The sequence below is a fragment of the Donghicola mangrovi genome, from assembly GCF_013377535.1.
Classification (GTDB): domain Bacteria; phylum Pseudomonadota; class Alphaproteobacteria; order Rhodobacterales; family Rhodobacteraceae; genus Donghicola; species Donghicola mangrovi.
The window spans coordinates 1-114022 of the sequence record NZ_JABCJE010000002.1 but is presented as its reverse complement, the minus strand read 5'-3'; the positions used below and the strand labels follow the sequence as shown (position 1 = coordinate 114022).

Here is a 114022-nt window from a genome sequence, read left to right as displayed (position 1 = left end):
GGATCGAACCGCAACACATCGCCCGCCGTCAAATTGGGCCCCGACCCATCGGGATCAAACCCGCGCCACGCGGCCTGCCCGATTTGCCGCCATCCGGTCCCCGAAGGCACCGCGAACAGCACAATCTGACGGATCGCCGCCGTAATCGCCCCCGCAGGCACCCGCGGGGTCAAGGCCGTCTGACGCGGCACATCCCAATGCGCGGGCAGCTCGCCCAAATAAGGCATCCCCGGCGCAAACCCCAGCGCGAGCACGCGAAGTGGCGTCTCAGCCAACTCCGCCACCAAATCCGCAGGCGACCGTCCCGCCAAACCCGCAAACTCCGCCAACTGCGGCCCAAAATCTCCGTCGAAACAGCTCGGCAACCGCCAGCGCCGCGCGACAGGAGCCTCAACCGCCCCCCAGTCCCGCGCTGCCAAGACATCACGCAGTGCCCCCTCAACCACGTCATGGCTCAGCACAAACGGATCAAACCGCACAAACGCAGATTTCAGGGTCGAGCCAACCTCGACCACCCCCTCCAGCCCCAACGCGGCCAGATCATCGCGGCACGCGATCGCCGCCGCATTCGCCTGCATGGACAGTTTCGGCGCGAACTCGACCAACAGGCCATCTTCGCCAAGGGGATAGATCACAGGATCAAGGGTCATCATGGGCCGCAGCCTAGCCAATTCGCCGCCCGCCGCAAGGCACCAGAACACCGGCCGAACGATCAGCCCGCCCTTCCCCTTTCTGCTTTGTAAAAATACTCAAAATCCAACAGCCACCACAGGCGTCCCCGAATGAAAAAGGGCCCCGACCGTCACCAGCCAGAGCCCCTCATTCTTATTCAGCCGCGTCGGCGTAGTCTTCCATCGGCGGACAGGTACAAATCAGGTTCCTGTCCCCATAGACGTTGTCCACCCGCCCAACGGGGGGCCAATACTTGTCCACGCGGAAGCTGCCCGCAGGGAAGCACCCCGCCTCGCGGGTATAGGGGCGATCCCACTCCCGGACCAGCGACGCCACGGTGTGCGGCGCATGCTTCAGTGGGTTGTTCTCGGCGTCCATCTCGCCCCGCTCGATCGCCGCGACTTCTTCGGCAATGTCCCGCATCGCAAGGATAAAGCGGTCCAGCTCGGCCTTGGTTTCGGACTCGGTGGGCTCGACCATCAGGGTTCCCGCCACGGGGAAGCTCATGGTCGGTGCGTGGAAGCCGTGGTCCATCAGACGCTTGGCCACATCGTCCACGGTCACGCCAGAGCGGTCCTTGAAGGGACGGGTATCCAGAATGCACTCGTGCGCCACGCGGCCCGAGCGCCCCTTGAACAGCACGTCATAGTGACCGGCCAACTGGCTGGCGATGTAGTTTGCGGACAGGATCGCCACTTTGGTCGCTTGGGTCAGACCCGCGCCGCCCATGGCCAGACAGTATGCCCACGAAATCACCAGAATAGACGCCGATCCCCAAGGCGCGCCCGACACAGGGCCGGTCGCGCCGCCGGTTTCCGGATGGCCGGGCAGATAGGGGGCCAGATGCGCCTTGACGCCAATCGGGCCCATGCCGGGGCCGCCGCCGCCGTGCGGGATGGCAAAGGTCTTGTGCAGGTTCAGGTGGCTGACATCCGCGCCAATCTCGCCGGGTTTCACAAGACCGACCAGCGCGTTCAGGTTCGCTCCGTCCAAATACACCTGCCCGCCATAACGGTGGGTGATCGCGCACACCTCGCGCACGGTTTCCTCGTACACCCCGTGGGTCGACGGATACGTGATCATGCAGGCCGCCAGATCACCGCCAGCCTTTTCGGCCTTGGCGCGGAAGTCCTCGAGGTCGATGTCGCCGTTTTCCAGCGCCTTCACGGGCACAACCTTCATCCCGCACATCTGGGCAGAGGCAGGGTTGGTGCCGTGGGCCGAGGTCGGGATCAGGCAGATCTTGCGGTGCGCTTCGCCGTTGGCCTCGTGGTAGGCCATGATGGTCAGCAGACCCGCATATTCACCCTGCGCGCCCGAGTTCGGCTGCATCGACATCGCGTCATAGCCGGTGGCCATGCACAGAATGCGGCTAAGGTCATCGACCATCTCCGCAAAACCGGCGCGTTGGTCCGCAGGGGCGAACGGGTGGATCGCGCTGAACTCGGGCCAAGTGATCGGGGCCATCTCGACCGCCGCGTTCAGCTTCATGGTGCAGGACCCAAGCGGGATCATCGCACGGTCCAGCGCCAGATCACGGTCGGACAAGCGGCGCATATAGCGCATCATCTCGGTCTCGGCGCGGTTCATCTGGAAGATCGGGTGGGTCAGGTAATCGCTGCTCCGAACCAAAGCATCTGGCAGACGGTACGCCTGATGGGCTTCGTCAAACGCGCGGGTGATGCCAAAGGCCTCCCACAGGCGTTCGATGGTTTCGCCGCGGGTGGTCTCGTCGATCGAGATGCCCAGACGGGTCTTGCCGACCTTGCGCAGGTTGATCTTGCGGTCCAGCGCGGCCTGATAGATCACGCCCTGCATGGGGCCGACCTCGACCGTGATGGTGTCAAAGAAGCCGGCGGGGGTGACGGTGAAACCGGCCTGTTCCAGACCTTCGACGAACTGCACGGCAACCGCGTGGATACGCTGCGCGATGGCTTTCAGGCCCTTGGGACCGTGGAAAACCGCATACATGCCAGCGATGACGGCCAGCAGCGCCTGCGCGGTACAAACGTTCGATGTCGCCTTCTCGCGGCGGATGTGCTGCTCGCGGGTTTGCAGGGACAGGCGGTAGGCGGGCGTGCCGTGGCTGTCCACGGACACACCGACGATCCGGCCGGGCATGGAGCGTTTGTATTCGTCGCGGCACGACATATAGGCCGCGTGGGGGCCGCCCCCGCCAAGGGGCACGCCAAAGCGCTGGGTGCTGCCCACGGCAATATCCGCGCCCATTGCGCCCGGCTCTTTCAGCAGGGTCAGCGCCATGATGTCCGCCACCACGATACCAAGGGCACCGGCGGCGTGCAGGGCTTCCATCTGCGGGGTGAAATCGGTCAGCTCGCCATAGGTGCCGGGGTATTGGAAGATCGCGCCAAAGACCTGATCGGCCTGCATGTCCGCCGGGTTGCCGACCAGCACTTCGATCCCCAAGGGGGCGGCGCGGGTCTGCATGACGGCGATGTTCTGCGGGTGGCAGTTTTCATCGACAAAGAACGCCTTGGCTTTGGACTTGGCCAGACGCTCGGCCATGGCCATGGCTTCGGCGCAGGCGGTTGCCTCGTCCAAGAGCGAGGCGTTGGCGATTTCCAGACCGGTCAGGTCACAGACCATGGTCTGGAAGTTCAGCAGCGCCTCAAGACGGCCCTGAGAAATCTCGGGCTGATAGGGGGTGTAGGCCGTGTACCACGCAGGGTTTTCCAGAATGTTGCGCTGGATCGCGGGCGGGGTCACGGTGCCATAGAAGCCCTGCCCGATCATCGACGAATGCACGGTGTTCTTCTTGGCAATCTGGCGCAGGAACCACGTCAGTTCGCGCTCGGATTTGGGCGCGCCGTATTCCAGCGGGTCCGACTGACGGATGCTGGCGGGCACGGTTTCGTCGATCAGGGCATCCAGACTGTCTGCCCCCACCGCCTTCAGCATTTCGGCCATTTCCTCGGGCGAGGGGCCGATATGACGACGGTTGGCGAAATCATAGGGATCGTAGTCGGTGGGGGTAAACGTCATGTCAGCCTCAGCCTGCGTAGTCTTTGTATTCGTCGGCGCTCATGAAGCCGTCGATCACGCTGGTGTCTTCAACCTTGATCTTGAAGAACCAAGCCGCCCCCAAGGGGTCCTCGTTCACGAGGCTGGGGTTGTCCACGATGTCCTGGTTCACTTCGACGATCTCGCCGTCGACGGGGGCGCAGATGTCGGACGCGGCCTTGACCGATTCAATCACAACGATCTCGTCGCCCTTTTCCACTTCGTCACCCACGTCGGGCAGTTCGACGAATACCAAGTCACCCAGCTGGTGGCTGGCGTGTTCGGTGATGCCGACCACCAGCAGGTCGCCTTCGATTTCGAGCCATTCATGTTCTTCGGTGAATTTCATCGGGGTCACTCCAAGAGGGTCTTAACGTTTGAAGGTATTGGGCACGAAGGGCAGATCCACGACCTGCACCGGCATCCGTTTGCCGCGCACATCACCGAACAGGCGCGTGCCAGCCGCCGCAAATTCCGTGGCGACATAGGCCATCGACATGGGCGCGTTCAGCGTGGGGCCGAAGGCGCCGCTGGTCACCTCGCCGATCGGGTCGGCGGCGTCTTCGGTGGCGTAGATCAAGGTGTGGGCGCGCATGGGGGCGCGGCCCTCGGGGGACAGGCCTACGCGGGTGCGGGGCGCGCCATTGGCGATCTGGTCCAGAATGATCTCGGCACCGGGGAAGCCCCCTGCCCGTTCACCGCCCGCGCGGCGGGTTTTCTGGATGGCCCAGAGGAGGTTCCCCTCGATCGGCGTGGTGCCGGCGTCAATGTCGTTCCCGTGCAGGCACAGGCCAGCCTCCAGCCGCAGGCTGTCGCGGGCCCCAAGGCCGATGGGCTCGACCGCATCCAGCGCGATCAGGTCTCTGGCGAATTGGGTGGCGGTGGCTTCGGGCACCGAAATCTCGAACCCGTCCTCGCCGGTATAGCCGGAACGCGACACCCAGAGCTCGCCGTAAGGGCTGTCCACGATGGCGACGTCCATGAACTTCATCTCGGGCAGCGCGGGGGCGACGGTTTTCAGCGCCTCTTCGGCGGCAGGCCCTTGCAGTGCCAGCAGCGCGCGGTCGGTGATTTCCTGCACGCCATCCATGTGGGCCTTCAGGTGGGCAATGTCGGCGGCCTTGTTGGCGGCGTTCACGACCAGCAGCAGATGATCGCCACGGTTGGCGAACATCAGGTCGTCCAGAATGCCTCCCTGATCGTTGGTAAAGAAACCATAGCGCTGGCGCCCCTCGGCCAGACCCAGCACGTTCTGGGGGATCAGCGCCTCGAGTTGCGCACCGGCATCGGCCCCACGCAGGATCACCTGACCCATGTGGCTGACGTCGAACAGACCAGCGGCGGCGCGGGTGTGCAAGTGCTCTTTCATCACGCCAAGCGGATACTGAACGGGCATCTCATAGCCCGCGAACGGCACCATTTTCGCACCCAATTCCAGATGCAGGTCAAACAACGGTGTGCGAAGCAAATCGCTCATCGGTCCTCCGGTTCTTCCGGAGCAGACCTCCGGCATCGTGTTCATGCGGAGAGCTCCGCCTCGATGCCCCCTCTGTCCTTGTCGCCTGAGATCGCTATCCCTTCGGCGGACGCAAACGCGCCTCTCTCCAGAGTGTTTGAGTAGGAAGGTTCTTTTGCCTGAGAGTTTACCGGGGCGGTTGCTCCTTCGGCCCTGAGAGTGCCTCAGCGTCTCCCGTTCCTGTCGCTTTTGATAGAAGAACGGTCGAATATTCGCAACGGGATTCGTGAGTGTCCTCCACAGATTTTTCGCGCCTGCAGAAACGCAAAACGGGGCGCCCCCAAGGACACCCCGCTTTTCAGTCACTTAGAGCGCGACTCAGTGTTTGATATCGGTCTCGTCGGCCATTTTCGCGTCTTCGCGCAGCTCCAGCCACATGGCGTTCAGAACCGCGATCAAAGCCGCCAGCGGAAGGCCCAAAATCCAAGCAAAATACCACATTTTTCTGGTCTCCTTAGTAGAGGGTTTCGCCGTTGGCGTTCACGTCATCCTCGGTCACTTTGCCCCACAGGACGCTGTAAACCCACGACGTGTACATCAGGATGAGCGGCATAAAGATCACCGTCGCCACCAGCATCACGAACAGGGTCAGGTGCGAACTGGACGCGTCCCAAACGGTCAGCGAGCTGTTGGGTTCGGTGCTCGAGGGCAGGATGAACGGGAACATGGTCAGGCCCACGGACGACACCACACCAAGGATGCCGAGTTTGGACCACAGCAGGGTCGTTGCCTCGCCGCCCGAGGTTAGGCCACGCAGCGCCATCAGCATCCCCGCAAAGCCCATGATCGGGGCCGCGATGATCCACGGACGGGCGGAATAGGATGCCATCCAGCTGCCGCCTTTGGACACCTCGCTCAGGAGCGGGTTCGAGGGGCCGTCAACCGCCACCGCATTCACCAGCGCATAGCCATCAACCATGAGCGCCATCCAAGCGCCAGCGACCGCATAGCCGATGATCGCCACCGCCCCTGCCGTGGTGCCAAAGCGGCGGGCACGGGACTGGATGCGGCCTTCGGTTTTCAGGTTCAGCCAAGCTGCGCCGTGCATGATCAGCATCGACAGCGACACCACGCCGGTCAGCAGCGCAAAGGGATTCAGAAGGCCCCAGAAGCTGCCCTCGTAGATCGGCATGAGCGAGGGGGTCAGGTGGAACGGCACGCCGCGTAGGACGTTGCCAACGGCCACGCCAAAGATCAGCGCAGGCACCGCGCCCCCTGCGAACAGGGCCCAATCCCACGCGCTGCGCCATGCGGGCGACGGACGCTTGGAGCGGTACTTGAACGCGACGGGACGCACGATGAACGCGGCCAGAACGATGAACATCGCCAGATAGAAGCCGCTGAAGGACACCGCGTAAAGGGGCGGCCAGGCTGCGAAAATCGCCCCGCCCCCAAGGATGAACCACACCTGGTTGCCTTCCCACACGGGGCCGACGGTGTTGATGACCACGCGGCGCTCGGTATCGGTTTTGGCGACGAACGGCAGCAAGGCCCCCGTCCCCATGTCGAACCCGTCGGTCATGGCGAACCCGATCAGCAGAACCCCCAGAAGGACCCACCAGATCACGCGAAGAAGATCATAGGAAATCAGATCATGAAGGATCATGTCAGTTACTCCGCAGGGCCGAATTCGGGGATATTGCCGTCATGGGTACGCAGACGGTGTTCATGCTTGGCCATCCACTGGTCGGTCACGGACACGTCCTGCGTCGGGCCTTTTTTGATGTATTTGATCATCAGACCCATCTCGACGATGAACAGCACCGTGTAGAAGATCGCAAAGCCCGCGATGGTCAGCAGAAGCTGCGTCACGCTCAGGTGGCTGACAGACAGTGCTGTCGGCAGGATGCCGTCCACGGTCCACGGCTGGCGGCCGTATTCGGCCACGATCCAGCCCATCTCGGCGGCGATCCAAGGCGCGGGGATCATCGCAACCGCAATCCGCAGGGCCCAACGCGGGAAGCGCATGCCGTTGAACGATGCAGTCACGAAGAAGTAGCCAAGCACCACGATGAACGACATCCCCAGACCCACCATGATCCGGAAGGACCAGAACATCGGCCAGACATGGGGCACGGTGTCATTCGCGGCCATCTTGATCTGTTCGTCGGTGGCCTGACGGGGATCGTCCAGATAGCGCTTCAGCAAGAAGGCATAGCCCAGATCGTCGCTATGGGCCTCGAAGGTCTCCATCACGTCTGCGGGGGTGTTGGCCTGCTGCTCTTGAATGGTCATCAGCGCATCATAGGCGATCAGACCCGAGCGCACGTTCTCTTCGTTCTTTTCGACCAGTTCGGCGATGCCGGGGATTTCCTCGGTCAGCGAACGGGTGCCGATCAGGCCCATGACATAGGGGATGTGCACGGCGTAATGGGTCTCGCGGGCCTCCTGATCGGGCAGACCAAACAGGGTAAAGGACGCGGGTGCAGGCTCGGTTTCCCACATGGCTTCGATGGCGGCCAGCTTCATCTTCTGGTTCTGACCGGCGTCATAGCCGCTCTCGTCCCCCAGAACCACAACCGACAGCGCAGCGGCCAGACCAAAGGACGACGCCACAGTGATCGACCGACGGGCCAGTTCCACATGGCGGCCTTGCAGCAGGTACCACGCCGAAACCCCCAGCACGAACATCGCGGCGGTCACGTAACCGGCGGACACGGTGTGCACGAACTTGGCCTGAGCCACTTCGTTAAAGACCACCTCGAAGAAGCTGGTCATCTCCATCCGCATAGTCATCGGGTTGAATTCCGCACCCACAGGGTGCTGCATCCAGCCGTTCGCAATCAGGATCCAGAGCGCCGAGAAGTTCGAACCAATTGCCACCAGCCACGCCACCATCAGGTGCTTCACGCGGCTCAGCTTGTCCCAGCCAAAGAAGAACAGGCCCACAAACGTCGCCTCGAGGAAGAAGGCCATCAGGCCCTCGATCGCGAGGGGCGCGCCGAACACGTCACCGACGTAATGGCTGTAATAGGCCCAGTTCATGCCGAACTGGAATTCCATGGTGATCCCTGTCGCGACACCAAGCACGAAGTTGATGCCAAAAAGAGTTCCCCAGAATTTGGTCATCTGCCGCCAGATGGGGCGGCCGGTCATGACCCAGACCGTCTCCATGATCGCCACAAGGATCGAAAGACCCAAAGTCAGCGGCACGAACAGAAAGTGATAGAGTGCCGTCATTGCAAACTGCAATCTGGACAGCTCTACGACATCGAGTTCCATTGTCTGCTCCTGAATGCGCGGGAAAACCTATCCCGCAGATTAAGATTTCAAGAGACACATCACATATTATGAATGAATGCGGCTTTGATCTGGGTCAAAACCTAATTCCCTGACATAGCAATGGAAGGCGGTATTTTACCGCAAGGTAATTACCCGCGTCGCCAGCGCCCGATCACAGGCCCGATGGCTGGCAATAAGTATCGCAGACTTAGGTAAATAAGCCCGAATTCCCTTAAGAACGGTGGTTGCGGTGGCCTCGTCCAGACCTTCGGTCGGCTCGTCCATCAGCAGCACAGGGGGGCGTCCGGCGATGGCACGGGCCAGTGCGACACGGCGCCGCTCTCCGCCCGAGAGAGCATTTCCGCGCGAACCAAGGCGCGTTTGCAGGCCGTCCCGCGATTTGGCGAATCCCGCCATTTGAACGATGTCCAAAAGGTGCCAAGCCTCGGCCTCGGTCAGGGCGGCGTTGCCCAGACGCAGGCTGTCCATCAGCGTGCCGTCCATCACAGTGGTCCGCTGGGGGACAAAGCCCAGACGCCCGCGCAGGTCCTCTTCGGCGTGGTCGGCCAGGGGGGTGCCCCCGATACAGACCTTGCCGCGATCGGGCGGCAACAGCCCCGCGATGACGTTCAGCACCGTGGTTTTCCCCACGCCCGAGGGGCCCGCCAGCAGCGCCATCTCCCCGGCTTCAACCGTCAGGGAAAGGGTATCGATCAGCGGGCGGATGGCCACGCTGCGCAAGTCCAGCGGCGGCACGACCATTGGCTTCGCATCATGGCGGGGATGCAGCTCCGGCACGGTTTCGGGGATATCGCCCATCACACGGCGGGCCGAATCCGCGATCCGCCCGAATTCCGAAATCCCGCGCGCCAGAGGCATCAGCGCCTCGGACAGGGCCAGGGCCGCCAGCACGCCGGTCATGGCAAGGGGGGCGCTCAGCACTCCGTTCGTCACGGCCATGAACCCCAGCCCCAAGGCCCCCGCGACCGCCGTTTGCACGGTCGCCGTCACCCAGAATTGCGCGGCCCGCTCGATGCCATCGCGGTGGGCCCGCGCCTTGGCCAAAGCATTGGCCGCGTGTCCCGCATGGGCGATCTGGCGGTCCAAAGCATTGTAAACGGTCAGGTCCGCGCGGGCGGCAAAAGCGTCATTGGTCCGCGCCCGCACGGCTTGCAGCGCCCGCTCTGCGCGGCGGGCCACCGGCAGCGCCTGAGGGCCGAACCGCAGCCCGATCCCCAGCGCGCCGATCCCGTAGACCGCTCCGATCCACAGGGCGACCGTGCCGCTGACCAGCACCGCCAGCCCGATCACCGCCACGATCAAGGTCAGCGCCCCCGCCACCGCCGGCAGGAACAGGCGCAGCGTCACCCCGTCCAAAGCATCCACATCCGCGATGAGGCGGTTCAGCGCGGCCCCTGCCCTTGCCCGCTCCAGTCGGCGCAGGGGTTGGGACATCAGCCCGCGCAGTAGGCGCAAACGCACCGCCACCAGTGCCTTGAGCGTAGCGTCGTGGGTCAGCAGGCGTTCACCATAGCGCGCCCCCGTCCGGCCCAAAGCCAGCGCCCGCACACCCGCGCTGGGGCGAAAGACTTCGAAGGCCAGCCCCGCACCCGCCAGACCCGCAGCGGCCGCCGCCGTGATGAACCACCCCGACAGGGCCAGCAGACCAACGCCCGCCAGCAGAACCAGAACCGTCAGGGCACCGCCCTGGACCATCGCACCGCGCGCGGACCCCAGACACAGCTTCAGAACGCGCTTCATGGATGTCATGCGGCTTCCTCCAGAATGGCGGGGCTGATCACCTGATCACAGGCAGCCACCAGTTCGGGATCGTGGGTCGCCAGCACCAAGAGCACCCCTTTGGCGCGCAAATCCAGCAGGGTCTTGCGCACAGCCGCAGCGGTGCCTTCGTCCAGATCGGCGGTGGGTTCATCCACCAACAGCACGTCCGCTCCGGCCAAGAGAGCACGGGCCAAAGTCAAACGCCGCGCCTCGCCCCCCGACAGACCAGCGCCGGTTTCGCCAAGGGTTTCGTTGATCCCGTGGGGCAAGCGCATCACCTGCGCCTGAATGCCCGCCGCCCTCAGGGCCGCTTGCACTTGGTCGGTGGTAGCGTCAGGGCGCGCCAGTTTCAGGTTCGCCAGAACCGAAGCGTTCATGAAATGCGGCGATTGGGGCATCCAGCCGATGCGCGCGCGCCAACCGCCCGCCGTTGTGTCGTCCAGCGCCTGACCGGCCACGGTGATCCGGCCCGCATAGGCGGGCATGAGGCCAGCCAAAGCCGCCAGCAGCGTGGTTTTCCCCGACCCGCTTGGGCCAGAGATCGCCAGCGCCTGCCCGGCCTTGGCGCGGAAATCGGGATAGCGGATCAGCTGGTCGCCCACGCGCAGGGTCAGCCCCAAAACATGGATCTGCACCTCGCCCTTCAGCGGGTCGGCGGCGGTCACGCCCACCATCCGCGCGGCATCATGGTCGCGCCACGCAATCACTTCGTCGGCCACGGCCATCGCAGCAGCGCGGTCGTGCCACGCGGCGGACATGTCGCGTAGGGGGGCAAAGAATTCGGGCGCGATCAGCAGCAGGAACACCCCGGACCACACGGTCAGCGGCCCACCCCAAGTGCCAAACCCGATCTGCCCCAGTAGAGAAAAGCCCACGAACACCGCCATCATCGCCACACCCAGCGCAGCAAACAGCTCCAACGCGGTCGATGTCAGGAACGCGATCTTCAGCACCGCCATCGTCCGGCGGCGCAGGTTATCGGTGGCATTGGCGAAATCGTCCAGAACCGTCGTCTCGGCCCCCAAGAGGCGGATGTCGATCAGGGCACCCACACGCTCGGACAAGAGCGCGCCAAGGGTGCTCATCTGGTCCAGCTGCCGTGCGCTGGCTTGCTGCGCGGCCATCCCGACCAGCGCGGAAAACACAGGGATCAAGGGCCCCGCCACCAAGAGTATCGCCCCAGCGGCCCAACTGATCGAAAACGCCACGACCAGCAGCACGAGCGGCACAACCATCGCGCGCCGCCGCGCAGGGCCAAAGCGCAGGATCGCAGGGCGCAACATCTCGAGCTTTTCGGACACCAGACCGGCCAGAACCGCGGGCGACTCCGTGCCGCGACGGGACAGCTCGGTGCTGATAATCGTTTCGCGCAGGGCCTTTACGTGGCGTTCTGCAAGCGCGGTCAGCCGGGCTGACGACCACCGCTCTAGCGCCGCGCGGGCCAGACCCAACCCCAGCACACCGCCAGCGGCCAAGCCCACCAGACCCGCGTCCAAAGCCCCCGACACAGCCCGCGCCACGACAGTTGCGATTAGGGCCGCCTGCCCCAACCACGCAAAGGCACCAACCAGTTGGGCGGTTTCTGCGGCCTTGTCCCGAGGGACGGCGATGTCTTTTGCTGAGCCTTGGATATTCATTCTGATCTGCTAGCCCCCCGCATCGGCAGGGACAAGCACCCTCCCTGCGACATAGCGCACTAGGCACGCCGCCATGCGCTGGAACGCTGCTCCCATCTTTGGACGATGGCATACTCGATCACCAGCATCAGCGCCGTGAAACTGAGCGCATAGGCCAGAACCGAGGCCGTATCGAACAATTGGAAGTAGAGATGGATCTGGAACCCAACTCCGTTCGACCTTCCCAGAAATTCGACGACCAGTACGATCTTCCATATGACTGCCAATCCGTTTCGCGTTGATGCCGCCACAAAGGGGCCGAGCTGCGGCCAGATCACATGCCGCAACCGCGCGGCCAGAGGCATCCGGTAGACCTGCGCCATATCCGCGACCCCGCGGTCCAGCGCACGGACGCCTTCCCTTATGGTAACGGTGACCATTGCGAATTTATTTAACGCAACCGCGATGATAGCGGCCGTTTCGTTCAGGCCGATCCACAGATAGCACAGCACGATCACCACCAGCGCCGGCACGTTGAGCAGCACCGTCACCCACGGGTCAAGCCAGCGGTTCAACCGCTCTGACTGCCCCAGAACCAGCCCCAGAAAGCCGCCGCTGACCATCGCCAGCACAAAGGCCAACAGGACCCGCCGCAGGGTCGCGCCCATGTGGACCCATAGCTTGCCGCTGCGAGCGTGGTCGATGATCACGGACAGAACTTCGCCGGGATAGGGCAGCACCATGGGATCGGCCGTCAGCCAAGCGCCCACAAACCACACCGCCAGCAGCCCTGTCAGCGACAGGACCGTCACGCCAGATTTCGCCATCCGGTCTCTCCTCCCTTGGGCGATCAGCCTAGCGCAGCCTAGCACAGGATGCCCCAAGACCAAGGTCGCATAGGGTAACAATTCGATCGGTGCTTAAGGTTCGCGTTATGGGAGATTTCAAGTTCATATGGGCCGCGCTTGCGTGGTTTTTCTGGGTGTCGTGCAGTTTGGCGCAGGCGTTGCCGCGCGAACGCATCGAGGATTTTATTGCGCCGCCCATGTCTTTGGGCGAGCAGCTGAATGATCAGGGGCTGTGGCAACTGCTCAATTCCGGCGGGGCCGAGGCGGGCTATGTCTTTGAAACTGCTGTGATGGCGCCCTTGCCGGGCTTTTCCGGCGGGCCGATCAACATGCTGGTCGTGCTGGACCTGAACGGCACCTTTCTAGACGTCAAACTGATTTCCCACAACGAGCCGATCTTTGTCTCGGGCCTAGGCGAGGCTCCCTTCCGCGAGTTTCTGGAGCAGTATCGCGGCCACTCGATCAGTGACAGTATGGTCGTCGGCACCCCCTATGGCGGGGCCACCGATGGCGGCGCGCTGGTCTATCTGGACGGCGTGACCAAGGCCACAGCCTCGGTCCGGATTGCGCACGAATCCATTCTGGGGGCCGCGCTGCAGGTCGCCCGCGAAAAGATGCAGGGGATATCGTCCGGTCCGCCCGCCTATCCGAACCCCGACTATACCGAAGATCTGGATTGGAACGACCTGATCGACCAAGGGCTGGTCGGCCACATCACCTATTCCAACGCGCAGGTACAGGAGCTGTTCGCCGGAACCCTTTGGAAAACCGACGATCCTATCGCCCTAGAAGAGCCCGACGCCCCCTATCTAGACCTGTGGCTGATCGACCTTGGCCCCACCAGCATCGCCCGCGCCGTTCTGGACCAAGGCACCTTTGACGAACTGCAGCACTTTATGTCGATCTCGACCACGGACGAGCCTGTGCTGGTCATCGACACCGCCCGCCACGGGTTGGTGTCCGAGGATTTCGTGCGCAACACCGCCCCCGACTGGATCAGTGTCCATCAGGACGGCTTGCCCATCGCGATGCGTGACGCGGATATCTATGTGGGCCTGAACGACGCCCTGCCCGAGGCATTGCACGACGGCGCCGCGATGATCCTGCGCACGGACCGCCGCTTGGGGTTCGATCCCACCCGCGACTGGACCATGACCCTGCAAGCGGTCCGCCAGCACGGGATGTTCCAGCCGGAAACTGGCTCGCTCGGGCTGGACATCACCTATCACGCCGATGAACGCTTCTACGCCCGCGCCGGCCAAGTCGCCCGCCTGTCTCCCTTCGAAGAAGCCATTCGCAACCGTCAGACCGACCTGATCATACTGGCCGCGGGCCTGCTGATCCTGATCCCGACGCTGCTGTTCGCCCAATCGCGGCTCGCAGGCACGCGGATGTTTACCCCCATTCGCCTAACCGTTCTGGCCGCCGTGATCGGCTTTGTCGGCTGGTGGGGCCAAGGGCAGCTGAGCATCGTGACGCCCCTTGCCGCCCTGCAAACGGCGCTGGCGCAGGGCTCGTTTGCCTTCTTGCTGTATGACCCGTTTGGGCTGGCGGTCTGGGGCGCGGCGATCCTCGGGTTTGTGCTGTGGGGGCGTGGGCTGTTCTGCGGGTGGCTGTGTCCGTTCGGCGCGATGCAGGAATTCGCCCACCATCTGGGCCGCCTGCTGCGCCTGCCCCAGATCACGGTTAACGCCCGTTGGGATCAGCGACTGAAGGCGCTGAAATACATCGCCCTCGCCGGTCTGGTCGCCGTCACCGTCCTGTCCCCCCAGCACATGGACAAAGCGGTCGAGATCGAGCCCTTTAAAACCGCGATCACCACGTTCTTCGTGCGCGAGTGGTACTATGTGGCCTATGCCGCCCTGTGGCTGGTGCTGGGGCTCTTCGTGTTCAAGGGCTTCTGCCGCTATCTCTGCCCCCTCGGGGCGCTGATGGCCATTGGGGGTGCGCTGCGCCTGCGCCGCTGGATTCCCCGCCGCGTAGAATGCGGCACGCCCTGCCAGCTGTGCCGCGTGAAATGCAACTATGGCGCCATCAAGAAGACCGGTGAAATCCAGTATTCCGAGTGTTTCCAGTGCCTTGACTGCGTGACCATCCACGACAGCCCGACCCAGTGCGTGCCCTTGATCCTGGCCGCCAAGTCCGCGAAACGCCGCCCCACCGTGGAGCCTGCCGAATGAACCGCCGCCGTTTCCTGAGCCTTTCTGCCGCCTTTGCCTGTGCACCCGCTTTGGCGCAGGCGTCCACATGGTCCGGCATCGCGCTTGGGGCCGAGGTCAGCGTGACCCTGCACGGCCCCCGCGATATGACCGCCCCCCTGCTGGCCGCGATCCCCGCTCGCCTACGCGCGATCGAGGCACAGTTTTCGCTCTACCAACCCTCGGCCCTGACGCGGCTGAACGAAACGGGGCAACTGGACCTGTCCCCCGAGTTCGCCGACCTGACCGCGCTGTGCGACCGCGCTCACCTGCTGACCGGCGGCCTTTTTGACCCCACGGTGCAAACCCTCTGGCACGCCGCCGCAACAGGCACCCAGGCGGACCCCACCCGGATCGGCTGGCACCAAACCCACCGCACCGGCCACACCCTGTATCTGGGCCAAGGCCAACAGATCACCCTGAACGGCATCGCCCAAGGCTACGCCACCGACCTGATCCGCGCCGACCTACAGCGCGCAGGTGCCACCAAGGCGCTGATCAATATCGGGGAATTCGCCGCCTTGTCCGGCCCGTTCCACTTGGGCCTCTCGGACCCGCAACATGGGCTGGTCGGTCAAACCACCCTGACAGATGGCGCCGCGGCAACCTCCAGCCCCTCGGGCACCCTTATCGCGGGGCAGCCCCATATCATGGGCCCCGCAGGCCAGCGGCCGCTTTGGTCCACGGTCAGCATCACCGCCGACAGCGCCGCCATGGCAGACGCCCTGTCCACGGCAGCCTGCATGATGCCCCTGCCCGATCTGCGCAGCCTGAAACAGGCCGCAAACCTGCACCGCATTCAGGTCGTGGATCACCAAGGCAACCTGACCACCCTCTGAACAGCCAAAAGGCGCGCCGGTCTCCCGACGCGCCCTTTTTGTTTATCGTACCAGCAGCCTTAGCTGGCCGCCGCAACCGCCCGCTTGGTCATCACCGCGATCAGATGCGCGCGGTATTCCGGCGTGCCGTGCAGATCGCCAATCATGCCGTCCGCAGATACCGACAGACCGTTCAGCGCATCGGGGCTGAAGTTCGCGCTCAGCGCTTTTTCGGCCTCGGTCCAGCGGAACACACCATCGTTCGACGCGCCGGTGACCGCCACGCGAACCCCGTCCGCGAACTTGGCCACAAACACGCCGACCAGCGCGAAACGCGACGCGGGCTGCACGAACTTCTGGTAGTTCGCCGCCTGCGGCACGGGGAAGCGCACCTCGGTGATGATTTCGCCCTCTTCCAGAGCGGTCGAGAACAGCCCCTGGAAATAATCGTCCGCCGCAATCTCGCGGTTATTGGTCACCACGGTCGCGCCCGAAGCCAGCACCGCCGACGGATAGCACGCCGCCGGATCGTTGTTGGCCACGCTACCACCGATGGTGCCACGGTTGCGCACCGCAGGGTCACCGATGTTGCTGGCCAGAGCCGACAGCGCCGGATATTTGGACGCTGCCTCGGCCGCCACCACCGCATGAGGGGTCGCGCCACCAATGCAGAGCTGGCCCGCATCATTGGTGCAAACGCCCTGCATCTCGGCAATACCGGTCAGGCTGACCAGCTTGGACGGCATCGCCAGTCGCTGTTTCAGGGTGGGGATCAGGGTCTGACCGCCCGACAAAGGCTGCGCTTCGTCATCCGCCAGTGCGGCAACGGCCTCTGCGACGGTGGTCGGTTTTTCAAAGTCGAATGCGTACATATCGCTCCTCCTGAAGTCGCAGTTTCCTGCTTCTTCTTTGTAGAAATACTCCGGGGGTCCGGGGGCTTGGCCCCCGGTCCGCCCTCTCCGTCATCAGTCTTGCATCGCAGCCCAGACGCGCTGGGGCGACAGGGGCATATCGATATGCAGCACGTTTTTGCCACCGGACTGGATCGCGTCGATCACAGCGTTGACCACTGCGGGCGGCGATCCGATCGCACCGGCTTCGCCGCAGCCCTTTACACCCAGCGGGTTGTGGGTACAGGGCGTCGCGCAGGAATGGTCGACCACATAGAAGGGCACGTCCTCGGCGCGGGGCATCGCGTAGTCCATATAGGACGCGCTCAAGAGCTGGCCTTCGCTGTCGTAGACACAGTTTTCCAGCAGCGCCTGACCGATACCCTGACCGATCCCGCCGTGAACCTGACCTTCGACGATCATCGGGTTCACCACGTTGCCGAAGTCGTCCGCTGCCGCGAAACGCTCGATGGTGACCTTGCCGGTCTCAGGGTCCAGTTCCACTTCGCAGCAATACGCACCCGACGGGTAGGTAAAGTTCGACGGGTCATAGAACGCGGTCTCTTCGAGGCCGGGCTCGATGTCCTCGAGCGGATAGTTGTGGGGCACATATGCCGCCAAGGTCACATCGCCCCAAGCAACCGACTTGTCGGTGCCGGCCACGCTGAACTTGCCGTCCTTGAGCTCGATATCGCCTTCGGAGGCTTCCAGCAGGTGGCTGGCGATCTTCTTGGCTTTCTTGATGATCTTCTCGGTGGCACGGACCATCGCCGATCCGCAAACCGCCAGAGAGCGCGAGCCATAAGTGCCCATGCCGAACGGGATCTTGGAGCTGTCGCCGTGGACGATCTCGATCATCGACTCGTCGATCCCGAGCATGTCTGCAACGACCTGCGGGAACGCCGTTTCGTGGCCCTGACCGTGGCTGTGCGCCCCGACCATGACGCTGATCGAGCCGGTCGCGTTCACACGCACCGTCGCCGCATCATAAAGGCCCGCACGCGCACCAAGCTGACCAACCAGGTTCGAGGGCGCGATACCGCAAGCCTCGATGTAGCAGTTGATGCCTAGACCGCGCAGCATGCCTTTGGCTTCGGATTCTTTGCGGCGCGCGTCGAAACCGGCCAGATCGGCGATCTCTTCGAGCTTGTCCATGGTCGCAAAGTAGTTGCCGGTGTCGTACTCGACCGCCACGGGCGTCGCATAGGGGAACTCCGAAATGAAGTTCTGGCGGCGCAGGGCGATGGGGTCCACACCCAGTTCACGGGCAGCTTTGTCCACCACGCGCTCCAGCTGATAGGTCGCCTCGGGGCGGCCTGCGCCGCGATAGGCGTCAACGGGAACGGTGTTGGTGAACACGGCCTTCACGTTCACATAGATTAGGGGCGTCTTGTAGTTGCCCGCCATCAGTGTGCCGTGCAGCCACGTCGGAACCGAAGGCGCAAAGGTAGACAGATAGGCGCCCATGTTCGCGTAGGTTTCGGTGCGGATCGCGGTGAAGTTGTTGTCCGCATCCAGTGCCAGTTCGATCTTGGTCACGTGGTCACGGCCATGAGCGTCCGACATGAACGCTTCGGAACGCGATGCGGTCCACTTCACGGCGCGGTTCAGCTTGCGCGAGGCAAAGGTCACAAAGGCTTCTTCCGCATAGTGGAAGATCTTGGTGCCAAAGCCGCCGCCCACATCGGGGGCTACAACGCGCAGCTTGTGCTCGGGGATGCCCAGAACGAACGCGCCCATCAAGAGACGGATCACGTGGGGGTTCTGGCTGGTGGTATAGAGGGTCGACTCGTCGTTGGCGCGGTTATAGTCGCCAACGGCCACGCGGGGCTCCATCGGGTTTGCGACCAGACGGTTGTTGATCAGCTCCAGCGTGGTGACGTGGGCGGCGTTCTTGATCGCCTCGTCCACGGCGGCCTTGTTGTCCTCGACGAATCCCCAGTCGTAACAGAGGTTCGAGGGCAGCTCGTCATGTACCTTGGCAGCGCCTTCGTTCAGGGCGGCCTTCATGTCCACAACGGCGGGCAGTTCCTCGATGTCCAGCTCGATGGCTTCGGCGGCATCGCGGGCCTGCTGCAGGGTGTCTGCGACAACGGCGGCGATGGGGTCACCGACGTGACGAACCTTGCCGCGGGCCAGAACGGGGTGGCCGGGCTCTTGCATGGGCTGGCCGAAACGGTCGGTCACCTGCCAACCGCAGGGCAGACCACCGACGCCTTCGAAGTCGTCGCCGGTGAAGACACGCACAACGCCCGGCATTTCCGAAGCCGCGCTGGTGTCGATGCTGTTGATCCGGCCATGTGCTACGTCGGAACGCAGAAAATACACATAAGCCTGACCGTAAACGTTGATGTCGTCGGTATAGTTACCGGCTCCGGTTAGGAACCGTACGTCCTCGCGCCGCTTGCTTGCAGCGCCGATGCCTGAATCCTTCGGCATGGTCCATCCTCCCTAAAACTGTGGCGGTGTGATCCGCCATGCGACCGGCGCCTCCTCGCGCCAGAGGCCGTTTTATTCCGCAGCGATCTTGGAAACGTCCTGACCGGACGCTGCCAGAATGGCTTTGACGATGTTGTGGTAACCGGTGCAGCGGCAGATGTTCCCTTCCAGCGCGTGGCGTACTTCGGCCTCGGTGGGGGTGGGGTTCTGCTCGAGCAGCTTGGTCGCGGTCATCACCATGCCGGGGGTGCAGAAACCGCACTGCAGGCCGTGATGATCCTGGAACGCCTGCTGCACACGGCTCATGGTACCGTCGGGGCTGGCGATGCCTTCGATTGTGGTGATGGTTGCGCCTTCTGCCTCGTGGGCAAGCATGGTGCAGGACTTTACGGCCTTGCCGTTGACGTGGACGACACACGCGCCGCACTGGCTGGTGTCACATCCCACGTGGGTGCCGGTCATGCGAAGGTCTTCGCGCAGGAACTCTACCAAAAGGCGGTTGCCTGCCACGTCTCCGCTTACGGCGCGACCGTTCACGGTCATTGATACTTTTGCCATCTAACTCCTCCCTAGCTGGCGAAATGCTGGGTCGCGATCAACTCAAATCAATCGCTGCCTGTTCAGCTGAACAGACGCTTGAAAAATCCTTTCTTTTCTTCCTGAGGCTGCTCCTCAACAGCGGTCTCCTCGGTTGCGACGGTTTCAACTGCGGGCGCTTCCTCGGCCGCAGCGTCGCCTTCGACAACGTTCTGGAAATTCTCGAAAAACTGGTCGGCCATCTTTTTGGCGAACCCGTCGATGACGCGGCTGCCAAGCTGCGCGAGCTTGCCGCCAACCTTGGCTTCGACGTCATATGTCAGCAAAGTGCCAGCACCCGAAGGCGCGAGGGTCACGGTCGCTTCGCCCTTGGCAAAGCCCGCAGCGCCGCCCTTGCCTTCGCCGCTCAGGCGCAGGGATTGGGGCGCGACCATATCGGACAGGGTGACCTTGCCAGAGAACTTCGCCTTTACGGGGCCGACCTTCTGGACAACGGTCGCATCAAAGCCCTCTTCGGGGCTGCCCTGCATTTCTTCACATCCCGGAACGCACTGGCGCAGCACTTCCGGATCAAGGATCGCAGCCCACACCGCCTCGGGGGTGGCTGCGATCTCTCGCGAGTCGTTCATGTTCACGGTAACGATCCTCCCTCACTTCCATCATCAAGCCTATGAGACGTCAGTCAAATGGCATATTAGACTAAGGGATGAGTTCACCGCATATTTAACCGGATCAGCGTACCGGCGCTTGGTGGGTCAGCCCGTAATCGGCGTAAATTTGAGCGATCCGGCCATCCGCCAGCGCGGCAGCAATCGCGTCATCCACCATGTAGGCCACGTCCTTGTAGCTTAGATGAACGCCAACGCCCAAAGTCCACTTCGACACCGCAAATCCCGCCAGCGAGGGCTGGTGAATCCCGATCGCATCGGTCGCACCGTATTCCAGCTGCGCCAGCGGCCCCATCGAGGCTTTGACCTCGTGGTTTTCCAGCGCATCCATCGCCTTCTCCATGTTGGGGAAGCGCACGATGTTGGTCATCAGCTGACCACCGGCCAGACCGGACAGATAGAAATCGGAGATGGAGTCATTCTCGACCGAGACCTTGTCGAACCGGAAATAGGCCGGAACGGGCAGATCCTCGGGGTAGCTTGCCTTGTCATAGGCAATGGCAATGCTCTCGGCGGCATATTGACCGGTAAAGGTCACCTGCTCGACACGGCATTTGAATTTGGAATCATAGGGAATGCGCATCATCACGTTCGAGACGCGGCCCCCGACGGCGGAACCCTTCCAGATGTTGTTCAACAGGTCCTGCTCTAGGTTCTCACCGGACAGCACGAAATTGAACTTGGGCTCGACGCCAATATATTCGGCGATCAGCTTGGCGATATCGACGTCAACCCCGCGGGGCTTGCCATCCTCGAGCCAGCTGTAGGGCGCGTAATCATCATAGACCGCAAACAGAATGGAGCCCTGCTCCATGATCTGGTCCAGATCCTGCCCGACGATGTCGCGGCTGGCGTTCTGGGGTTTGGCCTGAGGCGTGAAATCCGCGCATGGGTCCTCGGCATGGGCGGCGCTAACGCCGCCCACGACCAAAGAGAGAACAAGAGCGGGGAGAGAAAGGGCCCTTGCTCGCTGCATGTTAGTGAGCCGACGACAGGCCGATGGTCAGGGTCTCGGCGGCCTTATGGAAGGCATCGTCGCCACCCTTTTCCAGGATGTGCGCTGCCTTGCTGGCCACGCTGTCTGCAACCGGTGCGCCCGACAGGGTCTCGATGCCATTGCCGATTTCGGCCAGCTGATCGTGGATCGCAGCCGCGTCACCTTCGCCACCTTCGGCCATCGACGCCAGAGCGTCGCGCAGTTCCAGCAGCGCAGGGGTCTGCTCGTCGATCTGGTCCTGATCGGGACGGGTTTCGATGTAGGTACGGATCGCCCAAGCGGCCTTCTGGCCCAGCAGTTCACCGAACGCGGGCATCTTGGTGATGCCGTTCTGGGTGTAGCCCAGCTGGAAGCGCTCTACGAACCATTCGTCACCGAATTCTTCGGCCTCGAGGAAGCGCAGGTCAGGGGCCAGACCGCCCGAAACCGCACCCAAACCGTGGCAGCGTGCGCAGTTCTGGTTAAAGCCCGACGAGCCGATCTCGATCGCCTTTTCCCAGACTTCTTTGCCGGCAGCTTCTTCACGGTAGGGGTTTTCGCTCAGCCACTCTTCGCCAACGTCGGGCAGTGCATCGGTGTTCACCGGCTGGGGGGCCACGTCGCCATGAGCCAGCGCGAGGGTTGCGGTCAGGACGAGGGCAACGCCACCAAGGGCGAGCGATGAAATCTTCTTGGGCATTTGGGGTCTCCTCCGTAGTGCCGTGTTCGCGTCTTTTTTGTCAGTTATAAATGCGACCGCAGCGGACGGTATTAGACCTTGGTTGGGGGACGGTACTATCTGAAGGATACGGGCGTGAGACATTGGTCGTATTTCACCTGTGCCCCCGCCCCCATAGCGTACCCCCGAGGAGGACCCACCATGCGTTTTACCAGCGCCCTTTGTGCATTGGCTTGTGCCGTTGCGCCTGCCTTGGCGTCGGCAGAGTTGGCGATTCCGATCCATCTGATCCGTCAGCAGGTCGAGCAGCCCCCGACCCTATCGAATCTGGACCGCATCCCCGAGGATAACGGCCTGCGCGGGGCAGAACTGGCAATCATCGACAACACCACGACCGGCCGCTTTCTGGGGCAGACCTATTCGCTGACGGTTCATGATGTGCCCGTGGGCGGCGATCTGTTGGCCGAGGCCCGCGCCGCACTCGCCGAAAGCCATCTGATCGTGCTGGACGCGCCGATGCCCGATATTCTGGCCATCACCGATCTGCCCGAGGCCGAAGGCGCCCTCTTTATCAATGGCACCAACGAGGCTCCGGAACTGCGCGACAGTCAGTGCCGCCGGAACCTCTTGCATACCGCGCCGTCGATGCTGATGCGCACAGATGCGCTGATGCAATTCCTGCTGCAAAAGCGTTGGTCGCGGCTGGCCTTGGTGGCGGGGACCAATGAACGCGACCAGTCCTTTGCGGTGGCTCTGACGCGGTCGGCCCGCAAATTCGGGATGAAGATCGCCGCCTCCAAGGTGTGGGATTTCAACGCCGACATGCGCCGCAACGCCAGCGCCGAAGTGCCTCTGTTCACTCAGGAATTCGGGGATTACGATGTGCTGCTGGTCGCGGACGAGATCGGCGATTTCGGCCGTTATGTGATGTACAACACGTGGCTGCCCCGCCCCCTTGCGGGCTCCGAAGGGATCAAGCCCGTCACATGGGCGTCCGTGGTCGAACAGTGGGGCGCGGCGCAGCTGCAATTCCGTTTCCACGAACTGGCCGGCCGCGACATGCGCCCCGAGGATTACGGCACCTGGGCCGCCGTCCGCAGCATCGGCGAGGCCGTGACCCGCACCAGCTCGGACGATCCTGAAACCCTGCGCAGCTTTATGCTGTCCGACCATTTCGAACTGGCGGGTTTCAAGGGCGCGCCCATGACCTTCCGCGACTGGAACGGCCAGATGCGCCAGCCCATCGCCCTTGTCCATCCGAACGCCGTTGTGGCCCAAGCCCCGCTCGAGGGGTTCCTGCACCAACGCACCGAACTTGATACCCTTGGCCTCGACACCCCCGAGAGCCAGTGCACCGCATTCAAGGAGTAATCCATGCGCGTTTCCCTGATCGCCCTGATGCTGGCTATGGCCGCCCCCGCCTATGCGGATGAAATCTGGGTCACCAACGAAAAAGACAACACCGTCAGCGTGATCGACATCGACACGATGGAAGTGTCCCGCACCATCGAGGTGGGCGAACGTCCCCGCGGCATCATCTTTTCCAAGGACTACAAGTACCTCTATGTCTGTGCGTCAGACAGCGATGCGGTTCAGGTGATCGACCCCGAAACCGGCAAGATCCTGCACGACCTGCCCTCGGGCGAGGACCCTGAGCAGTTCGTTCTGCACCCCGACAACCGGCACCTTTATATCGCGAACGAAAATGACGCGATCACCACCGTGGTGGACACCGAATCCCGCACCGTGATCGCGCAGATCGACGTCGGGATCGAGCCCGAAGGCATGGCGATTTCCCCCGACGGCAAGATCGCGATCACCACGTCCGAAACCACGAACATGGCGCACTGGATCGATACCGACACGCGCCAGCTCTTCGCCAACACGCTGGTTGATTCCCGCCCCCGTCACGCCGAATTCGTCAAGGACGGCAAAGAGATGTGGGTGAGCACCGAGATTGGCGGCACCATTTCTGTGTTCGATGTAGCCACCCAGCAGGAAAAGGCGAAAATCCATTTCGAGCTGCCGAACATCCACCCCGACCGCATCCAGCCCGTGGGATTCGAGCTTTCCGAGGGCGACAAATACGCCTTTGTCGCGCTGGGGCCTGCCAACCATCTGGCAGTCGTGAACGCCGAAACCTACGAGGTCGAGGATTACATTCTGGTCGGTCGCCGCGTCTGGCACATGGCCTTTAACGCCGACAAGTCGCTACTGTTCACCACGAACGGCATTTCCGGCGACGTGACGGTTGTGGATGTTAACAGCCGCAAGGCTCTGAAAACCATCAAGGTCGGTCGCTTCCCTTGGGGCGCGGCATTCCGGCCCACCAATTAATCCGGAGGAAACAGGATGATCCGTACGCTTCTGGCGGCCGCACTGGCGACCGCCCTGCCCTTGGCCGCCCATGCGGAAGACAACAACTTTGGTCTGGCGGGGCTCTTGTCCTCTAAGAACAAGCAAGAACTGGAGCCGATCCAACTGTCCGCAGGCGAGCCCCTGACCAAGGCGCCGTGGGTGCTGAAGTCCGGCATTTACTACGAGTTTGAAATTCAGGGCGACGGCAGTCAGGAACTGGGGCTTGTCGGACCAGAGTTTTTCCGTGCAATCTGGATCGACGAGATCGTCGTCTCAGGTCTGGAAATCCGCCCGCTGGGGTTGGACTCGATCGAATTCGACGAGGCGGGGGAAATGGAAATCGGGTTTATCGCTTTGAAACCGGGACAGTATTATCTGAAAATCCCGAAAACCACCGGCGAGACCCAGCGACTGGAGATCACCATCGAATGACCGCTGGCTTGCGCGTCGAGAACCTGAAGTATCGCTATGGCGCGAAAGAGGCCCTGAAGGGGGTCTCGTTCACGCTGGAAACAGGGGCCTTCGGCGCGCTCCTCGGGCCCAATGGCGCGGGGAAATCCACGCTTTACGGTCTGTTGACGCGGCTCTTTACCACCTCCGAGGGGCGGATCGAGATTGCCGGTCATGACCTGACCCGCCACCCCCGCGCCGCACTGGCCCGCATGGGGGTGGTGTTCCAGAACCAGACGCTGGATCTGGACCTGAGCGTGCGCCAGAACCTGTCCTATTTCGCGGCCCTTCACGGGATTTCGGGGGCCGAGGCCACCCGCCGGATCGACAGCGCGCTGGACCGCCTGAACATGCGCGAACGCGCCGGAGAAAAGGCCCGCGCCCTGAACGGAGGCCACCGCCGCCGCACAGAGATCGCCCGCGCCCTGATCCACAATCCCGACGTGCTGCTGCTGGATGAACCCACCGTGGGTCTGGACGCCGCCGCCCGCCGGTCCATCACCGACCACGTGCATCAGCTTTGCGCCGAAGATGGCCTGACCGTCCTGTGGGCCACTCACCTGACCGACGAGGTTCACGACCCCGACCGCCTGATCGTCATTCATCAGGGCCAGAAACTGGCCGACGGACACGCGGGGGACCTCAGGGGCGGCATGGACCTGTCCGACTATTTCCTGTCCCTGACCGGAGCACAGGCATGAACATTTATCTCACCGCCCTGAGCGCCATCGTCAAACGCGAGGCGCTGCGTTTCGTCCACCAGCGCGAACGGTTTCTGGCCGCGATGGTGCGCCCGCTGATGTGGCTCTTGGTGTTCGCTGCGGGCTTTCGCGCGGCGCTGGGGCTGTCGATCATTCCGCCCTATCAAACTTACATCACCTACGAGACCTACATCATGCCCGGCCTGTGCGGGATGATCCTGCTGTTCAACGGGATGCAGAGCAGTCTGTCGCTGGTTTACGACCGCGAGATGGGCTCCATGCGCCTGCTGCTAACCGCACCTTTGCCGCGTTGGTGGCTGCTGTTTTCGAAACTGTGCGGGTCCACGGCGATTTCGATTTTACAGGTCTATACCTTCCTTGCGGTGGCGGCGCTGTTTGACATCACGGTTGATCCATGGGGCTATGTGGCGGCCCTGCCCGCGCTGATTGTGGCGGGACTGATGCTGGGGGCGCTTGGGCTGGCTTTGTCCAGCTTTATCAAGCAACTAGAGAACTTTGCTGGCGTGATGAACTTCGTCATTTTCCCGATGTTCTTCTTGTCTTCGGCGCTTTATCCGCTGTGGAAAATGGCCGAAAGCTCGCCCATCCTGCGGGACATTTGCGCGGCCAATCCGTTCAGTCACGCGGTCGAACTGATCCGCTTTGCCCTCTATACCAAGCTCGAGCCGTGGGCCCTGCTCTGGACCCTGCTGGCGCTGGTCGGGTTCATGCTGCTGGCGATCTGGGGGTATGATCCGGCGCGGGGCATGGCCAACCGCAAGGGCTGATCTACGACCATAGCAACCGTGAAAAACAGGGGCTTTTGTGATAGGACACGCATGGGAGGATTTTTCATGCATTTCACATTAGCTTTCGTTGCCGCCATTCTTGCGGCCCCTGTCATGGCCGCGGAATACGGCCCCGAAGATGGCACCCTCAACCCCGAGGAACTGACCTGGCGCAACAACGTCCGCAAAGCCGAAGAAGGCAAAGTGGACATGATCGTGTGCGCCTCTGGGTATTTGATGACCAAGTCGGGCGACCACGACAGCGCGCGCAAAATCTTCAAGGCCTGCGCCGATGCGGGCTATACCGCCGCGATGACGTGGATGAGCTATATGGAGAACAACGGCTTTGGCGGGGAATATGATCCCGACGCGGCCGCCCAATGGGACCAGCGCGCCGCTGAACTGGGTGATCCGGTGGGCAAATTCAACCACGGCGTCAATCTGCTGCGCGGCTATGGCATCGCGCAGAACGCGGAACTGGGCCGGAAATACGTAGACGAGGCCGCGAACGAGGGCCTGCAGATCGCCCGCCGCCTGCAAGGCGCGGACTATAATCTGGACGAGGTCACCCCCGACGCGGACAACTGGCGTTACGCCCCGCTGTTCTGAAAACAGGTCAGCCCTGCACGATCCGCGCGGGGCTTCCGTCCAGCCGCAAGATGCGGGTTGCCAGACGCTTGGCCTCTTCTGCGGAATGGGTGACGATCAGGCTGGCCACCTTGCGGCGGGCACAGAGCTGTTCGAACAGGCCCATCATCTCGTCTGCCATTTGCGGGTCGAGCGACACGAAGGGTTCATCCAGCAGCATCAGTTCCGGCGATCCGGCGAACGCGCGGGCCAAGGCCAGTCGCCGCTGCTGCCCAAGGGACAGCTGACGGGGGAAATCACCGCCCCGCCCTTTTAGCCCCACTTCCTCTAGCGCCTTGCGGGCACCGATGTCGGAAATTCCGGTGGTCAGGGTCAGGTTATCCTCGACCGTGCGCCACGGCATCAGGGTGGGTTCCTGAAACACCATGCCGATGCGTTCGGGGCGCGTGACCTCACCGTCAAAGTCCCGCTCCAGTCCGGCGATGATCCGCACCAAGGTGGACTTCCCGATTCCCGACGGGCCGGTCAGCGCAACGGTCTGCCCTGCCGCGATCGACAGCTCCAGCGCCCCCAGCACTTGCCGCCCGCCAAAGGATTTCCCCTTTAACGCAACGGACAGAACAGGCGGAGTGACCTCCGCCTGTTTGATCGTTCCATTCGAGGCCACAAGCCGCAACGACATGCGTTAGCTGCCGGGCTGGACGAAGACGCCCTCGGGCAGCGTGGTGGCTTTGCCGATCAGCTCTTCGCCGCCAAGGTCCGCCATCAGCGCCAGCATTTTGGCGGCGGCCTCTTCGTTGACCGCGCCATCACCGGGGATGCCCGCACGGTAGCCCGCGACCAGCGCGTTGAACTGTGCGTCATTCTTGGCGTTCATGCGGTCGCGCAGACGGGCCCAAGCCTCTTCGTCACCAGCCAGCTTTTCTTTGGCCGCGCGGGACGAAGCGGTGAAGCCTGCCAGCACCTCGGGGTGGTCGCGCAGCATCTCGCCCTTGAAGACATACCCCAAGAGCGGCGTTTCAGGGTCCAGTCCCAGTGCCAGAGCGGCCTCGGACACAGAGACCAGCTGGCGCATACCGGCCGCTTCCATCTTGGCCATGAAGTGCCAGAAGTTGATCGCGCCCTGGGTTTCGCCATCCATCGCGGTCTTGAAGATCAGCGGCGGCGCGCCAAACACCTGCTCAGTCTCGGCTTGCAGATCCATACCGTATTCTTTTTGCGCATAGGCGCGCAGGATCAGCCAGCTCTTGTCCAAGGGACCGCCCGCGATGCCGATCTTCTTGCCCTTCATATCGGCCAGCGATTTGGCTTCGCTGTCACCGGGGACCAGCATACCGCCCACGGCCTTGGAATACGGCACGAACACATAGTCATGACCTTCCGCCCGTTGACGCGCGACCCACAGCCAGTCCGACACGATCACATCTGCCTCGCCGCCCTGAAAGGCGACCTGCGCGGCGGGGTTGCCCGCAACGCCCTGCACGTCCAGCGTGTAGCCGTTGGCCGCATCCAGACCGTAATGTTTGATGGTATCGAGTTCCCAATTAACGGTGCCGGTCTCCAGCACGGCCGCACGGATGACCGGGGTTTCCGCCAAGGCCGCCCCGGCACCCAGAATCAGTGCCGCACAGGCGGTGGCCATCGCCCTTGAAAAAGTCATTCGAATTTCCTCCCTGATAGTTGCGGACATGCTACCAAGCCGCCCGAAATGCGCAAATTACGACCAAAGGACGATATTTGCGGACCCCTCCCGTTGACATGCATCAAACACCAGCTTTGACGCGACTCATAGCCTGTTGGTGCACAACCCAAGGAGGGAAAAATGCACCGTTTCAGTTCCATGGCTTTCGCCGTTCTGGCCGCAGTGGCCGCCGCTCCTGCACTGGCAGCTGACAGCACCTTCGAGGCCGTCAAAGTCACCGCCGGCGAAACCCTGTTCAAGGCGGAGTGCCGCCGCTGCCATGCCCCCGATGCCGATCACGATTCCTATGGCCCCCCGCTGGAAAACGTCGTTGGCCGCGCGGCCGGAACCTATCCCGATTATGATTATTCGACCGCTTTGGAAGCTTCGGGCATTGTCTGGACCCCTGCCGCCCTGCGCGCATGGATGGAGGACAATGACGGCTTCATGCCCGGCACCAAGATGCGCCATGTGGGAATCTCGGACCCGACGGTACAGGAATTCATCCTGGCCTACCTGAGTTCGATCACCACTCAGGACAATTCCGCAGTCTCGAAATAAGCGCCCTTTGCGCCTGTCGGGGCCGGCCGGATTCCGGTTTGGCCCCGCAACTTCTTTTTGCCGATGCAGCGACTCGCAAACAGGTATCGAACGACAGTATGTCAAGTCTCTAGGGGTCGTAAGACTAAGGCCGCGTACCCTAGGGCAATCGCTTCCGTATACTGATGATCGGGACAGGACCCAAATCACTTTCTCGGGTGCTGAACTGACCGTCTAGGGAGGACATAATGAAGAAACTTCTCGCCGCAGTATCGGTGAGCGTACTGGCAATGACTGCTGCCGCAAACGCTCAGGTTACCGAAGAGATGCTGGCCAACGACCGTACTGACACCTCGAACGTTGTCACCAACGGTATGGGCCGTGATCTCCAGCGCTATTCGCCGCTGGAAACCCTGAACAAAGATAACGTCAAGAACCTCGTCCCCGCTTGGGCCTTCTCGATGGGCGGCGAAAAGCAGCGCGGTCAGGAAACCCAGCCGCTGGTTTACGACGGCATCATGTATGTGACCGGTTCGTATTCGCGTCTCTACGCAATCGACGTCGCAACCGGCAAGGAAATCTGGCAGTACGACGCCCGTCTGCCCGAGGGCATCCTGCCCTGCTGTGACGTGATCAACCGCGGCGCAGCCATCTATGGCGACAAGATCTTCTTCGGCACCCTGGACGCACGTATCGTTGCGCTGGACCTGAAGACCGGTGACGTCGTTTGGCGCGACAAGATCGCTGACTACAAAGCTGGCTACAGCTACACCGCAGCTCCGCTGATCGTGAACGGTCTGGTTGTCACCGGTAACTCCGGCGGCGAATTCGGTATCGTTGGCGAAGTTCAGGCCCGCAACGCCGACACCGGCGAAGTCGTCTGGACCCGTCCGATGATCGAAGGCCACATGGGCACCCTGAACGGCAAAGAGTCGACCATGACCGGTACGCTGAACGCGACCTGGCCGGGCGACCTGTGGAAGACCGGCGGCGGCGCAACCTGGCTGGGTGGTTCCTACGACATCGAGACCGACACTCTGGTCTTCGGCGCAGGCAACCCCGCACCCTGGAACAGCTGGCTGCGTAACGCAGGCGAGCCCACCGACGGCAACAAAGGCGACAACCTGTACGCTGCAAGCCGCGTCGGCATCGACCCCCACACCGGCGACATCAAGTGGCACTTCCAGACCACCCCCCGCGAAGGCTGGGACTATGACGGTGTGAACGAAGTCGTCGCCTACACCGACCGCTCGGGCAACAAGCGTTTCGCAACTGCTGACCGTAACGGCTTCTTCTACGTTCTGAACCGCGAAGACGGTGCATTCGTTTCGGCGAAGCCCTTCGTGAAAGACATCTCGTGGGCCGAAGGCATCGACGAGACCGGTCGTCCGATCTACGTCGAAGGCAACCGTCCGGGTAACCCCGCGAACGCGACCGACGGCGGCAAAGGCGAAGTCGTCTTCGCATCGCCCTCGTTCCTGGGTGGCAAGAACTGGATGCCGATGGCGTTCAGCCAGCACACCGGCAACTTCTACGTTCCCTCGAACGAGTGGGGCATGGACATCTGGAACGAGCCTGTGACCTACAAGAAGGGCGCTGCCTACCTGGGTTCGGGCTTTACCATCAAGCCGAACTACGAAGACCACATCGGTTCGCTCAAGGCGATCGACCCCGACACCGGCGAGTGGGTCTGGGAATACAAGAACGAAGCACCCCTGTGGGGCGGCGTAATGACCACCGCTGGCGGTCTGGTATTCTTCGGCACCCCCGAGGGCGAGTTCATCGCTCTGGATGACGCAACCGGCGAGAAGCTGTGGTCGTTCCAGACCGGCTCGGGCATCGTTGGCCAGCCCATCACCTGGGAAATGGAAGGCGAGCAGTACGTATCGGTCGTCTCCGGCTGGGGTGGCGCGGTTCCGCTGTGGGGCGGCGAAGTTGCCAAGAAGGTTAACTACCTGAACCAGGGCGGCATGGTCTGGACGTTCAAACTGCCCAAGCAGATGGCTGCCAACTAATCCCCAACCTGACCCATGTCAGGCTCCCGAGCGCCCGGTCCCCAACCGGGCGTTCTTTCTTTTTGCAGGGTGGAAATGCCTGCGCCTGTATGACAGGCGGAAAACAGGTATTAGACTTTTTGGTAACAGCAGAGGCCGATCAATTCCGGCTATCCTTGGACGAGGAACCAAAGGAAACACCCCATGCAAGAACGCGCCACTTCGCAGATCGCAGCCGGAAACGCGCTGGTCGTCGATGACCACCCGCTCTTTTGTGACGCCCTGACGCTGACTTTGCGATCAATCGCCAGTTTCGGCGAAATCCACACGGCCGGATGCCTTGAGCAAGCTCTGGAGGTCGTGAATCGCGATCCCAAGATCGCCATGATCATTCTGGATTTGAACCTGCCCGACGTGAACGGGCTGGACGGTCTGATCCGGTTGCGCAACGCAACGCCCAAAGCCTCTATCATTATTGCGTCGTCCATGTCGGACAACCGCATGATCAGCCGCGCCCTTCAGGCCGGTGCGAACGGCTTTGTCCCCAAGCAAGCCCAGCGCGCTGTGTTCCAGATGGCCTATGATACCGTAAAGGCAGGCCACCCCTTTGTGCCCGAGGGATACATCGACCCCAACGGCCAGAACGGCGAAAACAACAGCCAAGAGGAAGCACTGGCGCGGTTGTCAACGCTAACAAACCAGCAAGCCCGCATTCTTAATCTGATCTGCGAAGGTAAGCTGAACAAACAGATTGCCTATGACCTGTCCATTGCCGAAACCACGGTAAAGGCCCATGTCACTGCAATCATGCGAAAACTCGGGGTTCACAGCCGAACTCAGGCAGTTCTGATTGCCCAAGAGGCCAACTTCAGCCGGGTCTTGCCAACCCTCGAGTAATCGCCCATCCTCGGGTAAATATGTAAGAGGACACCGGTCGAGTGAACGGAGCGTACCATCGCTCCGCCAGGGAGGAGACCGCTGACAAGAAGGCAATGCGCGTGGCGCAGGTGGCTTGCGACCAGCCTGACCTGATGGAGGAGATCAGGTCACAGCTGGGAGACGAGACATTTGCGCTTGTTTGCCTGTTTGCTGCGCCCTGTGCGGATTTTAAAAAGTTAATCGAGGCAGCCTCTAACTGCTTCGGGGGTTCTGACGTTCTTGCCTGTACGACTGCAGGCGAGCTGGGTGCCGATGGGTACGAAGAGGGTCAGGTGATCTGCGTGGGGTTCCCCGCGCGGTACTTCACCTCTGTCACCTACTCGCTCGACCTTTTGAACCTGGCCGAGGACCAACAGATCATTGATAGCCTTATCCAGCAACGCATGGCCCTGGCGCAGTCCGCGCCCGACCGCCAACACGAGTTCGCGCTGCTTCTGGTGGACGGTCTGTCGATGAGCGAAGAAAACCTCACCACCACGCTGGCCTCTGGACTGGGGCCCATGCCGCTGTTCGGGGGATCGGCGGGCGACGGGGTGAATTTCCGTCAGACATGGCTCAGCCATAACGGCGAGATCCTTGAAAATGCGGCAGTGCTGGCGCTGGTGCGCAGCTCCTGCCCCGTCAAGGTGTTCAGCCACGACAATCTGGCGCCCACCGAGATGCGGATGGTCGTCACCGCTGCGGACCCCGAGGCCCGCACGGTACAGGAAATCAATGCCGAACCGGCGGCCGCCGAATACGCGCGTCTGCTTGGCAAAGACCCGAACCAGCTTGATCCCTTTACCTTTGCCGAGCATCCCGTGGTGGTCCGTTTGGGGGACAGCCACCACGTCCGCGCGATCCAACGGGTAAACGAACGGGGCGAGCTGGTGTTCTTTTCTGCCATCAACGAAGGCATGGTCCTGACGCTGGCGGAACACCGCGACATCGTGGAAAATCTGCAAGACGGTCTGGAACGCCTGAGCGCCGAGCAGAAGCCCGATCTGATCCTAGGGTGTGACTGCATCCTGCGCCGCATCGCTGCCGACCAGCGCCAGAAAACCCGAGAGGTCTCTGCCCTGCTGTCGCAGCATCATGTGATCGGTTTCTCGACCTACGGGGAACAGTTCGGGGCGCTGCACGTCAACCAGACCCTGACCGGTGTCGCCATCTATCCCCCCAACGACAACGAGGTTGCTGAATGTCCCTGATCAATCCTGCTGACAGTCTGGAACGCCAGAATGAAAAGCTGTTGAAGATCACACAAGCCCTCATGAGCCGTGTCGAATATGGCACGGCGCAATCCAACGCGGCCTATGCCCAGTTCGAACGCGCCGCCCTGCTGGAAAAGCGGGTGCGCGAACGCACGCTGGAACTGGAAAGCACGCTGGAGCTGTTGCACGACTCCAACGTGGCATTGGCCAAAGCCCATACCGAGACCGAGGCCGCCCGCCGCAACCTTGCCGACGCGATCGAGACCGTCTCCGAAGGGTTCGCCCTGTTTGACCCAGAGGATAATCTGGTCATGTCGAACTCGCGGTTCTGCCGTGATTTCAGGAACATGCAGGAATACCTGAAGCCGGGTCTGTCGTTTGACGAATACGTGCGCCACATCGCGGAATCCGCGCAACTGGCCCTGCCCCCCGAGGAAACCGCCGACAGTTGGTGCGCCCGCCGCATCCGCCGTCACAAGGACCGCCACGTCATGTTCAACGTCGAACTGACCGGCGACCGCTGGCTGCAAGTGTCCGAGCACCGCACCAGCAACGGCGGCACCGTGGTTCTGCAAACCGACGTGACCGACATCATGCGGATGGAGCGTCAGGAACGCGCCCGCCTGAAAGACAAGCAGACCCGCATGATCCGCGCGACCTTGGACCACCTGAACCAAGGGGTCTGCGTGTTCGACGAAAACGCGCAGCTTGTGGGCTGGAACCAGAAGATCAGCCACCTGCTGTCCGTCCCCGTCCGCCGGTTGACCATCGGCGCGTCCTTTGACGGGCTGCTGGAACGGCTGGGGGATGACGTCCGCTTCAGCCGCGGAATGGACCGCATGGGATTCCTGCGGTGGGCGATGGCCAAGGGGCCGAAATACCCGATCTCGTTCGAGGTAAAGCGCGAGCATATGACCCTGCAAATCTTTGGTCGCGGGATGCCGGATCAGGGGTTTGTGATCTCTTGCACCGATGTGACCGCCGAACGCGAGGCCGCGCAGAAGCTGTACGAATTGAACGAAATCCTCGAACAGCGGGTGATGGAACGCACGCTGGAGCTAGAGGACGCCCTGTCCGCCGCCGAACGGGCGAACGCGTCCAAATCGCGCTTTGTGGCGGCGGCCAGCCACGACCTGCTGCAACCCTTGTCGGCGGCGAAACTGTTCATCTCGTCACTGGCCGACAAGGCCACCGATCAGGACGATGTCGCCGTTCTGGCCAAGGCCGAAACCGCCCTGACCGGCGCCGAGCAGATCATCGACGCGCTGCTCGACATCTCCAAACTGGAATCCGACGGCCTGAGTTTTGACATCCGCTGCTTTGCCCTGCGGGAAATCCTGCGGCCCTTGCGCGATGAAATGACCATCCACGCCGCCCGCAAAGGGCTGGAGTTGTGCATCGTCGATAGCGACCTGATGGTCGAAAGCGATCCGTCCTATCTGCGCCGCATCGTGCGCAACCTGATCTCGAACGCCATCCGCTATACCCCCAAAGGGCGCGTGCTGGTGGGGGTGCGCCGCAACGGCGGCTCCGCCCGGATCGAGGTGTGGGACACCGGCGTCGGCATCCCCGAAGAAGACCAGAGCGCCATCTTCGAAGAATTCAAACGCCTTGATACCAAGGCCAGCGCGAACGAAGGTCTTGGCCTTGGCCTTGCCATCGTGGAGCGCGCCTGCGCCCGTCTGGGCCACCCCTTGGGCCTGTGGTCCGAGGTCGGTCGTGGCAGTTGCTTTATGGTGAACGTCCCCGTCGCAGGCAAAGCGGAACCGGCCATGACCCCGTCCCGCCGCCCCATGCGCCCCGTGGGTCTGGCTCAGTCCGGCCTGATCGTGCTGCTGGTGGAAAACGATCCGCAACTGCGCCGCGCCATTTCCATTCTGGTCGAAAGCTGGGGCGTCAACGTGATCGAGGCCGAGGATGCCCCCTCCGCGCTGGACCTGCTGTCGGTCCTGCAAATCTCGCCGGATGTGCTGCTGCTGGACTACCAGTTGGGGCCGGGCATGTCGGGGACCGAGCTCTATTGCGCGGTGCGCGACAGTCTGGGCCGCATCCCTTGCGCCATCATTTCAGCGGACCGTTCGCCTGACCTGCGCCAGACTTGCAAGCTTTTGGGCATCGAGCTGCTGCTCAAGCCGCTGGACCGTCAGAAGCTGGGTCAGTTCTTGGATGACACCGCGCGGGCAATGACCCTCTGATTCACCCTATTCCTCCGGGAATACCTCGTAGTGCCCGTCAGGTTTCCCGCCTGACGGGTGCGTCATTTCTGCTTTCTCGTACTGGGCTGCACGCGCGCCACCGGCCGCGCCTGAAACAGGTTAAAATCTGAACAAAACCTGTATCTATGGTATTAACTGTTAACTTTTTTCTACCCCGTAAGGGTAGGTTTATGTATCGTTAAGCTTACAATTAAGCCCGTTCGGTCAATGATGACCGTTGTTTGTGTCCCCTTCTGGCCTACAAAAACGCCGGATCGGGTTGGAGAATGCAGATGTCCAAGCCTGTTGCCGCTACCGCCACCACCGCCCTCGCCCACTCGAACAAACTGGGCAAGGATAACAACGAATTCTGCATGAGCATGTGGGCCGCATGGCGCCTGCGCACCATCGTCGAGGCGCACGCGACCCAGACCACCAAGCGCGACGCCTGATCAGGCCGCGTTGCGGCGGCGTGCCATCCACGGGATCAGGACCAGCAGGAACGTGATCCGGCACAGATGGTGCACCGCCACATAGGCGCCGTCGAAATCCAGCGCGAGGCCGATGGCGGCCATCGCCTCGACCCCGCCGGGGGCATAGGCCACCCAGACCTGACCGAACGGCAGCCCCGTCAGGGCCGCCGTCACCCCGGCAAACCCCATCGAGATCAGCGCCGCCGCCCCGACGCTGGCGATACTGGCCACGGCCAGCCGCAGGATATCCGCAGGCCGGATGCCGGTGAACCGCACGCCCATCACCGAGCCCGTCACGCAGAACCCCGCAAAGCGCAGCCATTCCGGCGGCATCCCGTGGACCAGATCGGTCACATGGGCCACCGCGCTGACAACCATGCCCCCCAGCAGATAGGCGGCCGGAAATTTCCGTTTCGCGATCAGCCACGACACGGCGGCACCGGCCACCAGCACAGCGATCAGGGGCAGCGCCGCCAGATCCACGGTCGGGCCACCGGACGCACCCGGATTGATGCCTAAGGTAATCATCCCCAGCGGCAGCACCGCCGACAGAATGAGCAGGCGCATACATTGCAGGATCAGCACTGCCGTCGCATCTCCCCGACCGTCCGCCGCCAAGGACAGCGCCAGAGACAACGTCCCCGGAGAGCTGGCAAGCAGCGCGGTATCGCTGTCTTTGCCAAAGCCCTTCATCAGGATCAGGCGGCTGATGGCGATGGTCGCGTAGATGGACAGGCACAGCAGGATCAGGCTGAGGGCCCAGCCGCCGACTTGCCCCAGAATTTCATGGCGGAACCCCGATCCCAGCGCGCTGCCGATCACCAGAAAGCCCATGTCGCGCAGGCGTGTCGGCAGGTACAGTTTCACCCCCGACCATGCGAGCGCGGAGGTCGCCAATGCCGCCCCCACCAAAGGGGCCGCCGGAAAACCTGCTAGCGACATCGCCACCGCGCCCGTGGTGCCAACGGCCAAAGTCATTGCGGTGCGGGTGATCTGGTTTATCTGCATCGGGAAAAGGCGTCTTGTGAATGTTGCTTAGCGCCTAGCACAGGGCCATACGGCCAAGCCACCCTGCATCTATGCAGCCGCGTAAATGCCCGTCGTCGCTAGCAGAATGCCTGTCAGCCCAAAGCCACTTTCCGCGCCGGATCAAGGGCGGACAGGATTTCGGACCGCGCGCCCTCAAACGCTTCGACAAACAGATCGGCCGAGGCTGGCCCCAGCGTGAAGCCCAGATGCCCGTGGCCAAAGTGGCACCACAGCCCCTTGTGGCGCGGGGCCGCCCCCACTACCGGCAGCATGTCGGGCATGAAGGGGCGCGTGCCGAACCACTGGGGCTCTGCCACGCGCGGGCCCAGTTCGATGATGTCGGAAACACCCTGCACGCCGCTGTCGATCTGGCGGGTATCGGCGGGGGCGTTCATATCCACCAGCGCCGCCCCAGTGGCCAACCGCAGGCCGCGCGTCATGCTGGTCAGCACCACCGCATTGTCCCCATCCATGATCGAGGCGCTCAGCCCCTTGGGCGCGTCGAAATGGGCGTGGTAACCGCGCTTGTAGACCATCGGGATGCGATAGCCGAACTGCGCCAGCACCGCAGGCGACCACGCACCCAAGGCCACCACCGCGTGCTCCGCCGTCACGGGGCCGCTGTCGGTGTCCACCTGCCAACCCTGCCCGCCTTGGCGCAATGTGCTGGCGTCGCCCTTCGCCCAAGCCCCGCCCCGCGCCTTGAACAGGTCAGCATAGCCCTGAACCAAGGCCCCCGGATCAGCGCAAAGCCACGTATCCGGCCACCAGATCGCCCCCGCGACCTGCGCCCGGATCGCCGGTTCGCGGGCACACAGATCAGCGCCGCTCAGGATTTCGGGGCGGACGCCGAAACGGACACGGGTTTCCTCGGCGGCGCGGGCGTCAGCCTCGGCCTGACGGGGATCGCGGCGGATTTCGTAATAACCTGTGCGGCTGATCAAGTTCCCCATCCCCGCAGCTTCGATCAAGGGGACCTGCGCGGCGGGCGCGCGGCGGGACATCTCGGCATAGGTTCGGGACTGCACGGCCAAGCGGTCGGGCCGCGAATGCAGGAAATACTGCCAGAGCGCAGGCGCCATCCGCAGCGCCGCCCCGATGTTGTAGGTCACGTCATTGCGCAGCCCCAGCCCGAACGCCGCCAAGGTCCGAAAATCGCGGGGCAATGGATACGGCTCGGAACTATCTCCGCAGATGTAACCGGCGTTCCCATAGCTGGCCTCCTGCCCCGGGTCGCGGCGGTCCACCAGCGTGACGGCGTGCCCTCGGGCTTGCAAGGCCAGCGCGGTCGAGACCCCGATCATCCCTGCCCCCAGAACCAGAACCTCTGCCATAATGCCCCCGCAAATCGCTGTTTCAGGGCATCTGAACCGCCCGCAGAGGCGAAAATCAAGCCCCGCCGCATCCGCCCTTGCGTCGCTTGGGCAGTTGGCCCATCAAAACAGCATAAGGCCAATGGCCCCCATATCTTTGCGGAACTGCCGATGCTTGCCATCCTAGCGATTACCACGCCGATTTACTTGCTGATTGCCACTGGTTTTGTCTCGTTGAAAACGGGTTACATCGCGCGGGATGTGCCCAAGGCGCTGGGGACGTTCGTTCTGCGCATCTGTATGCCGGTGATGATCGCGGGCGCGGTGAACCGGCCCGGTGCTGCGGCGCTGAACTGGCATTTCATGGCGGTCTACGGGGGCGCATCGCTGCTGCTGTTGCTGAGTGCCATCATGGTCATGCACAAGCTGCGCGGCAACGGGATCGCGGCCAGCGCGATGTATGCGCTGGGGATGGCGAACTCGAACAGCGGGTTCATGGGCTATCCCATTGCGGCGCTGATCATCGGGGATGCGGCCTTCGACATTCTGGCGTGGTCCATGATTGTCGAGAATATGCTGGTGATCCCCTTGGCGCTGGCCGTCGCGGATGCGGGCGCCTACCCCGAGGAACGCTTTCACCGCGCGTTCTTCAAGGCGATCAAGGGCCTTTATAAGAACCCGATCTTTGTGGGTTTGGCCATCGGTCTGATGGTGCGCTTCAGCGGGTTGCCCATCCCCGAGGTGATCCAGAAGGTCATCGGCTATATCAGCGCGACCGCGCCGGTGGTGGCCCTGTTCGTGGTCGGCGGGACGGTGGCGAACTTCCCCATCCGCAGCCTGTCGGTCGAGACGGGGATGATCGCCGTGGGCAAGCTGATCCTGCACCCTGCGCTGGTGCTGGTGGGCATGTGGCTGTTCCCGATGTCTGATGCCGTTTACATGCTGGGAGCGGCGCTCTTTGCCTCGGTGCCGATGCTGTCGGTCTATCCGATTTTCGGACAGCGCTACGGGATCGAGAGCATCACCGCGACCACATTGGTGGTCACGACGACGCTGTCGTTCTTTACGGTTAGTGCCTTGATCTGGCTGATGGGTTAACGGGCCAGCGCCAGTATCCCGTCCACGTCCAAATGTGCCTCGAGGTGGTCGGCCAGCGCGTCCAGCGTCTGGTCCACCACGCGGCCATAATCAAGGCCACCGGACTGCACCCCGAACCCCTGCAGGAACGCCGCGCGGAAGGCGTTGTCGGTGAACATCCCGTGCAGGTAGCTGCCGATGATGCGCCCGTCCGCGGACACGGCGCCCTCGGGCTGGCCGTCGACGTGGGCAAAGGGGCGCGCCCGATCGGGGCCGTCCGTGCGGCCGATGTGGATCTCGTAGCCGTCCAGTTCCAGCCCGCTGGCCGCATGGGTGGCGCGCACCTGGGTCAGGCGTTTGTCACCAGTCATTTCGGTGGTCACATCCAGCAGGCCGAGAGCGGGGTCCTCGCCCGCCGCGCCTTCGACGCCCATGGGGTCACGGACCGCCTGCCCCAGCATCTGGTAGCCGCCGCAAATGCCCAGCACATAGCCGCCGCGGCGAACATGGGCGTGCAGGTCGATATCCCAGCCTTGAGCGCGGACATAGGCCAGATCACCCCGCGTGGATTTGCTGCCCGGAATGATGACCAGATCGGTGTCGCCAGGGATCGGCTGGCCCGCACGCAGTACGGTCAGGTCCACGCCCTCTTCCTGCGCCAAGGGGTCGAGATCGTCGAAGTTGGCGATGCGGGACAGGCCAAGGCACACCACCTTGAACCCGCGCCCGCTGGAGCGGGTCGGCAGGTCCAGCGCATCCTCGGCGGGCAGTTTCGAGGCGTCGGGAAAGAACGGCACAACGCCAAAGCCCTGCCAGCCGGTGCGGCCCGCAATCATCTTGTACCCTTCATCAAAGAGGCTGACATCGCCGCGGAATTTGTTGATCAGAAAGCCCGCAATCATAGCATTGTCCTGATCGGGTAGCACAGCCTGCGTGCCCACCATCTGCGCGATCACCCCGCCGCGATCGATGTCACCGGCCAAGATCACAGGCACATCGGCGGCGCAGGCAAAGCCCATATTGGCGATGTCACCGGCGCGCAGGTTCACCTCGGCGGGGCTGCCAGCGCCTTCGACGATCACAAGATCATGGGCGGATTTCAGGCGATGGAAACTGTCCAGAACGCTGGTCATCAGCTGCGGTTTCAGGGCGGCGTAGTCGCGGGCCTTGACCGTGGCGATGCGCTTGCCCTGCACCACGACTTGGGCGCCCACATCGGTTTCCGGCTTCAGGAGGACGGGGTTCATGTCGGTGTGGAGGGGGACCCCGCAGGCGATGGCCTGCAGGGCTTGGGCGCGGCCAATCTCACCCCCGTCCGAGGTGACTGCCGCGTTGTTCGACATGTTCTGGGGTTTGAACGGGGCCACCGACAGGCCGCGGCGGCGGGCGGCGCGGCACAGGCCCGCCACCAGAAGCGATTTGCCTACGTTGGAGCCAGCGCCCTGAATCATGATCGCGGTCATATGTCGTCTCCTGTCGCGGGCCGCGCCTGTGCGGCGCGGGACCTTCGGCGAGGGTATTTTTGCCAAGATGAAGGCAGGGTTGGTCCAAGGTTACAGGCCCAGCGATTTGCGCAGCATGTTGCCAGCGACCAACAGCAGGAACATTGCGAACACCCGCTTGAGCGGCTTGGGGTTCAGCGAATGGGCGATGCGGGCCCCGATGGGTGCGGTCATCATGGTCATGCAGACGACCACGGCAAAGGCCCCGAGGTTAACCGCGCCGATGGTCAGCGGCGGGCGGACTTCGGCCGGGATCGGGACGAAGAGGAACGCGATCACCGAAGGGACCGCGATCAGCGCGCCAAAGCCTGCGGCGGTGGCGACCGCGCGGTGGATCGGGGTGCCGTAGAGGGTCATGAGCGGAACGCCAAAGCTGCCGCCTCCGATGCCCATCAGGACGGACAGGAAGCCCACAGTCGGGGACAGAACCATGCGTGTCCCCGCAGAGGGCATTTCGTCGGCGATGCGCCATTCGCTGCGGCTGAACGCCATATAAAGGCCGATGCACATGCCGATGACGCCGAAGATGCCCTGCAGCGCCGCCGAGCGCAGTTGCGCCACCACCAGCACACCGATGATCGCGCCCACCGCGATGCCGGGGGCCCAGGTTTTCAGGATCGACCAGTCCACCGCGCCTTTGCGGTTGTGGCTGTGGACGCTGCGGGCCGAGGTCGCGATGATCGTGGCCAGCGAGGTGGCCAGACAGATCCGCATCAGCTCGTCGCTAGCGTAGCCCATATGCGAGAAGGTGTAGAAGAACGCAGGCACCAGCACGATGCCGCCCCCGACCCCCAGAAGGCCCGCAAGGATGCCCGCAAAAGCGCCGATCCCGAGAAGAAGCGCGAGTAGCGGAATGAGGTCTGCCTGCATGATCTGTCCTTTGCGCAATGTCCCGTAGGAGTTAGCGGGGCACGGGCACAAGGGCAAGATGTCAGGCAGCTTCGGGGATCTGGGCCAGCGCGGCCAGCACGGTTTCGGGGCCTGCGCCTGTGGCATGGGCGTTCTCGGACAGGTAGCGGCGCCACTGGCGCGCGCCCGGCTGACCGGCAAATAGGCCCAGCATGTGGCGGGTGATCTGGTTCAACCTGCCCCCTGCGGTCAGGTGCGCCTCGATATAGGGGAGCATCTGGTGGACGACCTCGGTGCGGGTGGGGCCAGCGCCTTTGCCATAGATGCGCGCATCGGCAGCCCCGAGGATGTCATAGGGCTGGTGATAGGCCGCGCGGCCGATCATCACCCCGTCGAGCCCCTGCTCCAGATGGGGGAATGCGTCGTCCAGCGTGGCGATGCCGCCGTTGATCGAGATGTGAAGGTGCGGATAGGCGGCCTTCATCCGGTGGACCAACGGGTAATCCAACGGGGGGATGTCGCGGTTTTCCTTGGGGCTCAGCCCTTCGAGCCAAGCTTTGCGGGCGTGGATGGTAAAGCGGGTCACCCCCGCCGCCGCGACCGTTTCAATAAAGTCGGGCAGCACGTCTTCGGGGGTCTGGTCGTCAACGCCGATGCGGCATTTGACGGTGACCTCGGCGCGGCATTCGGCCTGCATTTCGCTGACGCATTCAGCGACCAGCTCGGGGCGGGTCATCAGGATCGCACCAAAGCACCCAGACTGCACACGGTCGGACGGGCAGCCGACGTTCAGGTTCACCTCGTCATAGCCTGCCTCGGCGCCCATACGGGCGGCCTGTCGCAACTCGGCCGGATCAGAACCACCAAGTTGCAGGGCAACGGGGTGTTCCTCGGGCGAATAGTCCAGCAGATGCAGCGCCCCACCGCGCACCAGCGCGGGCGCGGTGACCATTTCCGTGAACAGCAGCGTTTCGGTGCTGATCAGGCGGTGGAAATAGCGGCAATGGCGGTCGGTCCAATCCATCATCGGCGCAACGCTCAGACGGGCGGCGCGGCGCAGTTCGGGCGTACCTTGGTTCGCGTGGTTTTCCATTTGGACCTCGTTCCGCTGGACTGGTGATCGGGAGTGGCGACGAAACCGGCCCTTAGCACCAAAGAGGGGCGGTTTTCCAGAGTGAACCCGCCCTGCCCCTTGGAAACGCCAAGGCGCGAGCCATTGGCCCGCGCCCCGCCTAACCTTCAAACTGGATCACGCCGCGTCGCGGGTGTCCGGCATGGTGGGCAGGTCCAGCGCCATCATTTGATCCTCGGCCCAGTAGCGGATGTCCTGTTTGCGGACGATCTGACGGGCCAGCTCCATGCGGCCGCGGCGTTCGTCCTCGGGCATCTCGAGGGCGTACTGGATCGCACTGTCCATCGACTTCCACGAGAAGGGATTGGTCGGCACAGCCGAGGCGAACTCTACCGCGGCGCCCGCGAATTCGGAGAGGACCAGAACCCCGTCCCCATCGGTGCGGGCGGCGCAATACTCCTTGCACACCAGGTTCATGCCGTCGGCCAGCGGCGTGATCCATGCCACGTCGGCAGCGCGGTAATAGGCGACCAGTTCCTTGAACGGCACGGGGCGAGAAATCAGCACCAAAGGCTGCCAGTCAAAGCTGCCGAACCGCCCATTGATTTTGCCCGCCAAGGTTTCCAGATCGTGCTGGATTTGCTGATAGGCGGTCATGTTCGCGTTCGCCATGACCGACACGTGCATCAACTGGACCTTGCCACGCAGGTCGGGGCGGCTTTCCAAAAGGCGCTCATAGCTTTCCAACTGCTCAATCCCGCCCTTGGTATAGTCGGTGCGGCCCACGGACAGGATCAGCTGACGGTCGCCAAGGGTTTCGCGGATGTCAGCCAGCTTGGTGGCGGTTTCCTCGGAATTGGCGAGGCTTTCGATATAGTCCACATCGACCCCCACGGGGCTGGCCTGCAGGCGAATGGTGCGGCCCTGATAGCTGACTTCGGTGATCACGGACTGCTCGGACAGGGCCGAGGTTTCGGCCTTCAGCTCGTCTTTGACCTTTTCGCGGGTCTTGGTGGACACCTCCAGCAGCGACCGCGCAGCCGAGACAAAGTTGTTCACATAGCGCGGGATGTGAAAGCCCACCACGTCGCAGGCCAGAAGGCTTTCCAAGATTTCCTTGCGCCACGGCAGGACGTTGAAAATGTCCGCGCTGGGGAACGGCGTGTGGTGGAAAAAGCTGATCTTCACATCGGGGCGCAGGCGGCGCAGATAGGCGGGCACCAGCCACAGATTGTAGTCATGGACCCAGACCACGGCGCCCTCGGCGGCTTCGGCGGCGGCAGCCTCGGCAAAGGCCCAGTTCACCTCGCGGAAGGTGGACCAATCCACGGGGTCGTAATTGTAGCGTTCCTTGAAACCGTGCAGGATCGGCCAGAAGGCCTCTTTCGAGGTGACGTGATAGAAGGACGACACCTGTTCACGGGTCAGCGGCAGGCGCGAGACGTTGTATTTGCCATAGGTGTCCTCGATCTCGACCACGCGCTCGAAGTCGGGATTGGCCGGATCGTCGGCGTATTTCCACGCGATCCACGCGCCCTTTTCGAACCGCCCGAAAAAGCTTTTCAGCGTGGGGACGATGCCGTTGGGGGACTTGTTCTCGTGGTACTCGATCTTGCCATTGACCTCGACTTCTTCGTAGGGCTGGCGGTGGTACACAATAACCAGGTTCGAACGCATATCAGAGAACTCCTTCGGGAATGTCGTGCAGATCGAGGCTGTCGATCGCCTCGAGGATACCGGCGGCGCCGTGGCCCTGCGCGTGATAGACGGCAGAGTGGCCAGACAGGCGCTGCACCAGTTCGGTTTCGGAATTGCCCACGGCCACGGCAGGCAGGCCAGAGGCCAGCATGGACAGGTCATTCAGGGTGTCGCCCGCACACAGAACGCGGGCCTCGTCCAGACCCAGATGGGCGATCAGGCGGCGGATGGACGGCCCCTTGGAGATGCCCTTGGGCAGGACATCGAAATAGCGGTTGTCAGAGATCAGCCAATCCAGCCCCAGCTCCTCGACCCGCGATTTGGCTGCCGGATCAAAGGTCTGCGCGTCCATGTCGTAGCTGACGCGGTAGCGGAATGCGGTGGGTTGCAGGGTCAGGCCTGCGTGCCCGTCCAGCGCCACACGCACCACGTCGCCACGATTGCCCCACGCCTCGGCGATCTCTTCTTCCAGCGCGGCGATGGGGGTAACGTGGCCGTCAGCGGTGACCTCGGCAATGGTGGTGCCCACGTCGCCGACCACATATTCGGGCCATGGCAGGCCACGATCACGGCACATCTCCATGATGAATTCAGGATCGCGGCCAGTGACAAAGATCAGTCCGATGGTGTCGCGGTTCCCCTCGATCCAGTCATACAGCGCCTTGCGGTCCGCATCGGACCCGCCAAGGAACGTGCCGTCCAGATCGGTGGCCAGCGTAAAGCGGCGGGTGGCGATATCAGGGCGGGCAGAGACATGGACATTCATTGGCGAACTCCGAAATGCAGAGAGGTTTGCGGCGCGGGATGCTCGAGCGATAGATCAAGGGCAAAGGGCTCGGCCTCGATCGGGCGGGCCCAGAGGGCGCTGAACGCCTCTTGCAGGTCCGCGCCACCGTGCAGCACCGAATGGACGGTTTCACAGATGGGCATCGGCACGCCCACGCGGCGGGCCAAGTCGGTGACGGACACGGCGTTCACCTCGCCCTCGACCACCACATTGCGGCCGTCAAAGCAGTTGGGGCGCGGGATGCCCTGCCCCAGTTGATGCCCCAGCGACATGTTGCGCGAGGTGGTGGACGAACAGGTCAGCGTCAGATCGCCCGCACCGGACAAGCCAGTCACCGTTTCGCGGCGGCCACCTAGGGCCTGGGCCAACAGCTTCATCTCGTCGATTCCGCGGGTGATCAGGGCGGCGCGGGTGTTCTCGGCAAAGCCGGCGCCGGACATCATCCCGCAGGCGATGGCGACCACGTTCTTGACGGCGCCGCCGACCTCGACCCCGATCAGGTCATCGGACACATAGGGGCGAAAGCCGCCACCCGACAGGGTCAGCGCCAGCCGTGCGGCGGGGCTGTTCTCGGGCGACAGGCGGTCGGCATAGCTAAAGGGGAAGGCCACGGTCGCGGCGGTCGGGTGATCCAGCGCGGTTTCGCGAGCAAAGGTCGGGCCGGACACCGCGCCCACCGGATGGCCGGGCAGTTCATCGGACACCACTTCGGACAGCAAAAGACCCGTGCGCTTTTCGACGCCCTTGCAGGCCAGTGCGATGGGGATGCCCTCGGGGATCATGGGGGCGATGGCCTGACACATGGCCCGCAGGGTCGAGGACGGGGTGACGATCAGCAGCGCCTCGGTACCGTTCAGGGCGGTGGCCAGATCGGCGGTGGCGGTGATGCCCTGCGGCAGGGTCAGGCCGGATAAATAATCGGCGTTCTCACCGGTGGCATTAATGGCCGCTGCGTGATCGGGTCGTCGCGACCAGAGCCTTACTTCGTGACCGTTACGGGCCAGAACAGTGGCCAGAGCGGTTCCCCAGCTGCCAGCCCCCAGAACGGTCAGGCGGGCATAAGGGGTCGGAGCGGGGTTTGGTGGCGGGAACTTGATCGACATCTCCTTCGGTCTTTCGCTGGTCGGCGTCGCGGCCGTCTGCGCCGGGCTGAAATGCAGCCCCTTTCCCACAGGTAACGCGGGGATCACGCAAAGGTTCCGCGAATGCACAGGATTTTGCCGCAGCGCAGCAAGAGACCCAACCCCAAGCCCGGGCTTGCGCCCAAACAGGCGGGATCACGCCACATATGCGGAAATGAAGGGGATTTATCGCCCAATAAGCGATCAGTTTAAAAACGCATGGATTGAAGAACGTCCCGCAACCAACTGTTCCAAAAAGAAATAAGCGGACCAGAAGGCCCGCTTATTCATTTACGCATGGATCGGTTGATTAGCCGATAATTGCATTGAGGGTCGCGCTGGGACGCATGATTGCGGCCACTTTGACGGCGTCCAGCAGGTAGTAGCCGCCCATATCACCGGGCTTGCCGTCAACTTCGGCGATCTCGGCGAGGATGGCGTCTTCCTTGGCGGCCAGGTCAGCTGCGACGGGGGCAAAGGCTGCTGCCAGCTCTGCGTCCTCGGTCTGGGCTGCCAGTGCCTCTGCCCAATACTTGGCAAAGTAGTAGTGGCTGCCACGGTTGTCGATCTGACCGACGCGGCCCTTGGGCGACTTGTCGTTTTCCAGAACCTTCTGGGTGGCGACCTCTACGGCTGCGCCCAGAACGCCGGCTTTGGCGTTGCCTTTGCCAGCCAGGAAGTTGAACGATTCACCCAGTGCGCAGAACTCGCCAAGGCTGTCCCAACGCAGGTGGCTCTCTTCGATGACCTGCTGAACGTGCTTGGGTGCGGTACCGCCAGCACCGGTTTCGAACAGACCACCGCCCTGCATCAGCGACACGATCGACAGCATCTTGGCCGAGGTGCCCAGTTCCAGAATGGGGAACAGGTCGGTCAGGTAGTCGCGCAGAACGTTGCCGGTGATGGTGACGACGTCTTTGCCCTGAACCATGTTCTCGAGGGTAAAGCGGGTCGCTTCGCGGGGCGCCATGATCGGGATCTCGATACCGGCTTCTTTCAGCGCGGGCTCGACGTATTTGATCAGCTCTGCATCGTGGGCGCGGTTTGCGTCCAGCCAGAAGGCCGCCAGACCGGTCGCTTTGGTGCGGTTGATGCCCAGCTTGATCCAGTCGAGGATCGGCTCTTGTTTCGCGGTGCACGAACGCCAGATGTCGCCGGCCTCAACCGCGTGCTCGATGATCACGTCGCCGTTGTCCAGAACGATGCGAACGGTGCCTTTGGCAGCGATTTCAAAGGTGGTCGGGTGCGAGCCGTACTCTTCGGCCTTCTGGGCCATCAGACCGACGTTCGACACGGCGCCACAGGTGGTGACGTCCAGTTTGCCGTTCTGTTTGAAGAAGTTGATGGTCTCGTCGTAGACGCCTGCATAGCAGTTGTCGGGGATGCAGCACTTGGTCGGTGCCGCTTTGCCATCGGGGCCCCAGCCGATACCGCCAGCGCGGATCACTGCGGGCATCGAAGCGTCGATGATGACGTCCGACGATACGTGCAGGTTGGTGATGCCCTTGTCCGAGTTCACCATGTACATGGCGGGCTTGGCGGCCATAGCAGCTTTGTAGTCTGCTTCCAGCTCGGCGTTGCCTGCGATCTTGGCTTCCAGATCACCCAGACCCTGGTTCGGGTTGAAGCCCAGTTCGTTCAGCTTGTCGCCGTGCTTGGCGATGAAGTCCTCGAGGTAGCCTTCGACGAAGTAACCAAAGATGATCGGGTCCGAGACCTTCATCATGGTTGCTTTCAGGTGAACCGAGAACAGAACGCCCGGTTCCATCGACGCGATCTCTTTCTTGACGAACGCTTTCAGAGCGGCGGCCGACAGGAAGGTGCCGTCAACGATTTCGCCTTCCAGATATTTCAGGCCCGACTTCAGAACGGTCTCGGTGCCATCTTCTGCGGTGAAGACGATTTTCGCGCCACCAGCCTGAGCTGCGGTGATGGTGGTCGATTTCTCGTTGGCATAGAAATCGTCGCCGTCCATTGCGGCTACGTGGGTCTTGCTGTCTGCGGCCCAGTCACCCATCGAGTGGGGGTTCGCCTTGGCGTATTCTTTGACCGCTTTGGCCGAACGACGGTCAGAGTTGCCTTCGCGCAGGACGGGGTTCACGGCCGAACCCTTGATCGCGTCGTAACGCTTCTGCGCTTCTTTTTCTTCGTCGGACTGGGGATCAACGGGGTAGCTGGGAACAGCGTAGCCTTTGTCCTGCAGTTCTTTGATGGCGGCGTTCAGCTGGGGCATCGAGGCCGAGATGTTCGGCAGCTTGATGACGTTGGCTTCGGGGGTCTTAACCAGTTCACCCAGACCAGCCAGATCGTCAGCGATGCGCTGGTCTTCGGTCAGGTATTCGGGGAACGCGGCCAGAATGCGGCCCGCCACGGAAATGTTGCGGGTCTCGACGCTAATGTCGGCCTTGCCTGCGAACGAGCGGATGATCGGCAGCAGCGATGCGCTGGCCAGCTCGGGCGCTTCGTCAACGATGGTATAAATGATGTCGGGGGTATCGCTTTTTGTCATGGCTTCGTTTCTCCGAAATCTGACGCCGTGGGCGACGGGCATTATGCACGCCGCTTAGTCGCCCCCGACTTAGAGGGATAGGGCCCTCAAGTCAATGTGTGCCATTGTATACCGAAACCGAAAACGCGGAAAAATCGCCGCAGGCTGCCAATTTGCAGGCATCAAAAGCGGCATTTTGCGCGTGTATTTCAGAAAAGACGCAACTGCACGGGGATCGGGGCATAGCCCTTGCGGCAGGTTTCGCGCTTGATCGCTTCCCATGCCTCATAGGCCTCTTGCCAACTGGCGACGTAATCGACGCGCTGCTGTGCGCCGTTCGATCCGATGCGTCCGAATTCCCGCTGCACGAACCATTCCCCAAAGAGCGTCTGCCCAGTGGTGATCACGCAATAGCTGCGCTGACGGCGGATATGGTTGACCTTTTCCAGACGGATTTGCACGGCCTTGCACCGGAGAGGTTAACGGGTAACGCCCTGTATGCCCCTGCCCGTTTGATTTGCCTAGTAAATCTTTGCGCTGTTTTGCCGAATTCTGCAGTTGCGCGGTCTATTTTGCATCACAAGCCCGCGATGGCCGCAGTTCTGCCCGTTCTGCATTGCAGCACAATCAGGGGTAGTAATCTGTGTCACAATTCCTACATCTTTCTTATAGAAATGGGCGCTTTCGGATACAGCCGACATTGACCCCGACGGATAGACCTGTAGAAGAAGGCCTCGTTTTATCTCGCCTGCCGGTAAAGGAATTGCGCCGGCCCGCAACGCCAGACGGAACGACTGGCCCCGGGTCTCGCGCACTAGGAGGATCCTGAAGTGCTCGATATGAACACCGTCCGCTCGGAGCTGTCCGAGGCATACGACCTGCGTCCCTCGGCCGACCTGGCAGAGAGCCTGTCGGACATCTATAAAAAGATGGACCGCGTGGTCACGCCGCCGGATTTCTTCAAGGCCGCTCCTTATATCAAGGCGATCAATGACCTGAAGCGCGAGCGCAACGCGGTCATTCTGGCGCATAACTACATGACGCCCGATATCTTTCACGGCATCTCGGATGTTGTTGGCGACAGCTTGCAGCTGGCGATCGAGGCCGCGAAGGTCGAGGCAGACGTGATCGTTCAGGGCGGCGTGCACTTCATGGCCGAAACCTCCAAGATCCTGTCGCCCCAGAAAACCGTTCTGATGCCCGACATAAACGCGGGCTGTTCGCTGGCCGAAAGCATCACCCCCGCTGGGATCGAAGAGATGCGCAAGCGTTACCCCGGTGCTCCCGTGGTCACCTATGTGAACACCACCGCCGAAGTGAAGGCCGCATCGGACATCTGCTGCACCAGCTCGAACGCGATCCAGATCGTAGAAGCGCTAGAAGCGGACACCGTCATCATGACCCCCGACCAGTATCTGGCGCAGAACGTGGCCCAGAAGGTCAAGAACAAGCGCATCGTCTGGTGGGAAGGCTCGTGCATCGTGCACGAACAGTACACCGCGCAGGACATCAACGAGTTCCGCGAATGGAACCCCGGCACTGTGGTCATCGCCCATCCCGAATGCCCGCCCTCGGTGGTTGCGGCGTCGGACTTCAGCGGCTCGACCAGCGGGATCATCAAGTACGTCACCGACCACAAGCCCGAAAAGGCGATGCTGGTGACCGAATGCTCGATGGCCTCGAACATCGCAGATGCGCTGCCCGAGGTCGATTTCGTCGGCCCCTGCAACATGTGCCCGTACATGAAAATGATCACTCTGGAGAAAGTCCTCTGGAGCCTGCACACCATGACCACCCAGATCGAGGTCGATCCCGCGGTGGCCGAGGGCGCGCGTCTGGCCGTGCAGCGCATGATCGATATGTCCAAGAAACTGGGGCTCTGAACCTATCATGACCAGCGTGACCACCGAACGGGTGGTGATCGTCGGCGCGGGGCTGGGGGCGCTTTATGCGGCCCTGACCCTGGCCCCCTATCCCGTCCTGATGATTTCGCCCGAAGTTTTGGGAGAAGGCGCAAGTTCCGCATGGGCCCAAGGCGGCGTTGCCGCTGCCATGGATGACCGCGACACCCCCGAAGAGCACGCCCGCGATACCGTATCCGCTGGCGCTGGCACCGTGGACCCCGCCGTCGCAACCGCCGTCTGCCAAGAGGCGCGCCAGCATATCCTGAACCTGACCAATCTGGGCACGCCGTTCGACCGGACCCCCGAAGGTGGCTACGTCATGAGCCGCGAGGCCGCCCACAGCTTTGCCCGCGTGGTGCGGGTGCGCGGGGATCAGGCCGGTGCCGAGATCATGAAGGCGCTGGTGGCTCAGGTCCGAGAGACCCCTTCGGTGCAGGTCATGGAACGCCATATGGCGACGGGCCTTGAGGTGCATGACGGCCGCGTGACCGGTGTATGGATCGCCGGTTCGGGCAGTGACCGCAGCGCGCCCGTGCTGGTACGCGGCGCAGCGCATTTGATGGCCGGTGGCGGGTCGGGCGGGCTCTATGCTCTGACCACCAATCCGCCGCGCATCCGTGGTCAGGTGATCGGCATGGCCGCCCGCGCCGGTGCCGTGATCGCCGACGCCGAATTCGTGCAGTTCCACCCGACCGCCATCGCCTCGGGCGAGGACCCCGCCCCCTTGGCCACAGAGGCCCTGCGCGGTGAAGGGGCCATTCTGGTCAACAAGATGGGCAAACGGTTCATGCAGGGGCTTCACCCCGACGCAGAACTTGCCCCCCGCGATATCGTCGCCCGTGGCATCTATGCCCAGACCCAAGCCGGATACGAACCCAGCCTCGACACACGTGAGGCCATCGGTGCCGAGATTCTGACCCACTTCCCCGCCGTGGCCGAGGCTTGTGCCCGTGCCGGTATCGACCCTGTCACCGGAACCATCCCCGTGGCCGCCGCTGCGCACTACCATATGGGCGGGATCAAGGTGGACGATCAGGGGCGCTCGACGCTGGATAACCTGTGGTGCTGCGGCGAGTGTGCCTCGACCGGATTGCACGGGGCGAACCGTCTGGCCTCGAACGGTCTGCTAGAGGCGCTGGTCTATGCCCGCCGTGCGGCGACCTCGATCCTGAACAATCTGGGGACCGTTCCCGCGGCCGAAGAGATCACCCTGCCCGACGCAGGCACCATCGCCCCCCCGCGCGAGGATCTGGTGGCCGACCTGCGCCGCATCATGACCGACAAGGTCGGCGTGGTCCGCAATGGCGCCGATCTGAAGGACGCGCTGGCCCGCATCTATCTGATCGAGTTCAGCCAACCCAGCTGCGAGGCCCTGTCGAACATGACTGCGACCGCAACGCTGATTGCCGCCGCCGCATTGATGCGCGAAGAAAGCCGCGGAGCGCATTTCCGTTCCGATTTTCCGCAGACCGACCCGACCGGCGTCCGTTCCGAGATGACGCTGGATCAGGCGCTGGATATCCGCGCCCGCTACGCCAAGGAGTAAGCGATGAACTCTGCCCTGCCCGATCTGGTTCTGGAACCCGTCGTCCGCAACGCCTTGGCCGAGGATCTGGGGACCTATGGCGACATCACCACCCGCACGGTGATCCCCGCAGGCACCACCTATACCGCGCGCCTGAACGCGCGCGAGGCGGGCATTGTGTCGGGGATGCAGATCGCCCGCATCGCCTTTCATCTGGTGGACCCGACCCTGAAGGTCGAGACCCTGATCGCCGACGGTCAGCCCTGTGGCAAAGGCGACGTGCTGATGACGATCGAGGGCAGCGCGGCCAGCATCCTGTCAGGTGAACGTGTGGCGCTGAACTTTGCGGGTCGTCTGACCGGCATCGCCACCATGACTGCCGCCTATGTCGCGGAAACCCGTGGCACCAACTGCCGCGTGACCTGCACCCGCAAGACCACCCCTGGTCTGCGTCTGGTGGAAAAGCAGGCGGTTCTCCACGGCGGCGGCTTCAACCACCGCTTCAGCCTGTCCGACGCTATCCTGATCAAGGACAACCACATCGCGGCAGCGGGCGGCATCACCCCTGTGCTCGAGGCGGTCAAGGCTCAGGCCAGCCACATGATGAAGGTCGAGATCGAGGTGGACCGCTTGGACCAGCTGGCCGAAGTGCTGGAGGTTGGCGGCGCCGATGTTGTTCTGCTGGACAACATGGACACCCCCACTCTGGTCGAAGCTGTAGCAATGAACGCGGGCCGTCTGGTGCTGGAAGCGTCCGGCAACATGACCCTACCCCGCGTGGCCGAGGTTGCCGCGACCGGTGTGAACTATATCAGCTCGGGCGCCCTGACCCATTCGGCCAAGACGCTGGATCTGGGGCTCGATTTCTGATCCAGCCCTAGCTGCCCGACAGCTCGAAGGTCGTGACGGCCCATTTTTTCTGACGGATCGCGTTGCGGGCCAGCCAACCGCTGGTCTCGCCCACAGTGACTTTGCACCAGATGCCATCGGTGGCCGTCAGGCATTCGGTGGCATCGGCCTTGGTCAGCCGGTCCAGAACCAGCGACACCGGCGCATCCCGGCGCGGCTGTTCGCGCAGGTTCACACGGGTGGCAGTTTGAAGATGCACCTGCGCGTCGGTCTTGGCGGACAGCAGCGGGCTCACATCCTCTTTGTTCGAGCAGTCGGCGGTGTAGCCGATATACAGGCAGTTCTGCGATTTGATCGCTTGTTGCAGGCTCACGACGAACCCGCTGGGTTGGCGCCGCTCTAGGATCAGGCTGCGGCGTGAGGACAGGTCATCCCCTGTCATCCGTACCTGATTGCCGCCCATTAGCGCCAGCACGCGCTGATCATCGGACAGCATGGCAATCTGGCCGTCCACAATCCCCCACGCCCCCAGCAAGTCCATCCCCGCGCCGCAGTTTTCGGCCTTGGCCACAAGCGCGTTGCCCATCGGCTCGGTCGTCAGATCGACGCGGCACACGCCGCCATTCTGCGCCCGCGCGCGGTCAAAGGAATACCACTCGCCCGAAAAAGCCTGCAAATAATCGGCCGCCGATTGGGACATCGCAGGCCCTGCCGCCACCAACAGCATCGCCAACAGAACGCGCTTCATTTCTGATTGCCCCGCCCGTTCTCTGACCCGACAAGGCCCAGAGCGCTCTGACGGATGTTCACCGTCTGGCCAAAGGTCCGGATCGTCGGGCCTTCGTTGGCAAAGCGCAGGTTCGAGCCCTCGATCGCATAGTTCACGTGGCCATAATAGGCCTCGACGTTCAGCGTGGCGTCGATGTTGGAGCCAATCTGCTCTAGCGTGGCGGTGCCCATGATGCCGACCGCGTTCAGGGTGCCCTGGTTCAGGTTGCCGTCCTGTGTGATCTGGCCGGTCATTCCGGGCCCCATGACGCGCAGGGTCGCGATGTTCTGCTCGCCGCTTTGGGTCAGAGCCGCGTCCACCATCCCATAGGTATAGAGCGCCGCCGTGTTCCCGTTGGTCGAATTGTTCTCCTGCCGCAGCAGGATTTCAGAGCCATAGCCCTCGGCCAGAATGTCTGCGCTGTTGCCACGCCCCGCTTGCAGGGCCGGATTGCTCTCGAGGCCGATCAGACTGAAGTCCGCCGCGCTCTGGTCCACATTGATCGTGTTGCCCGCGCTATTGCCGTTAAAGGGCGCGGACTGGGTCAGATAGATCTTGTTGCCGTCCGCCAGCACGGGGGCACCGGCCACGATCAGGGCTAGGGATATATAGATAGGACGTCTCATGCACCTCATGACGATCTCCGAGGTGAAAAGGTTTCAGAAACCCTGAGACAGCACCACGTCGTTGTGCCAGCCGCTCTGGCTAACGCTGGCGAACTGCCCGACACCAAGCTGGTGCAGTTCGACGTGGCAATCGGTGCCGTGCACGTGGACATCGGCGCTCAGCGCGGCCCCCATCTGGATCACCTCGACCAAGGGGTCCTGACCGGTGACATCCAGATTGGCCAACAGGGGCTGGTCGAACAGATGCTCTTCGCCAAGGCCCGTCTCTGCGCCGATCTGCAGCAGATAGATGCCATTGCCAGCCCACACCTGTCCTGCCGGCAAGATCGCGGCGAACAGCGCGCTCAGGCAGATATGTCTCAGGAAGTGGCGCATGGAGGTCCGGCATGGCTAAGGGTGCCATTTCGGAATGCCATGCTTGCAGTTTTGCGGGTAGACCTCCTTCCTGCCGGTTTGGCGGTTCATTGGTGGGTCAGTTAACCAAACGGCCTGACCGTTGGATATTTCAGCCCAGCACCTCGTCAGAGGCCTCATCGACGGGCGGTACGGCCCCGCCATTCTGGGGGTCCACCTGCCGAACGACAGGGGCTTCGGGCTCTGGCTTGGCGGGGACTGTGCGCGGGATCGTCAGGCTTTGCTTGGTGCGCTGGGACACCTGCTCGACCGACTGCGCGGTGTCGCCGTATTTTTCGCGGCGGTACGCCTCGAGAAAGGCGCGCCCTGCGGCGGGATCGGCAAAGTCCCACAGGCCCACGTCCACCGCTTCGGCGATCAGGGACAGCACGGCCTTCTGGATTGCGGCCTCGATCGCCAGCTGTTTGGGTTCGTTCATGGCGACCCCAAGTTCACTTTCCAACAGCTCGTCCAGCGCCACGTAGCGGAACACATTCCCCTGGGTCGAGATCGAGGCAATCGGTTTGCGCACCATGACCGCCGCCAGCACTTCGCCGGTTTCGGTGGCAATCGCGCGCAGGCTGACCGTGACCACGTCCAGTTTGTAGCGGCGGTTCGCGCCGATCCCCAGATACTGCGCCCCAAGGCCGCCCGACACGATGTTGGAATCGTAGCCCACAATCGCGCCCTGAATCATGATCCCCGCGTGATCCATCGGACCCAGAGCACCTGCATCCACCTCGGCCTCGCCGCGATAGATGCGGCGCATTTCGGTGACGATCTGGCGTTCCTTGAGCAAGCTATCCAGCGCGGCGCGGTCCAAGACGTTGAACCAGCGGCGGCCGCCTGCCTCCATCAGGGTCTTGATCAGGATGTCCGCCCCGCCCTGCGTGACAGCGCGGGACAGGTTCTGACCTGTGGTTGTCTCTTTGTACTGGCCGCTCAGGTCGGGCATATCAAAGACCGACACGGTCAGTTTGCGCGCCGGACGCGGCACGTTCATCAGGGCGCGCGACTGGTCCGTTGTTTGAGCTTGCTCGGCGGCAAATTTGGCGGCGCCTGCCTCTTTGTACATGGCGGGCAGATTGGCGTCACAGCCCGCCAAGCCGCCAATCATGGTCCCAAGCACGAGCAGTTTCCGAACGGCCCCCATCAATTCACCACCAACTGCGGCACAGAGATTTCAGTGACGGTTCCGTCCACCGTGTCGGTCAGGGTCAGATCGATGGAGTCCACGCTGCGATCAAAGCTGATTTCGGTGGTGCCAAAGATGACGGTGCCGCTTTGCTGGGGGTCGTCGCCGAAGATGGCCTCGACAACCTCACTTGACAGCGAAGACAGCAGACGGCTTTGCAGCTGCCGCGCAAAAAGCTCGGCCTGCGACAACCCCGCGGTCGATGACGACAGCGATCCGGCAGAGGCCGGTGCCTCGTAATCCCACGCGGTCGCATTTCGCTGCGCATTCGCGATCGACAATAAATGCCCCGAATTCAGAGGGCTCCCGCCGAAACTTGGATTAACCGGCTGATAAACGAGGTCCTGCCCCGAAGCCCCGAGCGGAGCCATTAATAGCGCCATCCCCAGCGCCAAGGTGATTCGACCTGCCATTTTTTATCATCCCGTTTGGATGGGTTTTCTACTCTTCCACTATTAAGCCATATTTTAACGGGTTGTATCGGAAAATTAATTACAGCCAACAGGTGATTATCCACATCACTAAAGTACGGAATATACCCTTAGGTATTAAAAATATATCCGTTCGGGTGTTACCGGTAATCCATAGTGGTAACGTCATGCAAATTCAGATTACCACTTTCAGCACTTTTACATTCGACAGTTAGAAGGTGACTGCTATACGACAGAAAGGTAACGTGTAATCCTAATGAACAGGACACAAAGATAACGTTATCTATAGTGTGGCCGCGAAACTCTGGGGGCGTGCGGACAGTAAACGGTTCAATGGCAGCTAAAAAGCCACGTGCAACCACTCAAAGAAACACGGAAGCCAAAAGATGAAACTGAAAAGCTTGTTTATTTCGTCCGCGTCAATTGCAGTTCTTGCAGCCAACGTCTCGGCACAAGAGGCGACCAACTATGCACTCATCTCGCAGGACGGTGCGGACAACAAAGCGATCGTGACCCAAACTGGTAAGCAAAACTCGGTAGGTTCGATCAATGGGGACAGCCGCACCACCGCAATTCAGGCCGGAAACAAGAACTACGCCGACCTTACACAAAATGGCGAGGGCAATAGCATCGGCGCAACGGGCACTGGCCTGACACAATCCGGTGATCGCAACAGCGTGGCCCTGACCCAAACCCAGAATAACAATACCGTTGGCACCCTCTCGCAAATTGGCGTTTCGAATGCGGCCACATTGCAGAACCAGATTTCGGTCAATCAGGGATCGGTCAACAATTCCACGCCCGATGACGCCGCCAACGTGATTTCCGGCATCAGCCAGGAAAACACCATCAATGGCGCGGTAAATACCGTCGAGATTACCCAATCCCGCGACACCACTGGCGCGACTGTCGCTGATGGCGCTGCCTCTGCCAACCGTATCGGCCGCGATGGCGAGCAGATGATCCAGTCCGGTGCGGACAACGGAATGGAATTGAACCAGGTCGGCGCAGCCAACGTCATTTACGGCATCCAGCAAAACGGTGCGGGCAACACTCTGTCGATCACCCAGAATAACGGTAACACCACTGGCGAATTGATTGGAAACGCAGTCAATTCCATCATCCAGAATGGCGACGCCAACACCGCCGGAATTATCATGAATGGTGACGGAAACGGGAATGGCGGTCTGTCGGCGCGCTTTGCCTCGGGTCTGGGAATTGCCGGCGGCGCCATTAGCCAAAACGGCGATAGCAACATCGCGGATTGGAACGTGCGCGGCGACAACAACCAGTTCGGCATCTTCCAGAGCGGCGACCTGAACCGCGCGGGCATCGCGCAGATCACCGGTGACAACAATGAAACCGCGTTCTCGCAGGACGGCAGCGCCAACATCATCACCATCACCAACATCAGCAACAATAACATCGACCTGGGCATTGGTCAGTCGGGCGACGCCAACACCGTGACGATCGGCGTGCTGAACGGTGACGGCATTGCGATGCAGCTTCTGCAGTACGGCTCGAACTCGATGAACTTTGACGTGAATGGCGCGGGCAGCACCGTTCTGGCCCAGCAGGGCAGCAGCGATGCAGACGGCACCAACAACGCGATGACCGTAGACATCATCGGCGCAGGCAACAGCACCGACTATGATAATACGAACGACACCTCGAACCGTCTGGCCCAGTTCGGCGCGCAAAACGTCCTAACCCTGTCGCTGACCGGCGCCGACAACCTGTTCAAGACCGAGCAGAGCGGCACCGCAAACAGCGCGACCGTCGCGATCACCGGTGCGCAGAACAAGCTGGCTCTGTCCCAACTCCAGAGCGACAACGTCTACGACCTGTCGGTGACCGGCGCGCAGAACAGCATCGTCGGCATCCAGACCGGTCTGGCCAACGAACTGTTCGCTGAACTGCATGGCGGCGGCAACATTCTGAACACCGCCCAAATCGGCAATAACAACCTGATGGATCTGACCATCAACGATGGCAACGGCCGCTTCAACCTGACCCAAGAGGGCAACCACAACGTTCTGGTCAGCACCATCCGCGGCAGCAACCAGACCAACATGCAGACCATCACCCAGAGCGGTGACTACAACGTCGCCCACTTTGAACAGAATGGTGCCGGCAACAGCATCAGCGCCCGACAGTAACCTTTTCCGCCGTTCTGTCTGGCAAAGGAAACGCCACCCCGACCCCCGGGTGGCGTTTTCTATTGGGGGTCATAGGTGAATTGCGCCGGACTGCTCCTGACCCCGTCCACGATGAAATCGGCCACGCGGCGGATGCGGGCTAGATCGCGAAATTCCTCGGGGTACAGCAGCCAATAGCGCCGGTTGAACTGAACCTCTTCGGGCAGCACGGGGATCAGGCCGGTCTGCGCGGCCATAAAGCACGGCAGCACCCCCAGCCCCGCCCCAGCCCGCACCGCATCCAGTTGCGCCTTGACCGTGGCAGCCTTGTAGGCCGTGCGCAGTTGCGGGTGGATCAGGCGGTTAAAGTCCAACTCTCCGGTATAAAGCAGGTCGTCGATATACCCGACAAAGGGATAGGCCGTCAGGTCCTGCACATCCCGCGGCGGATCGGCCAGCAATTCTGGCGCCCCATAGAGGCGCAGGTCATAGTCTACCAGCTTGCGCATGATCAGGCGGCCCGTTTGCGGACGGTCCAGACTGATGGCGATATCCACGTCGCGCTTCCACAGTTTGTGGGTGCGGGGCACGGGCACCAGTTCGATTTGCAATCCGGGGCTGGTGCGCAAAAGCTGCGGCAGGATGTGCGACAGCACCGCATTCCCGAACCCGTCCGGTGCCCCCACGCGGACCACGCCCGACAGCTGCTCGGCCCGCCCGTCGCCTAACTGATCCCCAAGGGCCAACGCCGTCCGCTCCATTTCGCGGGCATGGGACAGGATGCGCTCGCCCACCTCGGTCAGCAGCATCCCTTCGTCGCTGCGCTCGAAGACTTGCGTGCCGATGGACCGCTCCAGCCGCTCGATATGGCGGGCGACGGTGGTGTGGCTGACCCCGAGCCGCCGCGCGGCCAAGGCCATGCGCCCTGCCCGCTCGGTCTCGAGGAAATAGCGGATGTCTTCCCAGTCGAACTGCATAAGCGCCTCTGCACGGTTTTCGACATACAATGTGCGAAACCGTTCATTCCCTGTCCAGCCAAAACGCGGATAGTTTCAAAAGGGACATTTGCGGGGGAGGAACGCAGCAATGCTGGATTTGGGAACATATGACTATGTGATCGTGGGCGCGGGATCGGCGGGCTGCGTTCTGGCCAACAGGCTCAGCGAGGACCCGACCAAATCCGTGCTGCTGCTCGAGGCAGGCGGTCACGACAAATACCACTGGATCCACATTCCGGTCGGGTACCTGTATTGCATCGGGAACCCGCGCACCGACTGGGGCTACAAGACCGCCGCCTGCGCTGGCCTAAATGGACGGCAACTGCTGTATCCGCGAGGGCGCGTGCTGGGGGGATGCTCGTCGATCAACGGGATGCTGTACCTGCGCGGACAGGCGGCAGACTATGACGGCTGGCGGCAGATGGGCCTGACCGGCTGGGGCTGGGACGATGTGCTGCCCTATTTCATCAAGTCCGAAGATTACTATGGCGGCGCCTCCGAACACCACGGCGCGGGCGGCGAATGGCGCGTCGAAGAGCAACGCCTGAAGTGGGATGTACTGGAATCGTGGAAACACGCCGCTGTTCAGGCCGGCATCCCCGAGACCCCCGATTTCAACACCGGCGACAACTTTGGCGTCGGCTATTTCAAGGTGAACCAGAAAGCCGGCTGGCGGTGGAGCACGTCCAAAGGCTTCTTGAAACCTGCCTCGAACCGCCCGAACCTGCGGGTCGTCACCCATGCGCAGGCCGAAACGCTGACCTTTGACGGAATGCGCGCCAGTGGCGTGAAACTGCGGGTGCAGGGCGCCCCTGCCCGCGCCACTGCCCGCGGCGAGGTGATCCTGAGCGCCGGTGCCATCAACTCTCCCCAACTGCTGCAACTGTCGGGGATCGGGCCCGGTGCGCTGCTGCAAGAGCACGGGATTGACGTACGCCTCGATGCCCCCGATGTAGGCGGCAACCTGCAAGACCACCTGCAAATCCGCTGCGCCTACAAGGTTCAGGGCGCGAAAACCCTGAACACCATGGCCAACAGCCTGTGGGGCAAGGGGATGATCGGCCTCGAATATCTGCTGAAACGGTCGGGCCCGATGTCGATGGCCCCGAGCCAATTGGCGGCCTTTGCCTATTCCAGCCCCGATGTGGCGACGCCGGATCTGGAGTACCACGTGCAGCCCGTCACACTCGAGGCTTTCGGCCAAGCGCCCCACGATTTCGACGCGATCACCGCCAGCGTCTGCCACCTGCGCCCCGAGAGCCGCGGCCATGTGCACATCACCAGCCCCGACGCCCTGACCCCGCCGGAAATCCAGCCGAACTACCTGTCCACCGAGGGCGACCGCATCGTCGCCGCCAATGCGATCAAGCTGACCCGCCAGATCATGGCCCAACCCGCGATGGCGCAATACCAACCCGAGGAATTCAAACCCGGCCCCATGTACCAGACCGACGCCGAACTGGCCGAGGGCGCGGGCAACATCGCCTCGACCATCTTCCACCCCGTGGGGACGGCCCGCATGGGCACCGACGACCGCGCCGTGGTGGATATGGCCTGCCGCGTGCGGGGCATTCAGGGGCTGCGGGTGGTGGATGCCTCGGTCATGCCGACGATCACCTCGGGGAACACCAACTCGCCCACCATCATGATCGCGGAAAAGGCCGCCGACATGATCAAGGCAGACGCCAAACAACTGGCCCCCGCGTGAAAACCGACCCGAAGGATATAAAAATATCCTTCGGTACAAAAATATATACCTTCGACCCTAAAACATACATCCGAACGCGCGTTCTATATCCCAGTGAGTGTGTTTTCAGGGTGTTTAGAAATGGAAAACCGGGTTCTGGAGTGCGCGACGGAAGAAATCCTGCAACGGATCGCCGCCCGCGACAAAGATGCGCTGCGCGAAGTGCACGGGATGCACGGCAACAAGCTCTTTACCGAGCTTGTTCGCCTGCTGCCCGATCGCGAACAGGCCAGAATGGCCTATCTGGAGCTGATGCCGCTGATCTGGCGCATGGCCCCGAAATACGATCCTGACAAAGAAGATGCCTATGACTGGCTGATGCGTCGTGTCCGCTGCCTGGCGATCCAGCGCCTGCGCGAGCAATCGGGCGACCAACCCTTCTTCGGGCGCAACATCGCGTGGGAGGCCGACACCGACCTCAGCCAACAGGAACAACAGCTACGTCATCACCAGGTCGGACGTATCAACACAGCCCTTCGGACATTGCCGGTCCCCGCAGCCGAGATGCTTGTGGCCAGATTTGTCTACGACCTAACCCTAGATGACTTGGCGTCACTCTATAATGAATCCGTACAGGCCGTTGGTAGAAAGGTAAGGAATGCAGGGTTCGCACTTCGCACCCGCCTAACCGGAGCCGCCTGAGAAAATGACCACCGACGAACGCGCCTTTGCCTTTGTTCTGGGAAGTCTGGACGACGCCTCTGCCGCACATGTGGCCGAGGAGATCGGCCAGTCCTTCGAGATGCGACAGCGCGTGCGGTACTGGCGGGAACAGTTGGCCCCCCTACTGCCCCCTCCGATCGAGGAGGTCTACGAGAACCCCGTCAGCTGGGAAGAGGTCGAGGCCGTCGTGTTCGGCCGCGCCTGATCAGGGCGCCAGCCACTGCCCCTGAAAGTCGTTCACGCGCCTGTAGAGGGCGCGTTTGTGTTTGTCGGGATCGATCAGCAACAACTCGATCTCTTCGACGCGGAACTGCAGCACGGCAAAGCGGTCGAGCTGCGGATCATCCGTATGATCATAGGGGCTGGCCATCGCATAGCCCGGATAGGGATGCCCGCCATACACCTTGCGCGAGGTTTCCGGCACAGCCTCCCACAGGGGCGGCAGTTCGCGGCGCGGGCGCTCTCGGACCGAGCCGCGCAGGCGGATTTGCAGCGAATAGGCCGCGTCCCAGACATGCAGCCCCGCATGAGGGTTATCGCGAATTTCCGACACCTTTTCCGAGGCCACATCCGTGTGCACCTCTAGCAGACCTGCATCGCGGTGCGCCGCCCGCAGGATCACGCTGCGCATCTCGGGCCATCCTGACAGGCCGAACGTCCCCAAGGTCACATGGCGCGCCGCCGCATCGGGGAACTGTGCCCCCGCCAGCAAACGCGCCCACCCAAGGGACAAAAGACCGGTCAAGGATGGCGCCTGATCACTCATCGGTATCGTCGTCCTCGTCATAGTCGCCGTTGTCGTTTTCGGCGCGGAAGCCGGTCGCAACCACAAATTTCTCGGAACTGTCGGCGCGGCTCGACGGGGGTTTCACGTTGACCACCTTTTTGAAGCGCTTTTTCAAGAGCTGCTGCAGACTGCCTTCGGCACCGCCCGCCAGAACCTTGGCGACAAAGGTGCCGCCCGGCTCCAGCACGTCGAACGCGAAATAGGCCGCGGCCTCGCACAGGGCGATGATCCGCAAGTGGTCGGTCTGCTTGTGACCGCTGGACGCTGCCGCCATGTCGGACATGACCACGGTGGCACTGCCCCCCAGCCATTCCTTGACCTGCAAATCAGCGTCATCGGACAGGAAGTCCAGCTGGTGCACTTCGGCGCCAGCGATCGGCTCGACCTCTTGCAGATCGACCCCCAGAATGGTGCCGATGGCCTTGCCCTTTTTCTCGCCGAGCGCGTTCACACGTTTGACTGCAACCTGACACCAGCCCCCCGGCGCGCAGCCCAAGTCCACGACCTTGGCCCCCGGCACAAGGAAACGGAACTTGTCGTCCAGTTCCAGAATCTTGAATGCCGCGCGTCCGCGATAGCCCTCTTCCTTGGCGCGTTTCACATAGGGGTCGTTCAGCTGGCGCTGAAGCCAACGCTGCTGGCTGGTGGTGCGTCCACGGGCGGTTTTGACTTTGACAGTCAGGTCACGCTGGCCGCGACCGGAGGTGTTTTTTGTTGGTTTCTTTGCCATTATTCACTGTCCTGTAGAACGCCGTCCGCGCTCATTTGTGCATAAAGGAGCCCTTCGCGCAGTCCACGGTCTGCGACCGACAGTCGGTCCGTGGGCCAACAGCGCAAGAGCGCCTGAAGGATCGCCGCCCCCGACATAATCAGGGTCTGGCGATCATTTCCGATACGGGGATCGCGGCGGCGGCCCTCGGGGCCCAGTGCCAGATAGCCGTCGATCACCTTGTTGATCTGGTCAGAGCTCATGCGCAGCCCGTCCACCTTGGTCCGGTCATAGCGTTTGAGCCCCAGATGGCTGGCCGCAACCGTGGTCACGGTGCCGCTGGTCCCCACGATCTGGAACCCCTGCCGTTTTTGTTCGCGGGCATAGGGGGCAAACTCGGCCAGATTTTCCTCGAAGAACCAGCTCATGAGGGCAAAGCGTGCGGCATCATCCTCGACATCCGCGAACTGCTCTCGCAGGGTTGCCACACCAAGGGGCACGCTGATCCAGTCCACCACTTTGGCGGGGGGATGGCTCAGGCGCGGGCCGCGGGCCTTGAAGCCCTGATGCAGGCGCATGATGGATTTGGCACGCTCGCGGCGCGGCACTTGGGCCAGATCAATCCACACCAGTTCGGTGGAGCCACCGCCAATATCCACGACCAAGAGCTGCTGCGTGCGCGCACTGACCAAGGGCGCGCAGGACACCACGGCCAGACGCGCCTCTTCCTCGGGCGGGATGATATCCAGCACAAGTCCCGTTTCGCGCCGCACCTGCTGAAGGAACTTGCGCGAGTTCTTGGCCCTGCGGCATGCCTCGGTCGCAACCAATCGCATCCGCGACACGTTGTGACGTTGCAGTTTCTGCTGACATACCTTTAGTGCCTGCACAGTCCTGTTCATGGCTGCGCGGCTCAGGTTGCCGGTGCTTTCCAAACCCTCGCCCAACTGGACGGACTTTGAGAAGCTATCTACCACCGTAAACTGAGCGCCATTCGGTCTGGCAATCAGCATCCGGCAGCTGTTTGTGCCCAAATCCAAGGCGGCATACAGCTCGTTCGGATCGGGCGACGCGCGATCTGCGCTCTCGACCGGTTTCGGGAGTGCGCCCGCGCTATCGGGACGCCTGGGCGTCATGTCCACGCCCTCCATTCATTGTTACCTACTAGGGTAGTCACTCCACCCCGAATGCGCAAGCGCCAGTCCCGAATATGATCATCTGCGCAGCACATGATCTTCATGCGAAACTTTCACGGCCCTTCGGATGGCCTATTGATGCGCGTCAGAATAAGGTCGCGTCGCACACATCTTTCACAATGTCGAAATTCGCCCAAAGTGACGCAAAAGCGCGTTCTACAAGAAAGCCATAGGGAAAAGGAATCGCAACATGCCCGACATCACGATCGTTTACTGGCGCGATATTCCGGCCCAGGTCATCGTCGGCAAAGGACGCCGCAGCGCCAAAGTGCAGCTGCCCGAGCGTTTCGAGCAGGCCATTGACCGCGCAGCGATGAAGTCGGGCGCGGACAAGACGGACGATTATCTGGCAGAATGGCGCAAGGTCGTGATCGACACGCGTGACGGTGATCCCCAGACCCTTGCCGACGCCGAGGCGGCGCGGCTGGTAGAGGAATTCGATCAGGAGCGCGTCAAAGCCCTGATCGAGAACGGAGGCCGTGCGTGAGCACGCCCCGCAAGGTCTGGGAGGCCGCCATGGCTCTGTTTAATTTCCGCAAGCGCGAAGAAACCAACGGTGTAAACGCGCAAGTCGAAGCGTTCCTGCAAGACTACTCGATCGAGGTGATGCCCCGCACCGCGTCGAAGGTCGAGAACTTCCGTGACCTGCTGCCCGAAAGCACCCGCGTCTACATCGCCCACATCGAAGGCACCCCCATCGAGGACATGGTCGAAACCGCGGCCCGTCTGACCGATGACGGCTTTCAGGTCATGCCCCACTTCCCCGCGCGCATCATCAAAGACGCCGCGACTCTGGAAAACTGGATCAACCGCTATTCGAACGACGCGGGCGTCAAGCAGGCTCTGCTGCTGGCTGGCGGCGTTGCCGAGCCTCACGGTGAATTCCACAGCTCGATGCAGCTGATGGAGACCGGCCTCTTTGATCGCGCAGGCTTTACCCGTCTGCACGTCGCGGGCCACCCCGAAGGCAACAAGGACATCGACCCCAATGGCGGCGACCAGAATGTGATGGACGCCCTGCGCTGGAAGGCCGCTTTTGCTGAACGCACCGACGCCAAGATGGCGCTGGCGACCCAGTTCTGCTTCGAAGCCAAGCCGATCATCGAATGGGCCGATAGCATCAAGGCCGCTGGCGTTGACCTGCCCATCCACATCGGCATCGCTGGCCCTGCCAAACTGCAAACCATGATCAAATTCGCCATTGCTTGCGGCGTTGGCCCCTCGCTCAAGGTTCTGCAGAAGCGCGCCAAAGACGTCACCAAGCTGATGCTGCCCTTTGAGCCCAACGAAGTCATCGCGGATCTGGCAGCCCACAAGGCCGCGAACCCCGATTTCAACATCACCAATGTCCATTTCTTCCCGCTGGGAGGCATTGCCACCAACGCCCAGTGGGCTATCGATAACGGCGGACGCTCTGCTGTCCCCGCAAACCAAGCCTAAGGAAAGCCCATGACCCGCACTGTCATCGAGTCGAAAACCAAAACCGTCGTCATCGGCTTTGACGAACCCTTCTGCGTCATCGGCGAACGCATCAACCCCACCGGCCGCAAGAAGCTGGCAGCCGAGCTCGAAGCAGGCGACTTCAGCACCGTCGAAAAGGACGCGCTGGAGCAGGTCGCATGCGGGGCGATGGTTCTCGATATCAACGCGGGCGTTGTCTACAACTCGAACCCCAACCCCAACGAGACCGAGCCCCCGCTGATGACCAAAGTCGTCGAGCTGGTGCAGGGTCTGGTTGATGTGCCGCTGTGCATCGACAGCTCGGTTCCCGCCGCGCTCGAGGCCGGTCTGGCTGCGGCCCAAGGCCGTCCGCTGCTGAACTCGGTCACCGGCGAAGAGGACCGTCTGGAACTGGTTCTGCCGCTGGTGAAAAAGTACAATGTGCCGGTTGTGGCGATCTCGAACGACGACACTGGCATCTCCGAAGACCCCGATGTGCGCTTTGCCGTCGCCAAAAAGATCGTGGAACGCGCTGCCGATTTCGGCATCCCCGCCCATGACATCGTGGTTGACCCGCTGGTGATGCCCGTTGGCGCGATGGCAACCGCTGGCCAGCAGGTGTTTGCTCTGGTCCGCCGCCTGCGCGAGGAACTGGGTGTGAACACCACTTGCGGCGCGTCGAACATCAGCTTCGGCCTGCCCAACCGTCACGGCATCAACGCGGCCTTCCTGCCCATGGCCATTGGCGCTGGCATGACCTCGGCGATCATGAACCCCGTCCGCAAGGTCGAGATGGAAGCAATCAAGGCGGCCAACCTTCTGATGAACCACGATCCCCACGGTGCGGAATGGATCAAGTTCTCGAAGATCCTCGAAGCCACCGAAGACGGCACCAGCTTTGCCGACGCAGCCCGCGCCTCGCAGGCGTCCTCCGCTGGCGGTCGCCGTGGTGGTCGCCGTCGCGGCTAAGCCAAACCAGATAAAACGGCAAAAGGCTGGTCAATCGACCAGCCTTTTTCCTGTGGGCTCAGTCCCGATACAGCAGCGACCGGCCATTACTGAACAGGTGCACCTTGCTGGGATCGGCGGTCATGTGCATGACCCGTCCGCGCAGGCCCGTATGGATACCGGGCAGCTTGGCGATCACTGGATCATGCTCGGGCTTTTGCTTTTTGAAGTAGGCCAAGGTGACCTCTCCCAGCGCCTCTTTGATCTCGACCTCTCCGGCATAGGCATAGTCGGGACCGTCCGTGGGCAGCATATCCTCGGGGCGGATGCCGACTTCGACGGTCAGGCCCAGATCGCTGTCGCGGGTGGGATAGTTGGACAGGATGGTCCCCTGCCCCTCGGGCAGTTCCACGCGGGTCTGTGCGCCGGTCCCCACGATCCGCCCGCCCAAGAGGTTCATCTGCGGCGAGCCGATAAACTGCGCGACAAAGGTATTCTCGGGCCGTTCATACAGCTCCAGCGGCGTGCCAACCTGCGCAATCCCGCCCCCCGCCAGCACGACGATGCGGCTGGCTAGGGTCATCGCCTCGACTTGATCGTGGGTCACGTAAATCATGGTGCTGTCTGGCATCTGCTCTTTCAGCTGCGCGATCTCGATCCGTGTCGCCACCCGCAGAGCGGCATCAAGGTTCGAGAGCGGCTCGTCGAACAGGTACACCTTGGGGTCGCGCACGATGGACCGCCCGATCGCCACCCGCTGGCGCTGACCGCCGGACAGGGCCTTGGGCAGACGATCCAAGTACGGCTCCAGTTGCAGGATCTTGGCCGCGCGGGACACGGCGGCGTCGATCTCGGCCTTGGACTTGCCCGCAATCTTCAGCGCAAAGGACATGTTCTCGTGCACGGTCATGTGCGGGTAAAGCGCATAGGACTGGAACACCATTGCGATCCCGCGCTGCGCGGGCGGCACGTTGTTCACCACCTGCCCGTCGATTTGCAGCTCGCCGCCGGTGATCTTTTCCAGCCCCGCGATCATCCGCAACAAGGTCGATTTCCCGCAGCCCGACGGCCCGACAAAGACGATCAGCTCGCCGCGCTCGATCTCAAGGTTGATGTGTTTCAGCACGTCCACGGGGCCGTAGCTTTTGGCGACTTCGGTCAGTTTCAGATCGGCCATGGTGTTCCCTCCTCCCCGTTCAGCTTACTTGCGCAGCAGCAGGCTGGGCTGCCACGGACCCAGATGCAGTTTTCCATCGCCCGCCACACCGCAGCTGCCCAGTTCGGCGGCGATGGTGTGCCAGTCGCCCTGCGGCCCGTCGATGGTCGCGGGCGTGTCCGACATGTTAAAGGCGCAGAACACCGTCTCGTCCCCGTCGGTACGGGTGAAGCTCAGGACACTGCCATCCACCCGCAGGTCCGCATGAGAGCCCTTGACCAGCGCCGGATGGGCGTGGCGGGTCGCGATCACGCGGCGATAGTGGTGCAGCAATCCGGCGGGGTCACTTTCCTGCTCGGCCACGGCGCGGGACAGATGCTCGCCCGAGACCGGCAGCCAAGGACGCGGCGCGGTCGAGAACCCGCCGTTCTGCTCGGCCCCGTTCCAGACCATCGGCGTGCGGCAGCCATCGCGGCCTTTGAACTCGGGCCAGAACTCGATGCCATAGGGGTCTTGCAGGTCCTCGAACGCCACATCCGCCTCGGGCAGGCCCAACTCTTCGCCCTGATAGATGCAGGCCGATCCGCGCACGGTCATCAACAAGGTCGCATAGAGGCGCTGCGCGGCGGGGGTCAGGCTCCAACGCGAGGCATGGCGCACCACGTCGTGGTTCGAAAAGGCCCAGCAGGCCCAACCATCGGCGGCGACCTCGTCCACGTGGGACAGAACGCGGACGACTTTTTCGGGGGTCAGCAGGTCTTTTTCCAGAAACTCGAAGGCATAGCACATCTGCACGCCTTCGCCGTCACGGGTGTATTCGCCCATGATTTCCAGACCGCGCTGCGCGTCACCAACCTCGCCCACGGCGGCTGCGCCGGGGAATTCGTCCAGCAGCGCACGGAACCGCTTGAGGAAGTCCAGATTTTCGGGACGGTTCTTGGAATACAGATGCCGCTGGTGGTTATAGGGGTTCACCGAAGGCGCGATGGTGTCGTTCCGCTGATCCTTGGGCAGCGCCGGGTTCGACCGCAGTTCGGAGTCGTGGAAGTAGAAGTTGATCGTGTCCAGACGGAAGCCATCCACGCCCCGCTCCAGCCAGAAACGGGCAGCGGCCAGAACGGCGTCCTGCACATCGGGGTTGTGGAAGTTCAGGTCGGGCTGGGACACAAGGAAGTTGTGCAGATAATACTGCTCGCGGCGCGCGTCCCACTGCCACGCGGGCCCGCCAAAGATCGACAGCCAGTTGTTCGGGGGCGTGCCGTCCTCTTTGGGGTCGGTCCAGACGTACCAGTCGGATTTGGGGTTCTCGCGGCTTTCACGGCTTTCGACGAACCAAGGGTGCTGGTCCGAGGTGTGCGACATCACCAGATCGATCAGCACCTTGATGCCATACTGGTGGGCGGTCTCGATCACCGCGTCGAAATCAGCCAGCGTCCCGAACATCGGGTCCACGTCGCAGTAATCGCTGACGTCATAGCCGAAGTCCTTCATCGGGGATGTGAAGAACGGCGAAATCCAGATCGCATCCACCCCAAGCGAGGCGATGTAGGGCAGCCGCTGGACGATCCCCAGGAGGTCGCCCACCCCGTCGCCGTTGCTGTCCTGATAGCTGCGGGGGTAAATCTGATAGATGACAGCGCCGCGCCACCAGTCGGGGTTTTGGGATTTGCTCAGGTGAACCATTTCGGAAACGTCTTTCGTATTCAGAGTGTTACTTGACCGATCCGGCCAGAAGGCCGCGGACCAGGTAGCGTTGCATGAGGAAGAACACCGCGATCGGCACCGCGATCGAGACAAAGGCCGCCGTCGCCAGAATGCCCCAGTCCCCGCCGCGCGAGCCCAGAAGGTCGTCGGCGATCTTGCGGGTCATCACCCAGCTTTCGCTGTCGGACGGTAGGAAAACCTTGGCCACCAAGAGATCGTTCCATGTCCACAGAAACTGGAAGATCGCGAACGAGGCCAGCGCCGGAAAGCTGAGCGGCAGGATGATGCGGGTGAAAATCTGGAAATCGGTGGCGCCGTCGACTTTGGCGCCTTCGATGATGTCCTTGGGCAGTCCCGCCATGTAGTTGCGAAGCAGGTAGATGGCCAATGGCAGACCAAAGCCCGTATGCGCCAGCCATATGCCGACAAAACTTTGGCCGATGCCGATGTCGTTGTGCAGCCGTAGCAGCGGAACCAAGGCCAGTTGCAGCGGCACCACCAAGAGGCCGACGATGCCCGCGATGATCAGGCCGCGACCCGGAAACTCCATCCACGCCAGCGCATAGGCCGCAAAGGCCGCGATCAGGATCGGGATGATGGTCGCCGGAATGGTCACGGTGAAGGTGTTGATGAACGCCTGCGCCATCCCGTTCGCATAGAGCACGCTTTCATAGTTCGCGGTGGTGAATTCGGGGGGCACCTCGGCGGCAAAGTACAGGCGCTGGCCTTTGGCATCGGGGGCCTCGGGGGTCAGCATTTCAAAGCTGCCATCTGGGTGCACGGTCAGGGTGCCGCCCTTGGGCAGATCGGTGGTATCTCCGGCAGCGATCCCCGTGGGGGCGGACCGGCTGACGCCAAAGGCGGTGATGCGGCCTGCGCCGTTCGCCTCGGGCAGATCGTGGATGTCGCCGGTCAGCAGATAGCCGTCCGCCTGCTGCACCGCGTCCCCCGCGATACGGGTCGCAAAGGTCTGCTCGGCCGGAAACGGCGCCTGCCACCACGGGCTGGCAGAGATGTCGTCACGATCCCGGAACGACGACACCAAAAGGCCCACGGTCGGGATAAGCCACAACACCACCAAGATCGTCACACAGATGCGCACGATCCAAGTCAGAGCGGGTTTATGTCCTGCAATATGTTCCATTATCCCAACCCCTTAGCGCAGTTCTTTGCGGGCTTGCCGGATGTTCCAGATCATGACAGGCAGCACCAAAATCATGATCACAAAGGCCACCGCCGTCGCGCGCCCGTCATCGCGGAACATGTATTCCATCATGTAGCTCGGCAGGATTTGCGTGCCGAAATTGCCGCCGGTCATGGTGTAGACAATGTCGAAAACCTTGAGCACCAGAATGGTGATCGTGGTCCACACCACCACAATCGTGCCCATGATCTGCGGCACCTGAATCTTGAAGAAAATCTGGAAGGGGTTCGCACCATCCAAGATGGCGGCCTCGACCGTTTCTTCGGGGATGCCGCGAAGGGCCGCAGACAGGATCACCATCGCAAAGCCGGTCTGGATCCAGATCAGGATCACCATCAGGAAAAAGTTGTTCCAGAACGGCAATTGCAGCGGGTCAAGCGATGGTGCACCAAACGCCCCTCGGATCGCATTCAGCAAGCCGATATTCGGGTCATTGGCATAGACGAACTTCCAGATCAGCGAGGCTCCGACGAAACTGATCGCCATGGGCATAAAGATCAGCGATTTCGCCACCCCGCCCCATTTCAGCTGGTCCGTCAGCTGCGCCACGATCAGCCCAAGGAACGTGGACGCCGCAGGCACCACCAGCACCCACAGGAAGTTGTTCACCACGGCAGAGCGGAACTCGGGGTCAGCGCCTAGGCTACGGTAGTTCTGAAAGCCGACAAACGCGTCACCGCTGCGATCGAATAGCGAGCGCCAGAAACTGCCGACCACCGGATAAACCAAGTAGAGCGACAGCGCGAACAGCGCCGGAAACAGGAACAACCAGGGCCGCACCGCATTCGCGCGGTTGATGTTGCGACCGGCGTCATCCCCACGGGCGGGATACAGCACGCGATCCAGAAAGAGGTTCGAGAAATAATAATAGGCGACGCAGCCGAAGACCCCGACAAAGATCGTCAGCACACCCTGCATGAGCGGACCCATGGCTTGGCTCCTTGGCGTTGCGGGAAAATGTGGGGGCCATTCGCGCCCCCGATCAGGTGTCCCCCGCCGCGCATGGCAGCGGGGGCAGTGAGCGGTGTTTTACTTGATTTCGTTCCAGCGGGCCTGAATGGCGGCGGTCACGTCCTCGGCGCTCTTGCCGGTGGTGTAGTCGACCATGCCGGTCCAGAAGGCGCCTGCACCGATCTCGCCGGGCATCAGGTCCGACCCGTCAAAGCGGAAGGTGGTCGCGCCCTGCAGGATCTCGCCCATGGCGCGTTCGCTGTCGGTGTTATAGAGCGCGGTGTTCACACCCGCATGAGCGGTCAGGAACCCGCCCTGCGCCATCCATGCCTCGTGGGCGATCGGCAGTTTCATGAAATCGAGCAGCACGTTGGTGGCGTCCGACGGCTTGGTGATCGCGAACAGAGTGCCCGCGCCCAGAACCGGGTTGCCCAGATCCTTGTCCGCGTAGCTGGGGAAGTAGAAGAAATCCACGTCCTCGCCGACTTTGGTGCCTTCGGGGAAGAAGGCCGGAATGAACGACGCCTGACGGTGCATGTAGCACTTGGGCGGCAGGGCAAACAGGCCGGTCGGGCTGTCGCGGAAGTCGGTCGAGGCCACGCCCTCGGGGCCGCCATCGGCAAAGCCCTCGCCCTTGGCGAACCAGCCGAATTCGTTGATCGCGCCGATGACTGCGGGATCGTTGAAGGGGATCTCGTTCTTGACCCACTGGTCATAGACCGACGCGGGCTGGGTGCGCAGCATCAGGTCTTCGACCCAGTCGGTGGCGGGCCAGCCGGTCGCGGCGCCCGAACCCAGACCGATGCACCACGGGGTGCCACCGTCAGCCACGATCTGCTCGGTCAGGGCCTTCAACTCTTCCATCGATTTGGGGATCTCGTAGCCTGCCTCTTCGAAGGCTTCGGGGACGTACCAGACCAGCGACTTCAGGTCGGCGCGGTAGAACATGCCAAACAGCTGGTCGTTGCCGTCCTTGTCCGCATAGGTGCCCAAATCCACCCAGGACTGACCGGCGGCAAAGTTGTCCTTGACCCAAGCCGCAGTGCCTTCAGGCAGCGGGGTCAGCAGGCCGCGCTTCGCCATATCCGCTGCAAGACCGGGCTGGGGGAACACGGCGATGTTGGGGGCAGAGCCCGCCTCGGCCGAGATCACGATATCCTGTTCAAAGCTGTCAGAGCCCGAATATTCCACGGTCGCGCCGGTGGCGGCCTCGAAATAATCGAACACGGCTTCGACGCGTTCCTTTTCATTGCCGGTCCAGGGGCCAGTGATCGTAACAGTCTGGCCGCTCAGGTCGTTTGCATCGGCAAAGGCCTGATAGCTGTCCCAGTGAAAATCGCCCTCGCCGGGCTTGAACATCAGGTGTTGCGCATAGGCGCTGCCCGAAACCATCGCCGAGGCAGCAACGCCCGCGAAAAGTACCTTTTTCATTTCCATCCTCCCAAGAGTCCAAACGCTTGAACGATTCCCCAGATCATTTCAAAGCGCTTTGAATGCGGCAAACCTGCGCCAATCTGTAACACCTGTCAACGCCCTTCATCCGGACACAAGCGCAACTGCCCGTTTATGCGTGGGCATTTATGATGCATCGCAGCACGCCAGGTGCAGAAAAAACAGGGCTTTGACGTGGGGATGAAACGCCCGTATGGTCCAAACGATCCAAATCGCTTTGGCTGAACGTAAGCTTATGAACCTGAAACAACTCTCGGAATTACTGGGGCTCTCCCAGACAACTGTGAGCCGTGCCTTGAACGGCTACCCCGAGGTTGCCGAAAGCACCCGGCTGCGCGTGCAGCAAGCCGCGCGCAAGCATAATTACCAGCCGAACGTGGGGGCGCAGCGTCTGGCGCGGGGGCGGTCCATGACCATCGGCCACGTCATCCCCCTGTCCACCCAGCATGAAATGGTGAACCCCGTGTTCGCGGACTTCATCGCCGGCGCGGGCGAGCGGTATTCGGCCGCCGGTTACGACATGAAGCTGACTATCGTGGACGACCAGAACGAAGAGGACATCTACCGCGACATGAAAAGCCGCGGCAGCGTCGACGGCATCATCGTGCACGGCCCCCTGATGAACGACCCGCGCATTCCCCTGCTTCAGGAACTGGGCCTGCCCTTTGTGGTCCACGGCCGCGCCAGTGAAATCGAGACCCCGTATAGCTGGGTCGATGTGAACAACGCCAGCGCCTTTCGCCGCGCGGGGGAATTCCTGCTGTCGCTGGGGCACCGCCGGATCGGGCTGATCAACGGGCTTGAGCATATGGACTTTGCCCACCGCCGCCGCGCGGGGTTCGAGGCCGCCCTGACCGCCGCCGGGGTCACCCCCGACCCCGACTACATGCACGCGGGCGAGATGAACGAGCTGAACGGCCACCACGCCATGCAGGCCATGCTGGCACTGGAGACGCCGCCAACCTCCGTTGTGGTGGCCAGCTTTATCGCCGCGCTGGGGGTTCGCCGCGCGTTGGACGAGGCAGGCCTGCGCATGGCTCGTGACGTTTCCGTGATTACCTTTGACGACGACCTGTCCTACCTGCGCAACGGGGACAGCATTCCGATCTTTACCGCCACCCGCTCCTCGGTGCGTCAGGCAGGGCGGCTTTCGGCGGACATGTTGATTTCCCACATTGAAAACCCCGAGGCCGGACCCGAGCACAAGCTTCTGGAGGCCGATCTGATTATCGGCGGCTCCACCGGTCCCGCCCCCATCGAGTGACAGGTTATGAAGTTCAAACGCAGTGATTTCCCGCGCAATTTCACCTTTGGCGCGGCCACGTCCAGCTACCAGATCGAAGGCCACAGCTTTGGCGGTGCGGGGCCGACCCATTGGGACAGTTTCGCCGCCACACCGGGCAATGTGGTGCGCAGCGAAAACGGCGCGATTGCCTGCGACCACTATCACCGCTTCGAAGAGGATCTGGACCTGATGCAGGCGGCGGGCTTTGACGCCTACCGCTTTTCCACGTCATGGGCGCGGGTCCTGCCCGAAGGACGCGGCACCCCCAACCCCGAGGGGCTGGACTTCTATGACCGCCTGACCGACGCCATGCTGGAGCGGGGCCTGAAGCCCTGCGCGACCCTTTATCATTGGGAACTGCCCTCGGCGCTGGCGGACATGGGCGGCTGGCGGAATGCGGATATTGCCAAGTGGTTCGGTGACTTTACCGAGGTCATCATGGGCCGCATCGGGGACCGGATGCATTCGGTCGCCCCGATCAACGAGCCGTGGTGCGTGGGCTGGCTAAGCCACTTTATGGGCATCCACGCGCCGGGCCTGCGCGACATCCGCGCCACCGCCCGCGCCATGCACCACGTCCTGACCGCCCACGGCACCGCCATTCAGGTGATGCGCGGTCTGGGGATGCAGAACCTTGGCGGGGTGTTCAACATGGAATGGCCGATCCCCCATTCGGGGTCCGAGGCCGACTTCCGCGCCGCTCAGCGCTATGACGGTTACTACAACCGCTTCTTTGTCGAAGGCATCTTCAAACGCCAATACCCCGAAACGGTCCTGGAGGGGCTGGAGCCCCACCTGCCCGACGGCTGGCAGAATGACTTTGACCTGATCGCCCAGCCGCTGGATTGGGTCGGGCTGAACTACTATACCTGCAAGCGGATCGAGGCCGCGCCCGATGCCCCTTGGCCCAGCCTGTCCGAGCACACCGGCGCCCTGCCCCGCACCCAGATGGGATGGGAGATATACCCCCAAGGCTTGGCCGATTTCGTCCGCCGCATGACGCGCGAATATACCGGCGATCTGCCCATCTACATCACCGAAAACGGCATGGCGAACGCAGACCACGTGATCGGCGGAGAGGTCAACGACCAGAACCGCATCGCCTATCTGGATGCCCACCTGTCGGCCCTGCGCGAAACCATCACCGAGGGCTGCCCCGTGCGCGGCTATTTCTGCTGGTCGCTACTGGACAACTACGAATGGTCTTTGGGCTATGAAAAGCGGTTCGGTCTGGTGCATGTGGACTTTGAGAGCTTGAAGCGGACGCCCAAATCGTCCTATCACGCGCTCAAGTTAGCGCTATCACAATAGCACCCACCGCAGACCTCTTGAGGACGGACAGAATGGACCACACGGCCCCCCTGAGCATTGTCGCCGACATTGGCGGCACCAACACGCGCATCGCACTGGCGCGGGGCACCGAGATCCTGCACGACACCATCACCCGCTACAAAAATGCGGGCGAGCCGAACTTTCCGCCCCTGCTGGAGCGGTTTCTGGCCGAGCATCCCGAGGCCAAGCCCGAAGCCTGCTGTGTGGCCGCCGCTGGCCCCGTGCGCGACGGTCGGGTCGAGATGACCAACCTGTCGTGGGTCTTCGACAAGGATGATCTGGCGGCGGCAACGGGTGCGTCTGTCATTGCCACCCTGAACGATATGCAGGCGCAGGGTCACGCCCTGCCCTTTCTGAAGCCCGAAGCCCTGACCAACCTGCGCAAAGGCCACGAGGCCAGCCCCAGCGCGGCCATGCTGATCGTGGGCATCGGCACCGGCATGAACATCGCGCCGGTCTATCACAGCGCCGCGGGTACCTTGGTTCCGCCCGCCGAGGCTGGCCACCCCCTGCTGGCCGTGCGCAACGACGACAACCTGCGTCTGTGCCAGTACATCGAAAAGCACCACGGCTTCCCCTCGGTCGAGGAGGTCATGTCGGGTCGCGGTGTGGCACGTATTTATGAATGGCTGTCCTCTGAGGCAGGTGAGAAGCAGGTTCTGGAGCCCGCCGAGATCATGAAGCGCGTCGAGGATGGCAGCGATCCCCTAGCGACCGAGACCGCCCGTCACTTTGTCCAGATCATGGGCAGCGTGTGCGGGAATTTGGCGCTGACCTTGCTGCCCTTTGGCGGGATTTACCTGATCGGCGGCGTATCGCGGGCCTTTGCCCCGCTAATGGACAAGATGGGGTTCGAAGAGAGCTTCCGCGATCTGGGACGGTTTGGCGATTTCGTCGACCAATTCGGCATCTGGCTGGTCGAGGATGATTTCGCGGCGCTGACGGGCTGTGCCTCGCACTTGCAGGACTTGTTGAAGCGGCCGCACTGAGGGGGTTGGGTGGGTGCCTGTGGTGCCTGTCGTGCCGTGAGTATTTAAACAAAGCAGAAAGACAGGGCGCGGCGAAGGCTGCGCCCGTTGTTTTTGTGATCATGGGGGATGGGGGAATAGGCTTGGCAGCGGCTGGGGGCTGGCGTATGCCGTAGGGCCAAGCAGTCAAGACGGAACGCCATGGACCTCAAAGCCAAGATTCCCGCCCGTATCGCCAAGGAAATCAACGCCAGCACATCGCAGGTCGCCGCTGCGATCGAGCTGCTGGACGGGGGGGCCACGGTGCCCTTTATCGCCCGCTACCGCAAAGAGGCGACCGGCGGGCTGGATGACACCCAGTTGCGGGACCTTTCCGAGCGCGTGGTGTATCTGCGAGAGTTGGAGGCGCGGCGCGAGACCGTTCTGAAGAGCATTCAGGACCAAGGCAAGCTGACCGACGCGCTGACCCTGAGCATCATGCAGGCCGACACCAAAGCCGTGCTGGAAGACATCTACCTGCCCTACAAGCCCAAGCGGCGCACCCGTGCGATGATCGCGCGGGAAAACGGGCTGGAGCCTTTGGCCCGCGCCATTCAGGAGAACCGCGCATCGGAGCCTTCGGTTCTGGCCGAGGGGTATCTGAATGCCGAGGTGGCCGATGTGAAGGCGGCCTTGAATGGGGCCCGCGATATCCTGACCGAAGAGCTGGCCGAGCGCGCCGAAATTCTGGGCCGCTTGCGCGAGTTGATGGCACGGGAGGCCCATCTGGTGTCCCGCATGGTTGAGGGCAAGGAAACCGCGGGCGCGAAATTCTCGGACTACTTCGCTCATTCCGAGCCCTATGGCGGCGTGCCGTCCCACCGGGCCCTAGCGATGATGCGCGGCGCGAACGAAGGCATGCTGACCACCGATCTGGAACTGCCCGAGGATGCGGATCAGGACGCGCCCCTGCGGGTGTTGCGGGCCGCGCTGGAGATCAAAGGCCAAGCGCCCGGCGATAAATTCCTGTCCGATGTGGCTGGCTGGTGCTGGCGGGTGAAGCTGAAGCTGTCGATCACCATCGACCTGATGAGCGATCTGCGCAAACGGGCCGAGGAAGAGGCGATCAACGTCTTTGCCCGCAACCTCAAGGATTTGCTGCTGGCCGCGCCTGCGGGCCACAAAGCCACCATCGGTCTGGACCCGGGCATCCGGACCGGCGTGAAGCTGGCTGTGGTGGACGCCACCGGCAAGGTTCTGGAGACCACGACGCTCTATCCCTTCCAGCCCAAGAACGATCTGCGCGGGGCGCAGGCGATGCTGGGGGCGATGATCCGCAAGCATGGCGTCAACCTGATCGCCATCGGCAACGGCACCGCCAGCCGCGAGACCGAGAAGATGGTTGCTGATCTGCTGAAAGACATGCCGGCGCCCAAACCCACCAAGGTCATCGTGTCCGAGGCTGGTGCGTCGGTCTATTCGGCCAGCGCCTTGGCTGCGCGGGAATTCCCCGATCTGGACGTGTCCCTGCGCGGGGCGGTGTCGATTGCCCGCCGCTTGCAGGACCCGCTGGCGGAACTGGTGAAGATCGAGCCGAAATCCATCGGCGTCGGCCAGTACCAGCACGACGTGGACCAGCACCGCTTGGCCCGTGCGCTGGACGGCGTGGTCGAGGATGCGGTGAACGCCGTGGGCGTGGACCTGAATACGGCGTCTGCGCCGCTTCTGGCCCGTGTGTCGGGCCTTGGGCCCGGTCTGGCCGAGGCGATTGTGGCGCACCGTGACGCCAACGGCGCCTTTGCCAGCCGCAAGGGCCTGAAGGCTGTGCCCCGTCTGGGGGAGCGGACGTTCGAACAATGTGCGGGTTTCTTGCGGATAACTGGCGGGACAGAGCCCTTGGATGCGTCCTCGGTCCACCCCGAAGCCTATGACGTGGCGCGCAAAATCGTGCAGGCCTGCGGCCGTGATCTGCGCGAGTTGATGAAGGACCCTGCCCCGCTGCGCACCCTTCGCCCCCAGCAGTTCGTGACCGAAACCTTTGGTCTGCCCACCGTTCAGGACATCTTTGGCGAATTGGAAAAGCCCGGCCGCGACCCGCGACCCGATTTCAAAACCGCAACCTTTGCCGACGGGATCGACTCGATCAAGGACCTGAAAGAAGGCATGCAGCTCGAAGGCACCGTGACCAACGTGGCGGCCTTTGGAGCCTTCGTGGATATCGGGGTCCATCAGGACGGTTTGGTCCATGTCAGCCAGCTATCGGACAAGTTCGTCAAAGACCCGCACGAGGTGGTCAAAGCCGGTGATGTGGTCCGTGTGCGTGTGACCGAGGTGGACGTGCCCCGTAACCGCATCGGCCTGTCGATGAAGAGCCCCGACGCCGAAAGCCGCCCCCAGCGCGATGCACGTGGCGGTGGCCGGACCGAGCGGGACTTCCGCGGCGGGAATGGCCCCAAGGGCGGCGGCCCCCGTGGCAACGGTCCGCGCGGTGGTGGTGGCGGAGGCAAGCCCCGCACCGAGGCGCCCTCCAGCGGGGGCGCGATGGCCTCGGCCCTGGCGGCGGCGTTCAAAAAGAACTGAGTTATGGCAAAAGGGCGCGGTCAGGATCGCGCCCTTTTTATTGCTGTCATGTTAGGCAGCTATGCCCGCGTCAGGCGCAACAGGTATGACAACCGGACCTTGGCCCAGAGGGTGGTTTGGTGCATGGTGGCGCTGACTGGCCCCCACGGGCACCGAAGAATTGGAAATAGGAATACCCCTTTGACTTTGACCACCACCCAGATCGACGCCCTGATTGCCGAAACCCGCCGCGTGGCCAAAGAAGAAATCCTGCCCTGGTACCGCAAGTTGGACGACAGCGAGATCGACACTAAGGCCCATGCGCAGGATCTGGTGACCAAAGCGGACAAAGCCAGCGAGCGCGAACTAACCCGTGTGGGCCGCGATATCCTGCCCGGAGCGGTGATTGTCGGCGAAGAGGCGGTGTCGGACGGGTCCGTCAAGCTGGACGTTCTGAAGGGGGCCGATCAGGCGCTGATCATCGACCCGATTGACGGCACTTGGAATTATGCGAACGGGATCAACACCTTCGGGGTCATTCTTGCAGTGGTCGAAAAGGGCGAGACCGTGTTCGGGCTGCTTTATGATCCCTTGGGGGACGACTGGGTGATGGCCGAGCGTGGTGGCGGCGCGGTCTTTGGCACCCCTGCGGGTGATGTGCGGCCGGCGAAGGCCCGTGCGCCCCGACAGATCAACGAGATGACCGGCTATTGGCCCCCCGCCATTTTCAACGCCGAACAGCGGTCGCGGATGTATGACTTTGCCAAGGTGATCGACCGGCACTCCAGCCTGCGCTGCGCCTGCCACGAGCACCGTCTGTTCGCCCAAGGGGGCGCGGATTTTCTGCTGACGGCCAACCTGAACCCGTGGGACCATGCGGCGGGCGCCCTGATCGCGCGCGAGGCGGGCGGCTATGTGCGGATGCTGGACGGGGAGGCCTATGCCCCGACCCTAACGGATGGGAACCTGCTGATTGCGCCGGATGCGGACAGCTGGCGGGCGCTGGCTGATCCGTTGCGGATGGCGGTGTTCGGGGCCTGAATTGGCGGGCCGCCCCGAGTGTGGCGGCTGGCGGGATTTGAGTATTTTTAGCAAAAAGAAGGCAGGGTTTGGGTGCCCTGCCTTTTGTCGTTTCTGGCGGTTAGCCGCGTTCTTTCCAGCGGACCATCTGGCGTAGGACGCCGTGCATTGTTTGCACATCGGCGCGGGTCAGGGGCATGCGGCTCCAGAGGTTGCGGAGGTTGACCTTCATGCCCTCGGCCTTGGTTTCGGGGAAGAAGAAGCCAGCCTCGTCGAGGCGTTCCTCGTAGTGGTTGGCAAGTTTCTCGACCTCGATGGCGGTGGCCCATTCGGTACCGGCGAGTTCGTAGTTCACGGGCTCTGCGGCGATGGATTGGCGGCTCCATTCATAGGCGCAGAGGAGCACGCATTGACCAAGGTTCAGCGAGGCGAATTCGGGGTTCACAGGGACCGAGATGATCGCGTTGGCGCGGGAGATGTCTTCGTTTTCGAGGCCAGCGCGTTCGGGGCCGAACATCACCGCGACCTTTTCACCGGCAGTGACGCGGGCATAGGCCTCTTTCATCGCTTGCTCGGGGGTGTAGACCGGTTTGGTCAGGCCGCGGGGACGGGCTGTGGTGGCGAAGACAAAGGCGCAGTCATCAAGGGCCGCGGGCAGATCTTCGGTCAGCATCGCCTCGTCCAACAGGCGTCCTGCGCCGCTGGCCATGGCGACCGCGCGCTGGTTGGGCCAACCGTCACGGGGTGCAACGATCCGCATCCGGTCCAGACCGAAGTTCCACATGGCCCGTGCCGCCGCGCCGATATTCTCGCCCATCTGGGGGCGGACCAGCACGAACGAAGGCTGCGGGGTATCTGTGGGCATCGGTCTTTCCTCTCTGCGGTTTGCGGGGTCTGATAGTCCGACATGGCAAAACCCGCAAGCAGAGCAATGGTCAAAGCCGAAAAACCGCGCTAAAGGAGCCGGAACACCGAATGAGGAGTCTCTTCATGTCCGAGCTTGAACTGCCCCAGATCTATCTGATCACGCCCCCCGATTTCGATTTCCGCGAGTTCCCCGAGGAAATGGCCCGGGTTCTGGATGCGACCGAGATCGCTTGCGTGCGTCTGGCGCTGGCAACCACGGACGAAGACCGCATTCTGCGCAGCGCCGACGCCCTGCGCGAGATCACCCACCAGCGCGACATCGCCCTGGTAATCGAGCGTCACGTGCTGCTGGCCGAGCGTCTGGGTCTGGACGGGGTTCACCTGACCGACGGGGCGCGCTCTGTTCGGGCCACCCGCAAGCAGCTTGGCGATGATGCGATCGTGGGCAGCTTCTGCGCGGCGTCGCGCCATGATGGCATGAACGCGGGCGAGTCCGGCGCGGATTACGTGTCGTTCGGCCCCGTGGGCGGCACCGCCTTGGGAGATGGTACCCACGCCGATCTGGAGCTGTTCGGCTGGTGGACCGAGATGATCGAGCTGCCCGTCGTGGCAGAGGGCGCCCTGACCGAGGATCTGATCCGCGCGATCACGCCGGTGACCGACTTCTTTGGCATCGGCTCGGAAATCTGGGGCACCGAAGACCCCGCCGCGACCCTGAAAAAGCTGGTTGGCGCGATGGGCTAACGGCCTGCGCCCTCAGAGGGCACCGCGCACGGTGTCCTCGAGCGCTTTGGTCAAATCCTTGCGGTTGGCGAAATCGACAATCGCGACAGAGCGGTGATAGATCACCTCGACGCTGCCCTGACGGGGCATGGCCAGAACCTTCAACAGGTGCTCGCCGAACTCCATATCCCCCCACCATCCATAAAAGCGCGGGTCCTGACCGGCGGGCGCGGTGTAGCGCACAGTGACGGGCTGGATGCGCAGATCCTCGCGGAAGCCTTCTTGGAAGAACGCGGCGAAGAGCGTCGATTTGAACGGCAGCACGCGGCGGGTGTCGGTCGAGGTCCCTTCGGGAAAGAACAGCAGCTGATGCCCGTGGCCTAGGCGCTCGCGGAAGAGGTCGGTTTGGGCGCGGGCCTCTTTGGGGTCGCGCTTGATGAATACGGTGCCTGTGGCGCGGGCCAGCCAGCCGATGCCGGCCCAACCAGCGACCTCAGCCTTTGACACGAAATAGATGCGCTGGCGGGCATTCAGGGCAAAGATATCGAGCCAACTGGCATGGTTGGCGACGACCGCCAGCTTGCCATGCTCGGGCGTGCCGGTGCGGATGAACCGCATCCCCATGATCGGAAAGGCCAGCGTGCAAACCGCGCGGGTGATGAAGGGCGTGACGGGGCGGCGGGCGCCGAACAAGGGCGCCTCGATCAGGCGCAGCAGCAGCGTCAGGATCAGACCCAGCGCGCACACGAGGCCCAAGGGGACCCCGCGCAGAACCACCAACAGCCAGCCGAACGGACCGATTGGCGGAGTGGCAGGGCGATCACCGGTATCCCAAGTGGGGCTCATGATTTCAGTCCCTTGGAGTAGATGGATTTCTGTGTCGCGCTCAGGCGCTCGGTGTCCATGACCAGACAGATGTCCGTGGTGTTGAAGTCATGATCCACAAAGGCCCCCTCGCCCACATAGCCGCCAAGGCGCAGGTACGCCTTGATCAGCGCAGGCACCCCCAGCATCGCGGCGCGGCGGTCGATGTCGTCATAGGGCAGCAGGTCCATGGTCTGGAAATGATCCGCCACAGCCCGCACGCGCAACTCCGCAGGCGCAAGATGGCGGTGATGCAGCAGCGCCAGCGACGGCGCGATCGGCCCCACATCGGTCCCGTGAAAACTAGCTGTACCGAACAGCACTTCGATCCCGTGGGCGGCCACGTACTCCGCCAGCCCGTTCCACATCACCAGCATCGCCGCCCCGCCTCGGTAGTCGGCGTGCAGACAGGACCGGCCCAGTTCCATCAACTTGCGGCCACTGTTTTTCAGGACGGTCAGGTCGTATTCGGCCTCGGAGTAGTAGCGCCCGATGGCAGGCATCTGGTCGTCGCGCAGCAGGCGATAGACCGCCACCACGCGGTCGCCTTCGGGGCGCGACAGATCCTCGAGCAACAGATGGTCGAAATAGGGATCGAACTCGTCCCGCTCTAGCCGCGCGTCGTGATCCACATGGGGGCCGTCTGCACCCAGTTCTGTCACGAAAACCTCGTAACGCAGGCGCTGGGCTGCGCGCAAATCCTCTGGCCCGTCAGCCAGTCTGACAGCAAAGTCCGGTTGAAGTGCGGCCATGGTCTCTCCGGATACGGATATCGGTGGTTGCATGCACATCTACCCGCGCAAACCCGTTGATGCAAACACCACCAGCTAAGTGGTTCAAACGTATAGGTTCTTACGGAGGGTAATGATCAATTAAGATTCGTCGTATACGGGTAATAGGGCAACACGGGAGGAGTCGATGACAACCTTGCCTTGCTCGCGGAAGTTTACGGTCACGCGACCCTGAACATTCGACTGCACCTGCCCCAGTCCCCAATCGGGCTGCTGCGGGTGCCGGACAATCGCTCCGGGCTCGAGAAAGGCGTTCATGTCGGTCATCGTTTTCCTCGCAATTGGAGAACCATTATGCGGCACAGCCCGAAGCGGATAGCAGACCTTCTGGGATCGCGCCTTTGTCACGACCTCATTTCACCGATTGGCGCCGTGTGCAACGGCGTTGAATTGTTGGGAATGGGGCCGATGGGAACCCAGCCCGAGCTTGCCCTGATCAATGACAGCATCGAGGCCGCGAATTTCCGCGTCCAGTTTTACCGTGTCGCCTATGGTCTGGCCTCCGAAGACCAGCACGTCACCCCGACCGAGGCGCGCCGCATTCTGGCGGGCGTCTACAAGGGTGCGCGGTTGCGGGTGGAATGGGCGATCACCGAGGGGATGCCGCGCCAGCAGGTCAAACTGGCCTTTCTGCTGATCCAGTGTGTCGAGGACGCCCTGCCCTATGGCGGCACCCTGCGGATCACCCACAACGGCATGTACTGGCGCCTAGAGGCCGACGGTCGCACCCGCAATCAGGATCAGGAACTGTGGCAAGGCATGTGCAAGGGCGAAGAGCCCGAGGAACTGACCCCTTCCAAGGTGCATTACGCGCTGGTCACCTACGCGACCGAAGATGCCGGTCGCCGGATGTTCTGCCACCACAGCGACGACCATATCGAAGTCACCTTCTGACACAAAAAAACCGGCGCTGATCCAGAGCCGGTTTTTTGTTGGTCTTATTTGCGGATCGCCCCGTCGCCGACCACCAGATATTTAAAGCTAGTCAGCTGCTCGGCCCCCACGGGGCCACGGGCGTGCATCTTTCCAGTGGCGATGCCGATCTCGGCGCCCATCCCGAACTCACCGCCATCCGCAAACTGGGTCGAGGCGTTGCGCATCAGGATCGCGCTGTCCAAACGGGCAAAGAACTCGGCCGCGGCGCCATCATCCTCGGTGATAATGCAATCGGTGTGCTGCGAGTGGTGGTCCGAGATATATGTGATCGCCTCGTCCAGATCATCGACGACACGGGCCGCGATGATGCTGTCCAGAAACTCGGTGCCCCAATCCGCGTCGGTCGCGGGCACGACGCCCTCAATCCCTTGGATGGCGGCGTCACCGCGCACCTCGACGCCCGCAGCCAGCAGCGCCTTGACGATTTCGGTCCCCAGACCGGCCAGTTGATCGCGGTGGATCAGCAAGCACTCGGCAGCGCCGCAGATACCGGTCCGGCGGGTCTTGGCGTTCATGACGACGCGCATCGCCTTGTCCGCGTCCGCAGCCGCGTCCACGTAGACATGCACGATCCCCTCGAGGTGGGCGAACACGGGCACGCGGGCCTCGCGCTGAACCAGACCAACCAGACCTTTGCCGCCACGGGGGACAATCACGTCGATGTAGTCGGTCATGGTCAGCATTTCGCTGACAGCGGCGCGGTCACGGGTGGGCACCAGTTGCACAGCATCCTCGGGCAAGCCAGCCTCGCGCAGGCCAGCGGCCAGCGCCGCATGGATCGCGCGCGAGGAATGGAAGCTTTCCGAGCCGCCACGCAAGATCACCGCATTCCCGGCCTTCAGGCACAGAGCGCCCGCGTCGGCGGTCACGTTCGGGCGGCTTTCATAGATCACGCCGATCACCCCCAGCGGAGTTCGCACGCGCTGGATATGCAGGCCGCTGGGACGGTCCCATTCGGCCATCACGGCGCCAACCGGATCGTCCTGCCCCGCAACGGAGCGCAGGCCGTCACAGATGCCCTGAATGCGGGCCTCGTCCAGCATCAGACGGTCCATCATGGCGCCCGTCAGCCCCTTGTCGCGGCCGAACTCCAGATCCTTGGCGTTTTCGGCGATTACCTCGGCGCGGGCTGCCCAAAGGGCATCCGCTGCGGCGTTCAGGGCGCGGGTCTTTGCCTCGGCTGGAGCGGTGGCTAGAACCTTTGCGGCTGCGCGTGCACGCTGGCCCAGTTCCGCCATCATCGAGGAAATGTTTTCCACGTCCTTCATCGCCTTAGCTCCTTTAAATCGCCATATCGTCTCTGTGGATCAAAGCGGCGCGGCCGGGATAGCCCAGCAGCACCTCAATCTCGTCACTGCGGTGGCCGCGGATTACCCGCGCCTCGTCCGCCGTGTATCGGGTCAGGCCCATGCCCAGCGCGTGCCCTTCGGGGCTGCGCAATTCGACCGGATCGCCGCGGCCAAAGCTGCCGATCACGCTGGTCACACCGGCGGGCAAGAGGCTCTTGCCTCGCTTCAGCGCCTCAGCGGCACCGGCGTCCAGCATCAGAACGCCCTGCGGCTTCATCGCGGAAATCCAACGTTTGCGCGCGACCTGAGGGTCGGTTTGCGCCAAGAACCACGTGCAGTTCGCTCCGTTTTCCAACGCGGAGATCGGGCGCATGACGGAGCCTTCGGTAATCGCCATGGCGCAGCCCGAGGCGGTCGCGGTTTTTGCGGCCATCACTTTGGTCTTCATGCCGCCCTTCGACAGGCCAGAGCCTGCGTCACCGGCCATCGCCTCGATCTCGGGGGTGATGTCGGACACGGTGTCATAGCGGACTGCTGTCGGGTCGATCTGCGGGTTGGCCGAGTAGAACCCGTCCACATCCGACAGCAGGATCAACTGGTCCGCACCGACGGTCACAGCGATCTGCGCCGCCATCCGGTCGTTGTCGCCATAGCGGATTTCGTCGGTCGCCACGGTGTCGTTTTCGTTGACGATCGGCACCACGCCGAACCCGATCAACGTCGCCAAAGTCGCGCGGCTGTTCAGGTAACGGCGGCGATCCGCGCTATCCTCGAGCGTGACCAGAACCTGACCGGTCTTGATCCCGTGTGGGGCCAGCACCTCTTCGTAGGCGCGCGCGAGGCGGATCTGCCCAACGGCTGCGGCGGCCTGCGATTGCTCCAGCGGCAGTTCAGTGCGGGGCAGACCCAGCACACCGCGACCCAAAGCAATCGAGCCCGAGGACACCAGAATAACGTCTACGCCGCGATCCCGCAGCATCTTCACATCTTCGGCCAGTCCAACCAGCCATTCGGACCGCAAATCACCGGTCTTTTTGTCGACCAGCAGAGCTGATCCAATCTTGATAACAACGCGCTTGGCAGAGCTCAGGGCTGCCATGTTCCGCTCTCCTGATCGTCCTCTTGGGACTGTTCTTCTTGCTTGATGCGCAGACGGTCATCCTCGATCTGGGCACGGACGGCGCGCAGAACCTCGGGCAGACCTTCGCGGCTGACGCTAGACAGCATCATGACGGGGCCGCCTACGGCCTCTTCCAACGCGGCGCGCTTTTCTTCGCGCTCTTCGTCGTCCAGTGCGTCGATCTTGTTCAGGGCAGTCACGCGGGGCTTGTCGGCCAGATCGCCGCCATAGGCCTCGAGCTCGCCGATGATGACCTCATAGTCATAGGCCACGTCATCCGAGGTGCCATCGACCAGATGCAGCAGGACCGCGCAGCGTTCGACGTGACCCAGAAAACGGTCGCCGATACCGCGCCCTTCGGAGGCGCCTTCGATCAGACCGGGAATGTCGGCCATGACGAATTCGGCGTTGTCGATGCCGACCACACCAAGGTTCGGGTGCAGCGTGGTGAACGGATAATCCGCAATCTTGGGACGTGCGTTCGAGCACGACGACAAGAAGGTCGACTTGCCCGCGTTCGGCAGACCCAACAGGCCCGCATCCGCAATCAGCTTCAGACGCAGCCAAACGGTGCGGGTGATGCCCTCTTGGCCGGGGTTGGCATAGCGCGGCGCTTGGTTGGTGGCGGATTTGAAGCGCAGGTTGCCCCAGCCGCCGTTGCCGCCCTTGGCCAGAACCACGCGATCGCCGACCTCGGTCAGGTCGAACAGAACGGTCTCTTCGTCCTCGTCCAGAATTTCGGTGCCCGAGGGCACGCGCAGCACGATATCCTTGCCGTCGGCGCCGGTGCGCTGCTGGCCCTTGCCCGGCTCGCCATTACCCGCAAAGAAGTGCTGCTGGTAGCGGAAGTCGATCAGGGTGTTCAGGCCATCCACGACCTCGACGATCACGTCGCCGCCGCGTCCGCCGTCACCCCCGTTGGGGCCGCCGAATTCGATGAACTTCTCGCGGCGGAAAGCGACGCACCCCGACCCGCCGTTCCCCGAGCGGATTTCGATTCTGGCTAGGTCTAGGAATTTCATGCGTCACCCATTCTGGCAGTTTGCACGCCTGTTACAGCGTGCGAAGGGCCGGATCAATCCAGCCGGCGTGTATATGTCCAAGTCGGCACCCGCGAATTGCGCGCCACCGAAAACGATTCCGCGTCCCCGAGATACTCGAAGCCGCAATTGGTCAGCACCCGTGCGGATGCCTGGTTTTCCTGAAACACCTCGGCAAAGTACGTGGCGTTCTTCAGGGGGTTCGCCTCGACCAGCGCGCGCACGGCGGCAGAGGCAACCCCGGTATTCCAATGGCTCGGTCCGACCCAGTAGCCGACCTGCGCCTGATTGCGGTCCATAGGCTGAAGGCTGATCACCCCCATCACCTCGGACCCGCCGGCCGCGGTGCTGTCCATGACCCAGACGATTTCCTCTGCGGTCGGGGACATGGCCCGCGTCACGAAATTCTCGGCCGCCCCGGGGGGCAGCGGATGCGGGATCGAGCGCGTCATACGCGCAACCCGTTCATCTCCCGCATAAAAAGCAAACATGCCCGCGTCGGATTTCCGCACGGGACGCAGCACGAACGTGCCCGCGTCGATCACCTGCGGTGCTGCGATAACCTCTTGTACCATTTTATCCTCCTCCTTAACCGGTGGATCTTTTCCCTAGTAGATGGGGCTGCACCCTCCCCGCGCAACTGGCCAACTACTTGTAAACGGTAAAAAATCACAAAAAATTAGGGGACCGGTTCTCACCGATCCCCTGAAATACATGTACCCTTCGGGTTCGGATTATTCTGCAGCCTCGGCTACAGGAACAACCGAAACAAAGGTGCGGCCTTTGAGGCCTTTGGTGAAGGTGACTTTACCTTCCGCGGTCGCGAACAGGGTGTGATCCTTGCCCTGACCTACGTTGTCACCCGGCCACCACTTGTTGCCGCGCTGACGCACGATGATGTTGCCCGGAATTGCTTCCTGACCGCCGAACAGTTTGACGCCAAGACGGCGACCAGCACTGTCGCGACCGTTACGGGATGAACCGCCAGCTTTTTTATGTGCCATGGGGTGGTCTCCTTATCGGCTTAGTTTGCCAGTTCTTTGGCCTGATCGACCCAGCCTTCGCGCTGGATACGGCCTTTGAACGACAGTTTCTCGTCGAATTCAGCGATGTCCGCTTCGGTCCACGAAGCGATCTGGGCAAAGCTGGTCACGCCAGCAGCCAGCAGCTTCTTTTCCAGAGCGGGGCCTACGCCCGACAGCTTCTTCAGGTCGTCTGCGCCTGCGGCGACAGCTACGGGAGCTGCTGCAGGAGCTGCAACGCTGCGTGCACCCAGAGCGGCCTTCACGCCGGTCGCATCTGCGCCTGCGGTCAGGATCTCGGTGATGCGGACAACGGTCAGCTGCTGACGGTGGCCACGGGTACGCTGCGAGCTGTGCTTGCGGCGACGCTTAACGAAGGTGATTTTCTTCTCGTCTTTGATCAGGTCGAGAACTTCGGCCTGAACAGCAGCACCATCAACGAAGGGTGCGCCGATGACGGTGTTGTCACCGCCAACCATCAGAACGTCGTTGAACTGAACAGTTTCACCTGCGTCAGCAGCAAGCTTTTCGATGCGGAGTACGTCGCCCGACTGGACTTTGTACTGCTTGCCACCGGTCTTGAGGACAGCAAACATGCCGTTTCCCTTTCCGTAAATCGCGTCTTTCGGACCCTTGCGGGGTTGCCGGCCGAAGCCACCTAAAACTGCGCGCCCATAGGGCTATATTGAATCATAGATAGCCGCTAAGAAGCGGCATGAGCCGCGCTTATCTGTGGGAAAGGTGTTTGAGTCAACAGTTATAGCTCTTGGTCACTGCCGATTCTGGCGATTTCCTGCCCCAAAGCCGATGAAATCGCCGTGAACATCGGATCGAACCCGTCAAACAGGCCCCGGTTCATCGCCCTGCCCGCCTGCGACCGGGTCATTTCGATGTATCTATCCAGATCGGACTCGTCCAGCGGCGCGTAGGCCATCAGCAAATAGGAATAGAGCCACACCCGCGTTTCGGTGCGCACGTCCTCTTCTTGTTGCCAGATGGTGGCCAGCATTTCCTCTTCGGACATCTCGGCCCCGCGAGCCCCGCCATCGGCAAGCCCCTGAAGGAACGCAAAGTTCGAGTTCAGCGCCCCCGCGACGTTCGCCTCGACCAGATCATTGGCGTCGATATATTCGCCCACCTGCTCCAGCCGTTCATCCGCATTCTCGACCATGCGCTCGAAATTATCGCGGCTGGCATCCTCGATCGCGGGGTCCAGCAAGGCCTCGCGCGCGGAAATCTCCAGATCGACGACTCGTTTCCCCAAATCGGATTCAAAAAAATCGATCACTTCGGACAAATCTTCATCGGCGACCGACTCGGCAAAGCGTGATTCCAGCCCTTTGCGCATCGATTCCGTGTCGTAGATTCTGCCAACCGCAGCCTCCCAACGCTTGGTCGCACCGTCTGGCAGCATCTCTTCGGCCAGAGTGCCCGCGTAGTTCATCCCCTCCTGGCGCATGATATCGACGACATCTTCGACGCGCATCGCCTGAAAGAGGCGATCCACATCCTGTTGCGTCGCGGCATAGCCGGGCACAGCGAACCCCAATACAAAAAGGGCTGTCAGGGCAGTCTTGCGCATCGTTCCTCCGATCTTTCCCTAAGGGATAGGCCGCCCCGCGCCCCCTGCCAAGAGAGGGTTCGCACAAGCCTTCCGAAACAAAGTCAAAAAATCGTGCAAAAAGGGGTTGCAGCCCCCTGAGGATAACATTAGACACCGCCTCCACAGACCCCCGCGGAGAGGTGCCGGAGTGGTCGAACGGGGCGGTCTCGAAAACCGTTGTGGGTGCAAGCCCACCCAGGGTTCGAATCCCTGTCTCTCCGCCACTTCTGAACTTATGTTCAGAATCAATGGCTTACATAAATGGCTCCATCATCCAATAGGTCCAACTCGGACCCCACAACGCGTAGTGGTGATGACATGCAGTATCTTCGACAGAAGAACGGCAAGGGCTGGTTTTTCAGAATGACGACTCCCACGGCTCTCATCGGCCAAGCCAACCCTTGGGATGGGCGTGAGCTCGGAAAAGAAATTATCAAGGGTCTAGGCACTCGCCGCATTGGTGAAGCCAAGAAGCTGCGCGACATCTACTTAGCAGACATCCGAAGAATGGAACGCTACGGCGCTGATGTGGCTAGCTATGATGCCGAAGCTGCTAAAGCTATGCGAGCTGAATTAAAGTCAGCCGCCCAGCGAGACCCAGAAGAAGGATGGGAAGTGGCCTCCATCGTCCACGATAAAGCGATGGAAGCAATGGAACGCGGCGCAGACCGCCAGATGATCAGCAGCTATCTGAAGACCGCCTTTGGCAAAGGCTTTGCTCTCAGCGATGCTCTTGATCAGTATAAAGCAGCGCGAAGCCCCGACAACACAAAGAGCCAGTTCGCACCACTTGCTAAGCAATCGTTCAATGACCTTGGTTCTGCTGTCGATCACTTATGCAGGTTTCTAAACGCCCCCAGCCCTGAGCAAGTAATGCTGCAGGACTTGAGCAAACCAAAGGCCGTGAAATTTCGCTACGACTATCTGCCGAATATATGCACACACCGCGCACCTCATGGCCTCAGCGCAAAGACAATCAAGAAGAACGTCACTCTGCTTAAAGGCATTTGGGACTGGGCGGCACAGGTTGGCCACGTGCCGCCGGAGACTGCAAATGTCTGGGCCACAGAGACACGCGTACGAGCCCGTACAGAGCATGTAATTAAAAGGCGCAGGGATTTCAGCCCAGAGGAAGCAACAGCGCTGTTGAGGGCATCCAGGCGCGGCACACGCGAAGGAGATGTCTTGCGCTTAGCTCTGGCTACAGGCTGTCGCATTAGTGAAATTGCATTGCTGAGGCGAGAGTACATCGAGACAGATTGCAGCGGCTTCTTTATCAGCGAAGGCAAGACTCAAAACGCTTTAAGATTTGTTCCCGTCGTGGCCGAAGCTCAAGCAGTTCTTAGTGCTCGCTTCGCCTTCACGGCAGGGCAGGACCGCCTTTTTCCAGAATGGCCAGTACGCGAATCCTCCGGAAAATCAGGCGCAGTTTCCCAATGGTTCACTAGATTTCGCCGTGAGGTTCTAGGGGAGCAAACCGATAAGAGCCTCTCGCTACATTCAACCAGACATACGTGGAGAACCGTCGCGCGGCGAGCACGAGTATCAGAAGCCGACATCTTACAGCTTGGGGGATGGTCCACCGACAAATCACAAGCAGACAAGGTATATGACCACGGCTTGACCAAACGCCAGTTATCGCAAGCGCAAACGACGGTCTGGGATGCTCTAATAAAAAATGGGTATCTCAATTCCTACTGAGCCCCCCATAAGCGATGGGGGACTCAAACTTCAATCTAATCAGAAACCACTCTGGGGCTTTCTAACCAAACGCTAAATTTCGTCTCCGTATTTCTTCTCTTGATACTCTCGTGCATTGTCCGGATCATTCAAAAGATCAAATAACTCTCGAAGACAAATCACGTCAAAGTATGAGTGCGCCGAAGACAAACGATGCGTCAGACCATGGTGGGTACGGTGGTGGGTTCTCTGCTCGTCCAGATAAGACAAAACGGTATACTCTTTTTCATATTCACTCCCCATATCCCAAAAGATCGCCAAATCGACATCGTTTTCGTGCTTATCACCACTCTCAAACTCTCTAATCAAACCATCCAAACAAAACTTGTACTCCAAAACCTTGGGCGGTGTTTTATAGGTTTTGGTCAGCTGCTCTTCGAAAACACCCAATGGGTTTTCGTCTTCGTGATAAGCATACGAATCCAGAGGGTCCTCGGCGGCGTATCTAAAGACACCGTCGTATTGTGCAGATTGAGATGTGTGCAACAACTTCAACCCTCGTATCACACCGCCAGCAATAAGCTGGTTAAACAAAACGATTACGTCCTGCTCGGTTTGCGGAACCGACATTACTGAAATTTTCCGCGTAGGCAGAAAGAACTTCTCGTTGTTTAAGACCAGCGGATGATCGGCTTCATGCTGCTCCATGTTCTTGAGCCAATCATGAACCTTGATTTCCTTGTCGATGTCAGCCTGTGCCCCACTGTCCGACTTCAAAATGTCATCACGCCGAGCGCTTAGTTGCCTCACAATTCTGACTGCAACTTTCTCTGCAAGCTCTTTCAACTCAGGCTGGAAGCCCTTGCGCCCCAGGTCAGGCTCCGCGCCATCATAATGCACGACAACATGGCATTGATTTTGGTGCCCGATGCTCTTGGTCAATGGGATTGTGATCAGCTCGCCTTGGGGCATTCTGTTGCTAGAAATCTGGAGACCACCACGCAAAATACGCAAACCTTTTCTCAGCTTGGCCTTCTTGTCGTTCACCTGGTCCCAGACCTCAGTGGAATAAACAAAATAACCATAAGCAGACATCTTGTGGCGTGTGGCTAGCTCTAGCTCGCTCTCATTGAAATTTGCAATGGCCTCAATGTCAGCGAGGGCATAGGCCTCCCAAATTCCATTAGACTTCCGGAACTTATCTATTGCTCTAGAGACGTCCTTGCCCGCATCTAGCGCTTTTTGTTGCACAGCTTTGATCTCGCGCAGCCTTTGGCTCGCTTTAATTTCAAGATGTGGATATTTGTACTGAGGATTCCGATTTTCTATCAGCGTAATCGAGCCATTCTCATCGACTACTTCAAGATCAAACTTGATTTCTGAAGCAGAACAGTCAGGAAGGTTAATTGCTCCGAGCGGCGTTTTAACCAGGAGCATATACAACCATTGCTCGGCTGTTTTTGCTTGGTACCACCGCAAATTACTTGGCCGAACATGCTCGCCTGAGAAGAATATTTTAAAGCTAGTGCCTTGATCCAGGGCTTCGAACAAGTCGCTTTTCCCTTTTTCTTGTTCTACCAAAGGCCGTGAAACGGTTCCCGAATGGTCTTCGATCCACTCGCGCCCTCTGCGCATGACGCCCTGGTAGCTGAAGCGAGAATTCTTGGTGCGAATAATGAGCTGATTGAAGCCATATGCGATGTATGTGACGCCTACGCCCTTGTTCCCCCTCGTCTCCCCACCAGACTTAAAAGAAATGCTTGGAGCAAGAAACGAGCGAAACTCGGCTTCTTCAAAGCCACATCCATTGTCGGCCACTTCCACAGAATTTTCTTTGAGATCAATACGAACTTTGATGTGCGCGGAGCTAGGATCAGACCCCGAGAACCTTTTCTCCACCGCATCCATCGCGTTCTGGATTAGCTCGGAGAAGGGATCGTAATTGCTCACGTACGACTTCAATATGTTCTTGATTTCCCTTTTTTTCGCAGAGGCCAAGACGTTCGGATCAACACTGCCTGCGGCATCAAGTGGGTCCCAAGACTTAGTTTCTTCAGTCGTCGTCATTATTTGATCTGCTTTTCTATAGTTAGCTGAACTGGTGTATCAGCCTGGTTGGAAGCTGTTGGAAGCTTTGAGAACTGACAGGACAATTTGTTTGCGAGCCCCGCAAGTAACCAGAAGCGACCAAGCGTAAAATATTGGTGAACACTATTTTAATGCACGGTATACGCTTGTTCTGCCAATTTGCAGTCTTTTTGCGATTGCAGTAGGCCCAAGCCCCTCGACGTCGTGAAGCCGCTTGATTTCCTGGGCATCCACACTTGGCTTGCGCCCCTTGTAGACACCATTCGCTTTGGCCCTTGCTATCCCCTCTAGCTGACGCTCACGGCGTAGGTTCGTCTCGAACTCAGCAAAGACCCCCAACATCTGGAAGAAGGCTTTTCCTGCCGCCGTGCTCGTGTCTACGGGTTGCTCTGTCGCCTTCAGTGCAACACCCTTGGCTTGGAGTTCGCGCGTGATGCTAGACAGATCATCCATGCTGCGGGCTAGGCGGTCGAGGCGCGTGACCACCAAGGTATCGCCAGAGCGAAGAAACTGCATAAGCGTTGCCAGTTCCTCTCGTCCAGCCATGCTGGTACCGCTGACCTTCTCTTCACGTATAACCTCGCATCCAGAAGCATTCAGCGCATCACGCTGAAGGGTAAGGTCTTGTTCGTGGGTTGAGACACGAGCGTATCCAAAAATTGTCATCCTCAGGCGTTCCATTAGGGTCTAGACCCTTCAGACATACCGTTCCATAAGCCAATAAGCAATCCTATTGGAACACACTGGCTGTGCCACCACCACGTCCCCGTAGGGTATACCCAAAAGGAACATTCGTTAACAACCTGCCCCCAGAAGTTAACCAAACAGCGCTAGAAGTTGGCCATCTTGGGACAGACTGTGGCAAGCCTGTGATCATTCTCTGACGCAGCACTTTTCCTGTTGAACAAGGTTACGCCGATTGACTAACTCGCAGCATATCAAACGTATGTAGCGAGTAATAAAGACATGAAAAAACAATTACTAATATCCCTGACCGCCGCAGCTTTAAGCCTGTCAGCCTGTGCAAAACCTGCTGACAAAGTAACAGCTCAGTACGTATCTCCGATCCAGTATCAAGCTTATTCTTGTAACCAGCTTTCAGCAGAAGCTCAGCGCGTGGCTGTGCAGGCTTCGACCGCTTCCGGCGTTCAGAATAAGAAGGCTCAAAACGATGCGCTAGTGACCGGAGCTGCCGTGGTCCTGTTTTGGCCTGCTGCGTTCTTCGTCGGTGGCAACAATGAAAACACTGCCGAGTTGGCCAGACTCAAAGGCGAGCTAGACGCGATTGAGCGGGCCAGCATTTCGAAGAACTGCGGGATCGAGTTCAGACGTCAGGGTTAAACGACCTACACCCTGCAGTGATCGGGTCACACGACCCGGACACTCTTTGATAGGAGCGACCGACCAGCACCATCTGGTCACGCAGTCTCTAAGGTATGTACTACATCTCTTAGGACTGCGATTGGAGAGAGCCTGTGAATACTGGCGCTTCGTCTGTCTTCTCGCACAATACCCGTGACGCAAGATCGTCTCCCCCCATCATTCCGCAACAAGGGGTATGGGGGGAAACCGCTCTACTCGACCATTGTGTATAGCATTCAGATTTTTCCACCTTAAATCTCTCCGATCAGTCAAACAAAAAAGCCCATCAGCCTGAATTGATCAGAACCGATGGGCTTTGGAGCGCTAGAAGCAAGTGCTTGCAGACTAAGAAGTTGTTGATGATTGATGATGCAAGATGCGCTGACCCAGCTAATGCTAAGCATGGGTCAAGCAATAGCTATAGCAACCGCTAAGCATGAGCTACAGCATCAGCCTAAACCACCCTCATCACCGCAACAGCATAGCATTAGCTTTATAGCATTAGTTGAAAGCGGGGGCTTCTTCGATGGTGGAACTTAATTTAAGTATCTGTTTTTTATAGCAAATTCCCCGCCATGCGCCACCGCAACATCTGAAAAGCAGACACCCCTCAAGCCTTTGAATTAATTACATTTTAACTGCTTCCGCGAAAACACTTGGGGACTTCTCTCCACCAAGCACTTGCTAGCTGGAGCAACCAACGCTACTGTTGGGTCCGTTGGGGACCATAGACAAAGCGGACCCAATTGGAGCTATTTCTACAAGGGATAACAAATACTTAGGTTTCTGAGATTAGTTTCCCTGTCTCTCCGCCACTTTCTTTTGAAAGTGCGCATAAGATCAAAAGCTTATCGCAATAGCTAGGGGCACAGCCCCACCGTTAGCCCCACCCATTCTGTGCGCTTTGCTGGTGCTACCTGAGACAACCAGACCCCTAAATGCTAGGTGCACGTTTGGCTCATCCGAGTGCATTTAATTGATGCAAGTAGGCGTGAACTGATGTTTGGGAGTGTGGCGTTTGCACCCAACAGTCCTGCGCTATCCCTTCACTCCAAGCTTTGCTTAGCCAATTCAACCCATCAACGTGGTCAAACCAGTGCGGATCTGACCCGTCGCAGGTAGAGGTAGTTCTAGGTTTTCGACCTATATGAAGCGCAGTTAAAACGGATGATTGCTGTAGTTCGGATGTAAGGTTATCAGTTCTCTCTAACAGGCATAGACCTCATCAGAGTTGAACAAGCCGTGCATCGAGTATGGACAATTGACGCTTGAGCAACTCAGCATTCTGCCAATCCCGCCACGGCCTTCTGCGCCTGACCCCAACACCTTCAGATAAATAGATACTTACTTAAAAGAGGACTACAGGCCCTTGATTCTGCGGTTATCATGCCACGTGCCCTTCCCCTCTAAGCCGTTCTAACTCTTTGTGTTGGTGAACGCATGATACATGCACCTCTGGTGAATTGCCCGCCTTGGTCGCCGCTGAAAATTTCTAGCCCACCGTGCTTGACAATGGCTTTTTGAGGGTACCGAAGCAACGAATGCACCAATTACTCTTCGATCATCGCCAAGAAAACACATTGCGGCTGCGCCTATCAACTATTGGGAACAAGAACAAACGCAGCATCGGCTTACACCTTTGAAATGCACGCCCTTCCTACGCATTGCCCCTCATTTTTCGACAATCCAACCCTTAACTGAGGTCGGATTTCATTGAGATAGCTTCGGCGGGGGTATGCCTGGTAGATCTACGCTAGATCTAATTGCAGCTATCCCCTGACCCTAATCCACACATCTAAATATCTATATTCTAAACTACATTGCTAAATTTGAGGGAAATTTCAACTGCTCTTTATGCATCCTAAGATGATCAGATTGTAAAGTTCACCCTGCATGCCGAACTTGTCCTCTAAACGTGGCGGAACCGACTGCATGTATTGAAACATGCCTGCTGGCTACTAGCATTCAACTAAAAGTTTGTGCTTCGTGGCGGGAAATGTCAGTCTTTAACAGAACCCGCGTTTTCAGTCTTTTCCCGCTAAACCGAAGAGATCTGCCCAGAGCGTTTCCTCGCACTAGAGAACGAACTAAAGGGATCTACCTCCTCTTCCTGCTTTTGCATTCCAAGAGTGAAATTAACCGCAATGTTCATAAGCGCACGCTCTACGCAGTTTCGATTGACTAAAAGCTTCTCAAGTTTTTCTGCAGTCAGAACTTTTTTGAATTCTGCATGTGTGGCTATACCAAGCTTTTCAATATTCTTCTGATACTCCGCTGATCGGAAATGGTCGCCATTTGTAATCTCGAGCACCCGCTCTCGGATCAGGTTCATAGCCTGAAGGCTGTCCAAATGCTGAATATCTCTTAGGATTGTGTCGAAGGGAGTTTTGAAAACACCTGGGCTAACTGGTTGCTCGAAGAAGGCTTCCTGAACGTAACCCATCATGCTTTCATACATTTCAAAAGAGAACGCCCCGTTCATGGCCACGAGTACAGAACTCTGGCTCTCCTTTGATTCTGGCGTATAGTAGCAATTTATTTCAACCGACACCTCAGAACCCGCAATTGCCTTGAAGAAATTTATTACTGCCTGCTTTGCACTAAAGGCATTATTTGAGTCACTTGAATTTCTCAAAAATATGAACACATATACCGATTTTATCGTTCTATAAAAGGGCGTCGCACACATTAAAGCTTCAACTTCGTCGGCATCTGGCTCATCGCCTTGAAAAAGATTGCGACAGATTGATTCAACAAGCTTCTCGATGCTTCTATTGGCCAACTGAGTCTCGCTTTTCCTGGTCACTTTTACTGATAGGCCAGTGAGCCCCTCCTCAACGCTAGCACTTAAGGCTAGTGGCGACATTGCCTTAGAGAACAAATCACGAGCGTTGAAATCATTGCTGCTAGCATGCCCAACACTACACACACCGTTTAAGAACAACGATGCATCTCGCGGGTCGAAATCCTTTCCAAACTTTGTTATTGTCTTGCTGCTATTGATGTTCGAAAAGTCTTTTACAAATCTGGACACATAGGAATTGATGATTGACATCGGATCACTCTCCGGGCCGGCGTCAGATATTTGCAATGCCTCATTTGCCGCTTGATTGCTGAACAAGAACAGGGTGTGATACCTATCTTGCGGTAAAGCGCCCATGAATTTTGCAAGATACCGGCCAGAGTTTGCTACGGGGTTTTTAGACGTGTTTTCTGGTAGAATTCCGACGCCAACAGTGTATCGACCAACTGCTTTTCTGTAACGTGTTAAAACCGAATAGAGACTACCAGAGCCTGTTCCTCCCCCCATCGCAAATACACCGAACAGAGCACCTTTATGCCTTTGATCGATAGCACTAAGCAAATGATCATCGGATTCCGCTATTGCTTCGCTCAGATACGGAATTCCTCCTGCTCCCGTCTGATCAAGGAGTGGCTTGTTTTTAATTTCGAAGTGAAGCGCTTGAACCAAGCTAAATGCTTCGCCCTTTTCTCTGATTTCTGATACTATTTGAAGATCTCCATCATCCAGAAAGCCAGGGTTCTTCTGGTTGATATGTTCCATTATCTCCAGTTCAGAAAAATTCTTTTTCTTCTTAGCTACTTCATAAATTGCCTGAGCCTTTGCGAAGTACACATACAAATCATTGTTGCTGTTTAAATCCGCAATGTAAAATGCAGGCGAAGAATCACCGCCCTTAAAGGCAGGCGTTTTTGTGACCCTCTCCTTTGCATATTTAAACGCAAGCTCAAAAATACCCTCACCTTTCAGGATTTTAGCTGGGTTAAAGTTCGCGGAAAGTTCGACCGCGACTTTGCTGCCGCATTGGCCAAACCCTAATACACTTAAATCGCTTGTCATTTAAATCTCATTCCGCAACTTAGAGTTTCAAATTTTATTCACATGGGGTATATGATTGAGTCGAAATGTGGCAATTTTTCGGCGGCTTACTTGATATCCCTCCCCCCAGATTTCTAGAGATTAATACCTATAGTTTTCCAGGCAGGATAAGCGAGGAGATTCCGATAAAGAAGTCTCGTTTCACATAGGTCCAGATCATGAGTGCACCGCACCAGATGGAGATCGGTGATCTCGCCGCCGAAATATGCCCGAACATTAAAACCACACAACCGCCCGCACCGCTGTTAACGATGAAAGTCCCGCGCGATGGGCGATTGCTCAACCCGCGCCAATCGACGACTACGTATCAAGGTCATATCGCCACTGGACGATATGTTCAGTGGCAGGTCGTCGGTCCTACAACGATTTAAAGGCCCAACATCGAAAACGGCGGGATGACACCTGTGCAGGGAATGGGGATTTCTATTTAATATCTACCAAAAAGCTCTCAAAAAATGGGGGGATTTCACCATTAAGTCCCCTTATGACTACGTAGATTTTGAGGGCTGGAAGATAGCCTTTGAGTTAAAATTTCTTCACCTCGTGAAGAAAACCCTTCTGGTCCGAACTCTCGGGCCTGCTCAAAGTACTTTCTTACTGTTTTCTTAGTCAAACCTGACCTCTTGATAACAGCATTTCGCGTCACTTCTGCGCCATCATTTCTCAATTCCTGAACTGCCTGATAGACTTTTCCGAAGGAATCATTGGATCTTTTCATATGCGAAAAGTACGCCCCAACTGATTGACGCTGACGTATACTGTCTTCTTCTTGTATATACTGCCGCGCAGCGCCCTTGTCGTAAACATAGCGACTTGAGAGGTTTTTTGGCTTATAGTTGTTCCAGGTCCACTTTGTGATAGATTTCGCAACGGCCTTGACTTCAGAAGCGCTCAAGGGGCGAGGGTATTTTGCGTTATGCACCCGACATTTTTCATGGACATAATCGAAGAGTTCTTGTGAGTTCTGGCAATGCGTTCGGTTCGCATACGCTTCCGACTTCACCGCATTGAAAAGACCGCAGTTTCTAGACTCTTCATCACAGAGCGGTGACGATCTGACGTTGGTCTTGTTGCTGTTTCCCTTCGTTCTAATCAGGCGGTGAGGTACTGAGAGCATCTCCTCGAACTCATCCAGTTCCCAGAGCACTTTTGAAGCGTCTCCAAAAAACTTTGCATCCCAGTTCGATGAGAACGGGTTCTTTGTTATCAAAGGAGGGGTGGCTGAATCAACATCCGCACCAGTTTTTTGCACCGCCAATTGCAAAGCCTGTGTCACAGATTTCAATCTTTCAAACACCGCCTTGTCTTTTTTGCGAACCGGCACCTTCAGGTTGAAACGAATATGCGGGCGAATGAACTTCGCACCACATGGAGCTAACTTGCCAGTGATCGACGCAGGCAACATGTTCAAGGGCAAATGGCTCTTCAAGGCTTCGATACAAATGATCGAATCTACATCGACAATTATAGAATTGACTTTGTCGCTGTAGTTGGCCTGAAGATAGGGATAGGTCCAAATATTGTTCTCTAGTTTGTTGACCCTAAAAACCTTTTTGTCTGAGTTCGCAACCCAGACAAAATCCGGGATCCGTCCCGGTTGAACAGCAGCAGCCTGCGCATACTCATCACATAATTTCTCGAAGACATTCTCAAACATTTCGGCATCACCATGCCACCCTCATATCTGTCGGTAGAGTGGCACCCAGTAGATAGCGCATGAAGGTTTCGACAACGTTTCGCACGACGCTGCACCCGAAAGCTGTTCAGACAAGCCGCACGACCTCTGATGCTTGGGGAGGTTTTTTTTTGGGGGGGGTACGATGCCCTATTTCAGGAAGGAACCGCTTATACTCTTCTTAACTGATGCGGCCAAAGTAATGGGTTAAGGCTGACTTCAGGATGGATCACCAACTCTTACAGCAGCCAATTTCAAATATATATGAGTAGCAAACTCTTCTATGATATCGACCAACTTAGATTTCTATCAGCTACCCCTTTTCCCTGAACACGTAGGGGGAGCGAGCCATGTTTTTGTTACACAAAAACGCTCGCCGTCATTGGCCTCTCTCACGCCGGATTGGGAGTGCGCGCCTCGCTTGCATTCCCTATTGTTGTTTGCTGTTGGGCGATTGATCCGCCATCTATGCTTGGTTTTGCCTTAAGGCATCACCGCCCACAAAAAGTGTAAACGTTCTCTTAATCCTCAAATCCTATCTGCCTAGTGCGGACGTCTTGCGGTGCCTCTTGGGGGTTCTGCCAGCGTCCTGCATTTTCACGAGGCGATCATGGGACGAGCGAAGAAAGGCGGCAGGCCAAAGTCAGCGGAAACGCGCAGCCGTTATTTAAATATCAGGCTCACCGAAGCCGAACTAGCTCGACTGCGAGAAAAGGCAGCAGGTGCGAAGCTTTCGGACTTCGCTCGCCGTCGTCTTCTTGGAAAAGCAGTTGTTCGACCGATCCCTGAGATCAATCAGCTGGCTTGGGAACAATTGGCCCGCACCGCTGCCACTCTAAACCAGTTTGCCCACAACGCAAACCTTGGACGCCTTCCTCACCATTAAGACTTTGCCCGTGCGCTTGTCCGCCTGTCGGGAGACCTAAAAGAGGTCCGCGAGCGCCTGATCGGGGGCGGTCATGGCAATAGGTAAGCTCATCAAGGGATCCAATGCCAGTGGTCTTGTTGATTACCTTCTAGGCGCGAATGACAACCAAGGTCGGTTTCGGCCAAAGGTTGCGATCGTTGGCGGGACACTCGGGTTTGATGGGGCTTCGGCCAAGAGACAATTTTCATCCCTAAAGAAGCTGCGCCCCTCCCTTTCAAAAAACACGGTGCACATGTCCATTTCCTTGCCCGTAGAAGACCGCGACCTGACCGATCAGGAGTGGGCAGCCATCGGCGACCACTGGGCCAAGGGGATGGGCTTTCAGGCCTACGTGACCGTCTGCCATGGCGACCACATTCATATCGCGGCAAGTCGGATCACGCTGGATGGCACAGTCGTCTCTGACAGCCACGACTACCGCCGCAGTGAATCGCTGATCCGAGAGATTGAAACGACCTTCAAGCTGATCCCGGTCGCGCCATCCCATTTGCTCAAACCAGATCGCAACACCGATCACATCGCCGCTCCGAAATCCGGTGAATTGATGTTGGCTGAAAAGGGCGAAATCTCATCGAAAGCGCAACTGCAGCAGTTGCTGACAGACCTGACCGCGACACCCATCACAGCATCCGATTTCGTTGATGCCCTAGAAGGCTGCGGCGACGATGTGCGCCCGAATATATCCACGACGACTGGCAGGCTCTCTGGCTTTGCCTTTGGCCTAGACGGGCATGTTTTAACCGCGTCCGCGCTTGGACGGGGCTTTTCATTGAAGAATTTAGAGAAGAGAGGATTTTCCTATGTCAGAGACCGAGACTTTCAGAAACTCAGCGAAGCAAAAGAGCGCAGCCTTGAACGCGCCATTGGCCCTGCACTTGGTGACGAACACGGCGGCGCAGCAAGAGGTGCTTCAGGCGATACACGCACTGCCCTTCCAGATCAGCCGAGCGTTGGACCCGCTGCTGCACCAGTTGAAGGAGCAGCAGGCACAGAATGCCCAGTTGTTGGAGCGCATGGAGAAACAGGACCAACTGATGCGGGCATTGGGGAAATCGCTACAAAAATTGAAAGCGCGTCCATAACCCTACCGTCACCACATCAAAGCCAAGCCCGTTCAGCTAAAGGCACTGCACGTCTTGACCAGCCAAAGCTCAATGGATTGCAAGACTTCCTTGTGCAATTTGAAGCGCGCATTCGGCGCGCAGCGCAACCACTTTCAGTGCTTCAGAAAGTGCTCTCCGGTTTAGAGAGCGTGCGCCAAAAGCTCTTCGCTGGACCTGCACCGATTAGAAACCCCTTGAAATCTGGATCTACCGTGAACGCGACGCTTCCAGAGAATTCTGACCTCTGCCAAGGCCAAGAAGATAGGCCTGCAAGAAGCAGTGACGGTCCCACATCGGTGCAACAGTCTGTCGCGCCGCGATGATCGCTCCGAACTTTGTCGGGGCTTAAGGCACCTACTCTTATTTGAACGCCGAAGGGCCATCGCTCTTATAGCGAGTCAGGCCATGCTGCGTCAGTTCTGCGAGCCGACTTTGGAACTTGCAGATGTAGGCGTCTGGTAGAAAGCTGTCGGGCGTGATGACGCTCTCAGCACGCTTCCGCATAACTTCCAGAGGGCCAATGCCCTGCATGTGGAGAATGCACGACATGGATAGAAGGCTGCCTTCGTTCATGCCCATAGGATGAGGATCCGTCAGATCGCGTCCTTTCTGAGTGATTTGGAACGGTCCAACAGGTGTCTGAGCAATGAGGCCAAGGGACAGCAGCATCTCAATGTCTTCGGGTGGGGCGCTTCCACGGCAGCGAAGCATGAAAAGGGCAAAGCCACCGGGCATGCAAATGCGGGTATCCGCCACAAAGGTCGAGTCAGGATCAGGCATCGAATCGCTCCTATTTTGGGAGTATTGAATATCGAGCGTAGGAGGGTCTGTCGATACATTACGGACCCCAATATGGCTGGCACCCTTCACACGCAGGCGCATCGCGACCTGATCAAATCTCTGGTCGCAGCGCGCAAAGCAAAAGGTCTGTCACAGGCTCAGCTGGCAGCAATACTGGGAAAGCCGCCATCATATGTGGCGAAAGTCGAACTCTGCGAGCGGCGTCTGGATGTTCTGGAGTTCTGCGCGTGGGCGAAGGAGTTGTGTGACGAACCGCTTAATCTGCTGCAGCGGTATCTGGACTGAAGAACGGCGCTTGCCGAAGTGGACGGTTATCAGCAACAGGGCCATGCGCGCCTTTCCTACAAAAAAAAAGTTTGTGTAGGAAACACTGTTGAAACTACGATTCTTCGAAATAAGCAAATCGCATTCGCGGCGCACAATTCACTAGGCGAAATGTGCGAATTTTCTAGGCTTGCGACGGACCACCGATCCCCAAAGAAGATAGTCATTCTCGCCATGAGGTTAGTCATAAATCTTGGGGTTTGGCGCAATTCAACATCCCTGCTCACCAAACGAAAGAACATACGCTGTTGTAAAATCAAATGGGTCAGACACATATTCTTTAGCGACCTCTGCAGGGTCGTCGGACCACGCATGGTGCGACCACTTCCATTCCTTGGTACCCTCATATTCATTGAAGGATCCCCAACCAGAGCGCCGCTCCTTTGAGTTGCAGGTTAGGATCAAGCACTCAGTCAGTCGGGGCAGAAACACAATCTCTGAGAAGATCCTGTTCAGCGCCATATAACTCGGCTCAAAATAAATACCGACATGAACGGCTTCCAATTTGCTGTGGTTGAGCAGGTGATATGTCTCGTCGTATTCGTCTGGCATGCCTAGAAAAGCGAGAGTTCCTAAACCGAATTCTCCAAACGGCTGGCGCCGCTTCTTTTTTGTCACGTCACTTTCAACAAATGAGTCAGAACCACCCCGACGACTCAATAGGCTGATCACTGACTTTTTGTTTTGCACGTAGTGAAAGTCATCATATTTTACTGTGCGGATTTTAAAAAAATCCGCGATCTCTGGCGCCAAGCTATTGCGGTTTAAGGCCGTCTTGAAAACCCCGTCAATAAATGCTTGTGCATCTTCCTTCGAAGGCACTTTGGTCTCAATATTCTCGATGACTGCCTTTGCCAAAGCAATCGCCGTAGCTGCGGGGGCTGTTTCCTCCTGTGTTTCGTGTTCATCTTGAGACGCCCAAAATCCCGTTCGGAACTCATTGAGCCGACTGGCATCATCGCAAAATTTCTCCTGAGATGTACCTTGCCTAATGAAATGCGGCGTTTGTCCAGGATGCCTCAAGAAAGCATCGCGCAACGCGTTTTCCACGTCAGTATAATATACGGCACCCTGTTCCTTAAAAAGACAAGCCTTGATGAACTCTTCCGTGAATAGGCTAATGCTTTCCCCTGCCAACGAGAATTGATTTTCTGTGCATGATGAAATCTGAACAAAGTTCGTGAATCCCGACTTCATTGCTCGCGCAAGAGGCGGCACGTCGTTCTTGATCAAGTTTCGACCAGCTTCACACGCATCAATAACGACCACAGATAGATTGGCATTGAAGTTCCGCACCAGCTCAAATGCATCTGACCGTGACAACCCGGTTGAATTTGGGGAAAACTCTTTGAAGCCCTTAAAACACATATAGAAATCATCAGAGTTCGATAGCCCATGCCCTGAAAAATAAAGGAAAACCTCTTCAAATCCACCCTCCAACTCCGTCAGCTTGCGCAGTTCATCTTTCACGAAGGAAACCGGTTCATCGACGAACTGTATAATTTGACTAAATTTTTTAGTCTCTGTTAACAATATATGCATTTGGGCCACGTCGTTGGCGCAGCATGCTAAAGCTGACAACTCATCGTATTCAACGTTTCCAATCAAGACTGCAACGCTCTGTCCCATGCGACCCTCTTTTCCTTAAGCGCGGCTGGTTCTTCACGTCTTCTGACTTCCCCCGCTTCTTATATGATTTATAATCTCTCAATACCGGCCATTCCAGGTTGCAACGCGACAAGGCGAGCTGAGCGTCCGGTCTGGGGCGGTTGCCTCGCGTGCATCTGTTCGGAAGGAACTGTGGATATTCCATGTGCATTGTGTGAAGTTCAACGCTAATAGCAGTCTGGCTCCAGAAAGATCAAACTTGGATGTCAAATACATGCTTGCGGAATGGGCGTACACGTTTGGTACTTGTCTAAGTGCCAACACTTCCCTGCACTCCAAGTTATCGGAAAATCGGATTATATTTCGAAAATAGTTCTCAGGAACGCCTTGGAAAATCAAGTCGAGCTGTTGATAGTGGTGCTCTCAAGAAATTTTAATTAATGGAATTCGAATGGCCCGAAGACTGGCTCTTCTTATTGGAAGTCGCACATTTGAGGATACACGTCTCGCACCCCTGTCAGCCCCTTGGGATGATGTGGAGACCTTGGGCGATGTGCTGCGCAAGTATGGCGAATTCGAGGTCGACAAGCAGGCGGATCTCGGACTGGAGGATATCCAGGCCGCCATCCAGAAGCTCTTTCAGTCCGCCAAGAAGGACGATACCGTCTTACTTTATTATACTGGGCATGGACTACGGGATACAAACGGTCATGACCTCTACTTAGCACTGCGCCGGACCAAACTGAATTTCATTCGCGGTACTTCGCTGAAATCTGCGTTCATCCGGGACGAGATGGATTACAGCCCGTCGCAGCGCCAGATCGTGATTTTCGACTGTTGCCACAGTGGTGCCTTCATCGATAGCGGTATGACACCGAAACACGGGGTAAAAACGTTAAGCGAAAGCGATGTACTGAACTCTGGTGGGACTGGTCGATTTGTGCTGGCGGCATCCGCGGCCAACGAAAGCGCCTACGAGCGGGACGGTCGTTCGATCTATACTGAGTTCATGGTCGAAGCTCTGCGTACTGGGGCCGCGGCACCAGATAAGGAGGGGGTGACGGTCGACGATCTACATGACTATCTAGTGCGTAGGGTCGGCGAAGACGCTGTGCCGATGCGACCGCAACTCTGGAAATCGGCTCAGAACAAGCCTTTGATGATCGCGCGCAATCCCGATCCACGCAAACCGCTACCGCCTGACGTCGTGGATGCTCTCTTCGACACAGATGTTCTGCGTGTTCGGGGGGCCGTCGCCCAGCTTCTACGGCTATGCAGTGGCTCTGATCGTCGACTTGCTCAGGATGCAGAGCGCGTTCTCAGGGAGCGCTTGAACAAGACCGAAGACCTGCTGTGGGAAGTAGCGCAGGAGATCACCTCAGGCTTGGACCAATCAACTGGTTCGGTCCGAGATGCTCAGATCTCCGATGAGGCTGTGCCGAAAAAACCGACAGCGACGCCCGAACCTGATTTGACGTTTGACGTTTCCCGGAAGAGGCGCGGCGCTAAGCTTTGGTTGAAGCTGGCCGCTTCCATAGGGGCAGCATCCGGTGTCGCTGTGGTTAATTCTGCATTGTGGCAAGAGACTAAGAACACTAGCATTTCTTTAAATGGCGCGTCTTCCTCTTCTGAGGTGCAGGCCATTGCTGCCCCAGCTGCCAAAGCTACAGACTCGGAGGGGCAGGTAACGTCGGATGCAGTAAAAACTAATCTTCTGCCCGAACCACTCTCCACCTTTCGCGATTGCACAGACTGCCCCGACATGATCGTCATTCCGGGCGGGACATTCACCATAGGATCGCCTGACACTGAGAAGGACCGCGACGGGGATGAAGGGCCACTTACAGAAATTAAGGTCGGCCCGTTCGCTCTTGCGCACACTGAGGTGACATTTGATCAATGGCGAGCCTGTGTACAAGATGGTGGCTGCCGAACTAACCCCAATCCGAAGCGAGAAAACTGCAGGGCAGGTTCCTGCCCGGTTATCAACGTTTCCTGGGACGATGCGCAGGAATACATTGCATGGCTCAACACGCACGTCCCGGACGAGTATCTGTACCGCCTCCCGTCAGAAGCCCAGTGGGAATATGCAGCTCGCGCTACGACAGTTGCTGGTGTCCCTGGCCCCTTGGTATTCGAAAACGGCATGCGAACCGTGCGCATTTCGTCAACTGCCTATCCCTGGGGCAACGAATGGGATCATGAACAAACAAACAGCAACATGTCTGCGGGCAGCACGACCAAGGTCGGCCAGTATACTGAGAATGGCTTCGGGCTTTCCGATATGCATGGCAATGTCTGGGAATGGATGGAGGATTGTTATTTTTACACCTACTCCTCACATGAAGGAAATGATGCACCGCGTCTTGCCGAGGATCACTCGGAATGCCTCAGCCGGGTGACCCGCGGCGGTTCCTGGCTGGATAGTCCAAGGAAACTCCGATCGGCCAAACGCAACGAGATCTGGCCCTTCGGCTCTGACGTCAACATCGGATTCCGCCCCGCGAGGACGCCTTTACCCCTTTAGTGTTACTTTTTTGCAATAGGGAGTTGGGGTCGAAGGCTCCAGCGATCTGGCACAGCTCTACGCCTAACCTCTGTTAAGGGGGATGCGAGAACGGGCAATGCTCTCTATACAGGTCCGCGCCGGAACGCATGAAATAGTTTCAGATGTGGTTGTGCCGACCGTGGAAAAGCTTTTGCGCCGTTCCGGGATAGTGTAGTCCGTGACGCCCTATGTCATATGATGGCTCCGTTTTGCGAAGGTGGCCTCAGCTATGACAGGCACGCTAAACGTCTAAGCAAAGGTACACATCGCGTAGTCGAAAACTACGAACACTTTTGGCGCGCCTGCATCTAAGTTCTTCTTTGCGACATCTACCGGCACTTTCCGGCGATCGATCATAGATGTCTGGGAACTGACATAAATCGACGCATCTCTTGCGACAGACGCTTTGGCGGACAGAGTATATCATTGACGGGTCACATCCGCAGGAACTAGTCATCCTGCATTTCGTGGGCGACGACTTGTTGACCTCACTACAGAGACGCAGTGCTCTGCCCATCGGCAACCTGACCAGTTAACTTTTCGCCAGGCCGTTTCTTGATCCGCTCGATGAATTCGTAAAAGAGGTCCTACTGTCGGCCAACCACTACAGGAACGAAACTGACAACAGGAGCACCAATCTCTGGTCCGCCCCGCAAGCACGCCTCTTTGTCGGTTGCGGCTATGACAAGTACGACCCCATGTCGGGCTTGGCTTCAGGGCGGTGGGCACGACGCCTGAGATTGTTACGTATTTCAAAGATGATCATTTGACTCGCTGGCGGCCTCACACCAGATCTTAAAGAAAAAATTACTCTAGTTTAGAGGGGTAAAAGTGACCTGGCGGGGCGAAACCCGACGCTATAACTGCTGTTGGAGGAATAGTACCGGTCGCGGCTGGCAGACCGGAGGTCCCTTGGATGGCTACTATTTGATCCTCCGCGAATCGCCTTGTAAACGGTACGGGGCTGCTCGATCAAAGCTAGCTGAGTTCGCGGGGACGAGTAATCGTCAGACCAGTCATCCGCGCACCATTCGTAGACATTGCCGTGCATCTGCCAAAGACCAAACCCATTGCCACGGAACTCAGGATGATCGACTGGTGTCATCTTCATTCGATATGTTTCTCCAATTTGCGATCCATCAAAATTGGCTTCATCTGTTGTAATCTCATCCCCGTGAAAATAGCGCGTCCGCGTTCCGGCACGGCAGGCATATTCCCATTCGGCTTCCGAAGGTAAACGCCAAGTCGCACCGGTTTTTCTGCTGATCCAGTCGCACCACACGTGCGCAGCATTCCAACTAACATTGAACACCGGATGCCGATCCCGTCCCGTAGACCCATCTATTGGCTTTGATCGTCCGGCCGCCTCGCTGAATAGGTCATATTCCTCAAAAGTCAGCGCAAACCGAGCAAGAGCAAAGGGCCGGTCGATCACCACCTCATGTTGTGGGCCTTCATTGTTATCACGGTCTTCCTCATGCTCCAGAGATCCCATTAAGAAGCGTCCCATCGGCATCACCACCATTTCAGGTGCCCATAGTTCCAAACTGTCGGCAAAGATTGTGCCTGGCGGCAGCAAGTCTGCCCGCCGCCCCAGCAGTGCGGGCAATACTCGCCCCAGACCGCAATAGACATCCCCAGCGGCCTTTTGCAAGTTGGCGTTGCAGTTGCTCAGTTGCAGGGGCAATAAGTGCTCGAACACAATACTTGTCGAGATTTCGAGAATCAATGTGTCCGCAGGTTGAGTTGCTTGCTCTGGAAAAAAAGGTGACTGTCGGAACGCAATTAGATTGTTTTTCAGCGCTTCGAGTTTTTGTCTAGTTTCAACGTCTACGGGAATTGCTACGAGGCAGTGATCAGCGTCGTATGTCAGTTCGGCAGTCAGAGTTGAAAGACAGGTCAAAGCCTCTGCGACGCCTTTGGGCAGGCCAACTCCTCCGTATCCAGCGCGTTCCATAGTCGAATGCAGACAACAAAGATCTTGAATATCGTACTCGGTCCAAACCTCCGATGGTTTACCTAGCACCTTGGTCGCGGCTTGGACATGTATTTGAACCAGGGAGTGAAGGTTTTCTGAGACCTCAGCAAGGAAGCACTCGGTCAGCACCTGAAAGAGATCTAGTGATACGTCAACGACCGGCTTATCGGCGCAGTCAGCCAGCAGTTTCTGAATTTCGTCTGCAGGGATTGCGTAGGCCTCTGTCTGACCCTCCGACTTAGGACGACCAGCGACGATCCCAAGAAGCCGCTCGCCTTGGTCACAATAAAACAGGCCGGTTCCGCTCATACCCGGATCACTGAAGCGACGCCCGGTGAGAGAAATCACACTTCCCTCGCCATATTGCACACTTGCCGCGCGGGGATCGCCATCGCATCGCGCTGTCAGGTATTCTAGGGAAACGACATCGGCGTCGTAAACGGGGCGACGCGCCTCCATTGGACGCCAAGAATTGGCAGGCGCTTCGCCGGCGAGTGTCAGAAGTGCGATATCTGTGCCTGGGGCTAAAGAGCGGTCGAAGGCGCGCCAGCCGCTGATCGTCGCCTTGGCTTCAAAGTTGAGGCGGGGGAACCTGAGCACTGCTTCGATGTCCGGCTTTACGGTTGCGTCAGACAAGACATGGGCACAGGTAACCGCCATATACGGACCGATGAGCACGCAATGACCCTTGACGATACCATTGATGAACACCTCGCCAACAGCGTTTGCAGCAGCCCAGTGGATCATCTACAGCGGCCCTTCTTAGGCTCCCAAGTCAGCGAAACCTTCATGTCAGCCGTGGTCTCGGCCTTCGCGATGGCGAAAAAGCCCACGCCTGCTTCGCAGGCGAACTTAAGCCCGACATCGATGGTGACTTTCTCAGGTGTAACGTCGAGCTTAGCGACCATCTGCTGGACTGTTTTGGCGTAATTGCTGAGTGACGTCATAGCCGAGTCAAATTTCGCAGTGACCTTCGCATCGGTCCCGTCAGTGTCTGTTGACATCGGCGTGACACCCTTGCGGATCGTGCCTTGGGGTAGGTCAGAAACCGCCTGACGCGCGGTCTCTTCGTCCACCTCAATGTCAATGGGGCCGAAATCTGATTGTAGGGTCAATATTTTCGTCATTTGATATCCTCGAATTCATAAACGTATTGATAAACTATGGGGCAGAAGCGCAGCAATAGCGGTACTGCAATAGTGTTCTGCTAAGCCTGGCACAATTGACAGGTGAGCGCCGGAAAAACAGCTTGCTCCATTACTCCCATTTTGGCAGTGAGTTCTTGTGATTCACTCTAGAGGCTTTAGCTGATGACCATATGGTACACAGCCGATACCCACTTCGGGCATGAAAACATCTTGTCCTATTGCAGTCGTCCGTTTTCATCTGTTTCACAGATGGATGCGACGCTGATTGAGAATATGTGGAAGGTTGTTGGGCCGGAAGACCATCTCTGGATCTTGGGCGACTTTGCCTACGGTGCGAAGGCTAAAGACCCTGCGTACTTGCAGGCAATCTTTCTCCAGCTTCCTGGGGCAGAGAAACACCTGATCGTGGGGAACCACGATCTTGGGCCAACGCTTCAGTTGCCTTGGGCCTCCGTGTCTCATCTGGTCGAACTCCATGATGGACCGAACACCCAGGCGAACACCCTTTGTCATTACCCGATGATCACGTGGAATCATGCACGGAAAGGGGCGCTACAGTTGTTCGGCCACGTCCATAACAACTGGAAAGGCTCGAATAACTCGGTGAACGTCGGTGTAGATGTTTGGGATTTTATGCCTGTGTCATTCAACGACATCGCGCGGAGGGCAAAATCTCTGCCAAGTAATAAGCATTGGAGGGATGTTGAACCACGTTCAAACTAGCGGTCCCAAGTGGACAGGTTGAATGATCACATCCACACCTGTCCAGATCACATAAATAGAAGACGAGTATTATTTATTGCTCTATCCAATCGAACGCCTGAGAATGCTGATCTTCTGGCTTAGATTGAAGCAAGAAACACGTCGTTCGGGTAGCCGCAAACCTCGTTTGGATGATCACTTCTGCGGCTTAAAATCCTCCCTAGCAGACGGATTATGCTCGCCATCAAAGCAATTAGATGTTGGCAGCGTCTGCATTCACGGATCGAGGCCTTGATCCTAGCCACACCTCAATCTCGTCTGCGTACCATGCGACGCTTCTAACGCTGAGTTGGATCGCAGATGGAAAATCCCCTGCTTGCTGCTTTCTATATATCGTTGCCCGACTCAACTTAGTGATCGCGCAGACATCTTTAATTTTAATTAGTTTTCTGTACTCCATCATAGGGTTCCTCTTGGTATAACCCCTTTTACCGCCGCAATCTTAACTGATCGTTAAGGAATACAAGAAACCATCAAGCAGTCTTACCTTTGAGCGCACTGCCACTAGATTTCCAAAGAGACGATGCCGAAAAAACATAGTCGCCCCACTTCTGCATCATACCAATTCGTTCGTTTAAGTGGCGGGTTCGATAATACGGACGCACAGCATTTCCTTTAAGTGCATGTGCCAACGCGAACTCCGCGATAGCGAACGAATATCCATTCTCTGCAGCCCAATCTCGAAACGATGACCTGAAGCCGTGGGCTGTCGCAGTTCGACCAGGAACGTCGCTTTCAATATTATTATCACGTAGTACTTTTGTCAGCGTCATGTCACTGAGAGGGCCTCGATTACGAGAGCGAAAGACCTCTCCACCTTCGCATTCGCTTACCGCTTGGCGCTGTTTTAATACCTCCAAGGCCTGCGTGCTGATCGGAACAGTGTGGGCTTCACCTGTTTTCGTGTTGGCGGCAGGAATATGCCAGAAGGCCTCTTCCCAATTGATTTGATCCCATGTCATTTTCCGGACTTCTCCCGATCGTGCTGCCGTTAGAATGGCAAATGCTAATGCGCTTCGGCCCGCGCTCACCTCGATCGCGTTCGGATAGATGATGTTCATTACTTCCGGCACTCGAAGATAGGGCACAGCAGGTTGATGCCTCTTGGTGGTTCTCTTCTGTTGTGGCAGGAGCTTTTTCACCGACTGAACAGTGCTCTGCCTGCTGAAAACTGGACCATTTGAAGCTGGAGTTTTCGGGTAGTCTTTCCTGGCT

Annotated in this window: 102 protein-coding genes, 1 tRNA gene and 1 riboswitch (1 of these 104 cut by a window edge); of the genes, 40 read left to right on the top strand and 63 right to left on the bottom strand. The window is 60.0% G+C overall.

Features of this window, described 5'->3' with window-relative positions:
* The 10 genes from HJ536_RS05060 to HJ536_RS05015 all read right to left on the bottom strand — a co-directional run.
* On the bottom strand, positions 1 to 653 hold the 5' portion of the coding sequence (locus HJ536_RS05060) for a 5-oxoprolinase subunit B family protein (RefSeq protein WP_228028642.1). The gene continues 70 nt to the left of window position 1, outside the view; only the first 653 of its 723 coding nucleotides appear in the window; the start codon lies at positions 651 to 653; its stop codon lies off the left edge, out of view.
* A 172-nt stretch (positions 654 to 825) separates the two neighbouring features.
* A complete protein-coding gene (gcvP, locus tag HJ536_RS05055) occupies positions 826 to 3675 on the bottom strand; it encodes an aminomethyl-transferring glycine dehydrogenase (RefSeq protein WP_177156915.1) in 2850 nt (949 codons plus the stop codon).
* A 7-nt stretch (positions 3676 to 3682) separates the two neighbouring features.
* Positions 3683 to 4042, bottom strand: a complete 360-nt coding sequence (gcvH, locus tag HJ536_RS05050; protein WP_177156914.1) for a glycine cleavage system protein GcvH — start codon at positions 4040 to 4042, stop codon at positions 3683 to 3685.
* A gap of 21 nt (positions 4043 to 4063) precedes the next feature.
* Complete coding sequence (gcvT, locus tag HJ536_RS05045) at positions 4064 to 5170, bottom strand: glycine cleavage system aminomethyltransferase GcvT (RefSeq protein WP_177156913.1); 1107 nt, start codon at positions 5168 to 5170, stop codon at positions 4064 to 4066.
* A 137-nt stretch (positions 5171 to 5307) separates the two neighbouring features.
* Positions 5308 to 5396, bottom strand: a riboswitch (glycine riboswitch).
* Between the two features lie 131 nt (positions 5397 to 5527).
* Entirely contained in the window at positions 5528 to 5650 is a 123-nt protein-coding gene (cydX, locus tag HJ536_RS05040) for a cytochrome bd-I oxidase subunit CydX (RefSeq protein ID WP_176854077.1), read from the bottom strand.
* 13 nt (positions 5651 to 5663) lie between these two features.
* Positions 5664 to 6815, bottom strand: a complete 1152-nt coding sequence (cydB, locus tag HJ536_RS05035; protein WP_177156912.1) for a cytochrome d ubiquinol oxidase subunit II — start codon at positions 6813 to 6815, stop codon at positions 5664 to 5666.
* Positions 6816 to 6820: 5 nt separating this feature from the next.
* The gene (locus HJ536_RS05030; protein ID WP_176854075.1) at positions 6821 to 8431 is read right to left on the bottom strand and encodes a cytochrome ubiquinol oxidase subunit I; all 1611 of its coding nucleotides are present in this window, start codon (positions 8429 to 8431) and stop codon (positions 6821 to 6823) included.
* A gap of 135 nt (positions 8432 to 8566) precedes the next feature.
* Positions 8567 to 10201 (bottom strand): amino acid ABC transporter ATP-binding/permease protein, encoded by a 1635-nt coding sequence (locus tag HJ536_RS05025; protein WP_177156911.1) that lies wholly within the window; start codon positions 10199 to 10201, stop codon positions 8567 to 8569.
* Positions 10198 to 11850: a thiol reductant ABC exporter subunit CydD gene (gene cydD, locus HJ536_RS05020; RefSeq protein ID WP_177156910.1), complete on the bottom strand. Its 1653-nt coding sequence runs from the start codon at positions 11848 to 11850 to the stop codon at positions 10198 to 10200. Before cydD ends, HJ536_RS05025 begins: the two co-directional genes overlap by 4 nt.
* Positions 11851 to 11909: 59 nt before the next feature.
* The gene (locus tag HJ536_RS05015; RefSeq protein ID WP_176854072.1) at positions 11910 to 12656 is read right to left on the bottom strand and encodes an ABC transporter permease; all 747 of its coding nucleotides are present in this window, start codon (positions 12654 to 12656) and stop codon (positions 11910 to 11912) included.
* A gap of 107 nt (positions 12657 to 12763) precedes the next feature.
* Here HJ536_RS05015 and HJ536_RS05010 point away from each other — a divergent pair, with 107 nt between their 5' ends.
* Together HJ536_RS05010 and HJ536_RS05005 are read left to right on the top strand one after the other, a co-directional pair.
* A complete protein-coding gene (locus HJ536_RS05010) occupies positions 12764 to 14857 on the top strand; it encodes a 4Fe-4S binding protein (protein ID WP_177156909.1) in 2094 nt (697 codons plus the stop codon).
* Positions 14854 to 15714: an FAD:protein FMN transferase gene (locus HJ536_RS05005; protein ID WP_177156908.1), complete on the top strand. Its 861-nt coding sequence runs from the start codon at positions 14854 to 14856 to the stop codon at positions 15712 to 15714. The genes HJ536_RS05010 and HJ536_RS05005 overlap by 4 nt, the downstream gene beginning before the upstream one ends.
* Positions 15715 to 15773: 59 nt before the next feature.
* On the opposite strand, the gene HJ536_RS05000 is transcribed toward HJ536_RS05005, so the two are convergent.
* The 6 genes from HJ536_RS05000 to pedF form a co-directional block, all read right to left on the bottom strand.
* Positions 15774 to 16565 carry an FAD binding domain-containing protein gene (locus HJ536_RS05000; protein ID WP_177156907.1) on the bottom strand — a complete coding sequence of 264 codons (792 nt, stop codon included), beginning with the start codon at positions 16563 to 16565 and terminating at the stop codon, positions 15774 to 15776.
* A gap of 93 nt (positions 16566 to 16658) precedes the next feature.
* A complete protein-coding gene (locus HJ536_RS04995) occupies positions 16659 to 19022 on the bottom strand; it encodes a xanthine dehydrogenase family protein molybdopterin-binding subunit (RefSeq protein WP_176854068.1) in 2364 nt (787 codons plus the stop codon).
* Positions 19023 to 19094: 72 nt separating this feature from the next.
* On the bottom strand, positions 19095 to 19580 hold the full coding sequence (locus tag HJ536_RS04990; protein WP_176854067.1) for a (2Fe-2S)-binding protein: 486 nt from the start codon (positions 19578 to 19580) through the stop codon (positions 19095 to 19097).
* A gap of 62 nt (positions 19581 to 19642) precedes the next feature.
* Positions 19643 to 20194 (bottom strand): SRPBCC domain-containing protein, encoded by a 552-nt coding sequence (locus HJ536_RS04985; protein WP_177156906.1) that lies wholly within the window; start codon positions 20192 to 20194, stop codon positions 19643 to 19645.
* A 97-nt stretch (positions 20195 to 20291) separates the two neighbouring features.
* A complete protein-coding gene (locus tag HJ536_RS04980; protein ID WP_176854065.1) occupies positions 20292 to 21203 on the bottom strand; it encodes a substrate-binding periplasmic protein in 912 nt (303 codons plus the stop codon).
* Between the two features lies 1 nt (position 21204).
* Positions 21205 to 21903 (bottom strand): cytochrome c-550 PedF, encoded by a 699-nt coding sequence (gene pedF, locus HJ536_RS04975; protein ID WP_177156905.1) that lies wholly within the window; start codon positions 21901 to 21903, stop codon positions 21205 to 21207.
* Positions 21904 to 22083: 180 nt separating this feature from the next.
* Here pedF and HJ536_RS04970 point away from each other — a divergent pair, with 180 nt between their 5' ends.
* The 6 genes from HJ536_RS04970 to HJ536_RS04945 all read left to right on the top strand — a co-directional run bounded on the left by HJ536_RS04970 (position 22084) and on the right by HJ536_RS04945 (position 26788).
* Entirely contained in the window at positions 22084 to 23253 is a 1170-nt protein-coding gene (locus HJ536_RS04970; protein ID WP_177156904.1) for an ABC transporter substrate-binding protein, read from the top strand.
* 3 nt (positions 23254 to 23256) lie between these two features.
* Positions 23257 to 24219 (top strand): YVTN family beta-propeller repeat protein, encoded by a 963-nt coding sequence (locus HJ536_RS04965; protein ID WP_177156903.1) that lies wholly within the window; start codon positions 23257 to 23259, stop codon positions 24217 to 24219.
* 15 nt (positions 24220 to 24234) lie between these two features.
* Positions 24235 to 24672 (top strand): hypothetical protein, encoded by a 438-nt coding sequence (locus tag HJ536_RS04960; protein WP_177156902.1) that lies wholly within the window; start codon positions 24235 to 24237, stop codon positions 24670 to 24672.
* Positions 24669 to 25391 (top strand): ABC transporter ATP-binding protein, encoded by a 723-nt coding sequence (locus HJ536_RS04955; protein WP_177156901.1) that lies wholly within the window; start codon positions 24669 to 24671, stop codon positions 25389 to 25391. The genes HJ536_RS04960 and HJ536_RS04955 overlap by 4 nt, the downstream gene beginning before the upstream one ends.
* Positions 25388 to 26179: an ABC transporter permease gene (locus HJ536_RS04950; RefSeq protein WP_177156900.1), complete on the top strand. Its 792-nt coding sequence runs from the start codon at positions 25388 to 25390 to the stop codon at positions 26177 to 26179. The genes HJ536_RS04955 and HJ536_RS04950 overlap by 4 nt, the downstream gene beginning before the upstream one ends.
* A gap of 66 nt (positions 26180 to 26245) precedes the next feature.
* Positions 26246 to 26788: a tetratricopeptide repeat protein gene (locus HJ536_RS04945; RefSeq protein ID WP_177156899.1), complete on the top strand. Its 543-nt coding sequence runs from the start codon at positions 26246 to 26248 to the stop codon at positions 26786 to 26788.
* A 7-nt stretch (positions 26789 to 26795) separates the two neighbouring features.
* Here HJ536_RS04945 and HJ536_RS04940 read toward each other — a convergent pair whose 3' ends face one another.
* Complete coding sequence (locus tag HJ536_RS04940) at positions 26796 to 27449, bottom strand: ABC transporter ATP-binding protein (RefSeq protein WP_177156898.1); 654 nt, start codon at positions 27447 to 27449, stop codon at positions 26796 to 26798.
* 3 nt (positions 27450 to 27452) lie between these two features.
* The gene (locus tag HJ536_RS04935) at positions 27453 to 28427 is read right to left on the bottom strand and encodes an ABC transporter substrate-binding protein (RefSeq protein ID WP_177156897.1); all 975 of its coding nucleotides are present in this window, start codon (positions 28425 to 28427) and stop codon (positions 27453 to 27455) included.
* A gap of 162 nt (positions 28428 to 28589) precedes the next feature.
* Between HJ536_RS04935 and HJ536_RS04930 the strand changes: the two genes are divergently transcribed.
* The 6 genes from HJ536_RS04930 (at position 28590) to HJ536_RS04905 (ending at position 35761) form a co-directional block, all read left to right on the top strand.
* On the top strand, positions 28590 to 29009 hold the full coding sequence (locus HJ536_RS04930) for a c-type cytochrome (RefSeq protein ID WP_228028428.1): 420 nt from the start codon (positions 28590 to 28592) through the stop codon (positions 29007 to 29009).
* A 227-nt stretch (positions 29010 to 29236) separates the two neighbouring features.
* Positions 29237 to 31003 carry a PQQ-dependent methanol/ethanol family dehydrogenase gene (locus tag HJ536_RS04925; RefSeq protein ID WP_177156896.1) on the top strand — a complete coding sequence of 589 codons (1767 nt, stop codon included), beginning with the start codon at positions 29237 to 29239 and terminating at the stop codon, positions 31001 to 31003.
* A gap of 183 nt (positions 31004 to 31186) precedes the next feature.
* Positions 31187 to 31879 carry a response regulator gene (locus HJ536_RS04920; protein ID WP_176854054.1) on the top strand — a complete coding sequence of 231 codons (693 nt, stop codon included), beginning with the start codon at positions 31187 to 31189 and terminating at the stop codon, positions 31877 to 31879.
* A 41-nt stretch (positions 31880 to 31920) separates the two neighbouring features.
* On the top strand, positions 31921 to 33111 hold the full coding sequence (locus HJ536_RS04915; protein WP_338082407.1) for an FIST N-terminal domain-containing protein: 1191 nt from the start codon (positions 31921 to 31923) through the stop codon (positions 33109 to 33111).
* Positions 33102 to 35309, top strand: coding sequence for a hybrid sensor histidine kinase/response regulator (locus tag HJ536_RS04910; protein ID WP_176854052.1), 2208 nt, complete (start codon positions 33102 to 33104; stop codon positions 35307 to 35309). The genes HJ536_RS04915 and HJ536_RS04910 overlap by 10 nt, the downstream gene beginning before the upstream one ends.
* A gap of 293 nt (positions 35310 to 35602) precedes the next feature.
* Entirely contained in the window at positions 35603 to 35761 is a 159-nt protein-coding gene (locus HJ536_RS04905) for a hypothetical protein (RefSeq protein WP_176854051.1), read from the top strand.
* On the opposite strand, the gene HJ536_RS04900 is transcribed toward HJ536_RS04905, so the two are convergent.
* Positions 35762 to 36790 carry an AbrB family transcriptional regulator gene (locus HJ536_RS04900; RefSeq protein ID WP_177156895.1) on the bottom strand — a complete coding sequence of 343 codons (1029 nt, stop codon included), beginning with the start codon at positions 36788 to 36790 and terminating at the stop codon, positions 35762 to 35764. It abuts the gene before it with no gap.
* Between the two features lie 113 nt (positions 36791 to 36903).
* Positions 36904 to 38145 carry an NAD(P)/FAD-dependent oxidoreductase gene (locus HJ536_RS04895; RefSeq protein ID WP_177156894.1) on the bottom strand — a complete coding sequence of 414 codons (1242 nt, stop codon included), beginning with the start codon at positions 38143 to 38145 and terminating at the stop codon, positions 36904 to 36906.
* Positions 38146 to 38295: 150 nt separating this feature from the next.
* Here HJ536_RS04895 and HJ536_RS04890 point away from each other — a divergent pair, with 150 nt between their 5' ends.
* Positions 38296 to 39222 (top strand): AEC family transporter, encoded by a 927-nt coding sequence (locus tag HJ536_RS04890; protein ID WP_177156893.1) that lies wholly within the window; start codon positions 38296 to 38298, stop codon positions 39220 to 39222.
* On the opposite strand, the gene HJ536_RS04885 is transcribed toward HJ536_RS04890, so the two are convergent.
* The 8 genes from HJ536_RS04885 to HJ536_RS04850 form a co-directional block, all read right to left on the bottom strand.
* Entirely contained in the window at positions 39219 to 40664 is a 1446-nt protein-coding gene (locus HJ536_RS04885; protein WP_177156892.1) for a cobyric acid synthase, read from the bottom strand. The two genes, HJ536_RS04890 and HJ536_RS04885, sit on opposite strands and share 4 nt — an antisense overlap.
* A gap of 90 nt (positions 40665 to 40754) precedes the next feature.
* Positions 40755 to 41573 carry a sulfite exporter TauE/SafE family protein gene (locus HJ536_RS04880; RefSeq protein ID WP_177156891.1) on the bottom strand — a complete coding sequence of 273 codons (819 nt, stop codon included), beginning with the start codon at positions 41571 to 41573 and terminating at the stop codon, positions 40755 to 40757.
* Positions 41574 to 41634: 61 nt separating this feature from the next.
* Complete coding sequence (gene dusA / locus HJ536_RS04875; RefSeq protein ID WP_177156890.1) at positions 41635 to 42645, bottom strand: tRNA dihydrouridine(20/20a) synthase DusA; 1011 nt, start codon at positions 42643 to 42645, stop codon at positions 41635 to 41637.
* Between the two features lie 156 nt (positions 42646 to 42801).
* Positions 42802 to 44301: a glucosylglycerol-phosphate synthase gene (gene ggpS / locus HJ536_RS04870; protein WP_177156889.1), complete on the bottom strand. Its 1500-nt coding sequence runs from the start codon at positions 44299 to 44301 to the stop codon at positions 42802 to 42804.
* Position 44302: 1 nt separating this feature from the next.
* Positions 44303 to 45088, bottom strand: a complete 786-nt coding sequence (locus HJ536_RS04865; RefSeq protein ID WP_177156888.1) for an HAD-IIB family hydrolase — start codon at positions 45086 to 45088, stop codon at positions 44303 to 44305.
* Positions 45085 to 46212: an NAD(P)H-dependent glycerol-3-phosphate dehydrogenase gene (locus HJ536_RS04860; RefSeq protein ID WP_177156887.1), complete on the bottom strand. Its 1128-nt coding sequence runs from the start codon at positions 46210 to 46212 to the stop codon at positions 45085 to 45087. The genes HJ536_RS04865 and HJ536_RS04860 overlap by 4 nt, the downstream gene beginning before the upstream one ends.
* Before the next feature lie 328 nt (positions 46213 to 46540).
* The gene (locus HJ536_RS04855; protein ID WP_177156886.1) at positions 46541 to 48739 is read right to left on the bottom strand and encodes an NADP-dependent isocitrate dehydrogenase; all 2199 of its coding nucleotides are present in this window, start codon (positions 48737 to 48739) and stop codon (positions 46541 to 46543) included.
* Between the two features lie 188 nt (positions 48740 to 48927).
* Positions 48928 to 49179: a WGR domain-containing protein gene (locus HJ536_RS04850; protein WP_176854040.1), complete on the bottom strand. Its 252-nt coding sequence runs from the start codon at positions 49177 to 49179 to the stop codon at positions 48928 to 48930.
* A 378-nt stretch (positions 49180 to 49557) separates the two neighbouring features.
* Here HJ536_RS04850 and nadA point away from each other — a divergent pair, with 378 nt between their 5' ends.
* The 3 genes from nadA to nadC are packed head-to-tail and all read left to right on the top strand — an operon-like array spanning position 49558 to position 53017.
* Complete coding sequence (nadA, locus tag HJ536_RS04845) at positions 49558 to 50601, top strand: quinolinate synthase NadA (RefSeq protein ID WP_194245663.1); 1044 nt, start codon at positions 49558 to 49560, stop codon at positions 50599 to 50601.
* A 7-nt stretch (positions 50602 to 50608) separates the two neighbouring features.
* Entirely contained in the window at positions 50609 to 52168 is a 1560-nt protein-coding gene (locus tag HJ536_RS04840) for an L-aspartate oxidase (RefSeq protein WP_177156884.1), read from the top strand.
* A 3-nt stretch (positions 52169 to 52171) separates the two neighbouring features.
* Complete coding sequence (gene nadC / locus HJ536_RS04835) at positions 52172 to 53017, top strand: carboxylating nicotinate-nucleotide diphosphorylase (RefSeq protein ID WP_177156883.1); 846 nt, start codon at positions 52172 to 52174, stop codon at positions 53015 to 53017.
* A 7-nt stretch (positions 53018 to 53024) separates the two neighbouring features.
* Here nadC and HJ536_RS04830 read toward each other — a convergent pair whose 3' ends face one another.
* From HJ536_RS04830 to HJ536_RS04810, 5 genes are all read right to left on the bottom strand, one after another.
* Positions 53025 to 53744: an SH3 domain-containing protein gene (locus HJ536_RS04830; protein ID WP_177156882.1), complete on the bottom strand. Its 720-nt coding sequence runs from the start codon at positions 53742 to 53744 to the stop codon at positions 53025 to 53027.
* Positions 53741 to 54391: a hypothetical protein gene (locus HJ536_RS04825; RefSeq protein ID WP_177156881.1), complete on the bottom strand. Its 651-nt coding sequence runs from the start codon at positions 54389 to 54391 to the stop codon at positions 53741 to 53743. Before HJ536_RS04825 ends, HJ536_RS04830 begins: the two co-directional genes overlap by 4 nt.
* A gap of 33 nt (positions 54392 to 54424) precedes the next feature.
* A complete protein-coding gene (locus HJ536_RS04820) occupies positions 54425 to 54766 on the bottom strand; it encodes a hypothetical protein (RefSeq protein ID WP_177156880.1) in 342 nt (113 codons plus the stop codon).
* A gap of 130 nt (positions 54767 to 54896) precedes the next feature.
* Positions 54897 to 55913 (bottom strand): CsgG/HfaB family protein, encoded by a 1017-nt coding sequence (locus tag HJ536_RS04815; RefSeq protein ID WP_177156879.1) that lies wholly within the window; start codon positions 55911 to 55913, stop codon positions 54897 to 54899.
* A 23-nt stretch (positions 55914 to 55936) separates the two neighbouring features.
* The gene (locus tag HJ536_RS04810) at positions 55937 to 56392 is read right to left on the bottom strand and encodes a curli assembly protein CsgF (protein ID WP_177156878.1); all 456 of its coding nucleotides are present in this window, start codon (positions 56390 to 56392) and stop codon (positions 55937 to 55939) included.
* Positions 56393 to 56796: 404 nt separating this feature from the next.
* Between HJ536_RS04810 and HJ536_RS04805 the strand changes: the two genes are divergently transcribed.
* Positions 56797 to 58569 (top strand): beta strand repeat-containing protein, encoded by a 1773-nt coding sequence (locus tag HJ536_RS04805; protein ID WP_177156877.1) that lies wholly within the window; start codon positions 56797 to 56799, stop codon positions 58567 to 58569.
* A 59-nt stretch (positions 58570 to 58628) separates the two neighbouring features.
* On the opposite strand, the gene HJ536_RS04800 is transcribed toward HJ536_RS04805, so the two are convergent.
* Positions 58629 to 59525: a LysR family transcriptional regulator gene (locus tag HJ536_RS04800; RefSeq protein ID WP_177156876.1), complete on the bottom strand. Its 897-nt coding sequence runs from the start codon at positions 59523 to 59525 to the stop codon at positions 58629 to 58631.
* Between the two features lie 109 nt (positions 59526 to 59634).
* Between HJ536_RS04800 and HJ536_RS04795 the strand changes: the two genes are divergently transcribed.
* The 3 genes from HJ536_RS04795 (at position 59635) to HJ536_RS04785 (ending at position 62161) form a co-directional block, all read left to right on the top strand.
* Positions 59635 to 61254, top strand: a complete 1620-nt coding sequence (locus HJ536_RS04795; RefSeq protein ID WP_177156875.1) for a GMC family oxidoreductase — start codon at positions 59635 to 59637, stop codon at positions 61252 to 61254.
* A gap of 120 nt (positions 61255 to 61374) precedes the next feature.
* Positions 61375 to 61935, top strand: coding sequence for an RNA polymerase sigma factor (locus HJ536_RS04790; RefSeq protein ID WP_177156874.1), 561 nt, complete (start codon positions 61375 to 61377; stop codon positions 61933 to 61935).
* Between the two features lie 4 nt (positions 61936 to 61939).
* Positions 61940 to 62161, top strand: a complete 222-nt coding sequence (locus HJ536_RS04785; RefSeq protein WP_176854027.1) for a hypothetical protein — start codon at positions 61940 to 61942, stop codon at positions 62159 to 62161.
* Here the strand turns inward: HJ536_RS04785 and HJ536_RS04780 are convergent, their stop codons facing one another.
* The 3 genes from HJ536_RS04780 to HJ536_RS04770 are packed head-to-tail and all read right to left on the bottom strand — an operon-like array spanning position 62162 to position 64588.
* Positions 62162 to 62722 carry a pyridoxamine 5'-phosphate oxidase family protein gene (locus HJ536_RS04780; protein ID WP_177156873.1) on the bottom strand — a complete coding sequence of 187 codons (561 nt, stop codon included), beginning with the start codon at positions 62720 to 62722 and terminating at the stop codon, positions 62162 to 62164. It abuts the gene before it with no gap.
* Entirely contained in the window at positions 62715 to 63473 is a 759-nt protein-coding gene (locus HJ536_RS04775; RefSeq protein WP_176854025.1) for an RlmE family RNA methyltransferase, read from the bottom strand. Before HJ536_RS04775 ends, HJ536_RS04780 begins: the two co-directional genes overlap by 8 nt.
* Positions 63473 to 64588 carry a Ppx/GppA phosphatase family protein gene (locus tag HJ536_RS04770; RefSeq protein ID WP_176854024.1) on the bottom strand — a complete coding sequence of 372 codons (1116 nt, stop codon included), beginning with the start codon at positions 64586 to 64588 and terminating at the stop codon, positions 63473 to 63475. The genes HJ536_RS04775 and HJ536_RS04770 overlap by 1 nt, the downstream gene beginning before the upstream one ends.
* Before the next feature lie 250 nt (positions 64589 to 64838).
* Between HJ536_RS04770 and HJ536_RS04765 the strand changes: the two genes are divergently transcribed.
* Genes HJ536_RS04765 through HJ536_RS04755 form a run of 3 tightly spaced genes read left to right on the top strand, consistent with a single transcriptional unit; the run spans position 64839 to position 67057 of the window.
* Positions 64839 to 65135: a virulence factor gene (locus tag HJ536_RS04765; RefSeq protein ID WP_176854023.1), complete on the top strand. Its 297-nt coding sequence runs from the start codon at positions 64839 to 64841 to the stop codon at positions 65133 to 65135.
* 29 nt (positions 65136 to 65164) lie between these two features.
* Positions 65165 to 66088, top strand: coding sequence for a methylenetetrahydrofolate reductase (locus tag HJ536_RS04760; protein WP_177157310.1), 924 nt, complete (start codon positions 65165 to 65167; stop codon positions 66086 to 66088).
* A 9-nt stretch (positions 66089 to 66097) separates the two neighbouring features.
* Positions 66098 to 67057, top strand: coding sequence for a methyltetrahydrofolate cobalamin methyltransferase (locus HJ536_RS04755; protein ID WP_176854022.1), 960 nt, complete (start codon positions 66098 to 66100; stop codon positions 67055 to 67057).
* A 58-nt stretch (positions 67058 to 67115) separates the two neighbouring features.
* Here HJ536_RS04755 and HJ536_RS04750 read toward each other — a convergent pair whose 3' ends face one another.
* The 5 genes from HJ536_RS04750 to HJ536_RS04730 form a co-directional block, all read right to left on the bottom strand.
* Positions 67116 to 68213: an ABC transporter ATP-binding protein gene (locus tag HJ536_RS04750; protein WP_177156872.1), complete on the bottom strand. Its 1098-nt coding sequence runs from the start codon at positions 68211 to 68213 to the stop codon at positions 67116 to 67118.
* Between the two features lie 24 nt (positions 68214 to 68237).
* The gene (locus HJ536_RS04745; RefSeq protein ID WP_177156871.1) at positions 68238 to 69875 is read right to left on the bottom strand and encodes an alpha-amylase family glycosyl hydrolase; all 1638 of its coding nucleotides are present in this window, start codon (positions 69873 to 69875) and stop codon (positions 68238 to 68240) included.
* Between the two features lie 28 nt (positions 69876 to 69903).
* Complete coding sequence (locus HJ536_RS04740) at positions 69904 to 71040, bottom strand: carbohydrate ABC transporter permease (protein ID WP_177156870.1); 1137 nt, start codon at positions 71038 to 71040, stop codon at positions 69904 to 69906.
* Positions 71041 to 71052: 12 nt separating this feature from the next.
* The gene (locus tag HJ536_RS04735) at positions 71053 to 72030 is read right to left on the bottom strand and encodes a carbohydrate ABC transporter permease (protein WP_177156869.1); all 978 of its coding nucleotides are present in this window, start codon (positions 72028 to 72030) and stop codon (positions 71053 to 71055) included.
* A 99-nt stretch (positions 72031 to 72129) separates the two neighbouring features.
* Positions 72130 to 73482, bottom strand: a complete 1353-nt coding sequence (locus HJ536_RS04730; RefSeq protein WP_177156868.1) for an ABC transporter substrate-binding protein — start codon at positions 73480 to 73482, stop codon at positions 72130 to 72132.
* A gap of 256 nt (positions 73483 to 73738) precedes the next feature.
* Here HJ536_RS04730 and HJ536_RS04725 point away from each other — a divergent pair, with 256 nt between their 5' ends.
* The 5 genes from HJ536_RS04725 to HJ536_RS04705 all read left to right on the top strand — a co-directional run bounded on the left by HJ536_RS04725 (position 73739) and on the right by HJ536_RS04705 (position 80667).
* Positions 73739 to 74767 (top strand): LacI family DNA-binding transcriptional regulator, encoded by a 1029-nt coding sequence (locus HJ536_RS04725; protein ID WP_177157309.1) that lies wholly within the window; start codon positions 73739 to 73741, stop codon positions 74765 to 74767.
* A 6-nt stretch (positions 74768 to 74773) separates the two neighbouring features.
* Positions 74774 to 76099: a GH1 family beta-glucosidase gene (locus HJ536_RS04720; RefSeq protein ID WP_177156867.1), complete on the top strand. Its 1326-nt coding sequence runs from the start codon at positions 74774 to 74776 to the stop codon at positions 76097 to 76099.
* Between the two features lie 32 nt (positions 76100 to 76131).
* A complete protein-coding gene (locus tag HJ536_RS04715) occupies positions 76132 to 77109 on the top strand; it encodes a glucokinase (RefSeq protein WP_177156866.1) in 978 nt (325 codons plus the stop codon).
* A 180-nt stretch (positions 77110 to 77289) separates the two neighbouring features.
* Positions 77290 to 79647 (top strand): Tex family protein, encoded by a 2358-nt coding sequence (locus HJ536_RS04710; RefSeq protein ID WP_177156865.1) that lies wholly within the window; start codon positions 77290 to 77292, stop codon positions 79645 to 79647.
* Between the two features lie 180 nt (positions 79648 to 79827).
* Positions 79828 to 80667: an inositol monophosphatase family protein gene (locus tag HJ536_RS04705; protein ID WP_177156864.1), complete on the top strand. Its 840-nt coding sequence runs from the start codon at positions 79828 to 79830 to the stop codon at positions 80665 to 80667.
* Between the two features lie 100 nt (positions 80668 to 80767).
* Here the strand turns inward: HJ536_RS04705 and HJ536_RS04700 are convergent, their stop codons facing one another.
* Positions 80768 to 81511 carry an RNA methyltransferase gene (locus tag HJ536_RS04700; RefSeq protein WP_177156863.1) on the bottom strand — a complete coding sequence of 248 codons (744 nt, stop codon included), beginning with the start codon at positions 81509 to 81511 and terminating at the stop codon, positions 80768 to 80770.
* 125 nt (positions 81512 to 81636) lie between these two features.
* On the opposite strand from HJ536_RS04700, the gene HJ536_RS04695 reads away from it, so the two are divergent.
* Positions 81637 to 82257: a thiamine phosphate synthase gene (locus tag HJ536_RS04695; RefSeq protein WP_176854010.1), complete on the top strand. Its 621-nt coding sequence runs from the start codon at positions 81637 to 81639 to the stop codon at positions 82255 to 82257.
* A gap of 12 nt (positions 82258 to 82269) precedes the next feature.
* On the opposite strand, the gene olsA is transcribed toward HJ536_RS04695, so the two are convergent.
* The 3 genes from olsA to HJ536_RS04680 all read right to left on the bottom strand — a co-directional run bounded on the left by olsA (position 82270) and on the right by HJ536_RS04680 (position 84158).
* Positions 82270 to 83082: a lyso-ornithine lipid O-acyltransferase gene (gene olsA, locus HJ536_RS04690; protein ID WP_177156862.1), complete on the bottom strand. Its 813-nt coding sequence runs from the start codon at positions 83080 to 83082 to the stop codon at positions 82270 to 82272.
* The gene (gene olsB / locus HJ536_RS04685; protein WP_177156861.1) at positions 83079 to 83852 is read right to left on the bottom strand and encodes an L-ornithine N(alpha)-acyltransferase; all 774 of its coding nucleotides are present in this window, start codon (positions 83850 to 83852) and stop codon (positions 83079 to 83081) included. The genes olsA and olsB overlap by 4 nt, the downstream gene beginning before the upstream one ends.
* A 120-nt stretch (positions 83853 to 83972) precedes the next feature.
* Positions 83973 to 84158, bottom strand: coding sequence for a DUF3553 domain-containing protein (locus HJ536_RS04680; RefSeq protein WP_176854007.1), 186 nt, complete (start codon positions 84156 to 84158; stop codon positions 83973 to 83975).
* 141 nt (positions 84159 to 84299) lie between these two features.
* Between HJ536_RS04680 and HJ536_RS04675 the strand changes: the two genes are divergently transcribed.
* Complete coding sequence (locus HJ536_RS04675; protein WP_177156860.1) at positions 84300 to 84785, top strand: histidine phosphotransferase family protein; 486 nt, start codon at positions 84300 to 84302, stop codon at positions 84783 to 84785.
* Between the two features lie 44 nt (positions 84786 to 84829).
* On the opposite strand, the gene HJ536_RS04670 is transcribed toward HJ536_RS04675, so the two are convergent.
* From HJ536_RS04670 to HJ536_RS04640, 7 genes are all read right to left on the bottom strand, one after another.
* Positions 84830 to 86095: a glutamate-5-semialdehyde dehydrogenase gene (locus tag HJ536_RS04670; protein WP_177156859.1), complete on the bottom strand. Its 1266-nt coding sequence runs from the start codon at positions 86093 to 86095 to the stop codon at positions 84830 to 84832.
* A 13-nt stretch (positions 86096 to 86108) separates the two neighbouring features.
* Positions 86109 to 87215 carry a glutamate 5-kinase gene (gene proB / locus HJ536_RS04665; protein WP_177156858.1) on the bottom strand — a complete coding sequence of 369 codons (1107 nt, stop codon included), beginning with the start codon at positions 87213 to 87215 and terminating at the stop codon, positions 86109 to 86111.
* On the bottom strand, positions 87203 to 88258 hold the full coding sequence (obgE, locus tag HJ536_RS04660; protein WP_176854003.1) for a GTPase ObgE: 1056 nt from the start codon (positions 88256 to 88258) through the stop codon (positions 87203 to 87205). The genes proB and obgE overlap by 13 nt, the downstream gene beginning before the upstream one ends.
* Positions 88259 to 88311: 53 nt before the next feature.
* Positions 88312 to 88851 carry a GNAT family N-acetyltransferase gene (locus HJ536_RS04655; protein ID WP_176854002.1) on the bottom strand — a complete coding sequence of 180 codons (540 nt, stop codon included), beginning with the start codon at positions 88849 to 88851 and terminating at the stop codon, positions 88312 to 88314.
* Between the two features lie 159 nt (positions 88852 to 89010).
* Positions 89011 to 89280, bottom strand: coding sequence for a 50S ribosomal protein L27 (gene rpmA / locus HJ536_RS04650; RefSeq protein WP_176854001.1), 270 nt, complete (start codon positions 89278 to 89280; stop codon positions 89011 to 89013).
* Positions 89281 to 89300: 20 nt separating this feature from the next.
* A complete protein-coding gene (locus HJ536_RS04645; RefSeq protein WP_177156857.1) occupies positions 89301 to 89894 on the bottom strand; it encodes a 50S ribosomal protein L21 in 594 nt (197 codons plus the stop codon).
* A 161-nt stretch (positions 89895 to 90055) separates the two neighbouring features.
* A complete protein-coding gene (locus HJ536_RS04640) occupies positions 90056 to 90880 on the bottom strand; it encodes a DUF2059 domain-containing protein (RefSeq protein WP_177156856.1) in 825 nt (274 codons plus the stop codon).
* 155 nt (positions 90881 to 91035) lie between these two features.
* Here HJ536_RS04640 and HJ536_RS04635 point away from each other — a divergent pair.
* A tRNA-Ser gene (locus HJ536_RS04635) sits at positions 91036 to 91125 on the top strand.
* Positions 91126 to 91219: 94 nt separating this feature from the next.
* Complete coding sequence (locus tag HJ536_RS04630) at positions 91220 to 92602, top strand: tyrosine-type recombinase/integrase (protein WP_177156855.1); 1383 nt, start codon at positions 91220 to 91222, stop codon at positions 92600 to 92602.
* Positions 92603 to 92674: 72 nt separating this feature from the next.
* Here the strand turns inward: HJ536_RS04630 and HJ536_RS04625 are convergent, their stop codons facing one another.
* Together HJ536_RS04625 and HJ536_RS04620 are read right to left on the bottom strand one after the other, a co-directional pair.
* Positions 92675 to 94648 carry an ATP-binding protein gene (locus HJ536_RS04625; protein ID WP_177156854.1) on the bottom strand — a complete coding sequence of 658 codons (1974 nt, stop codon included), beginning with the start codon at positions 94646 to 94648 and terminating at the stop codon, positions 92675 to 92677.
* A 144-nt stretch (positions 94649 to 94792) separates the two neighbouring features.
* Positions 94793 to 95335, bottom strand: a complete 543-nt coding sequence (locus tag HJ536_RS04620) for a recombinase family protein (RefSeq protein ID WP_177156853.1) — start codon at positions 95333 to 95335, stop codon at positions 94793 to 94795.
* Between the two features lie 300 nt (positions 95336 to 95635).
* Between HJ536_RS04620 and HJ536_RS04615 the strand changes: the two genes are divergently transcribed.
* Positions 95636 to 96010, top strand: a complete 375-nt coding sequence (locus HJ536_RS04615; RefSeq protein ID WP_177156852.1) for a hypothetical protein — start codon at positions 95636 to 95638, stop codon at positions 96008 to 96010.
* A gap of 2059 nt (positions 96011 to 98069) precedes the next feature.
* Here the strand turns inward: HJ536_RS04615 and HJ536_RS04610 are convergent.
* Complete coding sequence (locus tag HJ536_RS04610; protein ID WP_177156851.1) at positions 98070 to 99893, bottom strand: FtsZ/tubulin family protein; 1824 nt, start codon at positions 99891 to 99893, stop codon at positions 98070 to 98072.
* 511 nt (positions 99894 to 100404) lie between these two features.
* On the bottom strand, positions 100405 to 101589 hold the full coding sequence (locus HJ536_RS04605) for a primase C-terminal domain-containing protein (protein ID WP_177156850.1): 1185 nt from the start codon (positions 101587 to 101589) through the stop codon (positions 100405 to 100407).
* Between the two features lie 628 nt (positions 101590 to 102217).
* Here HJ536_RS04605 and HJ536_RS04600 point away from each other — a divergent pair.
* Positions 102218 to 102493: a plasmid mobilization protein gene (locus HJ536_RS04600; protein ID WP_177156849.1), complete on the top strand. Its 276-nt coding sequence runs from the start codon at positions 102218 to 102220 to the stop codon at positions 102491 to 102493.
* A 73-nt stretch (positions 102494 to 102566) separates the two neighbouring features.
* Entirely contained in the window at positions 102567 to 103961 is a 1395-nt protein-coding gene (locus HJ536_RS04595) for a relaxase/mobilization nuclease domain-containing protein (protein WP_177156848.1), read from the top strand.
* 37 nt (positions 103962 to 103998) lie between these two features.
* On the opposite strand, the gene HJ536_RS04590 is transcribed toward HJ536_RS04595, so the two are convergent.
* Positions 103999 to 104418: a hypothetical protein gene (locus HJ536_RS04590; protein WP_177156847.1), complete on the bottom strand. Its 420-nt coding sequence runs from the start codon at positions 104416 to 104418 to the stop codon at positions 103999 to 104001.
* Between the two features lie 72 nt (positions 104419 to 104490).
* Here HJ536_RS04590 and HJ536_RS04585 point away from each other — a divergent pair, with 72 nt between their 5' ends.
* Entirely contained in the window at positions 104491 to 104724 is a 234-nt protein-coding gene (locus HJ536_RS04585; protein ID WP_177156846.1) for a helix-turn-helix domain-containing protein, read from the top strand.
* A gap of 249 nt (positions 104725 to 104973) precedes the next feature.
* Here HJ536_RS04585 and HJ536_RS04580 read toward each other — a convergent pair whose 3' ends face one another.
* The gene (locus HJ536_RS04580; RefSeq protein ID WP_177156845.1) at positions 104974 to 106392 is read right to left on the bottom strand and encodes a caspase family protein; all 1419 of its coding nucleotides are present in this window, start codon (positions 106390 to 106392) and stop codon (positions 104974 to 104976) included.
* Positions 106393 to 106822: 430 nt separating this feature from the next.
* Here HJ536_RS04580 and HJ536_RS04575 point away from each other — a divergent pair, with 430 nt between their 5' ends.
* On the top strand, positions 106823 to 108898 hold the full coding sequence (locus tag HJ536_RS04575) for a caspase, EACC1-associated type (protein ID WP_177156844.1): 2076 nt from the start codon (positions 106823 to 106825) through the stop codon (positions 108896 to 108898).
* Positions 108899 to 109736: 838 nt separating this feature from the next.
* Here the strand turns inward: HJ536_RS04575 and HJ536_RS04570 are convergent.
* Positions 109737 to 111644 (bottom strand): SUMF1/EgtB/PvdO family nonheme iron enzyme, encoded by a 1908-nt coding sequence (locus HJ536_RS04570; RefSeq protein ID WP_177156843.1) that lies wholly within the window; start codon positions 111642 to 111644, stop codon positions 109737 to 109739.
* On the bottom strand, positions 111641 to 112024 hold the full coding sequence (locus tag HJ536_RS04565; protein ID WP_177156842.1) for a CU044_2847 family protein: 384 nt from the start codon (positions 112022 to 112024) through the stop codon (positions 111641 to 111643). Before HJ536_RS04565 ends, HJ536_RS04570 begins: the two co-directional genes overlap by 4 nt.
* A 183-nt stretch (positions 112025 to 112207) precedes the next feature.
* Here HJ536_RS04565 and HJ536_RS04560 point away from each other — a divergent pair, with 183 nt between their 5' ends.
* Positions 112208 to 112768, top strand: a complete 561-nt coding sequence (locus tag HJ536_RS04560; RefSeq protein ID WP_177156841.1) for a metallophosphoesterase — start codon at positions 112208 to 112210, stop codon at positions 112766 to 112768.
* 232 nt (positions 112769 to 113000) lie between these two features.
* Here the strand turns inward: HJ536_RS04560 and HJ536_RS04555 are convergent, their stop codons facing one another.
* On the bottom strand, positions 113001 to 113207 hold the full coding sequence (locus HJ536_RS04555; protein WP_177157308.1) for a helix-turn-helix transcriptional regulator: 207 nt from the start codon (positions 113205 to 113207) through the stop codon (positions 113001 to 113003).
* A 73-nt stretch (positions 113208 to 113280) separates the two neighbouring features.
* Positions 113281 to 114022, bottom strand: a 742-nt coding sequence (locus tag HJ536_RS04550; RefSeq protein WP_177156840.1) for a tyrosine-type recombinase/integrase, incomplete at its 5' end; no start/stop codon positions are given.

Excerpts from the sequence above, each read along its gene's own strand:
- HJ536_RS04740 (WP_177156870.1), bottom strand. The coding sequence starts at position 71,040 with ATGGAACATATTGCAGGACATAAACCCGCTCTGACTTGGATCGTGCGC.
- gcvP (WP_177156915.1), bottom strand. The coding sequence starts at position 3,675 with ATGACGTTTACCCCCACCGACTACGATCCCTATGATTTCGCCAACCGT.
- HJ536_RS04600 (WP_177156849.1), top strand. The coding sequence starts at position 102,218 with ATGGGACGAGCGAAGAAAGGCGGCAGGCCAAAGTCAGCGGAAACGCGC.
- HJ536_RS04960 (WP_177156902.1), top strand. The coding sequence starts at position 24,235 with ATGATCCGTACGCTTCTGGCGGCCGCACTGGCGACCGCCCTGCCCTTG.
- HJ536_RS04925 (WP_177156896.1), top strand. The coding sequence starts at position 29,237 with ATGAAGAAACTTCTCGCCGCAGTATCGGTGAGCGTACTGGCAATGACT.
- HJ536_RS04555 (WP_177157308.1), bottom strand. The coding sequence starts at position 113,207 with ATGGAGTACAGAAAACTAATTAAAATTAAAGATGTCTGCGCGATCACT.
- HJ536_RS04620 (WP_177156853.1), bottom strand. The coding sequence starts at position 95,335 with ATGACAATTTTTGGATACGCTCGTGTCTCAACCCACGAACAAGACCTT.
- HJ536_RS04590 (WP_177156847.1), bottom strand. The coding sequence starts at position 104,418 with ATGCCTGATCCTGACTCGACCTTTGTGGCGGATACCCGCATTTGCATG.
- olsA (WP_177156862.1), bottom strand. The coding sequence starts at position 83,082 with ATGAGCCCCACTTGGGATACCGGTGATCGCCCTGCCACTCCGCCAATC.
- HJ536_RS04995 (WP_176854068.1), bottom strand. The coding sequence starts at position 19,022 with ATGCCGAAGGATTCAGGCATCGGCGCTGCAAGCAAGCGGCGCGAGGAC.
- HJ536_RS04575 (WP_177156844.1), top strand. The coding sequence starts at position 106,823 with ATGGCCCGAAGACTGGCTCTTCTTATTGGAAGTCGCACATTTGAGGAT.
- HJ536_RS05015 (WP_176854072.1), bottom strand. The coding sequence starts at position 12,656 with ATGGCGAAATCTGGCGTGACGGTCCTGTCGCTGACAGGGCTGCTGGCG.
- HJ536_RS04755 (WP_176854022.1), top strand. The coding sequence starts at position 66,098 with ATGACCCGCACTGTCATCGAGTCGAAAACCAAAACCGTCGTCATCGGC.
- HJ536_RS04990 (WP_176854067.1), bottom strand. The coding sequence starts at position 19,580 with ATGGCAAAAGTATCAATGACCGTGAACGGTCGCGCCGTAAGCGGAGAC.
- cydD (WP_177156910.1), bottom strand. The coding sequence starts at position 11,850 with ATGAATATCCAAGGCTCAGCAAAAGACATCGCCGTCCCTCGGGACAAG.
- HJ536_RS04565 (WP_177156842.1), bottom strand. The coding sequence starts at position 112,024 with ATGACGAAAATATTGACCCTACAATCAGATTTCGGCCCCATTGACATT.
- HJ536_RS04625 (WP_177156854.1), bottom strand. The coding sequence starts at position 94,648 with ATGACGACGACTGAAGAAACTAAGTCTTGGGACCCACTTGATGCCGCA.
- HJ536_RS04730 (WP_177156868.1), bottom strand. The coding sequence starts at position 73,482 with ATGAAAAAGGTACTTTTCGCGGGCGTTGCTGCCTCGGCGATGGTTTCG.
- HJ536_RS04895 (WP_177156894.1), bottom strand. The coding sequence starts at position 38,145 with ATGGCAGAGGTTCTGGTTCTGGGGGCAGGGATGATCGGGGTCTCGACC.
- HJ536_RS04695 (WP_176854010.1), top strand. The coding sequence starts at position 81,637 with ATGTCCGAGCTTGAACTGCCCCAGATCTATCTGATCACGCCCCCCGAT.
- HJ536_RS04930 (WP_228028428.1), top strand. The coding sequence starts at position 28,590 with ATGCACCGTTTCAGTTCCATGGCTTTCGCCGTTCTGGCCGCAGTGGCC.
- HJ536_RS04725 (WP_177157309.1), top strand. The coding sequence starts at position 73,739 with ATGAACCTGAAACAACTCTCGGAATTACTGGGGCTCTCCCAGACAACT.
- HJ536_RS04920 (WP_176854054.1), top strand. The coding sequence starts at position 31,187 with ATGCAAGAACGCGCCACTTCGCAGATCGCAGCCGGAAACGCGCTGGTC.
- HJ536_RS04610 (WP_177156851.1), bottom strand. The coding sequence starts at position 99,893 with ATGACAAGCGATTTAAGTGTATTAGGGTTTGGCCAATGCGGCAGCAAA.
- pedF (WP_177156905.1), bottom strand. The coding sequence starts at position 21,903 with ATGCCCAAGAAGATTTCATCGCTCGCCCTTGGTGGCGTTGCCCTCGTC.
- HJ536_RS04670 (WP_177156859.1), bottom strand. The coding sequence starts at position 86,095 with ATGAAGGACGTGGAAAACATTTCCTCGATGATGGCGGAACTGGGCCAG.
- HJ536_RS04750 (WP_177156872.1), bottom strand. The coding sequence starts at position 68,213 with ATGGCCGATCTGAAACTGACCGAAGTCGCCAAAAGCTACGGCCCCGTG.
- HJ536_RS04710 (WP_177156865.1), top strand. The coding sequence starts at position 77,290 with ATGGACCTCAAAGCCAAGATTCCCGCCCGTATCGCCAAGGAAATCAAC.
- HJ536_RS04965 (WP_177156903.1), top strand. The coding sequence starts at position 23,257 with ATGCGCGTTTCCCTGATCGCCCTGATGCTGGCTATGGCCGCCCCCGCC.
- HJ536_RS04585 (WP_177156846.1), top strand. The coding sequence starts at position 104,491 with ATGGCTGGCACCCTTCACACGCAGGCGCATCGCGACCTGATCAAATCT.
- HJ536_RS04825 (WP_177156881.1), bottom strand. The coding sequence starts at position 54,391 with ATGAGACGTCCTATCTATATATCCCTAGCCCTGATCGTGGCCGGTGCC.
- HJ536_RS04840 (WP_177156884.1), top strand. The coding sequence starts at position 50,609 with ATGACCAGCGTGACCACCGAACGGGTGGTGATCGTCGGCGCGGGGCTG.
- HJ536_RS04745 (WP_177156871.1), bottom strand. The coding sequence starts at position 69,875 with ATGGTTCACCTGAGCAAATCCCAAAACCCCGACTGGTGGCGCGGCGCT.
- HJ536_RS04720 (WP_177156867.1), top strand. The coding sequence starts at position 74,774 with ATGAAGTTCAAACGCAGTGATTTCCCGCGCAATTTCACCTTTGGCGCG.
- HJ536_RS04885 (WP_177156892.1), bottom strand. The coding sequence starts at position 40,664 with ATGACCGCGATCATGATTCAGGGCGCTGGCTCCAACGTAGGCAAATCG.
- HJ536_RS04765 (WP_176854023.1), top strand. The coding sequence starts at position 64,839 with ATGCCCGACATCACGATCGTTTACTGGCGCGATATTCCGGCCCAGGTC.
- HJ536_RS04950 (WP_177156900.1), top strand. The coding sequence starts at position 25,388 with ATGAACATTTATCTCACCGCCCTGAGCGCCATCGTCAAACGCGAGGCG.
- dusA (WP_177156890.1), bottom strand. The coding sequence starts at position 42,645 with ATGGAAAACCACGCGAACCAAGGTACGCCCGAACTGCGCCGCGCCGCC.
- HJ536_RS04715 (WP_177156866.1), top strand. The coding sequence starts at position 76,132 with ATGGACCACACGGCCCCCCTGAGCATTGTCGCCGACATTGGCGGCACC.
- gcvH (WP_177156914.1), bottom strand. The coding sequence starts at position 4,042 with ATGAAATTCACCGAAGAACATGAATGGCTCGAAATCGAAGGCGACCTG.
- HJ536_RS04785 (WP_176854027.1), top strand. The coding sequence starts at position 61,940 with ATGACCACCGACGAACGCGCCTTTGCCTTTGTTCTGGGAAGTCTGGAC.
- HJ536_RS04980 (WP_176854065.1), bottom strand. The coding sequence starts at position 21,203 with ATGCAGCGAGCAAGGGCCCTTTCTCTCCCCGCTCTTGTTCTCTCTTTG.
- HJ536_RS04700 (WP_177156863.1), bottom strand. The coding sequence starts at position 81,511 with ATGCCCACAGATACCCCGCAGCCTTCGTTCGTGCTGGTCCGCCCCCAG.
- HJ536_RS04560 (WP_177156841.1), top strand. The coding sequence starts at position 112,208 with ATGACCATATGGTACACAGCCGATACCCACTTCGGGCATGAAAACATC.
- HJ536_RS04780 (WP_177156873.1), bottom strand. The coding sequence starts at position 62,722 with ATGAGTGATCAGGCGCCATCCTTGACCGGTCTTTTGTCCCTTGGGTGG.
- HJ536_RS04890 (WP_177156893.1), top strand. The coding sequence starts at position 38,296 with ATGCTTGCCATCCTAGCGATTACCACGCCGATTTACTTGCTGATTGCC.
- HJ536_RS04770 (WP_176854024.1), bottom strand. The coding sequence starts at position 64,588 with ATGACGCCCAGGCGTCCCGATAGCGCGGGCGCACTCCCGAAACCGGTC.
- HJ536_RS04905 (WP_176854051.1), top strand. The coding sequence starts at position 35,603 with ATGTCCAAGCCTGTTGCCGCTACCGCCACCACCGCCCTCGCCCACTCG.
- HJ536_RS04640 (WP_177156856.1), bottom strand. The coding sequence starts at position 90,880 with ATGCGCAAGACTGCCCTGACAGCCCTTTTTGTATTGGGGTTCGCTGTG.
- HJ536_RS04830 (WP_177156882.1), bottom strand. The coding sequence starts at position 53,744 with ATGAAGCGCGTTCTGTTGGCGATGCTGTTGGTGGCGGCAGGGCCTGCG.
- HJ536_RS04570 (WP_177156843.1), bottom strand. The coding sequence starts at position 111,644 with ATGATCCACTGGGCTGCTGCAAACGCTGTTGGCGAGGTGTTCATCAAT.
- HJ536_RS04775 (WP_176854025.1), bottom strand. The coding sequence starts at position 63,473 with ATGGCAAAGAAACCAACAAAAAACACCTCCGGTCGCGGCCAGCGTGAC.
- HJ536_RS04865 (WP_177156888.1), bottom strand. The coding sequence starts at position 45,088 with ATGAATGTCCATGTCTCTGCCCGCCCTGATATCGCCACCCGCCGCTTT.
- HJ536_RS04955 (WP_177156901.1), top strand. The coding sequence starts at position 24,669 with ATGACCGCTGGCTTGCGCGTCGAGAACCTGAAGTATCGCTATGGCGCG.
- HJ536_RS05010 (WP_177156909.1), top strand. The coding sequence starts at position 12,764 with ATGGGAGATTTCAAGTTCATATGGGCCGCGCTTGCGTGGTTTTTCTGG.
- HJ536_RS04970 (WP_177156904.1), top strand. The coding sequence starts at position 22,084 with ATGCGTTTTACCAGCGCCCTTTGTGCATTGGCTTGTGCCGTTGCGCCT.
- HJ536_RS04860 (WP_177156887.1), bottom strand. The coding sequence starts at position 46,212 with ATGTCGATCAAGTTCCCGCCACCAAACCCCGCTCCGACCCCTTATGCC.
- cydB (WP_177156912.1), bottom strand. The coding sequence starts at position 6,815 with ATGATCCTTCATGATCTGATTTCCTATGATCTTCTTCGCGTGATCTGG.
- HJ536_RS04760 (WP_177157310.1), top strand. The coding sequence starts at position 65,165 with ATGGCTCTGTTTAATTTCCGCAAGCGCGAAGAAACCAACGGTGTAAAC.
- olsB (WP_177156861.1), bottom strand. The coding sequence starts at position 83,852 with ATGGCCGCACTTCAACCGGACTTTGCTGTCAGACTGGCTGACGGGCCA.
- HJ536_RS04790 (WP_177156874.1), top strand. The coding sequence starts at position 61,375 with ATGGAAAACCGGGTTCTGGAGTGCGCGACGGAAGAAATCCTGCAACGG.
- HJ536_RS04605 (WP_177156850.1), bottom strand. The coding sequence starts at position 101,589 with ATGTTTGAGAATGTCTTCGAGAAATTATGTGATGAGTATGCGCAGGCT.
- HJ536_RS04935 (WP_177156897.1), bottom strand. The coding sequence starts at position 28,427 with ATGACTTTTTCAAGGGCGATGGCCACCGCCTGTGCGGCACTGATTCTG.
- HJ536_RS04910 (WP_176854052.1), top strand. The coding sequence starts at position 33,102 with ATGTCCCTGATCAATCCTGCTGACAGTCTGGAACGCCAGAATGAAAAG.
- gcvT (WP_177156913.1), bottom strand. The coding sequence starts at position 5,170 with ATGAGCGATTTGCTTCGCACACCGTTGTTTGACCTGCATCTGGAATTG.
- HJ536_RS04615 (WP_177156852.1), top strand. The coding sequence starts at position 95,636 with ATGAAAAAACAATTACTAATATCCCTGACCGCCGCAGCTTTAAGCCTG.
- HJ536_RS04855 (WP_177156886.1), bottom strand. The coding sequence starts at position 48,739 with ATGACAAAAAGCGATACCCCCGACATCATTTATACCATCGTTGACGAA.
- HJ536_RS05030 (WP_176854075.1), bottom strand. The coding sequence starts at position 8,431 with ATGGAACTCGATGTCGTAGAGCTGTCCAGATTGCAGTTTGCAATGACG.
- ggpS (WP_177156889.1), bottom strand. The coding sequence starts at position 44,301 with ATGCGTTCGAACCTGGTTATTGTGTACCACCGCCAGCCCTACGAAGAA.
- HJ536_RS04580 (WP_177156845.1), bottom strand. The coding sequence starts at position 106,392 with ATGGGACAGAGCGTTGCAGTCTTGATTGGAAACGTTGAATACGATGAG.
- nadA (WP_194245663.1), top strand. The coding sequence starts at position 49,558 with ATGAACACCGTCCGCTCGGAGCTGTCCGAGGCATACGACCTGCGTCCC.
- HJ536_RS04680 (WP_176854007.1), bottom strand. The coding sequence starts at position 84,158 with ATGACCGACATGAACGCCTTTCTCGAGCCCGGAGCGATTGTCCGGCAC.
- HJ536_RS04810 (WP_177156878.1), bottom strand. The coding sequence starts at position 56,392 with ATGGCAGGTCGAATCACCTTGGCGCTGGGGATGGCGCTATTAATGGCT.
- HJ536_RS04900 (WP_177156895.1), bottom strand. The coding sequence starts at position 36,790 with ATGCAGATAAACCAGATCACCCGCACCGCAATGACTTTGGCCGTTGGC.
- cydX (WP_176854077.1), bottom strand. The coding sequence starts at position 5,650 with ATGTGGTATTTTGCTTGGATTTTGGGCCTTCCGCTGGCGGCTTTGATC.
- HJ536_RS05000 (WP_177156907.1), bottom strand. The coding sequence starts at position 16,565 with ATGTACGCATTCGACTTTGAAAAACCGACCACCGTCGCAGAGGCCGTT.
- obgE (WP_176854003.1), bottom strand. The coding sequence starts at position 88,258 with ATGAAATTCCTAGACCTAGCCAGAATCGAAATCCGCTCGGGGAACGGC.
- rpmA (WP_176854001.1), bottom strand. The coding sequence starts at position 89,280 with ATGGCACATAAAAAAGCTGGCGGTTCATCCCGTAACGGTCGCGACAGT.
- HJ536_RS05005 (WP_177156908.1), top strand. The coding sequence starts at position 14,854 with ATGAACCGCCGCCGTTTCCTGAGCCTTTCTGCCGCCTTTGCCTGTGCA.
- HJ536_RS04945 (WP_177156899.1), top strand. The coding sequence starts at position 26,246 with ATGCATTTCACATTAGCTTTCGTTGCCGCCATTCTTGCGGCCCCTGTC.
- HJ536_RS04595 (WP_177156848.1), top strand. The coding sequence starts at position 102,567 with ATGGCAATAGGTAAGCTCATCAAGGGATCCAATGCCAGTGGTCTTGTT.
- HJ536_RS04630 (WP_177156855.1), top strand. The coding sequence starts at position 91,220 with ATGCAGTATCTTCGACAGAAGAACGGCAAGGGCTGGTTTTTCAGAATG.
- HJ536_RS04675 (WP_177156860.1), top strand. The coding sequence starts at position 84,300 with ATGGGAACCCAGCCCGAGCTTGCCCTGATCAATGACAGCATCGAGGCC.
- HJ536_RS04795 (WP_177156875.1), top strand. The coding sequence starts at position 59,635 with ATGCTGGATTTGGGAACATATGACTATGTGATCGTGGGCGCGGGATCG.
- HJ536_RS04800 (WP_177156876.1), bottom strand. The coding sequence starts at position 59,525 with ATGCAGTTCGACTGGGAAGACATCCGCTATTTCCTCGAGACCGAGCGG.
- HJ536_RS05025 (WP_177156911.1), bottom strand. The coding sequence starts at position 10,201 with ATGACATCCATGAAGCGCGTTCTGAAGCTGTGTCTGGGGTCCGCGCGC.
- HJ536_RS04880 (WP_177156891.1), bottom strand. The coding sequence starts at position 41,573 with ATGCAGGCAGACCTCATTCCGCTACTCGCGCTTCTTCTCGGGATCGGC.
- HJ536_RS04645 (WP_177156857.1), bottom strand. The coding sequence starts at position 89,894 with ATGTTTGCTGTCCTCAAGACCGGTGGCAAGCAGTACAAAGTCCAGTCG.
- HJ536_RS04940 (WP_177156898.1), bottom strand. The coding sequence starts at position 27,449 with ATGTCGTTGCGGCTTGTGGCCTCGAATGGAACGATCAAACAGGCGGAG.
- HJ536_RS04805 (WP_177156877.1), top strand. The coding sequence starts at position 56,797 with ATGAAACTGAAAAGCTTGTTTATTTCGTCCGCGTCAATTGCAGTTCTT.
- HJ536_RS04655 (WP_176854002.1), bottom strand. The coding sequence starts at position 88,851 with ATGGTACAAGAGGTTATCGCAGCACCGCAGGTGATCGACGCGGGCACG.
- HJ536_RS04735 (WP_177156869.1), bottom strand. The coding sequence starts at position 72,030 with ATGGGTCCGCTCATGCAGGGTGTGCTGACGATCTTTGTCGGGGTCTTC.
- nadC (WP_177156883.1), top strand. The coding sequence starts at position 52,172 with ATGAACTCTGCCCTGCCCGATCTGGTTCTGGAACCCGTCGTCCGCAAC.
- proB (WP_177156858.1), bottom strand. The coding sequence starts at position 87,215 with ATGGCAGCCCTGAGCTCTGCCAAGCGCGTTGTTATCAAGATTGGATCA.
- HJ536_RS04820 (WP_177156880.1), bottom strand. The coding sequence starts at position 54,766 with ATGCGCCACTTCCTGAGACATATCTGCCTGAGCGCGCTGTTCGCCGCG.